General features: G+C 32.2%; 104 protein-coding genes and 1 tRNA gene (1 of these 105 running past the window's edge). 55 read left to right on the top strand and 50 right to left on the bottom strand.

What is annotated here, in order from left to right:
• From HNQ03_RS05640 to HNQ03_RS05600, 9 genes are all read left to right on the top strand, one after another.
• Positions 1-887: the 3' portion of an MFS transporter gene (locus tag HNQ03_RS05640; RefSeq protein ID WP_173778696.1), read on the top strand. Its footprint begins 691 nt before the window's first position; only the last 887 of its 1,578 coding nucleotides appear in the window; the start codon falls outside the window, past its left edge; it ends in the stop codon at positions 885-887.
• A gap of 18 nt (positions 888-905) precedes the next feature.
• Positions 906-1,133, top strand: a complete 228-nt coding sequence (locus HNQ03_RS05635) for a DUF6814 family protein (RefSeq protein ID WP_173778695.1) — start codon at positions 906-908, stop codon at positions 1,131-1,133.
• 272 nt (positions 1,134-1,405) lie between these two features.
• On the top strand, positions 1,406-4,108 hold the full coding sequence (locus HNQ03_RS05630; protein ID WP_173778694.1) for an ATP-binding protein: 2,703 nt from the start codon (positions 1,406-1,408) through the stop codon (positions 4,106-4,108).
• Positions 4,105-4,467: a response regulator transcription factor gene (locus HNQ03_RS05625; RefSeq protein ID WP_173778693.1), complete on the top strand. Its 363-nt coding sequence runs from the start codon at positions 4,105-4,107 to the stop codon at positions 4,465-4,467. The genes HNQ03_RS05630 and HNQ03_RS05625 overlap by 4 nt, the downstream gene beginning before the upstream one ends.
• Positions 4,468-4,473: 6 nt before the next feature.
• On the top strand, positions 4,474-6,366 hold the full coding sequence (locus HNQ03_RS05620) for an AMP-binding protein (protein WP_173778692.1): 1,893 nt from the start codon (positions 4,474-4,476) through the stop codon (positions 6,364-6,366).
• Positions 6,367-6,510: 144 nt separating this feature from the next.
• Positions 6,511-7,632: a PDDEXK nuclease domain-containing protein gene (locus tag HNQ03_RS05615; RefSeq protein ID WP_173778691.1), complete on the top strand. Its 1,122-nt coding sequence runs from the start codon at positions 6,511-6,513 to the stop codon at positions 7,630-7,632.
• A gap of 207 nt (positions 7,633-7,839) precedes the next feature.
• A complete protein-coding gene (acs, locus tag HNQ03_RS05610) occupies positions 7,840-9,747 on the top strand; it encodes an acetate--CoA ligase (RefSeq protein ID WP_173778690.1) in 1,908 nt (635 codons plus the stop codon).
• 89 nt (positions 9,748-9,836) lie between these two features.
• Positions 9,837-10,013, top strand: a complete 177-nt coding sequence (locus HNQ03_RS05605; protein WP_173778689.1) for a hypothetical protein — start codon at positions 9,837-9,839, stop codon at positions 10,011-10,013.
• Positions 10,013-10,306 carry a virulence protein gene (locus HNQ03_RS05600; protein WP_173778688.1) on the top strand — a complete coding sequence of 98 codons (294 nt, stop codon included), beginning with the start codon at positions 10,013-10,015 and terminating at the stop codon, positions 10,304-10,306. Before HNQ03_RS05605 ends, HNQ03_RS05600 begins: the two co-directional genes overlap by 1 nt.
• A gap of 282 nt (positions 10,307-10,588) precedes the next feature.
• Here HNQ03_RS05600 and HNQ03_RS05595 read toward each other — a convergent pair whose 3' ends face one another.
• Both HNQ03_RS05595 and HNQ03_RS05590 read right to left on the bottom strand, forming a co-directional pair.
• On the bottom strand, positions 10,589-11,323 hold the full coding sequence (locus HNQ03_RS05595; RefSeq protein WP_173778687.1) for a LytR/AlgR family response regulator transcription factor: 735 nt from the start codon (positions 11,321-11,323) through the stop codon (positions 10,589-10,591).
• 203 nt (positions 11,324-11,526) lie between these two features.
• Positions 11,527-13,224, bottom strand: a complete 1,698-nt coding sequence (locus HNQ03_RS05590) for a histidine kinase (RefSeq protein ID WP_317170345.1) — start codon at positions 13,222-13,224, stop codon at positions 11,527-11,529.
• Positions 13,225-13,430: 206 nt separating this feature from the next.
• Between HNQ03_RS05590 and HNQ03_RS05585 the strand changes: the two genes are divergently transcribed.
• From HNQ03_RS05585 to HNQ03_RS05555, 7 genes are all read left to right on the top strand, one after another.
• The gene (locus tag HNQ03_RS05585; protein ID WP_173778686.1) at positions 13,431-14,366 is read left to right on the top strand and encodes an SIMPL domain-containing protein; all 936 of its coding nucleotides are present in this window, start codon (positions 13,431-13,433) and stop codon (positions 14,364-14,366) included.
• A 97-nt stretch (positions 14,367-14,463) separates the two neighbouring features.
• Positions 14,464-16,056 carry a DUF4139 domain-containing protein gene (locus tag HNQ03_RS05580; RefSeq protein ID WP_173778685.1) on the top strand — a complete coding sequence of 531 codons (1,593 nt, stop codon included), beginning with the start codon at positions 14,464-14,466 and terminating at the stop codon, positions 16,054-16,056.
• 160 nt (positions 16,057-16,216) lie between these two features.
• Positions 16,217-17,404: a vWA domain-containing protein gene (locus tag HNQ03_RS05575; protein ID WP_173778684.1), complete on the top strand. Its 1,188-nt coding sequence runs from the start codon at positions 16,217-16,219 to the stop codon at positions 17,402-17,404.
• 263 nt (positions 17,405-17,667) lie between these two features.
• Positions 17,668-18,798, top strand: coding sequence for an NAD(P)/FAD-dependent oxidoreductase (locus tag HNQ03_RS05570; protein ID WP_173778683.1), 1,131 nt, complete (start codon positions 17,668-17,670; stop codon positions 18,796-18,798).
• 156 nt (positions 18,799-18,954) lie between these two features.
• Positions 18,955-19,665: a methyltransferase domain-containing protein gene (locus HNQ03_RS05565; RefSeq protein ID WP_173778682.1), complete on the top strand. Its 711-nt coding sequence runs from the start codon at positions 18,955-18,957 to the stop codon at positions 19,663-19,665.
• 88 nt (positions 19,666-19,753) lie between these two features.
• Complete coding sequence (locus HNQ03_RS05560; RefSeq protein ID WP_173778681.1) at positions 19,754-20,806, top strand: type III polyketide synthase; 1,053 nt, start codon at positions 19,754-19,756, stop codon at positions 20,804-20,806.
• Positions 20,800-21,588 carry an enoyl-ACP reductase FabI gene (locus HNQ03_RS05555; RefSeq protein WP_173778680.1) on the top strand — a complete coding sequence of 263 codons (789 nt, stop codon included), beginning with the start codon at positions 20,800-20,802 and terminating at the stop codon, positions 21,586-21,588. The genes HNQ03_RS05560 and HNQ03_RS05555 overlap by 7 nt, the downstream gene beginning before the upstream one ends.
• 52 nt (positions 21,589-21,640) lie before the next feature.
• Here HNQ03_RS05555 and HNQ03_RS05550 read toward each other — a convergent pair whose 3' ends face one another.
• Positions 21,641-22,726, bottom strand: a complete 1,086-nt coding sequence (locus tag HNQ03_RS05550) for an alkene reductase (protein ID WP_173778679.1) — start codon at positions 22,724-22,726, stop codon at positions 21,641-21,643.
• Between the two features lie 168 nt (positions 22,727-22,894).
• Between HNQ03_RS05550 and HNQ03_RS05545 the strand changes: the two genes are divergently transcribed.
• From HNQ03_RS05545 to HNQ03_RS05515, 7 genes are all read left to right on the top strand, one after another.
• On the top strand, positions 22,895-23,320 hold the full coding sequence (locus HNQ03_RS05545) for a 3-hydroxyacyl-ACP dehydratase FabZ family protein (protein ID WP_173778678.1): 426 nt from the start codon (positions 22,895-22,897) through the stop codon (positions 23,318-23,320).
• A 349-nt stretch (positions 23,321-23,669) separates the two neighbouring features.
• Positions 23,670-24,947: a beta-ketoacyl-[acyl-carrier-protein] synthase family protein gene (locus HNQ03_RS05540; protein ID WP_173778677.1), complete on the top strand. Its 1,278-nt coding sequence runs from the start codon at positions 23,670-23,672 to the stop codon at positions 24,945-24,947.
• A 131-nt stretch (positions 24,948-25,078) separates the two neighbouring features.
• Positions 25,079-25,528, top strand: coding sequence for a hypothetical protein (locus tag HNQ03_RS05535; protein WP_173778676.1), 450 nt, complete (start codon positions 25,079-25,081; stop codon positions 25,526-25,528).
• Between the two features lie 97 nt (positions 25,529-25,625).
• Positions 25,626-26,162 (top strand): GNAT family N-acetyltransferase, encoded by a 537-nt coding sequence (locus HNQ03_RS05530; protein WP_173778675.1) that lies wholly within the window; start codon positions 25,626-25,628, stop codon positions 26,160-26,162.
• A gap of 36 nt (positions 26,163-26,198) precedes the next feature.
• Positions 26,199-26,450 (top strand): acyl carrier protein, encoded by a 252-nt coding sequence (locus tag HNQ03_RS05525; RefSeq protein ID WP_173778674.1) that lies wholly within the window; start codon positions 26,199-26,201, stop codon positions 26,448-26,450.
• Between the two features lie 130 nt (positions 26,451-26,580).
• Entirely contained in the window at positions 26,581-26,940 is a 360-nt protein-coding gene (locus HNQ03_RS05520) for a hypothetical protein (protein ID WP_173778673.1), read from the top strand.
• A gap of 110 nt (positions 26,941-27,050) precedes the next feature.
• Complete coding sequence (locus tag HNQ03_RS05515) at positions 27,051-29,255, top strand: RelA/SpoT family protein (protein WP_173778672.1); 2,205 nt, start codon at positions 27,051-27,053, stop codon at positions 29,253-29,255.
• Here the strand turns inward: HNQ03_RS05515 and HNQ03_RS05510 are convergent.
• Positions 29,252-30,199: a YihY/virulence factor BrkB family protein gene (locus HNQ03_RS05510; RefSeq protein ID WP_173778671.1), complete on the bottom strand. Its 948-nt coding sequence runs from the start codon at positions 30,197-30,199 to the stop codon at positions 29,252-29,254. The two genes, HNQ03_RS05515 and HNQ03_RS05510, sit on opposite strands and share 4 nt — an antisense overlap.
• Before the next feature lie 117 nt (positions 30,200-30,316).
• Here HNQ03_RS05510 and rlmH point away from each other — a divergent pair, with 117 nt between their 5' ends.
• Positions 30,317-30,790, top strand: coding sequence for a 23S rRNA (pseudouridine(1915)-N(3))-methyltransferase RlmH (rlmH, locus tag HNQ03_RS05505; RefSeq protein WP_173778670.1), 474 nt, complete (start codon positions 30,317-30,319; stop codon positions 30,788-30,790).
• A gap of 37 nt (positions 30,791-30,827) precedes the next feature.
• Here the strand turns inward: rlmH and HNQ03_RS05500 are convergent, their stop codons facing one another.
• The 9 genes from HNQ03_RS05500 to hemN form a co-directional block, all read right to left on the bottom strand.
• A complete protein-coding gene (locus HNQ03_RS05500) occupies positions 30,828-31,385 on the bottom strand; it encodes a phosphatase PAP2 family protein (RefSeq protein ID WP_173778669.1) in 558 nt (185 codons plus the stop codon).
• A 1-nt stretch (position 31,386) separates the two neighbouring features.
• Entirely contained in the window at positions 31,387-31,713 is a 327-nt protein-coding gene (locus HNQ03_RS05495) for a Sec-independent protein translocase subunit TatA/TatB (RefSeq protein WP_173778668.1), read from the bottom strand.
• A gap of 122 nt (positions 31,714-31,835) precedes the next feature.
• Positions 31,836-33,059, bottom strand: a complete 1,224-nt coding sequence (locus HNQ03_RS05490; RefSeq protein ID WP_173778667.1) for a TCR/Tet family MFS transporter — start codon at positions 33,057-33,059, stop codon at positions 31,836-31,838.
• A gap of 250 nt (positions 33,060-33,309) precedes the next feature.
• Positions 33,310-34,269 carry an IS110 family RNA-guided transposase gene (locus HNQ03_RS05485; protein WP_173778666.1) on the bottom strand — a complete coding sequence of 320 codons (960 nt, stop codon included), beginning with the start codon at positions 34,267-34,269 and terminating at the stop codon, positions 33,310-33,312.
• A gap of 357 nt (positions 34,270-34,626) precedes the next feature.
• Positions 34,627-37,527: a protein translocase subunit SecD gene (gene secD / locus HNQ03_RS05480; protein ID WP_173778665.1), complete on the bottom strand. Its 2,901-nt coding sequence runs from the start codon at positions 37,525-37,527 to the stop codon at positions 34,627-34,629.
• 91 nt (positions 37,528-37,618) lie between these two features.
• Entirely contained in the window at positions 37,619-38,266 is a 648-nt protein-coding gene (locus tag HNQ03_RS05475; RefSeq protein ID WP_173778664.1) for a response regulator, read from the bottom strand.
• The gene (locus HNQ03_RS05470; RefSeq protein WP_226927434.1) at positions 38,266-40,008 is read right to left on the bottom strand and encodes a tetratricopeptide repeat-containing sensor histidine kinase; all 1,743 of its coding nucleotides are present in this window, start codon (positions 40,006-40,008) and stop codon (positions 38,266-38,268) included. Before HNQ03_RS05470 ends, HNQ03_RS05475 begins: the two co-directional genes overlap by 1 nt.
• 173 nt (positions 40,009-40,181) lie before the next feature.
• Positions 40,182-41,048 (bottom strand): hypothetical protein, encoded by an 867-nt coding sequence (locus HNQ03_RS05465; RefSeq protein WP_173778662.1) that lies wholly within the window; start codon positions 41,046-41,048, stop codon positions 40,182-40,184.
• Between the two features lie 199 nt (positions 41,049-41,247).
• A complete protein-coding gene (hemN, locus tag HNQ03_RS05460) occupies positions 41,248-42,690 on the bottom strand; it encodes an oxygen-independent coproporphyrinogen III oxidase (protein ID WP_173778661.1) in 1,443 nt (480 codons plus the stop codon).
• A 345-nt stretch (positions 42,691-43,035) separates the two neighbouring features.
• Between hemN and HNQ03_RS05455 the strand changes: the two genes are divergently transcribed.
• The 5 genes from HNQ03_RS05455 to HNQ03_RS05435 all read left to right on the top strand — a co-directional run bounded on the left by HNQ03_RS05455 (position 43,036) and on the right by HNQ03_RS05435 (position 48,486).
• The gene (locus tag HNQ03_RS05455; RefSeq protein WP_173778660.1) at positions 43,036-43,533 is read left to right on the top strand and encodes a hypothetical protein; all 498 of its coding nucleotides are present in this window, start codon (positions 43,036-43,038) and stop codon (positions 43,531-43,533) included.
• 456 nt (positions 43,534-43,989) lie between these two features.
• Entirely contained in the window at positions 43,990-46,140 is a 2,151-nt protein-coding gene (locus HNQ03_RS05450) for an endonuclease MutS2 (RefSeq protein ID WP_173778659.1), read from the top strand.
• A 126-nt stretch (positions 46,141-46,266) separates the two neighbouring features.
• Positions 46,267-46,584: a hypothetical protein gene (locus HNQ03_RS05445; protein ID WP_173778658.1), complete on the top strand. Its 318-nt coding sequence runs from the start codon at positions 46,267-46,269 to the stop codon at positions 46,582-46,584.
• 113 nt (positions 46,585-46,697) lie between these two features.
• Positions 46,698-47,861, top strand: coding sequence for a tetratricopeptide repeat protein (locus HNQ03_RS05440; RefSeq protein WP_173778657.1), 1,164 nt, complete (start codon positions 46,698-46,700; stop codon positions 47,859-47,861).
• A 118-nt stretch (positions 47,862-47,979) separates the two neighbouring features.
• Positions 47,980-48,486: a hypothetical protein gene (locus HNQ03_RS05435; RefSeq protein WP_173778656.1), complete on the top strand. Its 507-nt coding sequence runs from the start codon at positions 47,980-47,982 to the stop codon at positions 48,484-48,486.
• 191 nt (positions 48,487-48,677) lie between these two features.
• Here the strand turns inward: HNQ03_RS05435 and HNQ03_RS05430 are convergent, their stop codons facing one another.
• The 4 genes from HNQ03_RS05430 to HNQ03_RS05415 form a co-directional block, all read right to left on the bottom strand.
• Positions 48,678-49,118 (bottom strand): hypothetical protein, encoded by a 441-nt coding sequence (locus tag HNQ03_RS05430; protein ID WP_173778655.1) that lies wholly within the window; start codon positions 49,116-49,118, stop codon positions 48,678-48,680.
• A 206-nt stretch (positions 49,119-49,324) separates the two neighbouring features.
• Positions 49,325-52,327, bottom strand: a complete 3,003-nt coding sequence (locus HNQ03_RS05425; RefSeq protein ID WP_173778654.1) for a zinc-dependent metalloprotease — start codon at positions 52,325-52,327, stop codon at positions 49,325-49,327.
• A gap of 221 nt (positions 52,328-52,548) precedes the next feature.
• Positions 52,549-52,797, bottom strand: a complete 249-nt coding sequence (locus HNQ03_RS05420) for a NifU family protein (RefSeq protein ID WP_173778653.1) — start codon at positions 52,795-52,797, stop codon at positions 52,549-52,551.
• An 11-nt stretch (positions 52,798-52,808) separates the two neighbouring features.
• Positions 52,809-53,915, bottom strand: a complete 1,107-nt coding sequence (locus HNQ03_RS05415; protein ID WP_173778652.1) for an Mrp/NBP35 family ATP-binding protein — start codon at positions 53,913-53,915, stop codon at positions 52,809-52,811.
• A gap of 121 nt (positions 53,916-54,036) precedes the next feature.
• On the opposite strand from HNQ03_RS05415, the gene HNQ03_RS05410 reads away from it, so the two are divergent.
• Complete coding sequence (locus HNQ03_RS05410; protein ID WP_226927433.1) at positions 54,037-56,844, top strand: GH92 family glycosyl hydrolase; 2,808 nt, start codon at positions 54,037-54,039, stop codon at positions 56,842-56,844.
• A 231-nt stretch (positions 56,845-57,075) separates the two neighbouring features.
• Positions 57,076-57,552: a CPBP family intramembrane glutamic endopeptidase gene (locus tag HNQ03_RS05405; protein WP_173778651.1), complete on the top strand. Its 477-nt coding sequence runs from the start codon at positions 57,076-57,078 to the stop codon at positions 57,550-57,552.
• Between the two features lie 66 nt (positions 57,553-57,618).
• Here the strand turns inward: HNQ03_RS05405 and HNQ03_RS05400 are convergent, their stop codons facing one another.
• The 11 genes from HNQ03_RS05400 to HNQ03_RS05350 all read right to left on the bottom strand — a co-directional run bounded on the left by HNQ03_RS05400 (position 57,619) and on the right by HNQ03_RS05350 (position 66,750).
• Positions 57,619-58,203 (bottom strand): GLPGLI family protein, encoded by a 585-nt coding sequence (locus tag HNQ03_RS05400; protein ID WP_173778650.1) that lies wholly within the window; start codon positions 58,201-58,203, stop codon positions 57,619-57,621.
• Positions 58,204-58,218: 15 nt separating this feature from the next.
• Positions 58,219-58,470 carry a hypothetical protein gene (locus tag HNQ03_RS05395; RefSeq protein WP_173778649.1) on the bottom strand — a complete coding sequence of 84 codons (252 nt, stop codon included), beginning with the start codon at positions 58,468-58,470 and terminating at the stop codon, positions 58,219-58,221.
• A gap of 173 nt (positions 58,471-58,643) precedes the next feature.
• Positions 58,644-60,764 carry a M56 family metallopeptidase gene (locus tag HNQ03_RS05390; protein ID WP_173778648.1) on the bottom strand — a complete coding sequence of 707 codons (2,121 nt, stop codon included), beginning with the start codon at positions 60,762-60,764 and terminating at the stop codon, positions 58,644-58,646.
• Positions 60,764-61,129 carry a BlaI/MecI/CopY family transcriptional regulator gene (locus HNQ03_RS05385; RefSeq protein WP_173778647.1) on the bottom strand — a complete coding sequence of 122 codons (366 nt, stop codon included), beginning with the start codon at positions 61,127-61,129 and terminating at the stop codon, positions 60,764-60,766. The genes HNQ03_RS05390 and HNQ03_RS05385 overlap by 1 nt, the downstream gene beginning before the upstream one ends.
• 104 nt (positions 61,130-61,233) lie before the next feature.
• On the bottom strand, positions 61,234-62,508 hold the full coding sequence (locus tag HNQ03_RS05380) for a Y-family DNA polymerase (RefSeq protein WP_173778646.1): 1,275 nt from the start codon (positions 62,506-62,508) through the stop codon (positions 61,234-61,236).
• On the bottom strand, positions 62,505-62,870 hold the full coding sequence (locus HNQ03_RS05375) for a S24 family peptidase (RefSeq protein WP_173778645.1): 366 nt from the start codon (positions 62,868-62,870) through the stop codon (positions 62,505-62,507). The genes HNQ03_RS05380 and HNQ03_RS05375 overlap by 4 nt, the downstream gene beginning before the upstream one ends.
• Positions 62,871-62,878: 8 nt before the next feature.
• Positions 62,879-63,442, bottom strand: coding sequence for a DUF421 domain-containing protein (locus HNQ03_RS05370; protein WP_173778644.1), 564 nt, complete (start codon positions 63,440-63,442; stop codon positions 62,879-62,881).
• A gap of 290 nt (positions 63,443-63,732) precedes the next feature.
• Positions 63,733-64,983, bottom strand: coding sequence for a dicarboxylate/amino acid:cation symporter (locus HNQ03_RS05365; protein ID WP_173778643.1), 1,251 nt, complete (start codon positions 64,981-64,983; stop codon positions 63,733-63,735).
• Positions 64,984-65,115: 132 nt separating this feature from the next.
• Positions 65,116-65,535 carry an SH3 domain-containing protein gene (locus HNQ03_RS05360; protein ID WP_173778642.1) on the bottom strand — a complete coding sequence of 140 codons (420 nt, stop codon included), beginning with the start codon at positions 65,533-65,535 and terminating at the stop codon, positions 65,116-65,118.
• An 8-nt stretch (positions 65,536-65,543) separates the two neighbouring features.
• Positions 65,544-66,017: a BON domain-containing protein gene (locus HNQ03_RS05355; RefSeq protein WP_173778641.1), complete on the bottom strand. Its 474-nt coding sequence runs from the start codon at positions 66,015-66,017 to the stop codon at positions 65,544-65,546.
• Positions 66,018-66,135: 118 nt separating this feature from the next.
• Positions 66,136-66,750, bottom strand: coding sequence for an alpha-ketoglutarate-dependent dioxygenase AlkB family protein (locus HNQ03_RS05350; protein ID WP_173778640.1), 615 nt, complete (start codon positions 66,748-66,750; stop codon positions 66,136-66,138).
• A 64-nt stretch (positions 66,751-66,814) separates the two neighbouring features.
• Between HNQ03_RS05350 and HNQ03_RS05345 the strand changes: the two genes are divergently transcribed.
• The 7 genes from HNQ03_RS05345 to HNQ03_RS05315 all read left to right on the top strand — a co-directional run bounded on the left by HNQ03_RS05345 (position 66,815) and on the right by HNQ03_RS05315 (position 75,365).
• The gene (locus HNQ03_RS05345; protein WP_173778639.1) at positions 66,815-68,677 is read left to right on the top strand and encodes a CocE/NonD family hydrolase; all 1,863 of its coding nucleotides are present in this window, start codon (positions 66,815-66,817) and stop codon (positions 68,675-68,677) included.
• A 205-nt stretch (positions 68,678-68,882) separates the two neighbouring features.
• Positions 68,883-69,425 carry a hypothetical protein gene (locus HNQ03_RS05340; RefSeq protein ID WP_173778638.1) on the top strand — a complete coding sequence of 181 codons (543 nt, stop codon included), beginning with the start codon at positions 68,883-68,885 and terminating at the stop codon, positions 69,423-69,425.
• A 33-nt stretch (positions 69,426-69,458) separates the two neighbouring features.
• Positions 69,459-70,088 carry a hypothetical protein gene (locus HNQ03_RS05335; protein WP_226927432.1) on the top strand — a complete coding sequence of 210 codons (630 nt, stop codon included), beginning with the start codon at positions 69,459-69,461 and terminating at the stop codon, positions 70,086-70,088.
• Positions 70,088-70,864, top strand: coding sequence for a sensor histidine kinase (locus HNQ03_RS05330; protein WP_173778636.1), 777 nt, complete (start codon positions 70,088-70,090; stop codon positions 70,862-70,864). Before HNQ03_RS05335 ends, HNQ03_RS05330 begins: the two co-directional genes overlap by 1 nt.
• Before the next feature lie 4 nt (positions 70,865-70,868).
• Positions 70,869-71,513, top strand: coding sequence for a response regulator transcription factor (locus HNQ03_RS05325; RefSeq protein ID WP_173778635.1), 645 nt, complete (start codon positions 70,869-70,871; stop codon positions 71,511-71,513).
• Positions 71,514-71,902: 389 nt separating this feature from the next.
• Positions 71,903-73,708: an OmpA family protein gene (locus HNQ03_RS16215; RefSeq protein ID WP_317170344.1), complete on the top strand. Its 1,806-nt coding sequence runs from the start codon at positions 71,903-71,905 to the stop codon at positions 73,706-73,708.
• A gap of 490 nt (positions 73,709-74,198) precedes the next feature.
• Entirely contained in the window at positions 74,199-75,365 is a 1,167-nt protein-coding gene (locus HNQ03_RS05315; protein WP_173778634.1) for a hypothetical protein, read from the top strand.
• A gap of 175 nt (positions 75,366-75,540) precedes the next feature.
• Here HNQ03_RS05315 and speB read toward each other — a convergent pair whose 3' ends face one another.
• Positions 75,541-76,392, bottom strand: a complete 852-nt coding sequence (gene speB, locus HNQ03_RS05310) for an agmatinase (RefSeq protein WP_173778633.1) — start codon at positions 76,390-76,392, stop codon at positions 75,541-75,543.
• A 410-nt stretch (positions 76,393-76,802) separates the two neighbouring features.
• Here speB and HNQ03_RS05305 point away from each other — a divergent pair, with 410 nt between their 5' ends.
• From HNQ03_RS05305 to HNQ03_RS05290, 5 genes are all read left to right on the top strand, one after another.
• Positions 76,803-77,069: a DUF2089 family protein gene (locus HNQ03_RS05305; RefSeq protein WP_173778632.1), complete on the top strand. Its 267-nt coding sequence runs from the start codon at positions 76,803-76,805 to the stop codon at positions 77,067-77,069.
• A 2-nt stretch (positions 77,070-77,071) separates the two neighbouring features.
• Positions 77,072-77,335: a hypothetical protein gene (locus HNQ03_RS05300; protein ID WP_173778631.1), complete on the top strand. Its 264-nt coding sequence runs from the start codon at positions 77,072-77,074 to the stop codon at positions 77,333-77,335.
• Between the two features lie 319 nt (positions 77,336-77,654).
• Positions 77,655-79,034 carry an alpha/beta hydrolase family protein gene (locus tag HNQ03_RS05295; protein ID WP_173778630.1) on the top strand — a complete coding sequence of 460 codons (1,380 nt, stop codon included), beginning with the start codon at positions 77,655-77,657 and terminating at the stop codon, positions 79,032-79,034.
• Positions 79,035-79,065: 31 nt separating this feature from the next.
• Positions 79,066-79,230, top strand: coding sequence for a DUF5808 domain-containing protein (locus HNQ03_RS16080; RefSeq protein WP_317170348.1), 165 nt, complete (start codon positions 79,066-79,068; stop codon positions 79,228-79,230).
• Positions 79,231-79,368: 138 nt separating this feature from the next.
• A complete protein-coding gene (locus HNQ03_RS05290; RefSeq protein WP_173778629.1) occupies positions 79,369-80,025 on the top strand; it encodes an HAD family hydrolase in 657 nt (218 codons plus the stop codon).
• 49 nt (positions 80,026-80,074) lie between these two features.
• Here the strand turns inward: HNQ03_RS05290 and HNQ03_RS05285 are convergent, their stop codons facing one another.
• The 5 genes from HNQ03_RS05285 to lptB form a co-directional block, all read right to left on the bottom strand.
• Complete coding sequence (locus tag HNQ03_RS05285) at positions 80,075-81,466, bottom strand: type III PLP-dependent enzyme domain-containing protein (protein WP_173778628.1); 1,392 nt, start codon at positions 81,464-81,466, stop codon at positions 80,075-80,077.
• Positions 81,467-81,564: 98 nt separating this feature from the next.
• Positions 81,565-82,203, bottom strand: a complete 639-nt coding sequence (locus HNQ03_RS05280) for a thiamine diphosphokinase (RefSeq protein ID WP_173778627.1) — start codon at positions 82,201-82,203, stop codon at positions 81,565-81,567.
• Between the two features lie 3 nt (positions 82,204-82,206).
• Complete coding sequence (locus tag HNQ03_RS05275; RefSeq protein ID WP_173778626.1) at positions 82,207-82,776, bottom strand: cob(I)yrinic acid a,c-diamide adenosyltransferase; 570 nt, start codon at positions 82,774-82,776, stop codon at positions 82,207-82,209.
• A gap of 32 nt (positions 82,777-82,808) precedes the next feature.
• Entirely contained in the window at positions 82,809-83,399 is a 591-nt protein-coding gene (locus tag HNQ03_RS05270) for a hypothetical protein (RefSeq protein WP_173778625.1), read from the bottom strand.
• Positions 83,400-83,446: 47 nt separating this feature from the next.
• Positions 83,447-84,508: an LPS export ABC transporter ATP-binding protein gene (gene lptB, locus HNQ03_RS05265; protein ID WP_173778624.1), complete on the bottom strand. Its 1,062-nt coding sequence runs from the start codon at positions 84,506-84,508 to the stop codon at positions 83,447-83,449.
• A 204-nt stretch (positions 84,509-84,712) separates the two neighbouring features.
• Between lptB and HNQ03_RS05260 the strand changes: the two genes are divergently transcribed.
• Complete coding sequence (locus tag HNQ03_RS05260) at positions 84,713-85,000, top strand: TM2 domain-containing protein (RefSeq protein WP_173778623.1); 288 nt, start codon at positions 84,713-84,715, stop codon at positions 84,998-85,000.
• Between the two features lie 8 nt (positions 85,001-85,008).
• Here HNQ03_RS05260 and hemB read toward each other — a convergent pair whose 3' ends face one another.
• Positions 85,009-86,001: a porphobilinogen synthase gene (hemB, locus tag HNQ03_RS05255; RefSeq protein ID WP_173778622.1), complete on the bottom strand. Its 993-nt coding sequence runs from the start codon at positions 85,999-86,001 to the stop codon at positions 85,009-85,011.
• Between the two features lie 119 nt (positions 86,002-86,120).
• Between hemB and HNQ03_RS05250 the strand changes: the two genes are divergently transcribed.
• The 3 genes from HNQ03_RS05250 (at position 86,121) to HNQ03_RS05240 (ending at position 88,818) form a co-directional block, all read left to right on the top strand.
• Positions 86,121-86,474 carry a T9SS type A sorting domain-containing protein gene (locus HNQ03_RS05250; RefSeq protein WP_173778621.1) on the top strand — a complete coding sequence of 118 codons (354 nt, stop codon included), beginning with the start codon at positions 86,121-86,123 and terminating at the stop codon, positions 86,472-86,474.
• Positions 86,475-86,593: 119 nt separating this feature from the next.
• Positions 86,594-87,514 (top strand): ABC transporter ATP-binding protein, encoded by a 921-nt coding sequence (locus HNQ03_RS05245; protein ID WP_173778620.1) that lies wholly within the window; start codon positions 86,594-86,596, stop codon positions 87,512-87,514.
• On the top strand, positions 87,511-88,818 hold the full coding sequence (locus tag HNQ03_RS05240) for an ABC transporter permease (protein WP_173778619.1): 1,308 nt from the start codon (positions 87,511-87,513) through the stop codon (positions 88,816-88,818). Before HNQ03_RS05245 ends, HNQ03_RS05240 begins: the two co-directional genes overlap by 4 nt.
• A 60-nt stretch (positions 88,819-88,878) precedes the next feature.
• Here the strand turns inward: HNQ03_RS05240 and HNQ03_RS05235 are convergent, their stop codons facing one another.
• The 6 genes from HNQ03_RS05235 to HNQ03_RS05210 all read right to left on the bottom strand — a co-directional run bounded on the left by HNQ03_RS05235 (position 88,879) and on the right by HNQ03_RS05210 (position 95,273).
• Positions 88,879-89,328, bottom strand: coding sequence for a VOC family protein (locus HNQ03_RS05235; protein WP_173778618.1), 450 nt, complete (start codon positions 89,326-89,328; stop codon positions 88,879-88,881).
• A gap of 25 nt (positions 89,329-89,353) precedes the next feature.
• The gene (locus HNQ03_RS05230; protein WP_173778617.1) at positions 89,354-89,821 is read right to left on the bottom strand and encodes a hypothetical protein; all 468 of its coding nucleotides are present in this window, start codon (positions 89,819-89,821) and stop codon (positions 89,354-89,356) included.
• 18 nt (positions 89,822-89,839) lie between these two features.
• Complete coding sequence (locus HNQ03_RS05225; protein ID WP_173778616.1) at positions 89,840-90,295, bottom strand: DUF1569 domain-containing protein; 456 nt, start codon at positions 90,293-90,295, stop codon at positions 89,840-89,842.
• A 91-nt stretch (positions 90,296-90,386) separates the two neighbouring features.
• Positions 90,387-90,458: transfer RNA gene (locus HNQ03_RS05220), tRNA-Arg, on the bottom strand.
• A gap of 34 nt (positions 90,459-90,492) precedes the next feature.
• Positions 90,493-92,256, bottom strand: coding sequence for a TonB-dependent receptor (locus tag HNQ03_RS05215; protein WP_173778615.1), 1,764 nt, complete (start codon positions 92,254-92,256; stop codon positions 90,493-90,495).
• A gap of 50 nt (positions 92,257-92,306) precedes the next feature.
• The gene (locus HNQ03_RS05210) at positions 92,307-95,273 is read right to left on the bottom strand and encodes a tetratricopeptide repeat protein (protein ID WP_173778614.1); all 2,967 of its coding nucleotides are present in this window, start codon (positions 95,271-95,273) and stop codon (positions 92,307-92,309) included.
• Positions 95,274-95,446: 173 nt separating this feature from the next.
• Between HNQ03_RS05210 and HNQ03_RS05205 the strand changes: the two genes are divergently transcribed.
• The gene (locus HNQ03_RS05205; protein WP_173778613.1) at positions 95,447-97,153 is read left to right on the top strand and encodes an APC family permease; all 1,707 of its coding nucleotides are present in this window, start codon (positions 95,447-95,449) and stop codon (positions 97,151-97,153) included.
• Positions 97,154-97,226: 73 nt separating this feature from the next.
• Here the strand turns inward: HNQ03_RS05205 and HNQ03_RS05200 are convergent, their stop codons facing one another.
• The 4 genes from HNQ03_RS05200 to HNQ03_RS05185 all read right to left on the bottom strand — a co-directional run bounded on the left by HNQ03_RS05200 (position 97,227) and on the right by HNQ03_RS05185 (position 100,183).
• Complete coding sequence (locus HNQ03_RS05200; RefSeq protein WP_173778612.1) at positions 97,227-97,808, bottom strand: outer membrane beta-barrel protein; 582 nt, start codon at positions 97,806-97,808, stop codon at positions 97,227-97,229.
• A 188-nt stretch (positions 97,809-97,996) separates the two neighbouring features.
• Positions 97,997-98,605, bottom strand: a complete 609-nt coding sequence (locus HNQ03_RS05195; protein ID WP_173778611.1) for an outer membrane beta-barrel protein — start codon at positions 98,603-98,605, stop codon at positions 97,997-97,999.
• A 324-nt stretch (positions 98,606-98,929) separates the two neighbouring features.
• Complete coding sequence (locus HNQ03_RS05190; protein WP_173778610.1) at positions 98,930-99,211, bottom strand: DUF3575 domain-containing protein; 282 nt, start codon at positions 99,209-99,211, stop codon at positions 98,930-98,932.
• A 15-nt stretch (positions 99,212-99,226) separates the two neighbouring features.
• Positions 99,227-100,183, bottom strand: a complete 957-nt coding sequence (locus HNQ03_RS05185; RefSeq protein WP_173778609.1) for a PhoH family protein — start codon at positions 100,181-100,183, stop codon at positions 99,227-99,229.
• A 263-nt stretch (positions 100,184-100,446) separates the two neighbouring features.
• Here HNQ03_RS05185 and HNQ03_RS05180 point away from each other — a divergent pair, with 263 nt between their 5' ends.
• From HNQ03_RS05180 to HNQ03_RS05155, 6 genes are all read left to right on the top strand, one after another.
• Complete coding sequence (locus HNQ03_RS05180; RefSeq protein WP_173778608.1) at positions 100,447-103,659, top strand: beta strand repeat-containing protein; 3,213 nt, start codon at positions 100,447-100,449, stop codon at positions 103,657-103,659.
• Between the two features lie 50 nt (positions 103,660-103,709).
• Positions 103,710-105,038, top strand: coding sequence for a hypothetical protein (locus HNQ03_RS05175; protein WP_173778607.1), 1,329 nt, complete (start codon positions 103,710-103,712; stop codon positions 105,036-105,038).
• Between the two features lie 17 nt (positions 105,039-105,055).
• A complete protein-coding gene (locus HNQ03_RS05170) occupies positions 105,056-106,045 on the top strand; it encodes a hypothetical protein (protein WP_173778606.1) in 990 nt (329 codons plus the stop codon).
• Positions 106,046-106,264: 219 nt separating this feature from the next.
• On the top strand, positions 106,265-107,095 hold the full coding sequence (locus HNQ03_RS05165) for an SAM hydrolase/SAM-dependent halogenase family protein (protein WP_173778605.1): 831 nt from the start codon (positions 106,265-106,267) through the stop codon (positions 107,093-107,095).
• A gap of 54 nt (positions 107,096-107,149) precedes the next feature.
• Complete coding sequence (locus HNQ03_RS05160) at positions 107,150-108,466, top strand: dihydrolipoamide acetyltransferase family protein (protein ID WP_173778604.1); 1,317 nt, start codon at positions 107,150-107,152, stop codon at positions 108,464-108,466.
• 89 nt (positions 108,467-108,555) lie between these two features.
• Positions 108,556-109,620, top strand: coding sequence for an endonuclease/exonuclease/phosphatase family protein (locus HNQ03_RS05155; protein ID WP_173778603.1), 1,065 nt, complete (start codon positions 108,556-108,558; stop codon positions 109,618-109,620).
• 39 nt (positions 109,621-109,659) lie between these two features.
• Here HNQ03_RS05155 and HNQ03_RS05150 read toward each other — a convergent pair whose 3' ends face one another.
• From HNQ03_RS05150 to HNQ03_RS05130, 5 genes are read right to left on the bottom strand one after another with little or no spacing between them, the layout of a single operon-like run.
• Entirely contained in the window at positions 109,660-110,253 is a 594-nt protein-coding gene (locus HNQ03_RS05150) for an LOG family protein (RefSeq protein WP_194305158.1), read from the bottom strand.
• 45 nt (positions 110,254-110,298) lie between these two features.
• Complete coding sequence (locus HNQ03_RS05145; protein ID WP_173778602.1) at positions 110,299-110,730, bottom strand: hypothetical protein; 432 nt, start codon at positions 110,728-110,730, stop codon at positions 110,299-110,301.
• 2 nt (positions 110,731-110,732) lie between these two features.
• Entirely contained in the window at positions 110,733-111,788 is a 1,056-nt protein-coding gene (locus HNQ03_RS05140) for a diphosphomevalonate/mevalonate 3,5-bisphosphate decarboxylase family protein (RefSeq protein WP_173778601.1), read from the bottom strand.
• Between the two features lie 27 nt (positions 111,789-111,815).
• Positions 111,816-113,579, bottom strand: a complete 1,764-nt coding sequence (locus HNQ03_RS05135) for an AMP-dependent synthetase/ligase (protein WP_173778600.1) — start codon at positions 113,577-113,579, stop codon at positions 111,816-111,818.
• Entirely contained in the window at positions 113,579-114,586 is a 1,008-nt protein-coding gene (locus HNQ03_RS05130; RefSeq protein ID WP_173778599.1) for an NAD-dependent epimerase/dehydratase family protein, read from the bottom strand. The genes HNQ03_RS05135 and HNQ03_RS05130 overlap by 1 nt, the downstream gene beginning before the upstream one ends.
• Before the next feature lie 373 nt (positions 114,587-114,959).
• Between HNQ03_RS05130 and HNQ03_RS05125 the strand changes: the two genes are divergently transcribed.
• Complete coding sequence (locus tag HNQ03_RS05125; protein ID WP_173778598.1) at positions 114,960-115,157, top strand: hypothetical protein; 198 nt, start codon at positions 114,960-114,962, stop codon at positions 115,155-115,157.
• The last annotated feature ends 186 nt before the right edge of the window (positions 115,158-115,343 follow it).

Below are 115,343 nucleotides of genomic sequence, written 5' to 3'. Positions count from 1 at the left end.
AATCCTTTGGCAATAAATTCAATTTTAAATTTGTTTTACTTGCATTATTTGGAGCTGTAATGGGACAAGGTGTAGTTTGGTATACTGGACAATTTTACGCAATGAGTTTCCTAGAAAAAGTAATGGGATTGTCTGAACAAGTAGGTTCTATAATGCTTTGGGGAATTGCCTTTGCTACACCGTTTTTCTTATTCTTCGGTTGGTTGAGTGATAAAATTGGTAGAAAATGGATCATGATGGCAGGTATTTTAGTTGCAATTGTTTCTTATAGACCCATTTATTCGGCGATGTATGAAGTAACTAATGTGAAAAATAAAACGGAAGTTGCAGATAAAACGGTTAAAACCGCAGAATTGAAAGTGGTTTCAGAAAGTATTACTGATAGCGTTTATGTTACATCAAAAGTATTTACCGATGGCACAACTTGGAAAGAAACGAAATCATTTGTTTTAGATGCCAATAAAATGCCGGTTGTAAACGATCTAGGTGAGAAGAAAATGGATGTGAAAATAGATGCCACTGTAAATAATGATGGAAAATGGACATTAATCTTTTGGATCTTTATTCAAATATTTTTTGTAACCATGGTTTATGGTCCAATTGCCGCATTTTTGGTAGAGATGTTTCCTGTGCAAATTCGGTATACATCCATGTCTTTGCCTTATCACATTGGAAATGGAATTTTCGGTGGATTATTGCCCGCTATTGCAACCGCATTAGTTCTCAATGCTAAAACTGCAAACAAAATAGCTGAAGCTGCAGGATTAGGTCTTGCCTTTGATAAACCTTATCTAGAAGGACTTTGGTATCCAATTATTATTGGTGCAGTCAGCTTACTTATCGGTGTAATTTATTTAAAAAATGGACACAACACCACTCACGATTAATTATTAAATTTAAATATTATGGATACTATAAAGAAAATTTTAGGAATAGTTTGGATTTTGATGGCACTTTTTGCAGGTTATTATCTGCTTCAAGAACAGTCTATCCCTAAATTTAAAACAGGCAAAACGGAGGATTTAATTCCCGCAATTATTTATACCTTTATCCTTTTACCAATTATTGTTGGTGGATTGGGTATCTTCGGATGGTATTCTTTGAAAGGAGAATATGCCGAAGAAAACATGTAAAATTTGATTTTTCAATGATATATTAAATTTCAGGGGCTTCAAAATCCCTGAAATTTTTTCAATTAAATTAATCTCTTCTTTATTAATGAAAAAGCGACATCAGCAAAAATTAGTTATTTTAAGTATTGCATTATTTATTTTATTTAATGCACCCATCTTATTGCTTTTCAACAGTTCTCAAAAAGCTTTTGGTTTCCCTTTAATTTATGCTTATTTATTTATAGTATGGGGAAGTTCTAGCCTAATGTCATTTATTATTTTCAAAAAATTTGATGAATAGTTATTTACTCTTTTCTCTGGTTATTCTTTATCTCGGACTGCTTTTCTTTATTGCCTATTATGCAGAGAAGAAAAATAGTGGTTTCTGGCTGAATAATCCCTACGTATATTCGCTCTCTTTAGCAGTATATTGCTCTGCTTGGACGTATTATGGAAGCATCGGAGTGGCTGCAAATCAGGGTTTAGAATATATGACCATCTATATTGGTCCCATCATCATTATTCCATCTTGGATCTACATCAATTCAAAAATTATCCGCATTTCTAGAGTTCATAAAATAAGCAGTATTGCAGATTTTATTTCTTTAAGATATGGAAATAGTCGGTCTTTAAGCGCAATCATTGCACTGGTTTGCATCTTTGCAATTATCCCGTATATCGGTTTGCAGATCAAAGCTATTTCAGAAACTTTTCATTTAATTACAAATACCAGCAATGTAAACAATGTCTTATACGATTCTGCAACTTATGTAGTATTAATCATCGCTCTATTTTCCTCATATTACGGCACAAAATACGTAGATGCTTCTGAAAAAAGATTAGGAATAATTTCTGCTGTTGCTGTAGAAAGTTTCTTAAAATTAATTTTCTTCATTATCCTCGGAATTTTTGTGGTATATGGCGTTTTCAATGGGTTTGAAGATTTATACAAACAAGCAGAAAAACTACCAGATTTTGCGGCAAAAAATACCATTAATGGTTTAGAAGGTGGCTTCAATTGGTTTCTACTTTCCATGCTTTCTATGTCTGCTATTTTTCTATTGCCACGTCAGTTTCACACAACAATTATAGAAAACAGAAAAGAAAAACATCTAAAAACTGCAATTTGGTTATTTCCCCTATATCTTTTAATATTCAATTTTTTTGTATTTCCAATAGCGTGGGGAGGAAAAATATTATTTTTAAATGAAAACGTAAACGCAGAATTATATTCCATACTTATTCCCCTGAAATTCGGAAATAAATTGATTGCGATGATGGTATTTTTTGGAGGATTAAGTGCTAGTATTTCTATGATTATTATCTCTAGTATTTCGCTGTCTATTATGCTTTCCAACAATATTATTATTCCCTATGGTTGGTTAGAAAAATTTAAAATAAATACAGAAACCAACAATACCAAAAATATTGTAAACATTAGAAAAATAGCTATTTTTTCGCTCATCATTATCAGTTTTATTTTTTATAAATATATGATTTTGGGCAAAAGTTTATACAGTATTGGCTTGGTTTCGTTTGTTCTTATTTCACAATTAGCACCTTCATTTTTTGGCGCAATTTTCTGGCGTCGCGGCAATTATTACGGTGCAATTTCAGGAATTATAGTTGGTGTCATTATTTGTTATTTTGGATTGATATCACCAAGTTTTTCCGAAAATTTTGATGAGAGTTTATTGTTTAATAATACTTTTTTCAACTTCTTTCATATTCCATATTTGTCTATCATTTCTCAGATTTTTTTCTGGAGTATTTTGGTAAATGCACTTCTATTTACATTAATTTCTGCCACCACTGTTTCCAATTATAGAGAAAGAAATTATGCGGAAATTTATGTAGACATCAATGATTATATCCAAAACCATGAAAACGCCTACATCTGGAAAGGACGAGCTTACATCTCAGATATTCAAAAGATTTTGGTTCGTTTTCTTGGACAAAAAAAGACCGAACAAGCATTGAAAATTTTTAATTTAAAATATAAAATTAATACTGAAAACAACACTGCAGATTCCCGATTTATAAAATTTTCAGAAAATCTTTTGAGTGGAAGAATCGGTACTGCTTCTGCAAAAATTTTGATTGAAAGCGTAACCAAAGAAGACAAAATTTCTTTACCCGAAGTATTGAAAATTTTGGAAGAATCTAAAGAAAACATATCCATCAACAAACAATTGAGCGAGAAATCTGATCAATTGTTAAAATTATCGGGTGATTTACAAAATGCAAACATAAATTTAATTGAAAAAGACCAGCAAAAGGACGAATTTTTAGATAGTGTAGCGCACGAACTTCGTACACCAATTACCGCCATTCGCGCTACTGGCGAAATTCTTTTGGATGATGAAGATATGCCGGCAGAAATAAAGAAAGAATTTTTGGAAAACATCATTTCAGAATCTGATCGTTTGAATGAAATCATCAATGATATTTTGTACTTAGATAAATTGGAAACGGGTGCAATGCAACTTCATATTAAAGAAAATAATATTGTAGAAACCTTTCAAAAAGCTTTAAAACCATTACTTCATCTATTCGACAAAAGAAGTCTTCACCATTCTGAAGTCCAACTTTTAAATAATGAAATTTTCAAATTTGATGAACAAAGAATGATACAAGTTTTTCAAAATATTCTCGGCAATGCCTTAAAATTCACCAATGAAAATGGAATGGTTCAGACAAAATTTATGGTAGTAAATGAAGAATTGAAAATTTCTATTTTTAATACAGGAAAAACCATTCCTGACGAAGATATAGATTATATTTTTGATAAATTCTATCAATCTAAAAATCAAAACCTCAGAAAACCAATCGGCAGTGGTTTAGGTTTAGCCATTTGCAAAAAAATAATGATTGCCCAAAAAGGAAATATCAAAGTAAAAAACAATGAAACAGGAGTAACATTTGATATGTATTTACCCATTAAAAATAACGAATCTGTAGAAATTGCAGAGGACAAAAATATAGATGAGATATGAAAAAAATACTAATTGCAGACGACGAACACAAAATCATCATGACTTTAGAATATGCTTTTAAAAAAGCCGGTTATGAAGTTTTTATCGCAAGAGACGGTTCCGAAGTTTTGGAATTGCTAAAGACAGAAATTCCAGATATAATTTTGCTAGATATTATGATGCCGAATATTGATGGATACACCACACTTTCTGAAATTAAAAAGAATGAAAATTTATCGAAAACAAAAGTCATTTTTCTTTCTGCAAAAACTGGTGAAGCAAACATAAAAAAGGGTTTAGATCTGGGTGCAGACGATTATATTACAAAACCTTACTCAATTAAAAAATTAACAGAACGAGTTGAAGAACTTTTAAAATAAAACATCATGAAAGCAAAGGAAATGTTTACGGAAAGTATCGCTCAAAAAGAAAATTTTTGGGCAGAACAGGCAGAGCAAATTGAATGGTTCAAAAAACCAACGCAAATATTAACCAATGATGGCGTAAATTACCCCACTTGGTTTGCAGATGGCGAACTCAACACCTGTTTTCTCGCGGTAGACAAACATGTAAAAGACGGATTTGGAGATCAAATCGCAATTATTTATGATTCACCAGTTACCAATAGAATTTTTAAATATACTTACAATCAAGTTTTAGAACACGTTTCAAAATTTGCCGGTGGTTTAAAAAAATTGGGTTTAGAAACTGGAGATACCGCCATAATTTATATGCCTATGATTCCAGAATCGGTTTTTGCAATGTTGGCTTGTGCAAGATTAGGCGTTACGCATTCTGTGGTATTTGGAGGTTTTGCACCACAAGAATTAGCAATTAGAATAGATGATTGTCAACCAAAAGCAATCATCACCGCAAGTTCTGGTATGGAAGTTTCGCGTAGAATTCCGTATTTACCTTTCGTGAAAGAAGCCATTACAATGTCGGAACATCAACCCAATCACATTATTGCATTTGATAGAAAACTGCTCGGAAATCGTGTTGATTTTAAAAGTGATCCCACTTTGGTAGATTTCGAAAAACTAATGACAGAATCTGAACCAACGGATTGTGTTTCTGTAAAATCTACACATCCACTGTATATATTATACACTTCTGGAACCACAGGAAAACCGAAAGGTGTTGTTCGTGATAATGGTGGACATGCTGTTGCAATGAAATTTTCTATGCAAAATATTTACGGTGCAAAAGAAGGCGAAACATTTTGGGCAGCTTCCGATATTGGTTGGGCAGTTGGACATAGTTACTCGGTTTACGGACCTTTAATTAATAGAAATACAACGATAATTTTTGAAGGAAAACCTATTGGTACACCAGATGCGGGAACTTTTTGGCGAGTAATAGAAGAGCATAAAGTTTCTGTAATGTTTACGGCACCAACAGCGATTAGAGCCATTAAAAAAGAAGATCCCGATGGAAATTTTGTAAAGAAATACGATTTATCATCTTTAAGAACTCAGTTTTTGGCAGGTGAAAGATGCGATGTTGCAACGCTGGATTGGTATGATGAATTTGTGGGCGTTCCTGCAATAGATCATTGGTGGCAAACGGAATCTGGCTCGCCAATGTTAGGATTGATGCCTGGAATTGAGGATGTTAAAATAAAAAGAGCATCCGCAGGAAAACCAATTCCAGGATATGATATTAAAATTTTCAGCGAAGAAGGTTATGAATTAGAATCTCATCATGAAGGATATTTGGTGATCAAACTTCCATTGGCACCAGGAGCGATGATGGGAATTTGGGGCGATCCAGAACGTTTTAAATTTGGATATTTATCTAGATTTCCAGGATATTACTTTTCTGGAGATGGCGCAATAAAAGATGAAGATGGCTACGTTTTCGTAACGGGAAGAGTTGATGACGTGATTAATGTTGCGGGACACCGGCTTTCTACCTCAGAAATGGAAGAGGTAGTTTCTGGCCACAAAGAAGTGGCTGAATGTTGTGTAGTTGGGATTGATGACGATTTGAAAGGTCAAGTTCCTTTTGCAATTGCGGTGCTAAAATCTGGTTCTAAGATTGATGAAAAAGTTTTGGAAAAAGAGATCGTACTTTTAATTCGAGAAAAAATTGGTGCGGTTGCAAGTATGAAAAACGCAATGGTAGTGAATCGATTACCAAAAACACGTTCTGGAAAAATCCTAAGAAAACTCATCCGAACAATGCTTGATGGAAAAGACTATCAAATGCCATCAACAATTGATGATGAAAGTATTGTAGAAGAATTGCAGGTGAAAATGGATGAGTATAAATTGTAATTGGTCGATTTTATGAAAATTGAGAATAGAAATAGATAAAAACAGATATTGCTTCAACAGTTCGGAATTTCCAAAAAGTTCAAATATAATAAGCCTAACAAAAAATAATAGAAGTAAAACTGAAACAATAATCTCTAAAAAATTATGAACAAAGACCAAACTATTTCAGTCGATTTTATAAAGCAGATAAAACAGCAAATTTTATCGAGCAGATATGTTGTGGCTAAAATTGCAAATGCAGAATCTTTGAAATTGTACTATTCTATTGGAAAATCTGTTGAAGAACAAGCTCAAATAGAAAATTGGGGTGCAAAAGTTTTAGAAATGGTTTCAGCAAGATTGCAGCAAGAACTACCTGGTTTAAGAGGTTTTTCGGCTTCTAATCTAAAAAAAATGAGGCAATTTTATAAGCGTTGGAATACCTCTATTGTAATTGGATCGTTACCGACGAACCGATTGGAAAATAAAACAGAAATAATTGAAAATGAGGTAAATAGAATCGGTTCGTTACTAACGAACCAAATGAAAGATGAAGAAAATATAAACGCCTTTTATTCAATTTCATTCACCCATCATTTTGAAATTATATCTGCTATTAAAAATGAAGAATATTGCTGGTATTACATTAAAAATACAGCAGGCAATTTTTGGACGGTTGCTCATCTGAGAAACGAATTGAAAAATAAAAGCCATTTGCAAAATCACAAATTGCCCAATAATTTTGAAAAGTCAATGCCTAATAATTTATCAAAAAGAGCAATAAATACTTTTAAAGACCAATATTTATTGGATTTTGTAAATGTGGAAGATGCAGATGACGATATAGACGAGCGAATTTTAGAACAAAAAATTATCCTGAATATTAAAAAATTTTTGATGGCTTTAGGAAACGACTTTACTTTTATGGGAAATCAATACCGATTGAAAGTATCTGATGATGAGTACTTTGTAGATTTGCTATTTTTTCATCGAGGATTACAATCACTGGTTGCTTTTGAACTAAAAAAAGGAAAATTTAAACCTGAATATATTGGCAAGATGAATTTTTATCTTTCTGCACTAGATGATTTGGTAAAGCAGCCACACGAAAATCCGTCAATCGGTATTATTCTTTGCAAAGAAAAAGACGATAGAAAAGTAGAATATAGTTTTAGAGATTTTAGCAAACCAATGGGAGTTTCTACTTATAAAACTTCTGAAAAATTACCGCCAGAATTGCAAAAAGCATTACCAGATGCAAAAACTCTTAAAAAATTGTTAGATTAAAAATTTAATTATGAAAATAGAAAGTGTACTTATTAAAAACGAAAATATTCAAAAGAAAACGAGTCGTAACTAGCCCTGATTGAAGTGGAAATCCTGACATTGCGTGCGAGAAAATTCAACGGATAACTTCCGTTCTCGCAATGGCAGATTGAAACGGAAAGCAGGTTCCCGGCTCTAAAATAAAATATTAACAACGAAAAAAATACTATGAAAAATTACGAGATTCACGACCTTCCAGATTACTTCAAACAGTACAAAAAATCCATCAAAAACCCGAAAAAATTCTGGGACCAAATTGCCGATGAAAATTTTGTATGGTACCAAAGATGGAACAAAGTGGTAGAATATGACATGCAAGAAGCCAAAATAAAATGGTTTAAAAATGCAAAACTAAACATTACCAAAAATTGTATAGATAGACATTTAAGCCAACGCGGCGAGAAAACGGCCATTATCTTTGAACCCAACGACCCGAAAGAGGAAGCCCAACATATTTCTTACAGCGAATTGCATTCTCGTGTTTGTAAAACTGCAAACGTACTGCGAGATCTTGGCGTAGAAAAAGGCGATAGAGTCTGTATTTATCTGCCAATGATACCAGAATTGGCTATTACAATGTTGGCTTGTGCAAGATTGGGCGCAGTTCACTCTGTAATTTTCGCAGGATTTTCTGCTAATGCAGTTCAATCCCGTGTAAATGATTGCGAAGCTAAATTGATCATCTGCTCGGATGGAAGTTTTCGGGGTACGAAGGCAATTAATCTAAAAGTAATTATAGATGATGCTGTGGAAAAATGCCCAACTGTAGAAAAAGTTTTGGTAGTAAAAAGAACTGGCGGCGAGGTAAAAATGAAAGAAGGCCGAGATATTTGGTTAGAACCTCTTTACGAAAAAGCACCTGCAGATTTTATTTCCGTGGTGATGGATGCAGAAGATCCCTTGTTCATTTTATACACTTCCGGTTCTACAGGAAAACCGAAAGGAATGCTGCATACAACGGCAGGTTACATGGTTTATACGGCTTATACTTTTAAAAATGTTTTTAATTATAAAGAAAACGACATCTATTGGTGTACCGCAGATATTGGTTGGATTACCGGTCATTCCTATATTTTGTATGGTCCACTTGCAAATGGTGCAACAACGGTTATTTTTGAAGGTGTTCCCACTTATCCAGAGCCAGATCGTTTTTGGGAAGTGGTAGAAAAACATAAAATTACGCAATTTTATACGGCACCAACTGCTATTCGTTCATTGGCGAAAGAATCTTATGAATGGGTAGAAAAACACGATTTATCTAGTTTAAGAGTCATAGGATCTGTTGGAGAACCTATTAATGATGAAGCATGGCATTGGTACAACGATCATGTTGGGAAGAAAAAATGCCCAATTGTAGATACTTGGTGGCAAACCGAAACTGGAGGAATTATGATTTCGCCATTGCCATTTGTAACGCCTACAAAACCAACTTATGCCACATTACCATTACCCGGAATTCAACCCGTTTTGATGGATGATAAAAGAAATGAAATTACTGGAAATCAGGTAGATGGTAATTTATGCATCCGTTTTCCTTGGCCAGGAATTGCACGTACCATTTGGGGCGATCATCAAAGATACAAAGAAACCTATTTCACAGCATTTCCAGGGAAATATTTCACGGGTGATGGTGCTTTGAGAGACGAAGTTGGCTATTACAGAATTACAGGAAGAGTGGATGATGTCATTATCGTTTCTGGACATAATTTGGGAACTGCACCGATTGAAGACAGTGTAAATCTACATCCAGCTGTTGCAGAATCCGCAATTGTTGGCTATCCGCATGATGTGAAAGGGAGTGCTTTATATGGTTATGTAATTTTAAAAGACAGTGGCGAAGATCGTGATCGGGATAATTTAAGAAAAGAAATCAACAACGTAATTTCTGAAACCGTAGGACCAATTGCGAAATTGGATAAAATACAGTTTGTTTCTGCCTTACCAAAAACCCGATCTGGAAAGATTATGAGAAGAATTTTGCGAAAAATTGCAGAAGGCGATTTCTCTAATTTCGGGGACACTTCTACTTTGTTAAATCCTGAAATAGTAGAGGAAATTAAGAATGAAAAGATTTAAAATATTACTTTAAAAATATATTCAAACCTTCAACGTCTTTTTATTATTTAATTTGTTTTTTGTAATTTTACTCAATTAATAATTTGATAATGAAAACAGGTGAAAAAGTAAAAGTATCCCCCGAACTAACAGGTTTAGGAGAATGGATTGAAGGTTTGATTATTAAAATTAGAAACAATCCATTTTTAGGAATTGAAATTGCCATTAAGGATAGTGTCGGAAGAATATTTTTTGGAGAAGAAAAGTATTTTAAAACCTTAAACTAATGTACGCAATCAGTTTTGACATGATGGTTTCTGACCTTAAAAAATACTATGGAGAACCTTACAATAATGCATATTATGAAATAAGTAATATTTTGGAAGGTTTTAATTTCTTTAGAACTCAAGGAAGTGTTTATTTAAGTGATCTTAACGATTTGGCAAATTTAGTAGATGCAATAGATGCACTCACAGACAAAGAATGGTTTGCTAATTCTGTAAGAGATTTAAGGGCTTTTAAAACCGAAGATTGGAGTAATTTCACAGCGAGAGCAAAAAGAAAAGCAACTAATTTATAGGTGTTTTTAAGGCTAATGATTCCTGAAATAAAGGAAATATAAGATTTAAGAATTTCAAAATACATATTGAAACCTTGCAGAAATGTGAGGTTTTTTTTTAAATAAATGGAATTTCACCATTAAAATTTGGTTAAGAAATTAAGGTCATTAAGATTTCACACGGAAATTAAAAACTAATGTGCGCTTATATTCTGTTTAATAGTCTAAAATTTAACTTATGTGTTAGAAATAAAATGAAACTGAATTCTCTTAATCCCTTCATCATTCTTAATGGTAAAAGTTTCATTTAAAAAGCCCCAAAAATCCATCTTTATAACTCGCAGAAACTTCTATTTCTGCACCATCTTGTAAAAGAATTTCGCCGTTCTTATGATAAGATTTTACAAAAGTTGTATTCACAATATGCGAACGATGAACCCGCACAAAAGGCTTTTCTAACAAATCATCGAAATGTTTCAGAAAGCGACAAACCATTTTTTTTGTACCGTCAATTAAATAAACTTGAGTGAAATTTCCATCTGCTTGTAGCCGAACAATATCTTCCGTTTTCACCACATCAAAACCTTGTAAAGTGGGCAAAATGAGTTGCTGTTTTTCTGGTTGTAATTTGAGATTTTCTAATAGAATTTTATTGCGATTAAAACTTTCCTTCTTCTCTACACTTTCTACAACTTTATTCACCGCCAAAATTAATTCTTGAATGTCAATCGGTTTCAAAATATAATAACTCGCAGATTTATTTAATGCTTGCAAAGAATACTCGGAAAACGCTGTGATAAAGATCGTTTCATAAGAAAATTCACTCGTTGCTTCTAGCACATCAAAAGCATTTCCGAAAGGCATTTCTACATCCAAAAACACCAATTGAGGTCGTTTTTCTGCGATTAAAGGAATGGCTTCTTTGATGTTTTCTGCTTCCCCCAAAATCTCAACTTGCGGACAATATTTGGTGAGATAATTCCGCAGAACTTCTCTTGCAATCTTTTCGTCGTCTATTATTACTGCTGATATTTTCATATACTTGAAATTCGAGGTTTGTGGTTAAATGTTCAAAGTTTTAAACCCATAGAGGACAAAATTATCTAAATTATTTAATAACATCTGTGCAAATCTGTGAGATCTGTGGGCAAATTTTCCGCACAGATTTCACAGATTTACACGGATATTTTGCTGATAAAAAAAAAACATTGGTCGCCAATTGAAAATAAAAATCTATTGTTTTATTCTAAATTCATTTTCAATTCCACCAAAACACCATTCTCAGAATCTTTTACCTCACAAATGATATTTCTTTTATACAAATCATTCAGCAGTTTTATACGTTCCAAAGTATTTTTCATTCCGCGTCCTTCTCGATTTTTTTGGTGTTCAGTTTTTTGTTTTTTACTTTCTTCAATGCCAATTCCATTATCTTCGATAGTGATTTTTAAAGTATCTATTTCTTTTTCAAAATTTAGTTTCAGAAAACCTTTTTCGGTTCTATACCGCAATCCGTGCCAAATTGCATTTTCTAAAAAGGGTTGAATCTTCATTCCTGGAATCAACAAATTTTGCTGATTCAAATTTTCATTTACCGTAATTTCAAACTCAAATTTATCAGTGAAACGTGTTTTTTCAAGGGAAAGATAATTGGTCAATAAATCTAATTCTTGCGAAAAAGGAATGAAATCTTCCGTAGAATTTTCCATCACGCCACGCATTAATTTTGAAAATTTGGTTAAATATTGGTTCGCTTCCAATTCATTATTGGTTGCAATAAATTGATTAACAGAATTTAAACTATTAAAAATAAAATGCGGATTCATTTCTCTTCGCAGAGATTGCAAGGCGATTTTTTTGTTTTTAATCTGCACTTTCTTCAAGGTTTTAAAAATGAAAAATACCAAGCCAGAAAGTAAAAGCAACGCAGCAATTAATGCATAATTAAAGATATTTTTCTTCCGAATGAGTTCATCTTTCAATTGCTTTTCCTTTTCTAGAAGAGCAATCTTATTTTCCGTTTCTTCCAAAATTTTTGAATCCACTAAACCTCGATCGTTTTGAACCAGATTGGGCAATTTTGCCAAGAAATCTCTATATAAAAGCATTGATTCTGTAGTATTTCCCGCAGATTGGTATAAACTATCGAGTTTTTCTACAGATTTTTGGGCTTCCAAAGTGTGGCCTTTTTCCAACGAAATTTGATACGCATTTTTAAATAATTTGATCGCTTCATTCACATCATTTTTTTGTAAATAAATATCTGCCAATTCTTGAATTTGATTTACATTTTCTTCAGAATTTCCTTTTACAAAATCTTCTTTTAAAACTTGTTTTTTAACCTCAATTGCTTTATCAAAATTTTTATTATCTACATATAAATCCGTCATTTTTTGGTTGATAACAATGGCTTGACTTGGTTGCGAAGTTTTAGAAATTTCGTAGGCATTATTCAGGTTTTCTGCAGCTTTCGGAATGTTTTTTTGTTGAACATTAATTTCTGCGAGGTTAGAATAATCTTTAGCCAATTCATCAGAATTAGAAGATTCATCATTCAAAATTATATTTCCTTGAACGGCTTTTTCCTTCGCTTCCAAAGATTTTGAAGCAACCCGAGAATAATCGTTTCTGTTTGTAATTTCTTGCTTTTTAGATTTGCTAAAACTTGCCGCTTTTTCATAATTTGCGGCAGCACTTTTGGTTTTATTTTGGCTTTCTTGGGTTTGCGCTAATTTTCTGGAAACAGTGGCTAAACCATTTTTATCTTTAGTTTTTTCGTAAATATTTTTTGCTTTATTTAAATTCTCTTCGCTTTTAGAAAAGTTGCTTTGATTAAAATAAGTATCTGCAATCGAAATATAAATTTCCGCTTGTTTTTTTACATCATTGTTTTTGATGGCATTTTCTAATTGATTGGATTGGCTTTTAATTTCAGACACTACATTTGAATTTTGCGCAGAAAAAATTCCACCAAAAGACAAAAGGAAAATCAGGAAATAATTTTTAAAAATTTTCACAATACAAAGATAGATATATAAATTGTCTATCAAATACGCTTCACCAAGTGAAAAGCGAGATTCACCAAGTTTGCCAAAAATCGCTGCTTCATAATCCTAAATTTGCTTCATCATTAAACAAAAATATTATGAAATCGCTAACATTCATCGCACTTTTAAGCATTAATACAATTTGCTATTCTCAAGTTTCTGGTAATATAAATTACAGAACAATTAACGATTTTTCGCAAAATGCAGTCGTTGTAAGTCCACCAAGAGATGGCGAAATTTACATCAACGTGAAAGGAATGGCCAATGTAAAAGCAGACCAATTTGTTGCTATTTTCAGCGTTACGCAAACGGGAAAAACGCAAACTGAAGCCAATCAAATTATAGATGAGAGAATTTCTGAATCTTTAAAACAGATTAAACTTCAAAAAAACGTGGAAATTTTTACAGATATGATTTCGTTTGTGCCAGTTTACGATTACGAAACCGTGAGAAAATTGTTTAGTAAAAGAACCTACAACGAAATTCCAAAAGGTTTTGAAATTAAAAAAAACATTCATATTAAATTTTCTAATGCGCAACAATTAGATGGTTTTATAAAAAATCTTGCAGAAAATGAAATTTACGATTTGGTTCGCGTAGATTATTATTCCACAAAATTAGACGACATAAAAAAAGAAGTTTCAGCCAAAGCAAAAACGATGCTTGCAGAAAAAGTAAAAAGTTACGAAACTATTGCTGCTCAAACTTTTATAAACGAAGATAAAACATTTTCCGATGGTTTCATCACCAAACTACCGGTGGAAATGTACAAATCTTATGAAGCGTACAACAGTTCTTCGCTCGATCTTGTTCGTTCCTCGAATATCAATCAGGTTTCAAAAAATTCAACCATTTATTATCAACCTATTTTCGATAAAGATTTTGATTTTGTACTAAATCCTGTCGTTTTAGAACCCGTCATTCAGATAATGTACGAGGTGAAAATGAAGATTAAAAAAGTGCAGACCAACAAGAAAGAATATTTAATAATGAATTCTAATGGCGATTTAAAATCATTCAATATTCCAAAATAAACCATTCACCAAGTGAAAACCCCGATTCACCAAGTTTGGAAATTTCGGGGCCATTATTTTGATAGTTTTACTACAGAAATCAACAAATACTTCTACAATGAAATCCTATTTCTTCATCCTAATCCTCTCTTTTTCATTCTTAAATGCACAAGAAATTAAAAAAGAAATCACCGTAAAACAAGCCACCGTTTTTTTGCAAGGCGCCAAAGTTTTTGGAAACACTCAAGTGAATTTAAAAAAAGGCAGAAACCTGGTGAAAATCATCAATCTTCCTAATGATTTAGATGAAAACACCTACAAAATCAATTTAGAAAAGAACACTACTCTACTTTCTATCACGCCTTTTAATAATTATTTGAAAGCAAATGAATTGTCTGAAGTGGAAAAAAAATTGGATGTTGAACTCAAGAAAAATCAGAGGTTAATCAATCTTTTAAATATTAAAATTAATGCTCTTTCTGGCGAAAAAAACATCATTAATGATAATCTAAAAATTTCTACCAATGATAAATCTACACCGCAAGAACAATTGATAAAACTCACTGAATTTTATGGAAAAAGAATGCTGGAAATAGAAAACCAACTCTATTTGCTGAATGAAGAAAAGTCTGCTTTAAATGAAAATGTATCAAAATTCAACAAACAATTGGCAGAAGAGCAAACCAATAAAAATTTGAATAAAAAAGAATTGATTTTAGAAATTCTTGCCGAAAATGACATGAATTTTGATTTAGGTGTAAGCTACATTGTTGCAAACGCAGGTTGGGTTCCATCTTATGATTTGAAAGCAATTTCTACCAAAAAACCTCTAGAAATAATTTATAAAGGAAAAATTTATCAAAAAACAGGACAAGATTGGACCAATATAAAATTATTTGTTTCTACCTACAAACCAACTTATAACCAAAATCGCCCAATTTTATCACCACTTTATGTTGCAGAATATACGGCTCATAATTATGATGAAGTAAAAAAAGGTTACGCAGAAAAATCTGTTTCAATGGAATCTAATTCTTATCAAATGCGACAAGATGCAGCACCAGTTCAAATTCCTGTAGCGACGGTTTCAGATAATCAAATGAATGTTTTGTATGAGCTGAATTACAAGCAAAATATCATGAGCCAAGAAAAGGAACAATACGTAATTCTGGACAAGAAAACTGTGGATGCAACCTACAAATATCACGTTGTTCCGAAAATAAATAATCAAGTTTTCTTGATGGCATTTGTGAAAAACTGGCAAAATTTGAACTTGATTTCTGGAGAAGCGAATATTTATTTTGAGGAAAATTACATCGGCAAAACCAATATTACAAGCAATTATGTAAAAGATGAATTCCCAATTTCTTTAGGAGTTGATGAAAGAATTGTGGTGAAAAGAATTAAAGTTGAAGATAAAACTTCGCAGAAAATCCTGAATTCTAACAAATGGGAAACCGAAACTTTCCAAACAAGCATCAGAAATAATACGAAAGAAACCATAGAATTAGAGATTTTGGATCAACTTCCAATCAGCGAAAATTCAAAAATATCGGTGAAATCTTTAGAAATTGGCAACGGAGTTTTAGACGAGAAAACAGGAAGTATTCTTTGGTCCAGAAACATTTCGAGTGGGGCAACCGAAAAAATTGATCTTTCTTACGAAGTAAAATATCCGAAAGAAATGCAGATTAGGTATTATCAAAGGTAGAAGTCGGAAGTTGGAAGACCGAAGACCGAAGATGGAAGATGGAAGACTAAAAGATAAAATTGAGAATTAAAATCAAATAAACCCAAAACAATTTCTACATACTTAAAACCTCTGACTTCGGACTTCGGACTAAATAAACAACAACTTAAAATAAAACATTATGAAAAAGAACTTTTTAATCACAGGAATTTTAGCAAGTACAGTTCTTGCTTTTGCATCAGTAAAATTGGGAAATAAAACAGAAATAAACCATCGAAATTCTGTAGAACCAAAAATTGAAAATCCAATTTCTGCAAATAATTTAGCGGAAAACACCATTCAAGTTGCTATTTTATTAGACACTTCCAGTTCTATGGACGGTTTGATCGATCAAGCGAAATCTCGACTTTGGAACATTGTAAATACTTTGACCACTTTGAAATACAACGGAAAAGCACCAAAAATAGAAATCGCCTTGTACGAATATGGAAACGATGGAATTTCGGACAAAAATTGGATACGAAAAGTAACACCTTTAACGCAAGATTTAGATTTAATCTCTGAAAAATTATTCGCCTTAAAAACCAATGGCGGAACCGAATATTGTGGTGCAGTAATTAAAGATGCTACATCACAATTAGAATGGAATAATTCTGACAAAAGCATGAAATTGGTTTATATCGCAGGAAATGAAGCCTTCGATCAGCAAGGAATTAATTATAAAGAAGCAATTGCAGATGCGAAAAAGAAAAATATTTTCATCAATACTATATTCTGCGGAAACAGAGAAGAAGGAATCCGAACTTTCTGGCAAGATGGAGCGACACAAGGTCTTGGAAAATATTTCAACATAGATTCTAACCAAAAAGTAGTGTTTATTGCAACTCCGTACGATGATAAAATTTCCGATTGCAACGTGAAATTAAACGAAACATACATCAGTTACGGAAGCCAAGGAATGGAGAAAAAAAGAATGCAAGCAGTACAAGATCAAAATGCAGCATCAATGTCTAAAGCAAATGCTGTAGAAAGATCGGTTGCAAAAACAAAATCTGCTGCATACAAAAACGAATCTTGGGATATGGTGGACAAAGCAGAAAGCGACAAAGATTTTTTAGGAGAAATTAAAAACGAAGAACTTCCCGCAGAATTACAAGGAAAAACCAAAGCAGAAATTGCTAAAATAGTAGATAAAAACAGCAAAGAGAGATCTAGCTTACAAAAACAAATTTCAGAATTGGCGGTAAAAAGACAAACATTCATTGATGCAGAACTTAAAAAACGTGGAAATTCTGAAAGCGATGATTTAGGAAAAGCCATAGAAAAATCTATCTTAGAAATTGGCTCTAAAAAAGGATATACTTTGTAGAAATTCTTTAAATCAAACCACATTAACCTTGCAGAAATGCGAGGTTTTTTTCTTTAAAAAGGAGAGAAATTTACAATTAAGATTTTGTTAAGCGATTAAGGTTATTAAGATTTACGACGGAAATTATAAACTAATTTGCCCTAATGTTTACTTTATAAACACACTAATTCAACTTATGTGTTAAAAAAAATCTGCAATATTTCAAAAAACTTTGTAGTGAATTTTAGTACTTAAACATTAACTTTGGTTTTCAAAATAAAAATTTGACAAACAAAAATCTTGATGCCCAAATAATAATCATTGGTGGAGGTTTAGCCGGACTTACTTCTGCTATACATTTGTCAAAATTGGGTTTTAGCGTCATTGTAGTAGAAAAAAATTCTTATCCGAAACACAAAGTTTGTGGTGAATACATTTCTAATGAAGTTTTACCCTATTTTTCTTGGTTAAATTTAGATATAGAATCACTAAAACCAACACACATCACCGATTTTCACTTCAGTTCAGAATCTGGGAAAATGATAAAAACCAAACTTCCATTGGGCGGTTTTGGCATCAGTCGTTATACTTTAGATTTTGAATTGTACAAAAAAGCGCTTTCTCAAAACTGCAAGATTCTGCAAGAGCAAGCAAATGAGGTTCATTTTAAAGATGAAATTTTTGAAGTACAATTATCCAACGGTAAACTTTTAAAATCTAAAATAGTTCTCGGAAGTTTCGGAAAAAGATCTAATTTAGATGTTGAATTGAAACGGAATTTCATCACAAAAAAATCGCCTTGGCTTGGAGTAAAAGCACATTACAAAGGAAATTTCGCTGATGATTTGGTTGGATTACACAATTTTCAAGGTGGTTATTGTGGAGTTTCGAAAGTAGAAAATGATAGGATTAATATTTGTTATTTAACGGATTATAAATCATTTAAAAAGTATAAAAACATTGATGAATTTCAGCAAAAATTACTTTCTAAAAATCCATATTTAAAAGAAATTTTAGAAAATTCTGAAATAATTTTTGAAAGACCATTAACGATTAGTCAAATCTGTTTTGATGAAAAGGAAAACGTAGAAAACCATATTTTAATGATCGGCGATACCGCGGGTTTAATTCATCCACTCTGCGGAAACGGAATGGCAATGGCAATTCACAGCGCAAAATTGGCATCAGAAGAAGTTGCAAAACTTTTAATAAATGAAATCACCCGAACTGAAATGGAAAAAAACTATGCTAAAAATTGGGACAAAAACTTCAAAAGCAGGCTGCAATTTGGTCGAATTTTAGGAAAAACTTTTGAAAATGCTACACTTTCTGAAATCTTAACCAAAAGCATTACGTATCTTCCATTTTTACTTCCATTTATTATCAAAAAAACACATGGCAAAGAAATACTTTAAACTCAAAGTTTAAAATGAAAATCATCCGTGCAAATCTGTGAAGTACAAATCGAATTTTAAAATAAAAAGTTAAAACAGTAATCCCTGCAAACCTGTGATATCTGTGAGCAAATTTTCAAAAAATTTTTCAATAATTAAAAAACTATCCACAAAAATATGCCTTTAGATACAACATATAGAACAGATTTAGAAGAATCTATGGACGATTTTTCCATGGATAATGAAGGTTTGGTAACTGCTCTAGACGATATCGCAAGAATAAATCATCTTTTGGGTGGAAATTCCGTTACTTTAAATGGAGTAAAAAAAATCATAAAAAATCTACCAAATACAAAAGAAATTACGATTATGGATTTCGGTTGTGGAAACGGCGATATGCTAAGAATGCTTTCGGATTATGGCAAAAAAAACAATCTAAAATTTAATCTAATAGGAATTGATGCCAACGAAGCCACCATTCGTCACGCAGAATATTGCAGCAAAAACTACGACAACATCAGCTATTTAGCCGAAGATATATTTTTGTTCAATTTTTCTAAATTTAGTATAGATATTGCACTAATTACACTTACCTTACATCACTTTAAAGACAAAGAAATTTTAAATTTAATGCAAGTTATTTTTAAAATCGTCAACAAAGGTATTATCGTAAATGATTTAGAAAGAAGCAAAATAGCTTACCGACTTTTTCAAGCCATAATTTTCGTTTTTAGATTAGAAAAAATGACTGCAAATGATGGTTTAATTTCTATTTTAAGAGGATTTAAAAAGCAAGATTTAACCAAATTTTCTAAAGAATTAGGTTTTAAAAATTACAGCATCAAGTGGAAATGGGCTTTTCGTTGGCAGTGGATTATTGAGAAGTAAAAATTAATAAAGAAAATGAGATTGCTTCGTACCTCGCAATGACAGTTCACTGTTTTTGCTTTGTAAAAGGAGATTCTCGCAAAGAAATATGAGCGTAAAAATAGTAACAGTAGCCAAACAATTACCAAAATTTTCTCGGAAAACATCCGAGGTTTTGCCGTTTTTAGACCAATGGCTTTTCGGACAAGAAGATCGTTTCAAAAGAAAAATAAAAAAGATTTTTGAAGGAGCTGCAGTAGATGAACGCTATTCTATAATGGATCCAGCGGAAGTATTCACCGCAACATCATTCGAGCAAAAAAATAATATCTACGCAAGAGAAGTTGTTCTTTTAGGCGAAAAAGTTTTGGAAAAGGCTTTAAAAAAAGCAAATTGGGATCCTCAAAGTTTAGATTACATCATCACTGTAAGCTGCACCGGAATTATGATTCCTTCTTTAGACGCTTATTTAATTAATAAATTGAATCTTCGCCAAGATATTGTGAGATTGCCAGTTACAGAAATGGGATGTGCAGCAGGAGTTTCTGGGATTATTTATGCTAAAAATTTCTTACAAGCAAATCCTGGTAAACGTGCCGCGGTAATTGCTGTAGAAGCGCCAACTGCTACCTTTCAATTAGAAGATTTTTCTATGGCAAATATGGTAAGTGCAGCCATTTTTGGCGATGGTGCAAGTTGCGCATTGTTAAGTTCTTACGAAGAAGATTTGGGCCCGAAAATTTTGAGCGAAGAGATGTATCATTTCTACAATAATGAACATATGATGGGTTTTCAACTCACCAATTCTGGCTTGAAAATGATCTTAGATATTGAAGTTCCCGAAACTATTTCTGAACATTTTCCAGATATTGTGCATCCATTTTTAGCGAAACAAAATCTGAAAGTAGAAGATTTAGATTATTTAATTTTTCATCCAGGTGGCAAAAAAATTGTGCAAATGGTAGAAGGTTTATTTAAAGATTTGGGTAAAAATATAGATGATACCAAAGAAATTTTGCGACTTTACGGAAATATGAGCAGCGCCACAGTTTTGTATGTTTTAGAAAATATAATGGATAAAAATCCGCAGAAAGGCGAAAAAGGTTTGATGTTAAGTTTCGGACCTGGATTTTCTGCGCAAAGAGTATTATTAGAATGGTAGAAAATAAGCAAAAATATTGGGCAATAATTTTAGGCGGAAGTTCTGGTTTAGGCTTGGCTTCCGCGAAAAAATTGGCGCAAGATGGTTTTAACATTTGCATTGTTCATAGAAATGCGCGTTCAGAAATGGCAGAAATTTTACAAGAATTTGAAAAAATAAAATCTCAAAATATTTCTTTTGTAAATTTTAATCTAGATGCTTTAAATATTGATAGTCAGCAAAAAATTATTTCAGAATTTAAAGAAGTTTTGGGTGAGGCTAAAGTAAAAATTTTGGTTCATAGCATTGCAAAAGGAAATCTGAAAGCGATGGTTTCCGAGGGCGATTCTATATTAAGTTCGGATGATTTTATGATTACCTTCCAAGCGATGGCAGTCAGTTTGTACGATTGGACGCAACTTTTATTTCAAAATAAATTATTTGCAGAAGACGCTAGAATTATAGCTTTCACAAGTGAAGGCAGCAGCAAACCTTGGAAATATTATGCGGCAGTTTCCGCCGCAAAAGCCAGTTTGGAAGCCATTTCTAGAAGTATCGCTTTAGAATTTGCACCATTTGGCATTAAATGCAATTGCATACAAGCAGGAGTTACCAATACACGATCTTTACAAATGATACCCGGAAGTGAAAATTTAATTAAAAATTCTATCGAAAGAAATCCTAATAAAAGATTGACAACACCAGAAGATGTGGCTAATGTGGTGAGTTTACTATGCAAAGACGAAGCAAATTGGATTACGGGAAATATAATTCCTGTAGATGGCGGCGAACATTTACAATAAAAAAAATCAGCCCAAGAAGGGCTGATTATTTTTAATAAATTTTAAAAATTTTCTAAGATTTTAAAGCGGGATAATCCGTGTAACCTTTTGCGCCCGGAACATAAAAAGTATCTGGATCAGCTTGATTTAAAGGTGCATCAACTGCAAAACGCTCAACCAAATCTGGATTTGCAATATACGGAACACCAATAGAAATTAAATCAGCCAAATTTTCTTCAAGTGCCTTATTGGCAGTATCTTTCAAAAATCCACCATTAATCATGAATGTACCTTTATAGATACCACGATAATGTTTGGCAATTTCAAAAATTGCTTTTTGAGGATGGTCCCCTTTTTCTGTAAAACCACTAAAATGAAGGTAGGCTAAATTGTAATCATTCACCTTATTCACCAAATATTCAAACATTTCCTGTGTTTCTTCATCTTTCACCATTCCAAAAATCCCGTCGAGATCTGGCGCAAGACGCAAACCAATTTTATCAAAAGAAACTTTTTTTCCAATAGCATCTAAAACTTCAAACAAAATTCTTCCTCTATTTTCAATAGAACCGCCATATTCGTCTTCTCTTTTATTAGAAGTTAAAGCAAAAAATTGATGAAATAAATATCCGTTTGCTGCATGAATTTCAATTCCGTCAAATCCTGCTTTAATAGCGTTTTCTGCAGCTTTCACAAAATCTTCTGTCGTTCTTTTAATATCTTCTAGTGTCATTGCTTTTGGCGCAACAGTATCTTTAAAACCGTTATAGGTGTAAGATTGAGAATCCGGATTTACTGCAGATGGCGCTAAAGGAAGATTTCCATTATGAAAATCTGGATGCGAAATTCTACCAACATGCCACAATTGTGCGAAAATTTTCCCACCCTTTTCATGTACTGCATTTGTTATTTTTTTCCAAGATTCTGTTTGTTCGTCTGTATAAATACCCGGAACATTGATGTAACCAACAGATTCTGTACTTATATTGATGCCTTCAGTGATAATTAAACCAGCCGAAGCTCGTTGTGTATAATATGTTTGCATCAATTCATTCGCAAGATGATTTTCATTGTCTGCACGGCTTCTCGTCATTGGTGCCATTGCAATTCTATTCTCTAATTGTAATTTATCAGAGCTGTATTTTTCTAAAATTTTCATTTGATATATATTTGAATTTATTAAATAATCTTACGCAAAATCTATGCTAAAAATCTTGTGGCATATTTTTAAAAAATATCAATTTGATAAATAAATTTTCTTTTATTGACGAAATAATCTCGATAATGCAATATATTTTTCGCATCTTCACACTATTGAACATTATTAATGAAATTTGAAGAAATACTATCAAAATTGCCTTATACATCACCATTTTTATTCGTGGATGAAATATTGTCGTTAGATGAAAATGGAGTAATCGGAACTTTCTTTTTTAATGAAAGTTTAGATTTTTACAAAGGGCATTTTAAAAACAATCCCGTAACGCCAGGAGTAATTTTAACGGAATGCATGGCGCAAATTGGTTTGGTATGTTTGGGAATTAATTTAAGTGAAAACTTAACAGACAAAAGTTCGGTTGCATTATCATCAACAGAAATAGAATTTCTAAAACCAGTTTTCCCGAATGAGAAAGTAACTGTAATTTCAGAAAAAGTATATTTCAGGTTTAATAAATTGAAATGTAAAGTTGTTATGAAAAATGAAAGAAATGAAATCGTTTGTGAGGGTTTGATTGCAGGGTTTATTAAATAGAATTTTTCTTCTATTTGTTGAAAATTGTTGCCCACGGATTTCACGGATTTGCACAGATTTATTACGTAGAAAAACCGTGAAAATCTGTGAAATCTGTGGGTTGATAAAGTATATTTTAATTTTATTAAATTGAAAATTTTTGCCCACGGATAACACTGATTCGCACAGATTTGTGATGTAGAAAATCCGTGAAAATCTGTGAAATCTGTGAAATCTGTGGGCTGATAAAGCATATTTTATATTCATTAAATTGAAAATTTTTGCCCACGGATAACACGGATTCGCACAGATTAGTGATGTAGAAAATCCGTGTTATCCGTGGGCTACAAAAGCCTTGTAATAAAATAATATGAGTAAAATAAGAGTCGTAATTACAGGAATGGGAGTAGTATCACCAATTGGAAACGAATTGGAGACTTTTCTATCTGCTTTAAGAACTGGAAAATCTGGAATAAAATTCGACCAACAATTGGCAGATTTGAAATTCTCTTGTCAAGTTTCTGGCACACCCGAAATTTCCGAAGAGAAAAAAAGAAATTATTTTACAGAATTAGAACTACGAAATTTCAATTCTACCGGAATTTTATATGGTGTAATTGCCGGATTGGATGCGTGGAAAGATGCAGGTTTAGAACCATCAGGAAGCGAAAAACCAGACTGGGAAAGCGGAACAATTTTCGGCACAGGAACTTCTGGAATTGAAAAATTTCGGGAGAGCATTTATAAAATAGACGATTTACAAACTAGAAGATTGGGAAGCACCGCAGTTTCTCAAACCATGAATAGCGGAATTTCGGCTTATTTGAGTGGGAAATTAGGTTTGGGAAATCAAGTTACCACCAATTCTTCTGCTTGCACCACCGGAACAGAAAGTATTTTGATGGCTTTTGAAAGAATAAAATCTGGCAAGGCAAAACGAATTCTGGCAGGAAGCACAAGCGATTCTGGACCTTATATTTGGGGCGGATTTGATGCTATAAAAGTCTGCAATTTTAAATCTAATGATCGTCCAGAATTGGCTTCAAGACCGATGAGTACAAGTGCTGCAGGTTTTGTACCAAGTAGTGGTTCTGGTGCATTTGTGGTAGAAAGTTTGGAATCTGCGCAAAAAAGAGGTGCGAAAATTTATTGCGAAATTTTAGGTGGAAACGTGAATTCTGGTGGACAAAGAGGTGATGGAAGCATGACAGCACCCAATTCTGAAGCCGTGCAGAAATGTGTGAAAGATGCGATTTTGGATGCAAAAATTTCTGCAAATGAAATTGATTACATCAATGGACACCTTACTGCAACTTCAAAAGATGCTCTAGAAATTGAAAATTTAACCAAAGCTTTAGCAAGAAAAGGTAGCGATTTTCCATTTATAAATTCTACGAAAAGCTTGATTGGGCATTGTCTTTCCGGTTCTGGAAGTGTAGAAGCTGTGGCTACCATTTTACAACTTAAAAATAATTTTGTGGCACCAAATATCAATTGTGAAGATTTGAATGTAGAAATTGAGCAACTTATAGGCAGAAAATCTATTCCTGCAGAGATAATTTCCACCGAAATAAAGACTGCAATGAAGGTAAGTTTTGGCTTTGGCGACGTGAATGCTTGTGTAATTTTTCGCAAATATTTAGATTAATTTTATAATTACGATATTAATAAAATAATCTATGATTTTTATCAATAATTTACCAATATTGTTTTATTTAACAAATTATTGAAAATTTGGCAGTAAATTTGCAATTAAAACTACGAACAAAAATTAAAGATATGACAACAATAATCATCGGATTATTTCCAACACAAGAAAATGCTAAAAATTTAGCCGCAGATTTAGAAAAAAATGGTTTTAGAGTACAAGATTACATCGTGTACCTCACAAAACCTGAATACAAAGAACAAAACTTTTGGGAAAAATTATTTGGGGAAAGAACACCACAAATTAACACCAATGAAACTGATAAATTAATTGCCAGTGTTTCTATAGACAACGAACAGCAATTAGAAATCGCAAAAAATATTTTCGCTCAACATTCTGTAGAACATACCTATGAATTTGATGATGTAACTATTGTAGAAGCACAAAATTTAGATTATTTGAAAGCTAAGGTTGCTTTAAGAGCAAAATCCGAAGTCTATTCTACTCAATTGAAAAATAAAAAAACAGCACAAAATATACATCAAGGAGCAGGTGCCGAATTTTCTTTCGACGCTTTCTAGAAAATAGTATTTTGAAGTTATAAACCGAGATTTTTCTCGGTTTTTTTGTGTAAAAATTTTAATTATTAAAGTAAATTTGAGTTAAATTTTAAATGTTATGAATTTCTCCCTTCAAGAAATATTAGAAAATGAACTAGTGAAAATAATTCCGCTAGAAGAAATTCATTTCGGAAAATTGTTTCAATTGGCAAAAGATGAGGAAGTTTGGAGTCAACATCCTAACAAAAACAGATTCCAAAGAGCAATTTTTCAAAACTTTTTTATAGGTGCGATAGAAAGTAAAGGTGCATTTTCTATTATAAATAAAACAACAAATCAATTTATAGGCAGTACAAGATTTTATAATTTTAATGAAATTGAAAATAGTATTTTCATTGGCTACACATTTTATGGAAAAGAATTTTGGGGCAAAAATTATAATGCAATTGTCAAAAAACTAATGTTAGATTATATTTTTAAGTATGTAGAAGTGGTGAATTTTCATGTTGGAACTGAAAATTATCGTTCCCAAAAAGCGATGAAAAAACTGGGAGCAAAAAATCTTGGCACTTTAGAGATTGCATATTTTGGCGAGGAATCTAAGTTAAATATTTTATACAAAATAAAAAAAGTAGATTGGATAGAAAGTAATTAATTTTCGTACATTTAAAATTAAAATTTAGAAGAAAATATGGAAAAAGAAGAAATGCTTTCGAAATTAAAAGCGATTATAAAACCTTATGTGAAAAATGATGAAGCATTGGAAAACCTTACAGAAAATACGGATTTCATTAATGATTTAAATATCAATTCTGCAAATTTGGTAGATGTAATTCTTGATGTGGAGGAAGTTTTTGATATAGAAATAGACAACGAATCGATGGAAAAAATGATAGACGTAAAGGCTTCTTTATCCATCATTGAAGAAAAATTAAATAAATAACACTACCCTTTTTCCATGTAAATTCTTTTAATAAAAAAATTTTAACTATCTTTAGTACAAAGAAATAGAGAGAATTATTGAACGATTGTTTTAGTCTATTTCAAATATTAATTTAAAAAAACTAAATATTATGAATACTAAAAGCATCGTAGGATTATTTAAAAAAGAAGGAAATTATTTACAATTGGCAAGAGAACTTTCTGCACAAGGTTTTGTGAGAAATGATGTGAAAGTAGAAGAAGATACAGATGATGTTTTCTTTTTATCTGTAGAATTAAAAAATGAAAATTCTTTGCAACAGGCAAAAAAAGTATTTGAAGTACATCAACCATTGCAAATGCATGAATTTCCTTTCGTAGCAGAAAATGCGAATAGAATAAGAGAATATGTAGCATCAGCTGCAAGAGCTCGCATTTCTAGTGCGCCAACAATAAAAAATCACAGCCACGGAACAGATGGTTTGAATGCCGAAGTAATTGCAGGCATATGAAAATAGCAGCAAAAAAATTAAATAAAATCTCTGCAAATTTTCAGAGATTTTTTTTATGATTATAAAAGAAAATATGTAAATTAGTACATCATTAAAATCCTTAACAGAAGATGGCATACGATATAGAGCAGGAAAACAAGGAAATCCTCGCAAGATATAAAGATTTAATTTCAGACACCTACAGATCTTTGGACGAGGAACAAAACAAACGCATCCGAAATGCTTTTGATATTGCACTAGATGCACACAAAGACCAAAGAAGAAAAACAGGCGAACCATACATTTACCATCCAATTGCAGTTGCAAAAATAGTAGCTACAGAAATTGGCTTGGGCGCAACATCTATAGCTTGTGCTCTATTGCATGATGTGATAGAAGACTCTGAATATACATATGAAGATTTAAAGAAGATTTTTGGTGAAAAAGTAGCTGATATTGTAAACGGCCTGACCAAAATATCGGTGATGAACCACCAAAATATTTCTGTACAAAGTGAAAACTACCGAAAATTATTGCTTACGCTTTCAGAGGATTTTCGGGTAATTTTAATAAAAATTGCAGATCGGCTTCATAATATGCGAACTCTGCAAAGTATGGCGCCAGATAAACAGAAGAAAATAGCCGCAGAAACAGTCTACATTTATGCTCCGCTTGCACACAGATTAGGATTGTACAATATAAAATCTGAATTAGAAGATCTCTCTTTGAGCTACAACAATCCAGAGATTTATAATGAAATAACATCAAAATTAGAAACTGCAAAAGAAAATAGAGAGCGATATATAGAAGAATTTAAAACAGAAGTTACTGAGAAATTAAAAGAGGAAAATATTAAATTTTTCATAAAAGGCCGGGCAAAAGCCATTTCCTCCATCTATCGAAAAATGCAACAGCAAGGAGTGCAGTTTGAGGAAGTATTTGATAATTACGCTATAAGAATCATTTATAAATCTGATGCGAAGAATGAGAAATTTTTAGCTTGGAAAATATATTCTATCGTTACAGATCTATACAGCAACAATCCTCACAGAATGCGAGATTGGATTTCTCAACCTAGGTCTACTGGATACGAGAGTTTGCATCTCACGGTTTTAGGACCAGATAAAAAATGGATAGAAGTGCAAATTCGCTCCGAAAGAATGGATGATATTGCAGAAAAAGGCGTTGCAGCACATTACAAATACAAAGAAGGATATCGCCAAACTTCAGACGATCAAAAGTTTGAACAATGGGTAACAGAAATTCGAGAATTACTGGAGCATCAGCAAAATTTTTCTACCACAGAACTTTTAGATAATATTAAATTAAATTTATATTCCAAAGAGGTTTTTATATTTACACCAAAAGGCGAAATTAAAATTTTACCTGCAGGTTCTACAGCCTTAGATTTTGCGTTTGCCGTACATTCAGATTTGGGTACAAAATGCTTGGGAGCAAAGGTAAATAGTAGGTTGGTTCCCATTTCGCATGTATTGCAAAATGGAGATCAGGTAGATATTCTCTCTTCTCAAAACCAAAAACCAAAGCAAGATTGGCTGGATATTGTAACCACATCTAAGGCAAAATCTAAGATAAAGCATTACCTCAATTCAGAAAAAAACCAATATGTACAGGAGGGAAAAGAAATGCTGCAAAGAAAGCTTCGCCATGCAAAACTTAATTTTAATGATGAGGAAATAAATAAAATCCAGAAATTTTTTGATCTAAAAACTTCTCAAGAGTTATTTTTAGCATTTCAAACTGGTAAGTTGGATGTGAGTGATATTCGGAAATATATTGAAAGCAAAAGTGTTTTCAATAATTTGCTAAACAGATTTAGAAAATCTCCTACAAAAAATACCACTTTTGAAGAAGTTCCAGATAATAATTTAGACTTGATCGTCTTCGGGAAAGATGAAGAAACATTGAAGTACAGCTCTGCAAAATGTTGCAACGTAATTTCTGGGGATAAAATCTTTGGTTTCATCACGATTTCTGATGGGATCAAAATACACAGCGATAGTTGCCCGAATGCTATTAATCTTCGTGCACAATATGATTATCGTGTAATTACCGCAAAATGGGTGAACTCTGAAAGCTTTAAAAATAGAGTTAAAATTGAAATTGAAGGATTGGATAGAATGGGTATGATCAACGATATAACTGCAATCATCAGCAATGCTATGAGTATAGACATGAAAAGTATGTCCATATCTTCTAACGATGGAGTTTTCACAGGCTCTATCAATCTTGAGGTGAAAAATAAAAAACAACTGGAAGAAACCATCAAAAAACTAAAAGAAGTAAGTGGTATTAATAAAATTATCAGACTTTAAAATTTCTCTTTAGGAATATTTTGACTTTTCATTTCATCTAAGGACAGTTTTTCTAGCCGAGCTGTTCTCAAAGCAAAATTTAATTCATTGCCAAATAGCAACAGATAAACGTTGACGTTTACCCAAACCATCATCAAAATCATGGTTCCAATGGATCCATACAAAACATTGTATCTCGCAATATTTGCTACAAAAATTGCGAAAAGATAGGTGGTGGTAAAAAATAAAACAGTTGTAAGAAGCGCTCCTGGTATAGCTTGCCGAAATCTTTCGATTTTTACAGTACCAAGCCAATAGAATAGTGTGAGTAATAAAAAATAGAAAATGGGAAAAGAAATTAATCCTATTATTTTTGTTAAATTTCCTACAAACCACGAAATATCATAAGTAGGAGTAAATAGTTTTAATACAACTTCGGAATAATAGACACCGAATAAAGAGAGTAAAACAACGCTGATAAAACCCACAGTGATAAAAAATGAAATGATGAACTCCTTCACATCACTATACTTTTCTTTAGACCTTTCGTTAAAGCCATTGATGACGGCAAAGGTTCCATTCGTAGCAAATATTAGCGCAAAAATAATTGTAAAATTACTTAAGCTAGAAGTTTTTGGGATAATGTTGGTCTGTATATAATCTACAACTTCTGTATTTATTTTCCCAGGAAAAACGTTTTGCAGAAGTACTTCGAAAATATAAAATTGCAGCTTGTCATAATGCGGTAAATAGGGTAATATCGATAGAAGAAAGAGTACGAATGGGAAAAGTGCAAGTACAAAACTCCAAGAGATGGCGGCCGCTTTTCTGCCTATTTTATCTTTAAAAACCCCTTGAAAATAAATTTGAAATATTTTCCAAAACGATATGCCCAAGTATGGAATATGTATTCTATCTAGAGAAATTTTTATTTTTCTAACAAATCTGGGAGCTTTTAAGCGCATTCAAGTATATTTGCGTAAACAAATATAAAGAATGAAATCACCATTCACAAATTTAAAAGCAAAGACTAATAAAGTTATGGTGGTGCATGTTTGTCTTTTATAAAAGTAATATTACGTATGAAAATAAATTTATGGTGCATTGGCAAAACGGATCAATCTGAAATTGCAGATTTGGTGAAATACTATGAAAATAGACTCCCAAAACACTGGAACTTTGAAATTAATTTTATCCCTGATGTGAAAAATGCTAAAAACTTATCGCCAGAATTATTAAAAAAGGAGGAAGGAAAACTATTGCAAAATGGAATAGAAAATGCGGATTATACGATACTTCTAGATGAGAATGGAAAGCAATTTACCAGCAGAGAATTTTCTGATAAATTAAATTTCTGGATGAATAGTTCTGTGAAAAAAGTAAATTTCATCATCGGTGGTGCTTATGGATTTTCAGACGAAATGTATGCGCTTGCAAATGAGAAAATTTCTTTATCAAAAATGACTTTCACACACCAAATGATTAGGTTATTCTTTGTTGAGCAGCTTTATAGAGCAGATCAAATATTAAAGGGAAAACCCTATCACAATGATTAGTTGGCAGCACAAGGTTGAAAACCAAAGGCTAAAAATTTTAATTCTTATAGATCGTTTTCTTTGCCAAAGTAGCAAATAGACCACCCAATAGAAAGCCTACCAAAGCTCCCATTCCCACATCAAAAGGATAGTGCACACCTAGATATATTCTGCTATAAGAAACTACACAAGCCCAAATAAACAGGAAATAGGGAAAATACCCAAATCTATTTTTTAGTAAGATAGCAAGAAATGTAGCTAGAAAAAATGAACTAGAAGCATGAGCAGAGTAAAATCCAAACGTGCCGCCACATTCAATATTTGGTCGCATCAAACCTACCAAACTAGGATCATGGCATGGGCGAAGCCGCTTTATCAATTCTTTAAATATACCAGCCAATTGATCTGTAATAGTAATGCCAACCGCCACAAAAATTATTATAAAAAATAAAGATTTAAGCTTAAAACTTTTAGTTAAAATGAATAATAAAATACCATAAAATGGAACCCAAATCCATTTATTGGTTATTAATTTCCAAAAATGATCATACTCTGGACTTCCTAAATTATTAAGAAAAATAAATAATTGACGATCCAATTCTAGAAATTCATGCATATTATCTGCTTACTGGTCCTTGATGATCGTCTTTCAGTTCGTTGGCTTTAGAGATTTTTCTTTCCTCATCAGACAAAATCTCCTTTTGAAACTGATCTCTAAGATCAAAATCTTTAGCAGATTCTTTCATTTTATCGATCTCATTTTTAATTTCGGAAATAGGATTATCTGTTTCCTTCATTATTTCTGTTTTCACATCTTCCATTGCAGCTTTCATTTTTCGTATTCCAGAACCTAAATCTCTCGCAATAGTCGGTATTTTTTTGGGTCCAAATAATATAATGATTGCTAATACAATCATTGCCATTTCCATGAAGCTTAATTCCATTGATGAGAATCTTTTTGGTTAATATAAAATTTTAAATACAGTAAAATATAGAAGTGTAGTAGGGATAATATTTTAGAAATATTTTTTACACTGCAAATTTAATTAATTAAATAATGCAAAAACTAAACATTGCTATTATTTTTTATAAAAGCTCTGCGTGCAAAGAAAATACTTGCCGCAAATAGCAGAAATGCCATAAAAAATGGTGCACCAGAAAACTGAAATGGCGCTTCTTTGTGCGTGAAATAGAAAAATAAATTCGTCATCAATGGCGGACCAACTATGGCCGTTGCACTTATCAAACTGGTGAGTGCGCCTTGCAATTCTCCCTGTTCAGATTTGGCAACTCCACTGGTAATCACAGATTGCAACGCAGGACCAGCAATACCTCCCAAACAATAGGGTACCAAGAATACAAACATCATCCAAGCATCTGTAGCAAAAGCGAAAAGCAACATACCAATAGCATACAAAGCCAATCCGTAATAAATGCTCTTCTGATCTCCAATTTTAGGATTCAACCAACGCACCAAACCACCTTGCACAAGACCAACCAACAAACCGACTACTCCAAGGGAAATTCCCACCATTTTTTCTGTCCAAGAAAATTTGTACATCGTATAAAAACTCCAGTTGCTTTGCACCGCATGACCTGCAATATAAACCAGAACCAAAGTAATAACCAAACTAGAAATCTGTGGATTCTTCTTTAAAAATTTAAAAGAACCAACAGGATTTGCACGTTTCCAATCAAACTTTCTGCGATCTTCTTTAGGCAAACTTTCTGGTAGAATAAAATAACCATAGAGAAAATTAATTAAACACAAAATAGCGGCAGCATAAAATGGAACCCGAGCTCCATACTGACCGAGCAAACCACCGATGACGGGACCAATAATAAAGCCCAAACCAAAAGCTGCTCCTATCATTCCAAAATTCTTCGCACGGTTTTGGTCCGTAGAAATATCTGCAATGTAGGCAGTGGCTGTAGAAACGCTCGCACCCGTAAGTCCTGCAATTATTCTTCCTACAAACAACCACGTAATTGTTGGCGCCAAAGCAAGCAAAATATAATCTATACTAAAGGCAAAAAGTGAAATAAGAATAATAGGTCTTCTCCCAAATTGATCGCTTAAATTCCCAACAACTGGCGAAAAAACAAATTGCGTAAAAGCATATCCAAAAGAGATCCAACCGGCATATTTTGCAGCCTCGCTGATATCTCCGTTTATCAATTCCTTTATCAATTGCGGTATAACGGGAATAATGATGCCCCATCCTGTAATATCTATCAAAATAGTGATGAAGATAAAACCCATCGCTGCAGATTTTTTAGATTTTTCCATACTGTAATAGCTTACTATTAGATGAACATTGTAATAATTAAACATATCCCGTGTAAAAACGGGATAAGCTTATATTTTGCCCTGGCAAATTTAGGTAATAATCAGACAAATCCATCTGAACTTCTTTAGTATTTTTTTAAGTCTTGTGAGTGCAATCTCGATAACTATCAGTAGAAATAATCCTTTGCGTTGTGGTGTGCGCAGAGATTGCTTCGTTCCTCGCAATGATCTGTGTTAATATGCAAGTATTTTAACAATAATTTACTTCATATTTTTCTTGTTTCTTTCCAATTGCAAAAGCGAGTTTTAACAACTTGTTTGCGATAGCGATTTTCACCACACGCTCTGGTTTTCCTTTTGCTATTAATCTTTCATACATGTCTTTGCACGATTTATTCCACCTTTTTGCAGACCAACTGCACATATACAAAAGTTTCCTTATTTGAGATTTTCCCATTTTGCAAATTGAACCTTTTCCTCGCACGCTGCTCCCACTTTGATAAATTCTCGGACTAAAACCTACAAATGCAATGAGTTGTTTATAGTTTTCAAATTTCTCAAAATTGTTTGTTGCAGCAATGAGCATTACAGCACTTTTCAAACCTATTCCTGGAATTGAAGTTAAACATTCTATGCTTTTTGCATAGCTTGATTTTGCCAATTTTTCAATCAATAATTCCAATTTTTCAATGCTTTTCTTAAGATTTTTTACAGAATTTATCATCTCATTTTCCAAGGTTTTATCTAATAAACCACTGCTTGTAAAAGCTTCTAATTGATTATTACTTTGGTTTACCTGTTTTTGAAGCAATTGAACACGCGTAAAATATTGCCGCATTTTTGATACCACTTCGCTATCTGGAACCCATAATCTTAGATCCTCTGCATTCTTTTGTGCATATTCTGCTATGATTTTTGAATCTGCTTTGTCCGTCTTTGCACGTTTTAATTTCGACTGTGAGTAGCGTTTTATTATCAAAGGGTTTTCTACCACAACTTTTATATCCATATTGAAAAGAAAATCTGCCAGTGGAAGATAATAACTTCCCGAAGCTTCCATCACAACCAAATCTTCTTTACCAATCAGTTTTAAAAGTTTTTTAAAACCAACTTTACCATTCTCTAAAACTACATGTTTCCAATCGGAGTTTTCTAAAAAACTTACATCAAAAACTTGCTTACTAATGTCAATTCCTATAAATTTACACATAACAAATAATTTTTTACAAGGAAAATACTACTGTAACTTATCTATCCTTAATACAGGCTTTAATGCCTCATGATCTGTCCAAGTTTATGTAGTAGGGGTAAAGTGATTTTCATTGCGAACGGTCTTTAAGACAAATGACAAGTAATAATCTTTCTCTTTACCCTTTCCTTTTTATTACTACATAAAGTTATTAATATTTAGAGATTTAATCATAATATATTATACTTATGCAAACATAGGATGACAGGGTGGGGCAATGACAGTGTGAGTGCAATGACAGCGCGGATGCAAATACAACAATAAAAAACCACCTTCATTAGAAAGTGGTTTTTTATTTAATTTTTGCGATGCTTATATTTAAGCGTGGCTTGTTGGTTTATCTAGTTTTTTATCGTCCCCTTTTTTTAAGAAATCATACGATAAAGCGGATGCTACAAATATGGAAGAATAGGTACCAAAACCAATTCCTAATAGCAATGCAAACATGAAGCCTCTTAAGTTTTCTCCACCAAAGATAAAGATAATCGTGATTACCAATAATGTGGTGAAAGAGGTATTAAATGTTCTACCAATTGTGCTAGAGATAGCACTATCAAACAATCCTTCTAATGTTGTGGATTTTCTTTCTCTTAAGTATTCTCTAATTCTATCAAATACGATCACGGTATCATTGATGGAATAACCAAGTACTGTAAGCAATGCTGCAATGAAATCTTGATTTATTTCCATATTGAAAGGCATTACTTTATAAAAAAGTGAATAAGCACCTAAAACAATGATAGCATCATGAGCAAGAGCTAAAACTGCACCCATAGAAAATTGCCATCTGGAGAATCTTAATAATATATAAAGGAAAATTCCCAACAAAGCAAGTGAAAGAGCTATAACACCACCTGTTTTGATATCGTCTGCTACGGTAGGTCCTACTTTTGTAGAAGACATAATACCATAGTTGTCTGTATCTCCACTTTTAAAACTAGTTAAAGTTGCATTTGGCGGTAAAAGAGGTTTTAAACTTGTAAATAATTTATTTTCTAAATCAAAATCCGCTTCTACAGATGCATCATCAATTTTATAATCTGTTGTTATTTTCAATTGATTGTCGCTACCATAGGTTTTCACATCTACACTGGTAGTAGATCCTGTGGTAACCAAAACTTTCGAAATTGATTCTTCTGCAGATTGTGCATCTACAGCCTTATCAAATTTCACTACATAATTTCTACCACCATTGAAATCTACTCCGAATTTAAAACCATTCACTGCGATAGAAACCAAACTTACTACTATTAAGATAGAAGAAACTATATATGCGATTTTTCTTTTGCTGATGAAGTTGATAAATGTATTTCTGAACCAATTTTTTGTAAAAGATGTCCATACAGATAAGTTTCTTCCTTTTTCTAACCAGCTAAAAATCATTACTCTACTTAAAAGTACAGAGGTGAAAAGCGTCATTAAAATACCAATTCCTAATGTCACGGCAAAACCTTTAATTGGTCCTGTTCCGAAGAAATAAAGTACAGCTGCCGTTAATAATGTAGTAAAATGACCATCTATAATAGCGGACATTGCATGTTTGAAACCATCACTGTATGCTTCTTTGATACCTTTTCCAAGAGCGAGCTCTTCTTTAGTTCTTTCATAGATAATTACGTTTGCATCTACTGCCATACCCATCGTAAGCACAACACCTGCGATACCAGGAAGCGTAAGAGTAGCATTGATAGAATCTAAAATTCCAAAAAGGAAAAATAAGTTGATAATCATAGCGATAACGGCAAAAATACCTGCACCACCATAATAGAAAATCATATATAATATAATGATAATAAAAGCAACTATAAAGGAATACATACCTGCATTCACAGATTCTGCTCCCAAAGATGGCCCTACAACTTCTGCTTGTACCACTTTTGCACCTGCTGGAAGTTTACCTGCACCCAAAACACTTACTAAATCTTGTGCTTCTTCTTGTGTGAAGTTTCCAGAGATTTGAGTTCTACCACTTGGGATTGCTTCGTTTACGTTTGGTGCAGTATAGATTACATTATCCAAACTTACAGCAACTGGTTTTCCTACGTTTTTCTGCGTCATGATGTTCCAATCTTTCGCACCTTCAGAATCCATTTGCATATCTACTACTACCATTCCCAATTGGTCATAGCTGATGTTTGCAGTTTCTACAGCGCCATCTACTGGTGCTCTTTTGCTAGCATTTCCTCTTGTAGCATACATTATAAGGCTTTGTGCATCTGTAGCTTCTGGTTTGTAGCTCCACATAAAGTCTGTATATTTAATACCTGCTGGTCTTGCATCTATAGCAATTTTGCTTTTCAAAATTTTGTTTACAACTGCAGTATCAGAAAGCTTTACAGAACCTTGACCTTGCTTAGTGTAGCCTCCCATATTTGCTTGCTCCAAGCCCATTAACTTCAAGAAGTTGGTATTTTTTGGAACTCCGATGGAATCTGCTTTTGCTGTAACTATATTATTTAATTGTGTGAAGTATGGCAATACTTCTGGCAATTGTTGAATTTCCCAGAATTGCAATTTTGCAGAAGTCTGCAACATTTTTTTCACTCTATCGATATCTTTCACACCTGGCATTTCTACAGAAATTCTTGCAGTTCCTGGTACTCTTTGCACGTTTGGTTGGGTAACTCCCATTTTATCAATACGCGTTCGGATAACTTCATAGGCAGTACCAGTAGAAAGTTCTATTCTATTTTTCACGAAGTTTTTCACCTCCGCATCAGTAGAATTGTATTTAATTTCTGATAAATTGGTATTTCCAAAAATTTCTGGATCAGCTAATTTTAGGTTTGTTCCTTTTTCTGAATTTACTTTCGCAAACTGCACGAAAAAATCGTCTATATAAGTACTGGTAGAATTTTTCTGATTTACATCTGTTCTATTTAAAGCCTCAATAAGCACAGGATTTTCTGAGTAGTTTGTAAGATTGGCAACTAAATCTCTTTGGTTGATTTCCAATAATACGTTGATACCACCTTTTAAATCTAGACCGAGTTTCATCTCTTTTTCTTTGGCTTCTGTGTAATACAACTTTGTAAAACCAAGATTAAGTGTGTCTTTGGAAAGTCTGATAATTTCCTTTTGGTATTTCACCTGATCGTTTCCCGCAAGCGCCATTGCTTGTTTTTCTGTTTTGTTTGCATACCAAGTTGGCAGCAATTCATTGATACAGATAAGACCAAGAATGATGGCTACGATTGTAATAAGTCCTTTTCCTTGCATTGTAATACAGCATTAAAATTATAGTCGGCAAATATAATGATTTTGATTAGGAAATAGAGTTTATTCTTAATTAATTTAAAAATTTGTTAAATTATATTAGATTATTCCTTCTAGCTTTTTGTATTGCTTCTAATTTAGAATGCACTTGCAGTTTTTTATAAATGTTTTCTATGTGCTTCCTAATGGTGGATGGCGACAGAAAAAGGTTATCTGCAATTTGAGTATAACTCAAGCCTTTGCTTACCTGCTCCAAAACTTCTATTTCTCTATCAGAGAGGCTTATTTCTTCCTCATCTCTAGAAAAATCTACGGGATTCCTTAATAATTTTAAAGTTTTCATCGCGATGGAAGGATTCATTGCCGCACCACCTTTCAAAGTTTCTAAAATACCATCATAAAGAATATTTGGCGCCACTTCTTTCATCAAATATCCATCTGCACCTGCTTGTATCGCATTAAATATATGCTCATCATTATCAAAAACCGTCAACATTATAATCTTGATTTGAGGATGATTTGATTTAATAATTTTCGTAGCCTCTATTCCATTTACTACGGGCATTTCTATGTCCATTAATATTAAATCTATGTGTTTATCTTTTTCAGATAAGTCTATTATTTCTTGACCATTTGCTGCAAAAGCTTTAACATTTATATCTTCATAAAAAGATAATTTTTCTGCTACCGCTTTTTGCAAAAAATGATTATCGTCAACTATAATTATATTTATTCTGTCCATTATAATGGTATATTTAATAAAATTTTTGTTCCATTTAAGCTAGATTTTATTTCAAGCGTGGCACTTATTTCTTCCGCTCGTTTTTCCATGCTTTTTAATCCATTTCCTACCGAATCTGTTCCTTTTTCAAATCCTTTTCCATTATCTGTGATTGAGAAGATGATTTGATTTTCTTTTTGAAATAAATGAACTAAAATTTCGCTCGCTTCGGCGTGTTTGATAGCATTATTGATGGATTCTTGTAGAATTCGGTAGATATTCATCCCTTTTTTAGCTTCAAATACTACAGGTATTTTTTCTAGTAATAGATTTTCGAAACGAAATTCTATATTTTGTGCCGCAACATTTGCATTGTTGATAAAATTTGAAATTCTACTTTGCAAATCTTCGATGGTAATACTGCTTCTATTCATTGCCCAAATGGTATCTCTCAATTCTAAAATAGTATCTCGCGTGAATGTATTTATCATCGATAATCGTTTGTCCAAAATCAAATTTTCTTTCCCAAAAAATTGTTTTGTAGTATCTATCGAGGAAATAATAAAGGTTAATTGAGAGCCAATATTATCATGCAGATCCCGCGAAATTGAAAGTCTTTGCAGATCCAGAGCATTTTTATTTTCGATGATTTTCAATGCAATCTTCAATTCACTTTCTTTCTTTTGCTGTCTATTTTTCAATTTTTGACGGTAGAAAAAGAAATAACCGAGCAATGCTGCAAACAAAGCTAAAAAGGAAAGTACAATTGCGAGAATATTTTTATTTTTAATATCCAATTCATTTTCAGCAATTTGCGTTCGTTGTATGAGCAAGGCTTTTTCTTTTTCGGCAGTATCAAATTTTTGATGAAGCGCCTCAATATTTTTTTCTTTTTCTAGCGAATACAAACTATCTTTTAACATGATCTGGCGCTCACGGAGCAAAAAAGCTTTTTGAAATTCTTCATTTTCTTTCGCATTATTTATTTGAAGTTCAAAATTTTGCAAACGTATATCTGGATAGTTAATTTTTCTAGATAAAGAGTCGGATTTCTTTATAAACAATTCTGCTTTTCCCCACCTTCTTGTTTTGTAAAACAATTCTGCGAGCTCGTTATAATTCATGGTTAAAGCAAATTCATCATTAATTAATTTTCTGATTTTCAATGCTTCTAGCAAATAATCTTCACTTTCTTTTAATTTATTTTGAACCAAAAAATTATAACCAATAAATCCTAATGAATATCCGATTCCAACAGAATCTTTCCGTATTTTTTGAATTTCCAAAGACTGGCGGTATCTTTTCTGAGCTTCCTTATGATTTCCCAATTGTTCGAAAACTACTCCACTTTCGTTCAAAATTATTGCTTTACCTTCTTCATCATTCAATTTTGTGAAAATAGAAAAAGCCTCATCATAATATCGTAAAGCATTTTTTTGATTTTCTAGTTTGCGGTGAATTCTACCTATTTCATTCAGAATTAGGGCTTTTTCTCGGAATTCTTTTAAATTTTCATATATATTTATTGCTGAGAAATGAAAATATAAGGCAGAATCTTGCATACTTTTGCCTTGGTAATCTTTGGCAATTTTTTCATAAAAGAAAGCCTCATTTTTTTTATTGCCAATTTTTGCAAAATATTTTGCAGCTCTTTTTGCAGTTTTCATCGCAAGATCTTCATCAGTTTTTCCCGCGTTTTCATATCTTTCTTTCCATTGCTCTAATGTTTGAGCAGCAACAATATTGGTACTCAAAAATAGCATTAAAATAAAAATTTGAATTAAATATCTCATCATGGCATATATAATGATTGTTTTGAAAAATAAAGATACTCAATAAATTGCTTTATTTACAAAGATTTCACAACTAAAAAATGCATTATTTAATATAAAACAATGCATTTACAGCAAATTAATAATAATTAGAGAAATTATATTTATTTTTCAGATACACTTCCTGGTGCAATATAATTGGCGTTTTTATCTACAAAATAATCTTTTATCAAATTGTAAAATTTAGAAGTAGCTTCCGTAGAACTCTCTTTCGAAATTACAATATTGGTCTTATTTCCTTTGTGATAATAGTTGATAGATTTAATTTTTATGGTAAAATCTTTATCACGAAATTGGTAGGTTACTAAAATTGTGGCTACTCCACTTTCGTCTTCCAAAGTATATTTTATCTCTTGATTGTCTGCGGTGGAAGAAGTAATGTAATTTACAGCATAGGCTTTTTTCAAAACTACATCTACATATTCTGCAGAGAATTTTTTTGCAGCATCTTTGGTATCTGTACCTAAGTAATTTGCCGTTATCATATCATACGTTGCTCGTGTAGAAGTTGTTGGCGTAACATTGTTAGAAGAATTTGCAACTTTGGTTTCAGAAACTTGCAGGTATTTAAAATAAACGGTAACCATTACGTTTTCTAAACTTTCGTAGACTTTTCTCTTCACTTCTGTAGGATCGTTTTCTAGTAAGACCAATCTTGTACCTTCTTTAGAAATAAAAGCTGCATCCGTCATCGTCACCAATACCCTGTCATCATAAAATTGATAGCGCATCGTTGCTTCGCTGGTAGAACCTGCACTTACGTAAGACCAAGTTTGTGTATAATCTGAAGGATTTGCTTTTCTTTCAGATAGCTTTTTGTAGTTGTAAGTTAACATATCTGCTTCGAAGTTTTTTACAGATTGCAAAATTGTAGCCTTTGTTTGTCCAGAAGCATAATATCCTGTTCTAGTAGCTGCAAATGCTACAATTGACATTGAGAATAGGATAAAGAAGGATAGTAATTTTTTCATGATATTTAGTTTTAAAAGTTATAATTTCTTATTAATTTATGTTTTTATAAATTTTGATTTCGATACTTCAAATTTCGGACAAAAATTAGTTAAAATCAATAAGGCAACTGTCGTATTTAATCATGAAATAAAAAATGCTCGAATAAATTAATTCGAGCAATGTATATTATTTTAGTAAAGTTACTTTATAATTTTATGATTAAATAGTCATGGAAAACAATCTCGCTTCTGGTTGCTTTCTCAGCATTTTAAGATCAAAAGCCATCGCAACATTTCTTGTGAAAGCTCTTCCTTGCTCCGTTATTTCTAATTTATTTTCATTGATGATTACCAAACCATCATCTTGCATTTCCTTCAATCTTTCTAATGAATTTTCTAATTCTGGAAAAGCAGTTTCTAAATCCCAAGAGGTTTCTAATCTGCACATAATATTTAAAATATGTTGGCGGATTTTTAAATCTTCTTCGGTCAAAATATGACCACGGAAAACGGGGATTTCACCTTTTGCTACTCGATTTTGATAATCTTCTACTGTTTTTTCGTTCTGCGCAAAACCATACCAAGAATCTGAAATTGCAGACATTCCCAAACCGATCATCAATTGGGTTTTGCTAGAAGAATAGCCCATGAAATTTCGGTGAATGTTTCCATTTTTCAAAGACTGGTACAAATCATCATGTTCCAAAGCAAAATGATCCATTCCAACTTCTATATAACCCAAATCTTCTAATAATTTTTTACCATTTTCGTAAATCTCTCGCTTTTCTTCTGGTTTAGGAAGATCGTTTTCATCAAAACCACGCTGTCCAACACCTTTTATCCAAGGAACGTGAGCGTAAGAATAAAATGCCAATCGATCTGGTTTCAATTCTAAAGTTTTGCGGATAGAAAATTCCATTTTTTCCCAAGTTTGATGCGGCAATCCAAAAACTAAATCATGGGAAATTCCTTTGTATCCGATTTCTCTTGCCCAATTGGTTACATTTTCTACATTCGCAAATGGTTGAATTCTATTGATGGCTTTTTGCACGATAGGATCATAATCTTGCACTCCGAAACTGCATCTTGTAAAACCAAGATCAAACAAAGTTTGCAAATGCTCTTTGGTGGTATTATTGGGATGACCTTCAAACGAGAACTCAGGATTTTCTGCAATTTCTACCGTTTCAAAAAGTCTTTCTAAAAAAATTTTCAAATTTGCAGGCGAGAAAAACGTTGGAGTTCCTCCACCGAGATGAAGTTCTTTGAGTTTAGGTTTTTGAGTAATGATTGATGACTGATTAATGATAATTGACGCATGATTCTCATCAATTGATTCTTGATTCTTGATACTTGCCTTTTGGTTCTGAAGTAAATTCAAATACAAATCCCACTCTTTCAACACAGATTCTATGTAAGGCGTTTCTACGGAATGTTGTTTGGTAATTCGCTTATGACAGGCACAAAACGTACACAATGCTTCGCAAAAAGGCAAGTGAATATAGATAGAAATTCCTTCTGCATTGTTGGATTCATTATAAGATCTGATCACAGAATTTTGCCATTTTCCTGTCGTAAAACCATCTTCTTCCCAATAAGGAACGGTTGGATAAGAAGTATAACGCGGACCAGGAATATTGTATTTGTCTATTAGAGAATTCATCTTGCGAATTTACGAAATTATTTATTTTTTAAAACTGATTTTCAAATGATTAATTCCAGTTAAATTGCATAAAGTAGGAAGGCATTTTCTATTTAATAGTTTGCAGCAAACAAAAAGTCTGTAGGATGATTTGTAATGAAATATTTATATATTTATATATTTGTAAATAGATAAAGTATCACACTTGTCATACATATACACCTGATTGAAGGTAGATATGTATCACTTTATGATACATATAAGTGAGTTATGCGACATTTTATGAAAACCAGTTTATTAAAAACAATTCCAATAATTTTGATACTATTTTTCTCTTGTTCAAAAATTGAAGAAAAAGAAAATTATGTGATTCAAAAATTAAAAAATGAAGCGTCTAACGCAGGCACTATCTTATGGAAAAAAAGTGTAGAAAAATTGTTTTCATCTTCAACTACAGTAGATTCTGTGAAATTAGAAAATATTTTTACTGAAAAAATAACATTTACAGTTAAAAACGAACAAGGAAAAAGAATTGAATTTCTTGGTGGTTTTTATCAATGTTTTATTATATATGATGCTGAGAAAGAGAATGTATTAGAATATTTAAACAATTTAAAAACTTATCATCCAGAAATTTCAGACGAGAGTTATACGTTTACTGACCAGCAAATGATAGAAGAAAAATTAAACTTTATTAAATCCAAATTTCCAGATATATATCAGGAACTTGGTTTCTTTACGACTTTTAGAGATGAAAATACTTTGGAATATTATTCAATAAATAGATATCCTTACGCTAATATTCTAATTTTTGATAAAACAAATAATAAAATTTACCACTTCATTGAGAATTATCAGGATTAAAAAAACGCCGCATAACAAGATATTTCTATTAGCGGGGTGGAAGTTCCTATCATCAAGATTGTTGCTAATTGTTCAATTTGTTATATTTACGAAGACTTTTTATAAAAAGTCCCCGCCAACAGAAATACCCAACATTATTATAAAAATTTACTGCAAAAGTCTCCCGACTTTCCACCAAACTACTTTTCCTATATTTACTATCTTTATCATTTTATGAAAAAAAACTTTTCCAAAGATTTCAAATTTGAAAAAGTGGATTAGAAAATAATTTAGCACTAATGATGATATCAAAAAAAGATAGACCATTATCATATTATATATTGAACAATGAAAACAGTATCACTAAAAATTGTCGAATCTATATTCGGTGAAACAGAAAAAATTTTGAAGTAAAAATTTGCTAAAGAATTCAATTTTAGCAATCTAAATTGATATAAAATTCATTAAATTTGCGTTGTGCATATTAATAAAGACCACCTTCAAGAATTAGAATTTGATTTGCTGTTGCAACAAATTTCCCCCTATTGTTTTTCGCCAAAAGTTGCAGAAAAAATTTTGGAAATTCAACCAATGCCGCAAGATATTGCAGAAATTTCTCTTAAGAAAACTTCAGAATTTCTCACCTCTTTCGAAAGCGAAAACATCATCCCTTTCAACGAATACAGCGATATAGAAAGCGAACTCAACCTCATGCAAATTGAGAATTTTCGGCTAGAAAGCGCTTCTTTTATCAAAATAAAAAGCATTACCGAGCAAATAGGAAGATTAAAAAAATTCTTCCCACCGCTGCAAGAAATTTTTCCCTTGTTGAATGAAGAAGCCGTTGCTTTAGATTTTCAAAAAATTATTATTGAGAAAATTGATGCCGTTTTCAATAGGTTTGGAGAAATTAAAAATGAAGCTTCCCCCATATTAAAAACTTTGAGAGCAGAAATTTCTTCGGCTAAAAAATCTATTCAAAGCAATTTTGGGAAAGCCTTGGTCACTTATGGAAATTTGGGTTATCTAGACGACATTAGAGAAAGCATCATCGATGAACAAAGAGTTCTTGCGGTGAAATCTGCTTACAAAAAACGCGTTGCTGGTAGAGCTTTAGGACTATCTAAAACAGGTTCTATCACTTTTGTGCAACCAGAAAATGTGGTTAGTCATTATTTTAAATTAAGAGATAGTGAAGAAGCTGAAGCCAAAGAAGTAGATAAAATATTACGAAAACTAACCTGGGAAATTTCTGTATTCCAATACCAACTTTCAGATTATCAAGAATATATTTATGATCTGGATTTGACCAGAGCAAAAGCAAAATTTTCTGAAAAGATAAATGGCGTTTTGCCAAAAATCAATCCGCATAAAACAATGAGATTGATTGATGCTTTTCATCCGCTTTTATTGATTAAAAATAAAGAAAACAAAAAGCAAATTTTTCCGCAAACGCTTAAATTTACAGAACACAACCGAATTATTTGTATCTCTGGACCAAATGCTGGTGGAAAATCTATCACTTTAAAAACCGTTGGTTTGCTGCAATTGATGTTGCAAAGTGGAATTTTGGTTCCGGTGCACGCAAGATCTGAGATGTTTTTCTTTGATAAATTAATGACGGATATTGGAGATAATCAATCTATTGACAATCAACTATCTACTTATTCTTCCAGATTGAAAAAAATGGGGAAAATAATAGATGAAGCCGATGAAAATACTTTGCTTCTCATCGATGAATTTGGCACAGGATCTGATCCAGAATTGGGCGGAGCTTTGGCGGAAGCATTTCTGGAATTTTTCTATGATAAAAAGAGTTTCGCCATCATCACAACACACTACACCAACATCAAAATTGTGGTGGAGCAACTCCCAAATGCGCAAAATGCCGCCATGCTTTTTGATGAAAACACGCTGGAACCATTATACAAATTGGAACTTGGGCAAGCTGGAAGTTCTTTTACCTTTGAAGTAGCGGAAAAAAATAAAATTCCAAAATTCATTATTAAATCTGCTAAACAAAAAGTGGAGCATGACATCATCAATCTAGATAAAACGATTGTAAGGCTTCAGCAAGAAAAATTTGAAGTAGAAAAAATTAAAACCAATCTGGCTGTACAGAAAGACAGTGCCCAAAACAAGACAGAAAATCTGCAGAAACTGAATGAGCAAATGCAGCAAAAACTGCACAATTTTCAAAAATTATATGAAGATGAGCATCGCAAGTTGCAATTTGGAAACAAAGTTGAAACCTTTATAGAATCTTACGTAAAAGGGAAATCTCGAAAAGATGTGGTGAAAGATTTTGTGAAAATTTTGGAGCAAGAAAAATACCGCAGATCTGGAGAAGATAAAACCGAAAGTAAAAAATTGCAAGTAGTAAAGCGGAAAATTACGCAACAGCTGAAAAAAGAAAATGTGCAAGAGCAGATTGCAGAAACCAATTTGCAACAAGAAATAAAAAAAGAAACCGACCGAAATTTGTGGTTAAAAATTGGGCAACGGGTAAGAATAAAAGGAAGCACAAGCGTAGGAACGATAGAACAAATACAGAAAAACGACAAAGTTTCTGTGAATTACGGCTCTTTCAAAACGGTGATTTCTGTGGAAGAATTGGAGCGAATTTAAAATTAAATTCTGCTTTTACACGCTGCTACAAGAAAAATTAATTTGAATGTTTGCGCCTAAATAATTACCTTGCTTAGAGAACTAGATATTTAAACCAATTATTTGTTCTAAATTATCTCACGATTTATGAAAATTTGTTTAAATATTTTGTTGATCTTTTTTGCTCAATTATGTATTGCGCAGAGCAACTCAACTTTGCAAAAGACATGGCAAAATGCGACATTGAAGGATTCTGTAAGGCTTGATGCATTAGAAAAATACTACGACCATACCAACCAAGCGCAACCAGACTCTGCATTGCAATCTCTGAAATACTATCTTACGCTTGCTCAGAAAACTAAAAACCCGCAGAAATTATTTGAAGCCCATAAACGAAAAGGCAATATCTTAAGATTGAAAGGTGAAATAGATTTAGCTTTGGAGGAGTACAAAAAGCCGAAATAATTGCAAAACAATTGAAAAATCCAATTATGCAAGCTGGTATCGCTGGGAATATTGGAAATGTATATATCTATCGTCAGAAATACCAAATCGCTACTTGATATTTTTCTACTGCTTTGAAAATTTATCAAAAAGAAGAAGATAGAGAAGGAGAATCCCATATGCTCACCAGTCTTGGAAGCGTGTTTTTAATCATAGGAAGTTATGATTTGGCTTTGGAATATTACGAGAATGCACTGGCTATTCTAGATAAAACAAAAATTGCAGACAAAAGAACGGGTGTAATTTACTTAAATATTGGCTCAACAAACTATGACCAAAAAAAATACAAAGAGGCGGAAGATTATTACCAAAGGGCACTAAAAATATTTCAGATAAAAAACGAAAAATTTTTTATTGTCTCCTGTTATGGTACTTTAGCGAATATTTATTTAAAATTAAATAAAAAAACACTTGCTAAATCTTATGCAGACAAAAACCTTGCACTGACTAAAGAATTGGGATTGAAAGATAATGAATTGGATGCAGAAATTACTCTAACGAAAATCCTGTTTGAAGATAATCCCACAGAAGCCCGGATAAAAGCCGAAAAAATCAGTACAAAAATATCTTCTAAAACAAGCAAAGAAACCAAGATAGAATTGTATGAGTTGCTTTACAAATGCTACAAAGCAGAAGGAAATACAGCATTATCTTTGAAAATGTATGAAAAGCTGAACATTTATAAGGATAGCGTGAAAATAGAAAAAAACAGTTTTGCGGTGGCAAGAGAAGCTGTGAAAAATGATTATGAAGTAAAAATTCATAAAAATAAATTGAAAGTTGAGAAAGAGCAAGCAGCATTAGAACAAAAACAATTGCAATCTACATTGGGACTCATAGCAGCTGCTGGAATTTTGATAGGTTTTATTATCTTCTACTATAAAGGTAGATTGAAAATAAATTTGAAAAAGAGAAATATCTTACTAAAAGAATTGGAAGATATGAAATCAAATGCTGGTTCTAATTTAGTGGTAGATTCTAAACAATTTGAGCTTGATAGAGAAAAAATAGAAAAAACCTTAGAGAGAAAATTAAATGAAACCGATTGGAAAGTATTGAATATTTTACTAGAAGAACCAGAAATTACCAATAAAAAAATTGCCGAAAAAGCATTTCTAAGCGTAGACGGTATAGGCTCGTCGCTCCGAAGAATGTATGAATATTTTGATATAAAGGATTCTAAGTACAAAAAAATTGCTCTTCTTTCAGATGCTATTAGACGCTCTTCAGCTCATTAATATTGTACTTATAGCTGTGAAATAGTAGTTTCACGTACAGACGTGAAGTTATTTTAGGTATTATTTTTGATATTTGTGTATCAACAAATGATATTAACAATTTAAAACAAACCTTATTATGAAAAAAGTATTTTTATTATTATTAGCAGCAATTACAATAATCAGTTGCAGAACCGAAGACAGCATAGCAGAGCCAGAAGTACAACAAGTTGAAGCGGCAGCCAAAGTGATTGGTGAATGGCAAAATTATAGAGATGAAAAAGAAGAAACAGTGCTAGATCAATGGACAGGTTCTGCTTGGACTACAAAGCAAGAATGGTATAAAACATTAAGACCAAACTCTCAAATCATCCTAGAATTTGCAGCAGATGGAACATTTAAAGATAAATATGGTACTGTAGTTACAAGTACTGGTGTTTGGGCTAAATTGGCAAATGGCAGTTACACTTTTAATTATGTACAAGGTGCAAATCCAAATCCAGCGTTAAACGGAACAAGAATCATGAAATTCTATTGCGACAACACTTATTCTGTGAAAGTAGAAGGTAATGAAAAAAGTATACTCTACTATAAAAAAATTGCAGAAACTGAATGCGGAGCAACAGTACCCTACAAAGTGAATTAATAACTTAATTTTTAATTAATAAAAGTCGCCTGAATATACATTTAGGCGACTTTTTATTTTTAAATTTTTGAGCGATGGAGCATAATTATAAGTTTATACAAGATTTTCTAATATAATGCCAAACAAAATTATTTTTCAGTTGAAAATATACTGGTTAAATTCTTTCTCAGTGGCATCTCCTAGTACAAAATTTACTCCACAAAATCCTTCAATTGTCCAACCTCAACATCTTTATCAATTGTAGGATTGATGTACACTTTGTAGGTATTGCACTTATCCTTCACTGGTTCTATGAAATACTGTCTGCCATTTTCAAGATAAGATCCGCTCATAGATTTTGGGAACAGCGTTAAAGTAATAATTTTGCTATGGTCTAATGATTTTCCTTTTACGTTTAGAATATCTTTCATCTTTACTTCCGAAATATTTTTTTCTTGTACGTCAAAATTAATTTTTCTACCACTGGTATCGAAAAGATTTAAAATAGATGTTCCTTTTTCCTTATTCTTTTGGTGCTTTTTAAATTCTTTCTGCCATTTTTTTACTTTGAATTTGAAAATAAATTCTTGTTGATTTTGGCTAAAAAGTAAACCAAAAGAAAACACGGCAAATAATAAAAACAACTTTTTCATAGGTAGATATTTATTTTTTTAAAGGTTATCTCGTCATACTGCCGAGACGAGTTATGGTATCGCTTTATATACATTGGTGTTTATGTCAAAAGATAAAATTTTCTAAGGATTTGATCATTTTCAATTGTTTACCAATTTGGGAATTGCGATTTGATACTTGAAAGATAAAAAAAAGCCATCTAAACGATGGCTTTTTTAGTTAAAATTTATTTTTTAATTATTTTTTCCTGATGAAGCACTTTACCTTCATTTAATAATGAAATAAAATAAGTTCCTGTTTGTAAACTGCTTACATCAATACTATTTCCTGCAAAGTTTTTAGCTTGAATCAATCTTCCTGCCATATCAAAAATTTGATAATTTGAAATTTTCATTTTGGTTTTTACACTAAGGTAATTTCCGACAGGATTTGGTGCAAGTATAAATTCTTCAGCCAAAATTGGGCTTTCAAAAGTTCCCAAAACTTGGTTTAATTGCAAAGTTCTATTATTACCACTGGTTGCAAAACAAATTCCGTTAGTTGCTAATTCTGCTAAAGTACTATTTACAAAACTAGCACTATTTGTTGCAGTTGGATAGGAAATACCTTGAACATTGTAAGTGCCAATTGGCAGGGAAGAAAAATTTGCTGTTGTACTTACTGCTTTTATTTTAGAATCTGCAGTATTAATGGCTATAAACCTATAGGAAATTCCAATAGGAGAAGCATTTACATCATATAAACTACCTGGTCCATTGCTTGTAATAGTGTATGTGGCAGTATTTGCAGGGTTTGAAAAATTACAAAGGACAGCATAATACGTAACTCCTTCAGTCAATGCAAGACTCTGTGTAGAAGTTTGAGAAGAATAACTTCCTGCTGATCCAGTTGAATAAGCATTGGATCCTACAAAATTACTTGCAGTAAACGGCGAACCACTATGAATGCTTAAAATTAAAAATCCTGAAGATTTAGTAAAAGTATAAGTTCCTGTATTTGTAACCCTGAAACTATATTGTACAGATGGATAATTATTAGCGGCCAACGTAGATGTAGTGTAAGTACTATTACTATACGCATATACATTGTTATTTGTTGCTGTAGAATAATCTACATTTTTTACAGTGAAAGAATTTCCTGCGGCAGGTGGCGCCACCATATTCAAATTACTTTCCGCAGATCCAACTGTAGTACTCACAGTAGAAGTAGGATTTATGTAAGAATTATAGGCATTACAAATAGAAGTAATGGCAAAATTATTATCAGAGACATCAAAGTATTCTGCATTTGGATTAATAACCGCTACCACTTTTACTCTCGCTGTAGAAGTTGCTGGCGAATTTGGTATTGTTACAGTTTGTGTGCCATCATTTGGTGTATTCATGGCCAATTGATACGGATAACTGATTCCGCCATCTGTAGAAAGCAAAATATTTACGTTCGCATTCAAAGCATTTGTACCATTTACATTCCAAGTAATTGTTTGGGAAGATTGTGCAGCTACAGAAACTCCGGTTGCATTTGGATACGCAACTTGCAGCGGACCATTGTTTGATACTGTTACGGTCATTTCATCAGAGTCTACTCCACCAGATTGGGCATTGTTGTCTCTTACTGTAAATCTAAATTTCATAGATCTCGCAACTGCTGGCAAAACTTCTGCTTCTGCAATTGGCGGAACATTGGCATTATTCAAAACAAATTGCAATCTCGGGAAATTTCTTTCCCCATTAGCTGTACTTTGTGCAGATCTAAACAAGGGTGCACTTGCGGTGCTATTATTGGCCGTATATCCACCAGTACCAGATATCGAATTACCAAATGATCCTTTATCATTCGCAGATGCATTGTTTGCTTGTTCCCAAGTATAGGAAAGGTTGGCATCATTTGAATCTGTACCAATTCCTCTCAAGAAAAATGGTGTGTTTTTCGGAATTGTAATATCCAAACCTGCATTTGCGGATGGAGCAACATTAGAGGAATTTTGCAGCGTAAAACATGTCGCACTTGCTACTAAATTAGCTGTAATTTGATCTAAACTTTTAGCATTAAAATAATTTAAACCATTATTCCCACTATTTGTTTGATTATCTGGCGTCGTACAATTGTTACCATAACTCATAATTGTAGTTCCTGCACCAGGTTCTACTGCAGAAATACTGCTCCAGCCAGAAGTACAAAATGTTGGACTTCCAGAGCTACCACCAACTGCGTTGTAGGTATGACCTGCACCGAATTGATGTCCCATTTCATGTACAATAAGATTTGCGGTGATGGATTTTGGCAAAGTTAATGTCCATTGGCTCCATGCTCTTGCTTTTGCAGTATTTGAGCAGGGTTGAGTTCCAGCTTGACCTTGTGCTCCACCAGAAGTAATCACATTAAATGTATGCCCGATATCGTACAAAGAATAGGCTAAAGTTCCGTTTGTGTTTAAAGTTGTAAACCCAGTTTGCGAATTTGCCGCACTAGCAAAACTAGGATCTACCGTAAATGGATCTGTACTAGGATTTGTAAAAATTAAAGTTTTATCGGTAGTTTTTGCAATTATAGTAAAAGAAATAGAAACTTCAGATTCATAAATGAGGTTGATGAGATTCATCATGGTCACAGCTTCTGCCAACGCATTATCTTGATTACCAGCAAATGCTTGGGTAAATTCTCCAGTTGTTGCAATTGCCATTCTAAATTTCCTCATTTGATTTCCATAAGGAAAATTAGGTGCAGAGGCTTTTGCTATCAAACTAGATTTGATGGTATTTAATTCTCTCAGAATATCTTCATCTTGAGAAATATCACAAGTAAAATTCTTTCCAAAATCTGCAAATGCAGGATAAACTCTGTAATTTCCGGCACTTGTTTCGTAAGGTTCTATGTAGAAAAAACCCTCTTTATTTTTAATTATAGCTTCAAAACGATCGTTAAAAAGTGATAGTTTTAATGTAGAAAAACCATCTTCTGATACTCCATCAAAAGTAATAAGATTGTTCAATCTTTTTTCGGTAAGATTGTTTTCTGTTAAATTATACTTTATCAGGTTACCAGAAATATTGGGCAAAGCAATGCTTATATTTTTAATCGGTTTTGTAGAAGCTTTTTGCAAATTCACCTTATTTTGCAAAGATGATATAGAAATAGGAAATACTTTTCCTGGAATTTCATTTTCAGAAATACTTTGGGAAAAAAATAAACTACACGTAAAGCTGAGAAAAAGTAATAATATTTTCATGGTATTTTTTTTCAAATTTACCACAAAAAAAATAGAATTAATAAAGAAAGCGTCTTAATAATCAATTAAACCCAATAATATTCTCATATCTAAGTACAAATATCAAATCGCAATCCGTGAGAAAACTATATAAAAAAACCGTCTCATTAAGTTATGAGACGGCTTCATAATATTTATGTTAATCAGCACTAGAAATTATTAAGTAATAAATATCTAAGTGTTTAATTTATACTAATAACTTCTATTATTTGTGGTACATATTGTTTTATGGTACTTTCAACTCCTAATTTTATGGTAGAGAAACTCATTGGGCAACCGTTGCAGTTGCCATGTAGTTTTACTAAAACTTTATTATCTAATACACTTACTAATTCTATATCTCCGCCATCATTTACCAAAAATGGACGTATTTTTTCCAAAGCTGCTAAAACTTTGGTTACAGTTTCTTCGTGTGTAATTTCTGCGTTCATCAATTTTTTTACTATTTATTTTTTGGCGCACAACCAGCCATTGTGGTTATTTTCACCGCTTCTGTTGGTGGCATATTTTTATTCCTTTCTACCAAACTTTCAATCATTTTTTGTGCAACATCTACATAGATTTTTTGAATTTTGCTACCATCTTGCAAAGCTGCAGGTCTACCTACATCTCCAGATTCTCGGATGCTTTGTATTAATGGAATTTCTCCCAAAATAGGAATATTCAAATCTACTGCTAGATATTGTGCACCTTGTTTCCCAAAAATATAATACTTGTTCTCTGGCAATTCTTCAGGAGAAAAGTAAGACATATTTTCTATCAATCCTAAAACAGGAATATTGATGCTTTCCATTTGGAACATTGCAATTCCACGTTTCACATCTGCCAAAGCAACATGTTGTGGTGTACTTACAATCACAGCTCCTGTTACAGGAACTTCTTGAATGATTGATAAATGAATATCGCCCGTTCCTGGGGGAAGATCTATTAATAAAAAATCTAATTCTCCCCAATTCGCATCTCTAATCAATTGATTTAAAGCTTTGCTGGCCATTGGTCCACGCCAAACTACTGCTTGATTTGCACCAGAAAAATATCCGATTGATAGCATTTTCACGCCGTAATTTTCTAGAGGTTGCATCATTGTTTTGCCGTCAATTTCTACAGAAAGTGGTTTTTGTCCGTCTGTATCCATCATTGTTGGTACAGATGGTCCATAAATATCTGCATCTAAAAGTCCAACTTTAAAATCCATTTTGGCCAATGTAACTGCAAGATTTGCGGCAACAGTAGATTTTCCTACACCACCTTTTCCAGAGGCAATGGCAATAATATTGGTAATTCCAGGAATTTGTTTTCCTTTTATTTGGCTTTGTTGAATCTGCGTAGGTTCTGGCGAAGTAATTTTTAATTTTAAAACAACCTCATCTCCAAATTCTGTAGAAAAGGCTTGCTTCATTGCAACTTCTAATTTCTTTTTTTCATGCATCGCTGGAGAATGTGCAACCATATCTATCAATACATTTCCACCCATCAATTGTAGATTTGTTACCAAATCGTCTACTTCTATTTCTTTTAGAAAAGCTTGTACTTTTTCTTTATTAATCATAATTTTAATAATAAATTGATACCACAAATTTAAGGATTTATTTCTGTAATTTAGAATGATTAAAAACAAATCTATATCAGCAAATTATTAAATGAAATTTTATTAAATTTAAAAAAATTAAATGATGAAATATATTTCTACAACATTATTAATTATAATTTCGATTTTTTCTAACGCTCAAAACTTCGCAAAACACGTAAATCCTTTCATCGGAACTGGCGGACATGGACATACTTTTCCTGGTGCAACTGTGCCACACGGAATGGTGCAACTTTCGCCAGATACCAGAATTGATGGTAGTTGGGATGGTTGTTCTGGTTATCATTATTCAGATAATGTGATATACGGGTTTTCGCACACACATCTCAACGGAACTGGTGTTTCAGATTTTGGAGATATCATGTTGATGCCAACTATGGGCGAACCGAGTTTTGATAACAAAGTGTATTCTTCAAAATTTTCTCATGAAAATGAAAAAGCAAGCGCAGGATTTTATTCCGTAAAATTAGATGATGACGATATAGATGTTCGTTTAACCACTTCTACCCGAGTTGGTTTTCACGAATATACTTTTAATAAAGCTGGAAATGCCAACATTATTTTAGATCTAAATCATCGGGATGAATTATTGGAAGGCGAAGTAAGAATTATTGATAATAAAACTGTTGAAATTTTGCGAAGAAGCAAATCTTGGGCGCAAAATCAATATGTCTATGCTAGAATCGAATTTTCAAAACCAATGCCTGAAAGTACAGGATATGAAGAAAGCATACCACAAATTGGAACAATGCATACTGGTTACAAGGGATTTAATATTAAGGTGGCATTTTCTAATAAAGTCAAAAAAGGCGAGAAAATTCTCGTAAAAGTTTCACTTTCGCCCACAAGTTTTGAAGGTGCAAAATTGAATTCAACAGAAATAAAACATTGGGATTTCGAAAAAGTGAAAGCTGATGCAGAAAATCTTTGGAACAAAGAACTTTCTAAAATTGAAGTGAAAGATAAGGATCAAGATAAAATGGCGATTTTCTACACTGCGCTGTATCACACCATGATTCAACCCAATATTGCACAAGATTTAGATGGAAAATACCGCGGAATGGACAATAAAATTCACAGAGCAGAAGGTTTTAATTATTATTCCGTCTTTTCACTTTGGGATACTTTTCGTGCTGCACATCCGCTTTATACTTTAATTGATAAAAAAAGAACCGCAGATTACATCAATACATTTCTGAAAATGTACGAACAAGGTGGAAGATTGCCAGTTTGGGAATTAGCCAGCAACGAAACCGATTGTATGATAGGCTATCACTCTGTTTCTGTGATTGCAGACGCTATGGCAAAAGGAATTACAGGTTTTGATTATGAAAAAGCATTTGAAGCGAGCAAAAGTTCTGCAATGCTAGATGTTTTGGGATTGAAAGCCTACAAAGAAAACGGATTTATTTCTATAGACGACGATCATGAGAGCGTTTCTAAAACCTTGGAATATGCTTATGACGATTGGTGCATTGCACAAATGGCGCAAATTTTAAATAAAAATTCTGATTACGAATACTTCATGAAACGTTCTCAAAATTGGAAAAATCTCTTCAATTATAAAACGGGTTTCATTCAACCCAAGAAAAATGGCGGTTGGGAAAAACCTTTTGATCCGCGAGAAGTGAATAATAATTATACGGAAGGAAATGCGTGGCAATATACTTTCTTCGTACCGCAAGATATTTCTGGAATGATAGAAACTTTTGGTGGAAATGCAAAATTTGAACAAAAATTAGACGAAATGTTTAATTCTGAAAGTAAAACGACAGGAAGAGAACAAGTGGATGTTACGGGATTAATCGGGCAATATGCGCACGGAAACGAGCCAAGTCATCACATGGCTTATTTGTATAATTACATCGGAAAACCCAACAAAACGAAGAAAAAAGTTCATTATATTTTAGAAAATTTCTACAAAAATTCCCCAGATGGATTGATCGGCAATGAAGATTGCGGACAAATGTCTGCGTGGTATGTTTTAAGTTCGATGGGAATTTATCAAGTTACCCCAGGTTTAGATAAATGGGAAAGTGTGGAACCTTATTTTAAAAATGGGAAAATTAATTTTGGTGAAGGAAAATTAGAAAATATTGCAGAATCTATTGCTAAAGTAAACAACTTTGATAAAAATTTTGGTGGCTTAAAAATCTATCCGGTCATTATTCCAGTTCCTACAATTGAAGCAGAAAGCAAATCTTTTAAAAATAATTTAAAAATTGACCTTTTTTCTGAAAGTCCTCATGATGAAATTTACTTTTTAGAAAGTATAAAAGGCTTTGACTATTCTACAAAAAAACGAACTTTTGTTAAATATAAAGAAGCTTTTTTCATTAATGAAACCTCAACAATTCAAGCTTATGTGAAAAATAAAAACGGACAAAGCAATACCATTTCTGGAACTTTCTACAAAAAACCCAATAATTATTCTATCAACATCCATTCAAAATACAATTCGCAATATACTGCAGGTGGAGATGAAGGTTTGATAGACGGAATTTACGGCGACGAAAATTGGAAAAAAGGCGAATGGCAAGGTTATCAATCGCAAGATTTTGAAGCGGTGATCGATTTGAAAAAAGAAAAGGAAATCTCAGAGATTTCTGCGAATTTTCTGCAAGATTCTCGCTCATGGATTTTGATGCCTTCAAAAGTGGAATTTTATGCCTCCAGAAACGATAAAGAATATTTCCTAATTGAAACGATTAACAATGAAGTAGATGCGAAAAATTACGACATAAGCATTAAAAAAATTGTTGCAAAATTATTACCAACAACGACAAGATTTATAAAAGTAAAAGCCTACAATTTTGGAAAGCTACCAGATTGGCATCAAGGAGTTGGTGGCGATGCTTTTATTTTTATTGATGAAATTGAGGTGAGATAATTTAAATTTGCACATCAAAACTTACTATCAACAATGACGAAAAAATATTCAATTGGAATTATACTTTTAGTAATTTCTCTATTTTCAATACTATTATATAGTTCTAATTTTATTGATCTATTTTCTGAAAGAAAAGGATTTAATATTACTTCATTTTTTATTTCGAGACTCATAATTTGGTTTGTTCTTTTATTGCTTTTCTTCTATTGCAAATTTGTAGAAAAACAAAATATGCTGCTTCAAAATGAAAACAATTTTCCCATTTTTAGATTTTTTGGTATTGTAATTTTGGTGTATTTTGTAACGATCATTCCTTCTGCAACGGTAAATCTCTTCATAAAACTCATCATAAAAGAAGAAAGCAGCAAAAAATTGGGACAAATATCCATGCTGATAAAAGACAATTATTTTATGATTTTCTTCATCAGTATTACAGCAGCAGTTACGGAAGAACTGATGTTTAGAGGCTACATGCAATCTAGATTAATGAAAATCTACAAGAATCCTTATATTGCGATTGGTATAACTTCCGTGTTTTTTGGCCTCATGCATTTCAGCTATGGAACAATAAGCAATGTTTTGGTTCCGACAGTTATGGGACTTATATTTGGGATTTTCTATTACAAATATTCTAATCTAAAAGTTCTGATTATGGTACACTTTATAATAGATTTTGTTTCACTTTTATTAATGAATTCTAAATTGTAAATAGATTTTAGATAAAAAAACTTTGCCACAGATTTTAAACTTTCAAAATTTAGCATAGAAAAATTGTTATTTCAACAAATCTATTTCCAGCAAATTATTATCTTTTTTAAACCCCTCTAGCATATTTTCCTCTTGTGATTTTATCTGTTTATTCGGATCTAATACTTTTCCATTTTCATCCGTCCAAGATATTGTTACACCACTACTGCCCATCATTTGTCTTGTAGAAGCCATTGGATCTTTTCGGAAAATCTTAAAAACTTTTTTAAATCTTTCTGGATTTAAGGAAATTGGCTGAATGTGTGCAATTTTTTCTGCGGCAGTTTTCCAATCGTAATCTTTTGGTAAATTTTTCACAGCTTTTAATTCAAATAGATGAGATTGAGAATCATCTGAAATTTTCACAATCAAACCTGGCAAACCATGAAATTTATACGGTCCATCTTGAAAAGGTAAACTTTTTGCAAACCATGCCGTCCAAGTTCTGCCATACATTTTGGTGGTTGCTTTTTGTGCATCCCAACTTCCAATTTTTTCTACTTCAGGAGCGATTTTCCAAACTAATTTTCTATCTTCTTCAATTTTATACATATCTCTTTCTAATCTTTGGAAAAGAAAAATTTTATAATCTGGGTAGGTTTTTTCTACCACCTCGTCTACTTTCCCTCAAGTAATTCCTGAATAATCAAAAGTTTCGGTATTCTGAGCATACAATTTTTCTAGTAATGAATCTGCGATTTTCTGAGTGCTGCTATAGAATTTAGAACCTTTGGCAGTAATATCCAAATCCATCATTTCAGAGGTTATTTTGTCTTTTGCTGTAGAATCTTTCACGAATTTATATTCATAAGAAAAACGTTGGTTTTGTGCGGAAAAAAAAACGGCGAAAAGCAAAAACAAAAGGGAAGATTTTTTCATAATAATGTTTTTGTAAATATATAAAACTTTGCCAAAGATTTTGATATTACTACAAAGAACTATCGTTTAGAATATGATTTAAAAAATGGAAAAAGTTGAATTTTCACGAAAAAACTTTGCCAATCCCGATAGCTACAGGTGTGGCAAAGTGAATGAGTAAAAATAAATATAAACTATTTTTTTGTTCGAATTTTTATTTCATTGTTAATTTCTCCGTTATCGTTATTTTTTTTGATTTTTTGAGATGTGATTTTATTTTTATCAATTTTATCTAAATCTGCTTGTGTAGAAAGTTTTCCATTGATGTAGATTTTATCGTACTTATTGGATAAAGTAGGATCCATAGTTACTTTGTCCCCTTTTACTTCTATTTTATAATTTGAACCATCAGGAAATTTTCTTTCAATTGCTACATTTTCTAACACTACTTTTTTTCCTAATTTCTTTTTTAAATTTTCTTGAATTTCTATTACTTTAGCCGCATCTGCATCATACTGCTTGTCATAATCATCTTCAACAAATGTAGATGTCGCTGAGTAATTTTTAATTTTCGCAAAACCTTTAGTCCAAACACCGTAGATTTTCACATCATTTTCAGTTTTATCGGTTTTAAAAATGAATTTTAATTGATCTTTATTCTCAATTTCAGCGAGCATATTTAAATATTCAATTTTCGTTTTCTTTACTTCATCTATAATAAATATATCTGATTCTTTAGCATTTTTTGCATTACCAGTTTTACTATTATTCTTTGATTGAGAATTGGCTATTGAATTAGTTGCAGTTGATGTATATTTTTGAGTTTGAAAAGAATACTTTTTATCTAATGCATTTATAAATTCATCAGGTAATTGCAAATTCATGTCACTTTTTGCGCTGAAAATCTTATTATTATTTACACTTTCAATATAACCAAAGTAATTGGTAGATTTTCCTAAATCCTCATTCACTAATTTTAAAAAATCTTTTCTTGAAATTTTTTTGTAATTAAAATAGAATTGATCTTTTTCTGTTGAATTGTTTACATTTTTTGAATAATAAGAATTTATTCCTTGTGAGTGAGATGATGCAACAAGCCCTTCTCTACCGTTATCTGTTGTTTTTTCATTAAATTTTATTTTGTTCTCAGAAATTTCATATCCGCTTTTTTCAACTAATGAAGCTCCAAAAACTCTTTTAGGATTTAAATCCGTAATTTCATTTAAAAAATATTTAAAATTTTCGTTCCCAATATTTTTCAAATAAAAATCTTTGTATTCTTGTTTGGAAACAACTTTATTATCAATTGTGAAAACTTCTGTTTCTGATGATTCTGCTATTTTATTTTTAAAACTAAAAGTGTCTATATTATTTCTTTTGTACGGATTTTTAATAGTATCATTCTTAATCTGAAAAACCGCTTTTGCAATTTCAACATTTGTTTTAGAAATTTCTCTGTTTTTAGCATTTACCAAAAATGCGAAACCTAAAATAAATACCAATGGTAGAGCTAAAATTTTGCGGGCATAACTGAATTTTGTGTGTGATTTTTTAAGCATGATTAATCTTTTTTTGAGGTTAGAATTTAAGAATTGACTGGTTGCTGGCAAATTAGTTTCCGCGAAATGGCTGCTTAAAAGCATTTGTGCAAAAGCTTTCACGTCGTTTTTTTGCACCGTTTTTTTGTCTGCCAAATATTCGTGCAAGAGAGAAATTTCTCTTTTTAATAAATGAAATATCGGGTTGAACCAAAATATTGCGGTTACTGTAGAAATTAATAATTTATCCAACGTATGATTTTGCTCGATGTGCACCATTTCGTGTTTCAAGATTTGCTTTCCATAGGTAGAATTGATTGCAATGGAATCTTTCCAGAAGAGATTTTTTAAAAATGAAAATGGTGCATCTTCTAATTTTGTTTGATAAAAATTAATGCCTTGGAATGTTTCTTTTTCATAATTAAATTGTAGGCGATGAATCTTGTATAATCCTATAGATAATTTAATTAAATAAAATATTGAGCCCAAAAATAGTAAACTACCAACTAGAAAATAGGGTGAAAATTGAAAATTACTTTCTGCATCAGATTTAATGATTTGCATATTTTCTAGCAACAAATAAACATCTGGATTCACTTCTATCGTGAAGTATTCTACTTTTATCAAAGGCAATAAAATGCTTATAAAAATTATCGATAGCAAATAAAATCTGTTGTAATGGTGAAAAGTTTTATCCTTTAAAAACACAAAATAATACACAAACATCAAACTAGAAAATACGATCATTTTCAGAAAATATAGTAATAGTGTTTCCATTAGTCGTTGTTTTTAAATTCGTTGAGCAGTAATTCTAAATCTTCTACAGAAAGTTCTTCTTTTTGTATTAAATAAGAAACCGCTTCTTTGTAAGATCCTTCAAAATAATCTTTTACCAAATTTTTCATCGTTTTTCCGCTGTACTTTTCCTTTGGTATCAAGGGAAAATATTCGTGTTGCCGTCCAAAAATTTTGAAATCGACAATTTTTTTGTCTTTCAAAAATTTTAAAGTGGTAGAAACGGTATTCGTGTGCGGTTTTGGCTCTGGAAAAAGCTCTAGAATATCCTTGAGAAAGGCTTTTTCTAGCGTCCAAAGATATTGCATCACTTGTTCTTCTGCTTTTGTTAAGGAAGGAATTTTCATACACCTAATTATTTAGTGATACAAAGATACTATAAAAACCGAATATACCTAATTAATTAGGTGTAAGTTTTTAAAATGAGAAAATTTTTAAGGAAATCTACCGTCTATTCTGCTTTTCCGATGGTCAATAATTCGTCCCATTGCGTAGTAAATCTTGGACTGCGATGTTCTTTAATCAAAGACCATTCTTTTTCTCGAGTTCCAACTACGGCTAGTTTCACTTTGTTTTTTCCAAATTTATTGTTGAGAATATCCATCACTTTGGTTATTTCTTCACTTTCAATCTTGGTTTTTTCATCAAATAAACTCGCTTGTATTTCATTTTCTGGAACAAAATGTGTGAGATTTACGCCTACTTTTTTATAGCGATATCCGGGTAAATAAATTTCTCTCAAACCTTTCAAGGCGGCCTTTGTTAAAGAAATTGTACTATTCGTGGGTGAGTATAATTTCACAATAATTTTATTCTTATACTGCGGATCCGATTGGCTAAATTGGTTGGTTTGCAGAAAAACTTCAATTTCTGTAGCGGCACTTTTTTGTTGACGAAGCAAATCTGCAACCTCGGAGACGTAAAAACTGCAGGCTTCTTCTATCAAAGTGTAATCTGTCAATTTTTTTCCAAAAGATTTTGCCGTTCCTATGCCTTGTTTTGCGTCTGGAATTGGATTTAATTCTAAGCAAATTTCATTATTTAATTCTCGCCAAAGTCTTTCGCCAATGATGGTCATTTCTTTTCGAACCCAATCTAATGGCATTTCTGCAAAATCTAATGCAGTAATTATATTGATTTTCTGTAGTCTTTCTGTATGCTTTTTTCCAATTCCCCAAATATCTTTTACTTTCAAGTTTATTAGAAGATTTCGCCTTTTTTCTTCTGTATCTACTACATAAACATCATTATTTTCTGGAATTTTTTTAGCAAATTTATTAGCTAATTTGGATAAAGATTTCGTTTTCGCAATACCAACTCCAACAGGAATTCCTGTATTTTTTTCTACCGTTTTTTTTATAATACTGCCCAAATTTTGAAAATCCAAATCTGTGGAATGAGATAAATCTACAAAGCTTTCGTCTATACTATATTCCTCTACCAATGGCGAAAATGCTCTCAAAGTATTCATCACTCGTCTAGACATATCGCTATACAAAGTATAATTGGAAGAAAAATAGGATACATTGTTTTCATCCAACAAGTTTTTTATTTTAAAAATTGGCTGAAACATAGGAATTTCTGTAAGCGCTTTTGCATGTTTGTTTGCCGCAATTGCGCAACCATCGTTATTACTCAAAACTATGACGGGTTTATTTTGCAAATCTGGACGAAAAACTTGTTCACAAGATGCATAAAAACTATTGCAATCTACCAAAGCTATCATAGTACAGATTTTATAATGTAGGTGATAACGCCCCAAATCTTAATTTCTTCCGTCAATTTTTTATGAAATTTTTGTATTTGAAATTCTCCATCTTCGATGATGATTGCCATTTGATTTCTCTTCGGGCTAAGAGATTTATCAACAATCAGCACATCATTTTTTGAGATACCATATTTTTCCGAAGCATCATCTATCACACGGATAAAAAATGTGGATTCAGAATTAGAAATGAGTACAGAATTGAGATCTATTCTTGGTTCGTTGTAATGTGTGGCCGGACTAGAAAATCCCGTTTGCGTAGATTTTGCAACACGATGATTCTCCTCTGGTTTTTTTATTTTTTGAGCATCAGATTCTTCCATTATTTTAATTATTTCTCATGCTTTAAATTTTCTGGAAGAATAGAATTTTTAAATATTGGATTTTCATATTTAAAAACGCTCAACTGGCCAGATTGTTCGTAATAAGCGTGCTCAACTTCGGAGAGATATTGAATACCAGCTTCTCTTAAAAGCATATACACTTCATTTTCATCAATTTCATCTATGGTGAAATTTTGTTTCAAAAGTTTACCGTTTTCAACTAATTTCAAAACCGTGGGATGTGTAATTTTTCTTACAGATTCATGTTTTATGCCGATGTACACATATATTTTCTGAAAAATTGCAATTAAAGATATCACAGAAATGGGTATCAAAAGCGGAATTGTAGGATAGAGCATTGCATCTCCTACCGCACTTCCCATTGCAATGATTAATAAAATATCTGCACTTCCCAAACCACCAACTGCTCTCTTTCCTATCCATCTAATAATCAATATGGTATAAGCCATAATTATTATTACTCGGATTAGAATTTCCAGATATACCGTTAGATTAAAATCACCGAAAAAGATTTGAAAAAGATCAAAAGAGTATTCGTTACCTTCTATCATAATTTTAAAATTAATAATAAAAGTATGAAAAAAAACTAAGCTATTTTTTTAAAAATTTTAAAAAAATTGTTTGGGTTGAAAAAGATTTTAATTTTACAAATAAGAACGTTCAGAAAATTTAATAATTAAGGGTTTTTTTAAAAATTTATAAAACCACAAAGAAACAAAGTTTAAGAAATTTCCAATCGTATTAAAGAGAAAATAAACGTGTCTGATCTTATTTTTTATTCAAAAAAAAACTTTGCCAAAATTATTAGCAAAGTTAAGATTATAGATTATGTTTAAATAAATTACATGTCTCCACCATGCTTATCCAATTGTCCTTCCCATTTAGAAACGGCGGATGTTGCTAATGCATTACCCAAAACATTGGTCATACTTCTTCCCATATCGCAAAAATGATCTATCGGCAAAATTAGAGCAATCCCTTCTGGTGGAATTCCAAACATGGTGCAAGTTGCAACAATGATGACTAAACTTGCTCTTGGAACTCCAGCAATTCCTTTTGAAGTGAGCATTAATACCAGAAGCATTATTATTTGTTCGCCAATCGTCATATCAATACCATAAATTTGAGCAATAAATATGGCTGCAAACGTCATGTACATCATACTTCCATCTAAATTAAAGGAATATCCTAGTGGTAATATAAAAGATACAATTCTATTATTACATCCAAATCTTTCCAATTCTTCTACTAATTTCGGAAAAACTGCTTCAGAACTTGTAGTAGAAAAAGCGATCAACAATGGTTCTTTTATTCTTCTTAAAAGTTCAAATAGACGATTGCCTAATATAAAATATCCAACAATACATAATACCAACCACAGAATAGCTAATGCAAAGAAGAAATCTCTTAGATAAATTGCATATACCGTGAAAATATCAAATCCGTTAGTCGCCACAACTGCTGCAATTGCTCCCAAAACTCCCAACGGTGCAAACCACATAATATAGCCAACCATTTTTAAAATTGCGTGCGCACAAATATCTAATGCTCTCACAATTGGTTTTGTATATTCTTCGCCCATATTTGCAAGTGCAATTCCAAACATGATAGAAAATACTACTATTTGTAATACTTCATTGGTAGCAAAAGCTTCAAATAAACTTTTTGGAATTATATGTTTCACAAATTCTTCTAAAGATAAACCTTTACTATTTGAAACCACCTCGCCTGCTGCATCTGCGGCAGGTTTTGCTAGATTCATTACTTTTCCTGGTTCTAGCCAGTTAACAAAAATTAAACCTATCGTTAATGAAACTAAAGATGCGGTGATAAACCAAAGCATCGCTTTAGATCCTACTCTACCAATCATGCTGATATCGCTCATTTTTGCGATACCTACCACCAAAGTAGTGAAAACCAAGGGTGCAATGATCATTTGTACCAAACGGATAAAGATGGTGCCTAAAAGTTTTATATTTTTTGAAAATCCTTCTGCACTATCTGGATATTGTGTGTGCACAACGCCTCCCATCACAACACCAATGATTAATGCAATGATGATGGCGATAAATAATTTGTTTTGTCCTTTCATAATTTTTTTGCTATCCTACAAATATAGTTTTTTTTAACAAAATTTAACAAGTTATAATTTACATCAAAATTATTCACAAAAAAAACCTTTGAAATTTTTCAAAGGTTCATCAATTATTTACTTGTCGGTAAGTTATGCTTTTAGATATCTTGCATAGGCATAACCTTCAACTCCGTCGCTTGTTTTTATTTTCCACCAATCATCAGAAGTTTGCTCTACCAAAGAAACAGAATCACCTTTACCAGCTTTTCCAATAATGGAAGCATCTGTAGAAGGCTCTTGGCGAATATTTAAATTTCCTTCTTCAGTGTTTATAGTAAGGCTTGCACCAGCAGAAAGTCCAGAAACTTGAACATCCAAGTTGATGTCTGAGGCGGAATAAGTAGTATCAATTGCTCCTAATGCATTCCAAACAGCGTCTTTTGTAGCAGTATCTGCCGCATCTCCAGAGATGTAAAGAATTCCATCTTGCTCTCTAATTTGTAAATTTCTAACGCCAATAGTTTGTGCAGAAGAAATCACACTTGCATATTTATCTTGTAATGTGCTCATTTTTTTAATTATTTAACAGTGTAATTATAATTTACTTTACCTAATTTCAAAGCATCCACAGATTCCTTAATTTTTCTAGCTTGGATGCTAGAAACATCACCAGTCAAAGTCAATTCTCCATTCACAATACCCACGGTTACAGATGGAAAATCTTTTACAGCGTCTTGCACTTTTTGCAACATTTCTGGGTCTACAGCAGAAGTCGTAACTACTGGTTTAGAAATAGTTGTCATATCCATCACGTCTTTCACACCTTCTGTTTTCTTCAAATTTGCGATCATTTCGTCTCTTTCGGCTTCAGAATTAAAAGTTCCAGAAAGATGCGCTGTCCCATCGATTACTTCTACAGAAGCTGCGGAATTGGAAGAAACTATGGTTGTAGAGGTTTTTTGCAAATCTGCATCAGAAATATTTTTCTTACAAGAAATGCTTCCTATAGATATTGCTAAAGCCAACGTTGCTATTGCGATTTTATTTTTCATATAATTAGTTTATTAAATTAATGACATTTATTAAATCCAAATTTACTACAAATCTTAAATTTTCAATGGTATTAAATGCTAAATTTTTCTTAAAATTTAATCTTAGAGCCATCCGATTTTAAATTTTTTCATCAATTTGCCTAAAAGTTAAATTGATTCTTTCTGATAAAACTTTTTTCGTCGGTGGCAATCTGTGCAGCCAATGCGTTTGTGTTTCATCTTTCATTACTAAAAGACTTCCATTTTCTAAAAACACATCCACTCTCTCTTTGGATTCTTTGTGTTTAAAACTAAATTTTCTTTCCGCTCCAAAACTTAAACTTGCTATCACGCCATTTTTCTTCAAATCCTTTTCTGCATCACTATGATAGGCCATTCCTTCGCTTCCATCATGATATAAATTGAGCAAACAAGAATTGAATTTTTGTCCTGTCATAGCCTCTACTCTATTCTTTATCAAAGATAATTCTGGAGTAAATTTTAAGGCAACTTTCGTAATTTTTGAATAGGTATAGTTAAATTTTTCTTCACCATACCAAGCAACTTTACGTTTTGTAATTATTTTTTTTCCAAATATTATCGCTTCATCATTTTTCCATTCGATATTTTTTAGAAGATTTATGAATAAATAATCCGTTTCGTCCTTATCAAAAACTTTCCCGAAATAATTGACAGTTCCATCTATTGGCAACAGATTTTGATCGGGATTTGGCAGATTTTCAAATAATTCCATCTTTAATATTTATAGTTTCAAATTTCTGCATTTTATTTTATAAATTAGTGCAAAAATTATTTCCATGAAAAAATATTTCGGTTTTCTATTTCTATTTATCCTCGCATTTTCTATTGCTCAAAATAAAAATTATGTAAAGGAAAATTTTACTAAAAAAGAAATTTACATTACCATGCGAGATGGTGTAAAATTATTTACCTCCATCTACACTCCAAAAGATATTTCTAAAACAAAAAAATTACCAATCATTATGCAACGTACTTGCTACAGCGTTGCACCTTATGGTGAAAATGAATATAAATCTTCCCTCGGTCCCAACAAATTTTTGATGAATGATGGATACATTTTCGTGTATCAAGATGTACGCGGAAGATATATGAGCGAAGGCACCTTCACCAATATGACGCCGCAAGTAGAAAGAAAAACCAAAAAAGATGTAGACGAAAGCACAGATACTTATGATACCATCGATTGGCTCATTAAAAATATTGAAAACAATAATAAAAAAGTGGGGCAATACGGAACTTCTTATCCAGGATTTTATACTGCTGCAGGTATTTTAGCAGATCATCCTGCTTTGGTCGCTTCTTCTCCGCAAGCTCCGATTTCAAACTTTTGGAATGATGATTTTCTTCACAACGGGAAAATCATGATGGGCTACTTCCGCACATTCCCCGTATTTGGCGTACAAAAAACAAAAGCAGAAAAAGAAGATTGGTATATGGATACTTACGTGAAGCCAACTTCTGAAGATGGTCTAAAATTTTACAGAGATATGGGAACTTTAAATGATGGTTACCAAAAATATTACAAAAATAATTTCTTCATGACGGAAATTATGAACCATCCAAACTACGATGAATATTGGCAAAAAAGAAGTATTCTACCTCATTTAAAAAACGTAAATCATGCAGTAATGTCTGTTGGCGGTTGGTTTGATGCGGAAGATCTTTCCGGACCTTTGAATATTTACAAAACCATAGAGAAAACCAGTCCAAAAGCGAAAAACACGATTGTGATGGGACCATTCTCTCACGGAGCTTGGGGAAGAGAAACGGGAAAAGCATTTCACAATGATATTTATTTTGGAGATAGCATTGCTACCTATTACCAAAAAAATCTGGAGACAAAATTTTTCAATCATTATTTAAAAGGTGATACAAAAACAGATGCAGGTTTGCCAGAGGCAGTGATGTTTGACACTGGTAGCAAAGAATGGAGAGAATTTGCAACATATCCTCCAAAAGAAGCTAAGAAAGTAAAATTCTATTTAGCAAATGGAACCTTAGAAAAGAACGCTTCTTCAAAAAATTCAGAATATTATAGTGATCCGAACAATCCGGTATTGAGTTCTGACAATTTAAAAGATTTCAACGGATTCACGCCTAGAAATTACATGAGCGAAGATCAACGTTTTGCAGAAGGAAGACCAGATGTTGTAACTTTTACCACAGATATTTTAACAGAAGACATGACTTTTGGTGGCGAAATAATGGCGAAATTAAACATTGCATCCACTTCTACTGATGCGGATTTTGCAGTGAAATTAATAGACGTGTATCCAGAAGATTACAAACCAACAGAGAAAAAAGAGGGCGTGATTTATGGCAATTATCACCAAATGGTACGCAGCGAAATAATGCCAGCAAGATTTAGAAATTCTCGCGAAAAAGGAGAAGCATTGATCCCAAACCAAAAATCCGCGGTTAATTTTCAATTGCAAGATGTGATGCACACTTTCAAAAAAGGACATAAAATACAGGTTCAAATTTCTAGCACTTGGTTTCCCTTATTTGCTGTAAATCCGCAGAAATTTCTGGAAAATCCAAATTTTGCTACGAAAGAAGATTACACGAAAGCTTTCATCAAAATTTTTGGGGATAGCTATTTGGAGGTGGATGTATTGGGAAAATCTGATAAGAAATAAAACCCAAAATTAGGGATGAATATGATGTGAAAAAGTAAACGTTTAGAAACAATGAAATAACTAGTATAATATTATTAAGTAGTCTAGCTAAATTTAGCACAATTAATTAAAAACATCCTTTTATGAATTTTATAATTTATAAAAAGGGTGTTTTTCCTTATTAAAGATGTATTCATATCTGTACATTTGTTAAAAATTAATAATTATGAAAACTAAAAACAAATTTTTTCTTCCTGCGACCATCGCACTTGCAGCATCTTTAACCGTTTATTCTTGTATGCTTAATATTGGAGTTGGCGGAGAAACAGGAACTACTACATCTATAGTTTCATTGCTATCCGAACATCTTCTTTCCCCAGCGAAGGCGCAAATATTGAGTAATGAGTACACACAAAATAATTATCAAAAAGTAAATGTGGGTAAACCTCAAGCTGAAACGAAAGAGGTATTTTATGATTTAGAAGTTCTGGAAGATTACATAAAGTACGTGAAAAAAGAAGCGAAAAAAGAGGGAATTAATAATGTTGGAATTACGATTGCTTTTGGGCAATATCCGAAAAATGAAATTTTTGATGCGAGATTAAAAAATGAATATAAAGGACAACAAACCGTATATTTAAAAGCAACTGTAGATCCTGCAATGCAAGGAAATAAAGTAGGAAAAGGTGGCGCCGAACAAGAAAAAACAAATGGATCGCTTGATAAAATAAGCGCTTTAGATTTTGGTAGATTATCACCTCCTAATTAATTAACAGTGAGTTGGGATAAAGATATAGGGCTTTTGGTAATAGATATTTTAATGTTGAGTATCTGTATTTTGATGTACAAGAAGAAAACTATTTTGGGAACATATGGTAAATATATGTTTGCTGCAATGGTAGTTTCATTTGTTATAGACGTTATAATTTATTATATAGGAATACAAAAAAATATCCCAGGCATTTCTTCTCTATACATCTATATTTACGGGCAAACAGGAGTTTTTTTTATGTTATTATTTTTAATGTATCAAAATTTAATTAAAGATAAAAAACTGCAAAAAATTGCTAAATTAATTTTAATATCTTTTGTAATATTTTTCCTTTTTCAAATATATCAATTAGATATATCTATTAAATTATTACAAAACATTTTATATTTTGATGTGTTTTTGTTATTATTCGCTATCACCTTATTTCTATTAGATACTTTTAAAACGGATATCATATTAAATTTAAAAAATTATTATCCATTTTGGTTCTCTTTAGGATTAATAATTATCTATCTGGCAATAATTCCTTCCATAATAATAAGTAGTTCGCCAAAGTCAATAAAAAATAATGAACTTTGGTCTATCATTATATTTTTTGTTAATTTTATTGGTTATGGAATTATATTTGTGGGTCTATTTACAGCAAAAAAATTAGATTAATGACGGATTTTTCATCTACGGATAATGTAATACTTTATATAACGGGGTTAGTTTTTGCAATTGTAGCAATATTTGTATTAATATACATTTTTTTCTACAGAAAAAAATCTGAACTTCTATTAGAAAGACAGAAAAAGCAAACTCAATTTGAGCAAGAATTATCTATGGCTATTGCAGAAATGAAGGAAACTACATTAAGCTACATTGGGCAAGAATTGCATGATGATTTGGGACAAAAAATGTCTGTCGCCAAATTGATGATCAACCATGGTTTGGAAGATGAGAACGGAAATCAAAAAGAAATTTTAACAGAAATAAACGAAATAATCGGCGAAAGTATAAGAGATATTAGAAGTTTAAGTAAAAGTTTCATCACAGAACAGATAGAAAATTTAGGTTTAATAAAATCCATCCAAAGAGAAGTGTCTAGAATTGATAGATTAAATTTAATGAAAATTAATTTTGAGCACAATATTGAGGATACAGATATTGAAGCAAAAGATGGATTGATTTTATTTAGAATTGTACAAGAATCCATCAATAATTCTTTAAAACATTCTCGCGCAAAGACAATGAATATTGATTTGCTAGATTTACCTAACTTTATAGAAATAATTTTGAAGGACAACGGAATTGGTTTTGAAAAAAATTCTAATAGTAAAGGGAGCGGCTTAATCAGTATGCAAAAAAGAGCCAAGCTCATCAATACAGATTTTCAAATAAAAACTGCAACCGGAAATGGAACCGAAATAAGAATTAAATACAACAAAAATTAAGAATATGGAAACCATTAAAATAGGAATTGTAGATGATCATAGAATGCTTTCTGCGGCTATAGAAAAGATGATTTCTATTAATAAAAAATATGAAGTTGTGTGCAATTCTTACAACGGTGAAGAATTTATTGATCGCCTAGAAACTGATGATTGCATTCCAGAAGTAGTTTTGATGGATGTAAATATGCCCATTAAAAACGGAATAGAAACTACACAACATTTGAAAGATCATTTCCCAGATATAAAAGTGATTGCCTTAACGATGGAAGACGATGAAAAGACTATTATCGCAATGCTAAAAGCCGGAGCAAGAGGATATTTGCTAAAAGATATGTCGCCGAAAATTTTGTTTGAAGCCATTGATACCGTCTACGAAAAAGGCGTTTTCTACACGGATATGGTTACGCAATGCTTACTCAATATTCGCACCGAAGAAAATGAGGTGAAGGATTCTGTAGATGATTTAAAAGACCGCGAAAAAGAATTTATAAAACTAGCTTGCAGCGAAATGACCTACAAAGAAATTGCCGAAGTTATGTTTTTGAGCCCAAAAACTATTGATGGATACAGAGATTCCGTCTTCACAAAATTAGATGTAAAAAGCCGAGTTGGTCTGGTTTTGTTTGCCTTAAAACATAATATGAACTAATGTAGCATTACCAAGCATTTAAAATATTATAAGAGATAAAATCTTAACTTGTAAGAGAAAGTGCAAACTATTTTTTAAATAAATCGTTTTCAACAATTCAACATTTTAAATTAATACTAAAAAATCATTAAAATTATCATTATTAAATTTATGCAGCAGTTTTTCCTCAATAACTATAAATAAAAACACAATTTCTAGAGATATGTTTATAAAAACTAATAACTGCATAAACGCCGTTCGCTATTTTAGCGAACGGTTTTTTTTGCCCCTAAATTTTAGGGGTGTTTTCCCTTAACGTTTCTAGTCTATTCCCTTCTTTATTGGGCTTCCAATCGTCGCACCTTTGTAGTACAAATTACAGCAAGTAATAATTATTAAAATTTAAAACAATGAAAAATTTAAAACTTATTTTAGCAAGTGCACTTTTAGCAAGCTCAACTTTTGGCTCTTTGAATGCACAAGTAAATCCAACAGAAAAAGTAGACAACAAAAAATCTTATTGGCAAATTTCCGCAAGAGGAGGTTTTGATTTCCCAACCTACAAAGAAGATTTTCGCCTAATCGATTACAAAGGCGGTTTTATGGGTGGAGTTTCCATCAACAAGTATTGGAATTGGTTTGGAATTCAAGCAGATGCAGATTTTATTAAAAACACACCAGAAGGTGTAGATTTGGCAGGACAATATCCTGGAAAATTGGGTGCGCCAGAAGATTACACTTCGTTTGAAACCCAAAAGAAAGATATATCTAGAACTTTTGTGGGAATAGGACCTGCTTTTAAATATGAAACTAACGACAATAAATTTTCTGCAGAATTAGGTCTATTAGGTGGAATTGGATTCATCAATGGCGGAGAAATTTTGATAGATGGTGTTCAGCAAAATTTAACTATTAAAGATCCAATCACTTATCATTCTGGTTTTGATAATGAAAAAGTATTTTCTACCAAAGCTCAAATGAAATTTAATTATTGGTTTCACCCAAACTGGTCTGTGAATGCTGGAGCTTATTATATGAATCATTATAATGTAGAGGAATCTGATCAAAATGTGATTTTAAATGCAAATTATCCTATTGCACCACTCAAAATGTATTATTTTGAAAGAGATAAAATAGGAGATGTTTACCAAAATACTGGCACAACTAGAATGGATCAACCAGGAAGTTCTACTACTCAAATGGAGAAAATGAACTTAAGTTCTGTTGGAGTTTTCGCAGGAATTTCTTACCGATTTGGCAAAACGAAAAAAAATGAAGAAATTGTAAATGAAGTTGCTGCAGAAAAAACCTACCGTTTGGTAATTACCGCGAAAGACAAATATACCGGACAAGTGATCCCGAACACGCAAGTTTTTGTGAAAGATTACCAAGGAAACATTATCAATACAGCAATGACGGATACTTCTGGAAAAGTGTATGTAGATGGAATCAACCCAAATAATTATCAAATTACTGGTGATTTTAATAAAATACCACTCGATCCAAATGCTACCAAAACTGGGGAATTTGTTGCCAATGGAGATTTGAATAAAGAAATTATCTATTCAGATAGAAACTTTATTTTGAAAGGTAAAACCTTCCAATGTAATTCTAGCGTACCACTTTCTGGCGCAGCAGTTTACCTTGAAAATAAATTTGATGCTTACAAAAAGTCTACACTTTCTGATGCAAACGGAGAATTTATCTTACAATTGCCACCAAATGCAACTTATGAATTGTATGCAAAACAAGCCAACTATTTCTCTCAAGTAGAGATGATCAATACGCAAAACTACAGCAGAGATAGAAACCTATTTGTGAATATAGAAATCTGTGCACAGCAGACAGAATGTGGAAAAGGAATCGCATTGAAAGACATCTTGTATGATTTGGATAAATTTTTTATCCGTGAAGATGCGAAACCAGAATTGAACAAATTGGTGAGATTTTTAGAAGACAATCCTAGCGTAAAAGTAGAATTGGGTTCTCATACAGATTCTAGAGGTAGTGATGCTTACAACTTGAAATTATCGCAAAACAGAGCACAAGCAGCGGTAGATTACATCATCACGAAAGGAATTTCTAGAGACAGAATCGTTGCCAAAGGATATGGTGAAACTGTATTGCTTAACCAATGTGCAAACGGTGTACAATGTTCGGATGCAGAACAGCAAATCAACAGAAGAACAGAATTTAAAGTAATTTGTCCTAAATAATTGATACTGCTTTAAATACGAAACCGCCCCGATTTTTTATCAGGGCGGTTTTTTTGTTTATTCCAAATATTAATATATCCACAAATACTATTACACCAAAATTTCACAATACAATTTCACAGATAAATAAGCTATTTGTGCTTTAAGGCCTCTCAATAAGTTCCACAATATATGTGTAATTTACTTTGTTGCATTTTTACTAAATTTTGACGCTGTTATTTATACGATGCTATCAAAATATCGCCGCTAATATTGCAATACTAATCGATTTTTACCACAATATCGAAAGTCATAATATTGCATGGTTGAATCATTTAACAAAGATATTCCCTAATCCAAACGAACTGCGTCGGTTTGAAAAAGGGAATGTATTATCTTCATCATTTGTATTGAAGGGTAAAATTAGTATAATTAAAATTCTCATCTGCTGTACAATTTTGTACAAAATTAATCTGCTTTTTTATTTCTATATTTGAAAAGGCCAATTTTTATGAATAAAAATCAAGAAATTCTATCGCACCTTCAAAAAAAAATAGAGAAACATTTTGGTAAATCTGTCTCTACCGCAACGGATTGCGAAGAATTATCAAATATTATTAAGAAAAATTTAAACGAAAATATAAGCGCACAAACACTGCGAAGATTTTTTGCCTTAGTAAAATCTAATTCAGGTTTAGGAAAATATAATTTAAATCTACTTTGTAAATTTTGCGGTTTTGCAGATCTAGAATCTTTTACGAATGCTTATAGTGAAGAAGAATTGAAAGATTTTTTTGTATTGGAAGAGTGCCAAACGAAAAATTATTGGGAAAGAAGCGAACAAATCTGTATGCAAATTTCCGAATCTGCCGAGTTTATGGTAAGTACACACAATAGATTGCTTAAATTCCCTTTGGCAAGAAAATATTTCATGGAACATCATCCGATGCGAGATCTTTTGGGCACGGTTTATACCCAATACTTTTCCGTTTATTTAAAATTTAATAGAACCAATGAAGCCAAAATCTTTGCCTATGGTTTTCTCTTTCATAGTGCCTTTCTTCAACAAAATGAGGAACTGATAGAATTGTATTTTCAGAAAATTTATGATACGCAATTAGATGATGATATACACGTAATTCCAGCTGGATTAAAATATGGTATTCTATTGCTTTATGCAGATTTTACGAGAAATGAGCCTCTTTTCAAAAGCACATTTTCGGAAATGAAAAAAACACGTTTGCAATATATAAAAGCCTCGCAAAGTTCTGTTTGTAGTTTTGAATATACGGTTTTAGAATCTTTAATTTTCACCAATAGAATTGATGAAATGAAATATTTAATAGAAAATAATACCTTGCAAAAAAGTAAAGATTTAGATTTTGTCCCAACAAATAGGAAGAAAACGCACGATGAAGCCTGGAATATTTTGTGCGCCACTGCATATTGCAAGATGAATGACAAGCAAAAAACATCTTATCACTTAAACAAAGTCAATGTGGAAAATTTAGGTATTGGCTGGAAAAAATATTATTCGATATTATATTATTTTGCTTTATTACAAAATTCAGAAATAAAAAATAATGAAGAAATGATATCAAGATTAAAAAAAATGATAGACGAAACCTATTTCACCTATTTTGAGGATAAACTGCAAGATTTTCAATTTGGAAAGTGAAGAAATTACACTTTTTTTTAAAATAAATCTGCCAGAAAATTAATATTCTGACAGATTTAAAATCCTATCATAAAGTGCAAAATTTTTCATCCGGTTTTCAGATTATTATCGAAAAAAAAATGATAGTTTAGAATTGAATTGAAGGAAAATCTAGTTTCTTTTCTTGTATTATTAATTATCCTTTCAAATGATAATAAGCCAACATTTTATAATACAATTTCGCAGATAAGAAAGCTGTAGGTTTGCTGAAAGGAGAATCCATCAATTCTACAATATCAAAAGCGACCACATTGCATTTTTCAAAAACTTTTTTTAGTAATTCTAAAGTTGGATACCATTGCAAACCTCCTGGTTCTGGCGTTCCTGTAGAAGGTGCGATGGAAGGATCAAAAGCGTCTAAATCTATGGTAATGTAAACGTTTCCAGAAACTTTTGCGAGAACATCATCTATCCAATTTTCATTTTTATGAATTTCATGTGCCCAAAAACAATTTCCTTCTTGTATGTATTGCATTTCCTCAATATCTCCAGAACGTATTCCAACCTGAACTAAATTATGCTTTTGGCTCGCTTCAAAAACAGCACAAGCATGATTGGAAGTGCTTCCATGAAAATCTGGACGTAAATCTGTGTGCGCATCAAATTGCAAAACCGTTAGGTTCTCAAATTTTTCGCCAACTGCTCTGATAGAACCAATGGAAACGGAATGTTCGCCACCAAAAAGGGTGAATAATTTTCCCTCGTTTTCTAAAAGTGATTTTGTTTTTTGGTAAACTGCTTCCGTCATTGCTTCTGGTGAAGATTTTTCAGAAATTTCACCTGCAAGAAATACACCTTCTAAATAAGGTTCGGTTTTAGTTTCGATGTCGTATAATTCCATATTTTCAGACGCATCTAGAAACAATTCTGGTCCTTTGTCTGCGCCTTTTCCCCAAGTGGAAGTTCCATCGTAAGGTACAGTTACGAGCATTACTTTTGAGTTTTCTAGACTTGCGTTTTCTTCGGGAATTCCGGCGTATGTTTTCATTTGAAATATTTTTTTATGATGAATTTTCAAAGATAAAACTTAAAGAAGAAGCCGCAAAAATTTTGTAGAAAAAATAAAGAATTTTAACCATTTAGATTTGTGAAGGAATTAAGGTCTGTAAGGAAAATTCCCCGATTATTTATTGCTAAACTGCAAAATTTACCACATTAGTTTCTTAAGCATAGTGCACAAATTATTTCGCTTAAGTGCACATTCGTTTTATGAATCTTTGATTGTTTAACTTTGTGTATTATGAATAATTATTTGCCTTCACTATTTGACTTATGTGGAATAGGTGTTAAAAAATTCAGATAAAATTTAAACTAAAATCTAAAAATATTACACTTTATTAAAATTGATTTCAACTTTATTAAACATTTCCCTATATTTGTTTCAATAAATATTAATAAATGAAACTTCCTATCATTTGTCCCAGTTGTGAGAATACTTTAAATGTTAGTCAGCTGAAATGTTCAAATTGCAAAACTTCGGTAAATGGCGATTATGAATTGCCTTTATTAATGAAACTTTCGCACGAAAATCAAGCATTTATTTTAGATTTTTTCCTTTCAAGTGGAAGCATCAAAGAAATGGCAAAACAAGCTGGACTTTCCTATCCAACCATGCGGAACAAAATGGATGATATGATCGATGAAATTAAAAATTTAAAAAAATAACGATGTGCTGGAAAATTATTTCAAATCCATTTGAGAAATTTTCAGAAAAAAATCTTCTTTTTATTGGGATACTATCTATTCTGGTTGGAAGTTTGTGCGGACATTATTTTTCTGTAACTTTTGATGGAATTCTGGATGCACACTCTTCAGAAGTAACATTCGTAGACTCGCTGAAAGAAAATTTAATCAATATTTTTGTCCTATTTACGCTACTATTTATCATCGGAAAAATCATTTATAAAAAACGAGAATTGTGGATATTTTAGTAATTTCGATGATCTATAGAATTCCAATTTATGCAATAAGTTTGATTATTAATAATCCGTTTTTAGAAAAAATAAACGAAAAAATCATTAAAGAAATTCAAAATCCTGAAAACCTGCAATTTAATTTTTCGGAAATGTCAATACTTATTATTTTTTCTATAATAATGATTTTAATAATAATATATGCAATCGTACTGCTAACAAATGGTTTCCGAACTGCTACGAATTTAAGAAAATGGCAAAATTACATTTGGTTTGTTATAGCTTTAGTCATCAGTGAAATTCTATCAAAAACTTTAATAAATTTAATTTAATAATTATGAAAGCAAAATTATTCATCTGCACAATATTTCTTCTATTTCAAAATCTATTTTCTCAAGAAATTACAGGAACTTGGTACGGAAATTTGCAAATTCAAGGTACGCAATTGCCATTGGTATTTCATATAGAAAAGGAGGGAAATGCTTATAAATCTACCTTAGATAGCCCAATGCAAGGTGCAAAAGGAATTGCAATTAAGGAAACGAAATTCGAGAATAATGAGCTTATTTTCGACGCAAATAATCTTGGAATTTATTATTCTGGAGTATTTAATAATAATAAATTTGAAGGAACTTTTAGGCAAAGTGGGATGAATCTGCCCTTAAACCTATCCAGAACTGATGATGAAATAACCAACAATCGTCCGCAAGAACCAAAGTCGCCATTTAATTACAATAATGAAGACATTAGTTTTAAAAATGAAATAGAAGGAAATAATTTAGCCGGAACTTTGACAACTCCTAAAAATTTTGATAAAAGCAGCCCAATTCTTGTGATGATTACGGGAAGCGGAGCGCAAAATCGTGATGAAGAACTTGTGGGCCACAAACCATTTCTCGTAATTGCAGATGATTTTGCAAAAAAAGGAATTGCAACTTTACGACTAGACGATCGTGGGATTGGCGGTTCTAGCGCAGGAAAACATGGTGCAACAACGGCAGATTTTGCAACAGATATAAATTCTGCGGTAAATTATTTGATAAAAAACGGCTACAAAAATATTGGTTTGGTAGGCCATTCCGAAGGTGGAATGATAGCTCCAATGGTTGCAATCAAAAATAAAAATGTGAAATTTTTAGTATTAATGGCAGGACCAGGTATTCCGATTGAAGATCTGATGAGAATTCAATCTGAAAATATTGCAAAAATTAGCGGAGCGTCAAATGTACTTATCAAAATTAATGAGAAATTAAATAGCGATATTTATTCTTTTGTCAAAAAATATAAAGGTAAGGACCTTAAAAAAGATTTGAAAGAATTTTTAATAATTGAGCTCGAAAAATTACCTAAACCAGAAAAAAATACAGTTAGCTTGGAAGATCTTGCAGAACAACAAGCGGATGAAATCTCTTCGCCGTGGTTTCGGTATTTCATAGAATTTAATCCAAGTGATTATTTATCTAAGATAAAAATTCCAGTTTTAGCAATAAATGGAAGTTTAGATCTGCAAGTTTCTGCAAAGGAAAATCTGGATGGAATAAAAAAATCTCTAACAAAAGCAGGCAATAAAGAATTTAAAATTGTAGAATTAGAAGGCTTAAATCATCTTTTTCAAACGACTAACACTGGAAATCCTTCAGAATATGGGCAGATTGAAGAAACTTTTTCACCAAGAGCTTTAAATGAAATGACTGAGTGGATTTTAAAACTGAAATAAATTTTTTAAATATGAAAACTGGAAATGGGGAATTTTCTATTACAAAAAAGAAGATGTAAGAATTTTTCCACCAAAGAGAACTCCCGCATTTGGATGGACGGTTAATTTCGCAAATACTAAATCCATTCTAGCGTTTTTAGCATTGCTTGCCTTTTTTATTTTCCTTGCATTTATGATAAATAAAAACCAGCATTAAAAGCTGTAAAAACAATCTTTAATTGAAATAGTTAAAGTTTATTTCTGATCTACATTATTAAATTTATTTGGATTTTGAAAGACTGAAATAGCAATTAGCGCTAAATTATTATTTGATTAAATTTGCAAAAAAAATTAAATGCCATTAAAAGCAGTACTTTTCGATATGGACGGTGTAATTGTGGATACGGAACCACTTCACCGCAAAGCCTATTTTCAAATGTTTGAAGATGTCGGAATTGAGGTTTCTGAAGAATTGTACGATTCTTTTACAGGAAATTCTACCAAAAAAGTATGTGAAACCCTTATTTCCAAATTCAATTTAATCCAAAGTATTGAAGAACTTTCTATAATAAAAAGAAAGTATTTCAAACATTTTTTTGATCATGATAAGGATTTTGATTTAATTCCTGGGGTTTTAAATTTAATAAAAAACTACCATCAAAATGGAGTAAAATTGGTTTTGGCATCTTCTGCAAGTATGAACACCATCAATTGGGTTTTCCAAAAATTTGAATTAGAGCCTTATTTTATATCTAAAATAAGCGGTGCAGATTTGCGGGAATCCAAACCTCATCCAGAAATCTTCATCAAAGCTGCAGAAATGGCAAAAGAGAAAAAAGAAAATTGTATTGTAATAGAAGATTCTACCAATGGAATTTTAGCTGCGCACGCTGCAGAAATATTTTGCGTGGCTTATAAAAGCGAACACAGTATTGGACAAAATTACGAGAAAGCGAATCTCGTAATTTCAGATTTTTCAGAAATTGAATTTGAGAAAATTACTTCTTTATAATCCTTCAAGATTTTAAAAACCTTGAAGGATCCTTGCTGTGAAAAAAATTCTAATACCCCAGAATTTTCAAAATATCTTGTGGTTCTTGTTTTTCGCGGAAAATTTCATATTTGAAATTGCCTTCCTCATCTTTATCTATCAAAATATGCCTTGGTTGTGGCATCAAACAATGATGCACTCCACCATATCCACCAATGGTTTCTTGATATGCTCCCGTGTTGAAAAAACCGATGTATAATGGTTTAGTATCACTAAAAATAGGTAAATAAATTGCATTGGTGTGTTGCTCAGAATTATAATAATCGTCGGAATCACAGGTTAATCCACCCAAGAAAACGCGCTCATAAGTATCTTCCCATCTATTAAGCGGAAGCATGATGAACTTGCGAGAAATTGCCCAAGTATCTGGCAAAGTAGTCATGAAAGAAGAATCTATCATATTCCATTTTTCACGATCGTTTTGGCGTTTTTGCGAAATTATTTTGTAAAGATTTGCACCACTTTCTCCTACGGTAAAACTCCCAAATTCTGTATAGATATTCGGTTCTTCTACACCTTCTTCTTCGCAGAATTTTTTTATTTGTGATACAATTTCGTTCACCATATATTGGTAATCATAATCGAAATTTAATGAAGTTTTGATAGGAAATCCGCCACCAATATTTAGAGAATCTACTTCTGGTGCTATTTTTTTTAGTCTTGCATAGACGCGCAGACATTTATACAATTCATTCCAATAATAAGCGGTATCTTTTATTCCTGTATTGATGAAGAAATGCAGCATTTTCAGCCTTGCATTTGGATGATTGGCAATTTTTTGCGCATAATATGGAATAATATCTTTGTAACCAATACCCAACCTAGAGGTATAAAATTCGAATTTTGGTTCTTCTTCTGCAGCAATTCTAATTCCTATATTAAATTTTTTATCAATATTTTCAGAAAGTTTATCCAATTCTCTGTAATTATCCAGAATTGGGGTAATATTTTCAAAACCTTTGTTGATCAGTTCAGAAATATTCTCTAGATAATCGTCCGTTTTAAAGCCGTTGCAGATAACTTCCACCGAATTATCTACCTTACCTTTCGCATAGAGAGATTTGATGATTTCTATATCATAAGCGGAAGAAGTTTCCATAGAAATATCATTTTTCAAGGCTTCTTCTACTACAAAACTAAAATGGCTAGACTTTGTGCAGTAGCAATAACGGTAAGATTTTTTGTAATCATTGATTTCAATAGCTTCTTTGAACCAAGCTTTTGCACGCTGTATATTTTGGGAAATTTTTGGCAAATAACTCACTTTCAATGGTGTACCAAATTCCTCTATCACTTCCATCAAAGGAATATCATGAAAAGAAAGTTGATTGTCAGCAACATTAAATTCTTCCGTTGGGAAATATAAAGTCTGATCTATAAGTTCGGAATATTTTATTTTCATTTTCTTAAAAAGTAAATTGTAAATGCAAAAATCGTGAAAAAATTTGAGATTTTAAAGATGATTTTTAGCTAAAAAAGTATGTAAAAAATATCTTCATGTTAATTTACATCAACAAAGATTAATAAATTGCCTTCCTCAAATGTAACTTCCACCAAATTTTCTTTTGCAAAATTTCTGGTTGAAATTTTATCCAACTGGTTTAGCGTGGCATTTTCTAATTCCCAATTCAAGCCTTTTGTAGTTATATTTTCTACGGATGGAAAAGGATAAAGAGAAATCATTTTATCTTTCACGTCTTCTAAAACTGTTTGTTTTTCAGCAAAAAAGTAACTAGAAAATTCATCAAAAAAAGTAATTTTTATTTGATCTTTAAATTTTAACGCAACAGAAAGATTGCCCAAGAAATGATCCATTTCTTTTCCACTTCCACCGTAGATATCTACATCGGTTATTTTTTTCTGTATCAAAATTTCCAAATTTTTTTCAAAATCTGTTTTATTTTGATCTGGAGTATGGATAAAATTTAAATGCTCGTACGCTATCAGTTCAGAAAAATGCTCTTCTTCTTTGTTTCTTTTGTCAAAATCGCCCGAAATAAAATCTAGTTTTTTCACCGGGAAGTTTCTTTCTTTTAAATATAAAAAAGCACCATCTGTACAGGTAATAAAATTGTACTCGGTGAAGTTGGGCAAACATTTTGGTGGTTCTCCGTTGAGAAATAAAAGCGCTTTTTTCATAAATTAACGATTGTTAGGATTCCAATATTCTTCTTCTTCATTATTATTTGAAGCCACAAATCTTGCTAAAACAAATAGATAATCCGACAAACGATTCAAATATTTTATCAAATCAACCCGCACTTCTTCAGTTTCATTTAGAAACACCAAACTGCGCTCTGCTCTTCTGCAAACCGTTCTTGCAACGTGCAAAGATGTTGTAGCATTTCCACCACCTGGAAGTATAAAAAACTGCAAAGGATTCAATTTTTCCTCCATCGCATCCATCCAATTTTCCAATTCTTCTATTTCTTTTTCAGATATCATCAATGGTAATCTTGGTTTTCCGTTTGCCAACATCAATTGATCTGTAGGTGTAGCAGCTTCTGAACCAACGGTGAAGAGATTAAATTGTATTTGTTTTAATTGAAAAATAATGGTCTCATCCAAAATATTTGCTTTCGCAAGACCGATAAAAGCATTCACTTCGTCTATCGTTCCATAAGCTTCTACTCTAGCATTGGCTTTGGACACGCGAGTTCCGCCATATAAGGCAGTTTCTCCTTTGTCGCCAGTTTTTGTATAAATCTTCATAAAAATTTTATTTTTAAAATGAAAAGTTACATTTATTTTTCAATTTTAGCGTCTACCAAGTGAAAAAAAGTAGAATCTTTTGGGTTGTATATTAAGGTAGATTGCAGCGGAATTCTATTTAGTCTAAAAAATTCTAGAGATTTATTGTCTTTATTAGATTGAAAAACAGGATTATCTGTCAATTCTTTGGGTAAAAAAGATTCTGCCATTTTTAGTTTTGCTAATATTTCCTGACCATCTATTTTTTTAGCAATTTTATCAGAATTTGCATTATCCGTACTTGGCTGACTTTGAAGAAATTCCAACAAAGTTTTTTTCTCCATTTTATATTTAAAAATAATAACTTTTGAGCCAGTTGGAAGCACAAGACTTTTCCCTTTTATGGAGTCTAAGGTTTGTAATGTATTATTTTGAAACACTTTCGAAAAAGCAATATCTTCTGAATTTGTAAGATTTTTGATGGTCTCGTTGATTTTGTCATCAAACTTTTCTTGAATAATTTTATTAGATTTATCCTTTACTTTTTGAGTGGTTTCATCAACGGTTTGAGAAATCTTTTCCTCAATTTTCTGGCAAGAAGAAAAAACTAAAAAAAAGAATAAAAGTAAGATTGTGTTTTTCAAATTTTAAAATAGTTTAAATATTAATAGACAATTTCATCTGTAGTATTTTAGCCCAGAAAAGAATGCGAAATTTCGTATTTCATTTTGTTTGAAGCATTTATCTTGCTAATAAAATCTTCATCTTTAGACGTTCCGCTATCACCATTTACGGTTTCTTTTTCAAATATAAATGAGTTATTTTTATTTTTATCTACCACATTATTGAAAACATATTCTACTTCAGAATTTGCCATTGTTGCAAAACTTATATCCTTAAAACCATGAAAAATCTGAATATCTTTATCTTTAAAATATTGATCAGCAAAAACTTCTAATTCCTTTCTATCATTGAAATTTCCAGAATATATATGATACATTCTCTCCTTCTTTTTTGGGCGATTATCAATACTTTGATACACAAAATTCTCGCCAAGATATGCTTCCCTAACTTGCGGATCGTTCGCTAAATCTTCTGGTGCACCTTCCTTCAAGATTCTACCTTCAAACATAATGTAGGTTTTGTTGGTGATTGCCAAAGTTTGTTGCACATTGTGATCTGTGATTAAAATTCCAATATTTTTATCTACCAAACTGCGGACAATTTTCTGAATATCTTCTACCGCAATAGGATCTACACCGGCAAATGGCTCATCCAAAAGGATGAAATTTGGGCTCGTTGCCAAACATCTCGCAATTTCCGTACGCCTTCTTTCTCCACCAGATAGTAAATCTCCACGGTTGTTGCGAACATGATCCAAAGAAAATTCTTCAATTAATTCTTCACATTTTATATTTTGTTCACGTTTAGAAAGTTTTGTGAGTTGCAAAATTCCTTTTATGTTTTCTTCTACCGTCAATTTACGAAAAATGGAAGCTTCTTGTGCTAAATATCCAATACCATTTTGAGCTCTGCGATACATTGCATCATTGGTAATTTCTTTATTATCAAGATATATTTTTCCGGAAGTGGGTTTCACTAATCCCACAATCATATAAAACGAGGTGGTTTTCCCAGCTCCATTAGGACCAAGCAATCCTACAATTTCGCCTTGGGCAACTTCTATCGAAACACCTTTCACTACTTTTTTGGGACCGTATTCTTTAATTAAATTTTCTCCGCGTAAAATCATAGTAGCAAATTTACTATTTTAATTTATGTAGATGAATAAAATTCTCTTAAAGACGGAAAGATTTAATAATGGGCTAAAATCACCTATAATTTTGAACTTAAAAATTTATAAATTTATAAATTTATTTAAAAACTATCCTACTAAATAATTATTTGATTTGTAACAAATATCTAAATTCGCCTACCTATTTGCTAAACTACTATCATGGAAAACTTCGGTTACAATCAAAACGAAAATCCTAATAAAAATTTCAGCAATTACAAATCCGAAAAGAAAATCCCCGCAGCTTTGCTAGGAATTTTAGTTGGATGGCTTGCATTAAATAAATTCTATTTGGGTTATACAAAAGAAGGTGTAATACAATTAATTGCTAATGTTTTTACTTGTGGTATCGCTACAATAATTCCATTAGTAGAAGGAATTTTATATCTAATGATGTCTGATAAAGACTTTGATGACACTTATGTAATTGGCAAAAAACCTTGGTTATAAATTTTTGTTTAATTATTTAAAAGCACTGCTGCTTCTTTGCTTGCATAGGAAAAAATCATGTCTGCACCTGCTCTTTTAATGCAAGTAAGTGTTTCTATGATGGCTTTATCATTATCTATCCAACCATTTTGAGCAGCTGCTTTTAGCATTGCATATTCTCCACTTACATTGTAAACCGCGATTGGCAAATCTATGGCTTGTCTCACTTTTGCAACGATGTCCAAATAGGCAATTCCTGGTTTTATCATGATAATATCTGCACCTTCTGCAACATCTTTTAAAACTTCGTCAATAGCTTCTCTCGAATTGTGAAAATCCATTTGATAGGTTTTTTTATCCTTTGGGATATCTAAATTTTCTACCGGAGCAGAATCCAAAGCACTTCTAAATGGTCCGTAATAGGAACTCGCGTATTTTGCTGCATAACTTAAGATACCTACATCTGTAAAATTATTTTCTTCTAAAACAGTACGAATTGCCGCAACTCTACCGTCCATCATATCGCTTGGCGCAAGGATATCTGCACCAGCTTCTGCCAAAGACAAACTCATTTTAGCGAGCGCATCATTCGTTTTATCATTATGAATTTTTCCGTTCTCTATGATGCCATCATGTCCAAATTCTGAATAAGGATCTAGTGCAATATCTGGCATTATTATCATTTCTGGAACAGCATCTTTTATAGCCTTTATGGTTGTTTGCATCAATCCGTTTGCATTCCAAGCTTCTTTTCCGGTGTTGTCTTTAAGATTTTCTGCTACTTTCATGTACAGATTGATAGCTTTCACGCCTAGAGAAAGCAATTCTTTGCATTCCAAAACTGTTAAATCTACCGATCTGCGGAAAATTCCTGGCATTGAGGAAATTGCTTCTTGTTTATTTTTTCCTTCCATCACAAAAAGTGGCATCACTAAATCATTTGTAGTCAAATAAGTTTCTTGAACAAGAGATCTTATTGTAGAATTTGATCTTAATCTTCTATTTCTGGAATAAATTATCATTTTGGCTTAATTTTTGAAATTCTATTTGCAAATTTAATTATAGTATTTTAAAAAAAACTATTTAAAATTTATTTTAATTTTATACCTTAGCATAATTATTATACAAGAACTGAAAACTGATGAAGAAATTATTACTAATTGCCTTTGTTTACGCATCAACAATGATATTTTCTACAGATTTTAAATCTCAATCTGTTCAAGAATCAAGCTCCATCTCCCAAAATACGGACGATGGAATTCTGATTGCCTATCCAAATCCTGTGAAAACTAGCATTTTCATTAAAACTAAAGACAATTCGACCAAAATAAAAACTGTAGCATTTTACTCAATTTTAGGTACGCAAGTTGCCTCTTACAATTTAAATACTTCCTCTGCAGAACTTAATTTAGAAAAATTGAGACCAGGAAAATATTTGATGAGATATATTTTGAGTGATAATACTAGCAAAATAAAGCAGATTATTAAGCAATAATTAGCAAATATATTCTACGAAATTTAAAAATTCTAATTTATTTTAGAATTTTTTTTTGTTTAATAGTTTTTGGTTTCTATTATCCTTAAATTTGAAAAATTAACTCTTAAAATAGATGTATGCTTCGAGCAGAAAACGTAACTAAATCCTACAATGCAGGTAAAAAAATTGCATTAGAAGATTTTTCCATTGATGTACCAGAAGCAAGTATTTACGGACTTCTTGGTCCAAATGGTGCAGGAAAAACAACTTTTATAAGAATCATCAATCAGATTTCTCAACCAGATTCTGGCAATATTTTTATTAATAATGAAAAACTAAAGCCTAGCCACATTGCAGATATTGGATATATGCCAGAAGAACGTGGTTTGTACAAAAATATGACTGTGGGAGATCAACTTTTATATTTTGGAGAATTAAAAGGAATGAAAAAATCTGATGCACTGCAAGAGGCAAAATATTGGTTTGATCAGTTGCAAATAGACCATTGGTGGAAGAAAAAACTCTCTGAACTTTCTAAAGGAATGGCGCAAAAAATACAATTTGTAGTTACCGTACTCCATCGTCCAAAATTGCTAATTTTAGATGAACCATTTTCTGGTTTTGATCCTGTGAATGCGAACTTAATCAAAGATCAAATTATAAAATTGAAGGAGAAAGGAACAACCATCATCCTATCTACACATAGAATGGAAAGTGTGGAAGAAATGTGCGATCATGTAGCATTAATCAACAATGCAAAGAAAGTTTTGGATGGAAAAATTTTTGAAGTGAGAGAAAAATTTAAGAAAAATATCTTTTCTGTACAAATAGCAGACTTCGACACAGAAATTTGGGGAAATTTTCAAAAACAATTTTCTGTTATCCATAATGATCAAAAAAATGGATTGCTTTCTTTTGAGATAAAGACAGAAAACAACCAGAACATTCTTCTTTCAGAACTAATGAAAATAGGGAAAATAAGATCTTTTGATGAAAAAATTCCAAGCATGAATGAAGTTTTCATTAATGCGGTAAGTCAAAATTATAAAGCAGTATGAGAAATATTATATTAATAACGAAAAGAGAGTATCTTACTCAAGTTAAGAAAAAATCTTTTATTTTGCTTACCATTCTCGCACCAATAATGATGTTGGCTTTTGGTGCTTTCATCGCGTTTATGTTTAAAGCAAATGAAACGCAACACACCATTAATGTAATTGATAAAAGTGGAATTTTTGCAGGAAAATTGAAATCTGATGAAACTGTAAAATATATTTTAATTCCCGCAGATCTTGAAAAGCAAATGGTTGCAGGATTGAAAGATATGGAAAGCATCGATGGCCTTTTAATCTTGGGAAATTTGCCTAAAAATAATCTCGACGGCTTAGAAAAAAAATCCAAATTATTGGTAAACTCCAAAATTGGATTTGAAACGAAGCAGCATATAATCTCAGATATTTCCAAAGTATTACGAGCAGAAAAAATAAAAAATTTAAAGCTAGATGAAACTCAAATTACCAATATAGACAAGAAATTTGAATTGGCTAGCCAAAATGTTTCTGATGACAAAGATTTAGATTCAGATTTAAGCTTTGGTGTAAAATATGGCTTATCTTTAGTTTTAATGTATGCAACATTTATGTTCATCATAATATATGGAGTTCGAGTAATGCGCAGCGTTTTGGAAGAGAAAAACAACCGAGTGGTAGAAATTATCATCTCTTCTGTGAAACCATTTCAATTGATGATGGGGAAAATAATTGGAGTTACGATGGTTGCTCTCACGCAATTTATCGTATGGATAATCATGGCTGTTGCAGGTGCTTTAGTTTTGAATACAGGATTTTCTACCCTACAAAAATCTGCTTCTCAAGCTGAAGAACTTACAGGGAAAATGGATTTTCAGCAAATTGCAGTAGAAGCTTCTCATCATCTTTTAGAATTAAATTTCCCATTAATAATTGTTGTTTTTATCTTTTTCTTCTTGTTTGGATATATTTTTTATAGCTCAATTTATGCTGCAATTGGTTCTGCTGTAGATAACGAAACGGAAACGCAACAATTTACCATGTTTGCAATCATACCATTGATGATTGGTGTTTACGGAAGTTTTACCATCATCAATAATCCAGATGGACCGATGGGATTTTGGCTATCCATCATTCCATTTACATCGCCAGTTGCGATGGTAGCTAGAATTCCCTTTGGAGTTCCGGCTTGGCAAATTGCATTATCTATGACTTTACTTTTGATATCTGCATTGTTTATGATCTTTGTAGCCTCAAAAATATATAAAGTCGGAATTTTGATGTACGGAAATAAGGCTACTTTGAAAGAGCTTTGGAAATGGATAAGGAATTAAAAAAAATAAAATTGATCTAAAAAAATACCCAAGACATTTATTGTTTTGGGTATTTTTCTTTTATAATTTGATTTCATCTTTAGGATCATCAAAATTAATCATCCAATTGATGCCAAATTTATCTCTCCACATTCCAAAATATGCACCCCAAAAAGTATCTTCTAAAGGCATCGTAATAATTCCGTTTTCACTTAAACTTTGAAATAATGATTCAGCTTCTTCTCTAGAATTTACATTTAATGAGAGGGAAAAATTATTACCAATTACAAAATCAGAACTTTGATTTTCTAATATATCACTTCCATACAACATTGTTTCTTTTGAAATAGGAAGAGAAATATGCATTATTTTCCGCTTGTCTTCTTCCGATAATTTTGATGCATCATTTTCGTTTGGCATTTCACCAAATCTCCCAACATAAGGGAAATTTCCACCAAAAACAGATTTATAGAACGTAAAAGCCTCTTCGCAGTTTCCGTTGAAAGTAAGATAAACATTTACAGTTGCCATAATTTAAATTTATAAAGATCTACAATTAATTTTTCCAATTGGTTTTGAAATTCAGATTTTTCTTATAATTTTCCCAATCTCCAACAAATTCCAAATATTGACTTTCAATTTTTTGTGTTTTCTTGTTAAATTTAAAAGTGTAAATAAATTTCCCTTGAAAAATTCCCGTATGTTTTCCATCGGGCTTTTCAAAAAACTCATAATTACCAAAAATTTTTCCGCCTTTTTTTGAGTTTTTATAGCTTGTGATTTTAATTTTACCCTCAAAATCAGATATATTTTTCTCTACGCTAGACAATCCAGAAATATAATATTCCTGATCATTTTTTTTATCTTGGCTAGAAAGTTCTATTTTTAATTTTAATTCTGTTTTACTTGGAGAAATTGAGCCAGTATAAAACTGATGATTGTTTAACCAAACAGTAGATATATCTGGCATTTGTGAAAAACAGAAAGTAGAAATTAGTAAAAAAATAAAAGTAATTTGTTTCATATCAATGTATTTTAAATTTTAAACGCCAAACTGTTCAAGATGATGATTAAGATGTTTGGCAAACATATTATTCCATTCTGTAGCATTCAATTTTCCGAAAGAGAAAGATTCTTTTCCATCAAATGCTTCGGCTCCCAACTGCTGTGTTTTTTGTAGAAAACCTATCAATCTCTTTTGTTCTAGAATAAAATCTCTTTCATTTTTGATAATGAATTGTGGCGCAGTTGGTAAATTTTTTGAAAACGAGCCTTCTCCTGTTACCTTTTTTTTCACAAAAGTTTTTAAAATAAATTTTGCGATAGCACCAGGTTTTTTATGTTTTTCTGGCTCATATACAAATTCGTAGGTTACGTTGCAATGAGCGAGCATATCTTCTACGCTCATTCTGCCCCACAAACGTTCTGTTTCTGCCGTTAACTTTTGAATTCTATTAATATATTGCTGCGTTTGCTGAGCATCGAAAATATTTTGCATGTATTAATTTTTGGTAAATTTAATATAAAAATTTAAATTGAAAATTTAACGCAAAAAAAACCTAAACTAATTAAAGTCTAGGTTTTAAAAGTGGTCGCAGAAGGATTCGAACCCTCATCGTCGGAGCCGAAATCCGAAGTTCTATCCGTTGAACTATGCAACCATTTATCTGAAAATTTTAGAAAATTTAAAGCAAATTAAAAAGAAACTTTTAAGCCTCCCAAAATTTGCGCTCCCAAAACTTGGTAACCTTGTAAAGTAGAATAATTTCCACCTATCAAATTATTACCGATGGCAAAAATACTGAAATTTTTGTGAATTTTGTATTCTGCAGAAAGATTAAAATCTACATAACCACCAAATTTTGTATTTAATTGCTCTGTAGTTGTGTAATTTGTTGACAGTCCAGTATTTGTGACATCGTATAAGTTGGTAACCATCGTTGATGCCATAAATCCTTTGAATCCGAGCAATAACTTTTTATTCAAAAGTGTGTATTCTGCACCTAATTCTGCAGAAAAAGTAGGAACATTATAAATATTATCAAAATTTTCCATTTTATAATTGATGTAATGAAATGAGCCTGAAACATTAAAATTTTCACGCGGAAAATATTGTAAACTTGCATTTACTTCATTTTTTGTTCCATTGTCATAGATTGCCGAAAATGTATTGGCAAAATCATAAGCGTTTCTAATAGCGGCAATAGAGGTATCAAAAAGGTTGTTTGTCTGATAAAAAAGGATATCATTCACTTTGGAATGTCCAATAGAAACGTCATATTTTATCAATTCATCTACATCTCCACGAATACCCAAATAGACGTTATATTTTGTTTCCGTAGGTGTTACACGTTGATCTGAAACTATATAGAGATTTTTTTCCAACATAGATGCGTAAGAATTTAAAGATAGACCTCCATCTACTCCTGCATAGAATTTCAACTCGTCACTTTTTGCTAATTGCAATTCTGCTTTTGGAAACCAATAGGTCTTGTTTGCTTTTCTATCCAAACTAAGATTGGATTCATTTGTACTTAAATAGGTAAATCCAGAACCTATCGTAAGGTAAGATTTATCTTTGATAAAGGTAACTTTCGGTGATAAATTTCCTAGAAAATAGGATGAAGAATTCGTATTTAAAATTTCAAAATCAGTACTTTGAGTTTCCAAACCTAATCCAAGATCTGCATTCATTTTCACATCATTCAGGGGAAGTTCTAAGTCGTGTTTTGAGAAATTAAAATCCAAAGCGCCTTTATTTTCTTTTGCACCAAATCTATCTGATAAAAATGATGATTTGAAGGTGATATTATTTAAATATTCATTGGAAAAATGATCGTAAGAACCTTTTACTCTAAACGCGTTTACTTTTTGATTAATATCTACATCTGATGCAGGATTTAAAGCATAAATACCATAATAATTATAATTTTCTTGTCCAAAATCTGCAGTAACATTATATTTTCCTTTCTCTCCGTAACCATTTAAAAACGCGCCAGCTTTCAAGCTTGTTTGGCGAGAATCCCATGCGTAAATATTTTGTAAACCATGGTTAGCATTAATGTGTGCATCTGCTCCCACTTCCAATTTGTTTTCTAAAGTGTAGGAAACATTAGCATCTCCTAATATTTTTCCGTAATTCCCCATCCCAAATCTTACATAATTGCTATAGTAATCTGTTTTTAAATTTGGCGAAATATCATCTGCTTGTAACGTAGACGTTTGAAAATCTGATAAAGCTGGAACGTTGGTAATACTATATTCAACAGGATTTTGAGATTTTTCTTCTGGCGGATAATTTTTTATACTCTCCACAGAAGTTTTCTTTTTCTCAATTTTTTTCACTTCGGGTTCTCTCTTTTTGTCCAAGATTAATTGTTCCTCTTTTATCTGAGAGAAAACACTTAATCCTGAAAAGAGAAATAACAATATGCTTATTTTTTGAATTTTTAAATTCATAGTAATTTTTTATAATTTAATGGAAATTGCGAATTTTTACCTAAGTCTAATTACTTTTTAATTTGACTTTTTACAGCTTTCGCTTCCGCAACAATCTCTGGAAAATCTTTGTAGTTCGCAATTATTTGATCTGCTGTATAACTTGCTTGGTAATTGTCTTTCAAACCGATGTAATTTTTTGCCATCAAAACCAAGGCTTTTGCACCCCAATATTCTTCGGATGCGTAATTATTTGCTAATTTAAATATGGTTTCGTTACTAGATTTAAAGGCTTTCCCTTTATTTTGATAGAATGCTTTCGCATACAAACTTTCTGCAGCCACTTCTGTATTTCCAGATTTTTCTAATGCTGCATAAGCGGTTTGCGCATCTTTATCTTTGCCACTATTCATCAAACTTCTGGCTTTTATCACTTTCGCTTGCTCTACCACAGATGGCGAATTTTTGCTATTTAATAAAACTAAATCTGCAAATTTTTCTGCATTTTTAAAATCTTTTTCGTCAGAATAAATTTTCATCAATTCTACGTTTGCAAAGTTTTTAATTGTTGAATTTGAAGATCTAGAAAGATTGTCCAGATATTTTTTAGCTTCGGTAGAATTTCCTTGCGAGATATAGATTTGCGCAATTCTTGTTTGCGCATCCTGCTGATAATCATTTTGAGAACTACCTACATTTTGCAATGTTAAAAGTGCTTTTGTAGGATTTCCATTTTGAAAATAACTTTCGCCCAACTCATATTCTGCTTGATATTTTCCTTCTCCGGTAGGATTTTCAGTTAAATATTTCTCGTAAAAAGGAATCGCTTTTGCAAAATCTTTTTTGGCATAAAATTGCTGAGCGCTAGAAAGATTTAATTCATCTATTTCTGAAGCATTAATTTTAACTCCGGCATTTTTAGCAAAATTTTCGTAGCCAGAAATGTCGCCAGATTTTAGAAATAATGGTCTTGCAGCTTGAACTATTTTAGAAGAATAGGCTGTATTTCTATATTCACTCGCCAAACTTTGAAACTCAGAAAGTGCGTTCTGATTTTGATTCTGATCAATGTAATTTTGAGCCGTATAAATTTTTGCATTGGCAATTAAATCTAAATCTTCACTGGATTTTTTTACTTTTTGAAAATAGTCGTTAGAATTATTAAAATCGTCTGTAGAAGCGTAGGCAACGGCAATTTCATATTGAGCATCGTCTGCATATTCGGATTTTGGAAATTGAGAGAGCAAATTCTTTAAAGCTGAAATTTTTGCAGTAGAATTCCCTTGAAAACCAAGTGACATTCCTTTTTGGAACAATGTATAATCGTCTGCATTTTCTGCTTTATCATAAATAGCAATCGCTTCACTTAGTTGATTGTTAGCATAATAAGTATCTGCTAATCTCAGTTCCGCATCATTTTTGAAAGATGGATTCGGATTTTTTAGATAATTTTTAAAATAGTTTTGTGCTTTATCAAACTTTTTAGATTTAAAATAAGAATAGCCCAAATCATAATTTAATTGAGATTTCTCTGGAAATTCGCTGGCGTTCAATAATTTTTCAAAACGAACAATTGCAGAAGGATAATTTCCTTTTTGGTAGTAGGTTTGCGCCAACCAATAGTTTGCTCTATCGTTAAATTCTGTATTCAGATTAAACTTCAAACTTCTATTGAAATACTGTTCTGCTGCATCGTAATTTCCTTTATTAAATTCTTCTGTACCTAATAAATAAGAAACCTCTTGATTGATTTTATTTATTTCAGACGAAGCATTATTCACCTCATCAATTGCTTTCAAAGTTTCTTTGTAATTTCCAGAATATAAGTAAGATTTTACCAGCAACTTTTTCATCTCAGAAATTTTGTTGCTTTTTGGGTAATTCACAATATAGGATTGAATTACAGAAGGTGCCGCTTCAAAAGGATTTCCAATATCGTAGCTCAATTTTGCGTATTGTTCGTGCGCCAATTGCTGCACAGAAGCATCAAAAGTCATCTGATAAGCAGATCTAAAAGCAGAAAGTGCTTCTTGTTTTTTATCAATTTCTAAATAAGCATTCCCTAATTGGTAATAAGCATTTTGCGAAAGTTGAGATTGATTGTTGATCAATTGGTTGTAATATCCAACCGCTTCTTCATATTTTTTAAGTTGTGCAGCTACGAAACCCGCTTCATACAAATCGCTTTCCGTAGGATTTTCCTTGCTTTCCAAAAATATTTTCAAACTAGGATATGCTGCAGCGTAATCTTTTTTCATAAAATAGCTTTCGCCAATTATTTTATGAACTTCTGCTTTGTATTCTGTAGAAATATCTTCATTTAGAAGCATTTTACCTTCTGCAATAGCTTTATCATAATTTTTGTCATTATAAAAAAGTTGCACGTAATAAGGACGCACTAATTTAGAATATTTTGGATTTTCTTTAATCGTATCTAAATATTGAAAAGATTTATCTATTTGTTTATCAGCGTAATAAAGATGACCAAGCATATAAGCTACATCTGGTTTTGTAGTTTCGTTTCCGCTTTTGTAGGCTTCTTCTAACGCTCTAGTTGCACCTTTTGCATCTCCCGTCATGAATTTTGCATAGCCCAATTTCATGATGTATTGGGTATTTTCATCGGCAGTTAATTGGTACTGATTGATCTTTTGCAAAGTTTCCAAGGCTTTTGGAAAATCTTTTTTGGCGAGGTAAAAATCAGCTAGAGGCAAATTTGCTTTCGCGAAGTAAGCAGAATTTGGATATTCCTTCATAAATGCCGCCAAACCTTTTTCCGCATGGTTTTTTTGCAAAATAACCCCGATTATATTATCAAAAAATTGCGCGGCTTCTTTTTTAGAATTACTTAAATTGGAATTGTAAAAATATTGCTGCGCGTACTCGTATTGGGAAGCATTGTAAACTTTTGTTTGATAGAGATTTTCTGCCAAATTGAATTCGTAGCTATCTATATTGCTGAAATATTGAGAATTTTGAGCTTCTACAATCCCGGAAAGAGAAATAATGGAAGCCAATAGTATTTTTTTATTATTCATTTTAATATTTAAAAATTGATACTTTTTAAAGCAACGAAATTAAGGAAAACTTATTGTTATTCACACGTTATTAACAATAAAATGTGTAAAAGATTGGTTTTTTTTAAGACTGTTTTAACAAATTTTTTAGATTATTGCTTACATTTGTTTTTATAAATAAATAAAAACATCTAATGAATCAACTTTTCCGCAGAAAAAATTACAGTAAAAATGCAGATTCATCGGGATTGCATAGAGTTTTAGGAGTTTGGGATATTGTATTTTTTGGTTTAGCAGCCATCATTGGTGCAGGAAGTTTCAGTAGTTTGGGAGAAGCTATATTTCGTGGTGGCCCTGGAGTTATCAATTTATATATAATTTGCGGTGTTGCATGTGCTTTTACAGCGATGTCTTACGCAGAATTTGCAAGTAGAATTCCTACAGCTGGATCTGCCTACACATACGCTTACGCAAGTTTTGGAGAATTAATAGCTTGGGTAATTGGTTGGGCTCTGATTATGGAATATTCTTTTGGTAACATTTATGTCGCATTTTCTTGGAGCGATTATTTTACTTCATTTCTAGAACGGATTAACATTCATTTTCCAGATTATCTTTGCACTAGCTATCCAGAAGCTAAGCTAGCTTTTGATAAATCTATTGCCCAAGCTTCATCAGATTTATCTTTCACAAACAAAGAACATGTGAATGCTTGGACTTCAGCTCCTATGATCGGTAATCTTAAAATGATTTTAGATATTCCAGCATTATTGATCAATGCATTTATCACTTGGTTGGTATACATTGGAATAAAAGAAAGTAAAAATGTAAATAATTTATTGGTCATATTAAAATTAGCCGTTATATTTTTAATAATTGGTGTTGGTATTTTCTACATTAATTCTGATAATTGGACCCCTGTAAATAATGAAGGCGTGCAAAGCATGATGCCAAATGGATTTTCTGGTGTTATGGCCGCAGTTTCGGGAGTTTTCTTTGCGTATATTGGTTTTGATGCGTTGAGTGTACTTTCTGAAGAAACAAAAGACCCGCAGAAAAATTTACCAAAAGGAATGATTATTTCGCTGGTGGTAAGTACCGTAGTATATATAGTATTGACATTAATTCTCACAGGAATTGTAGATTACAGGAAATTTGAAGGCATCGGAGATCCTTTAGCTTTTATATTCGCACCAGAAAATGGAAACTTACCGTGGATGGAATTTGCAGTTTCTATTGCAGCAATTATTGCTATCACTTCCGTATTGTTAGTTTTTCAAATGGGACAACCGAGAATTTGGTATGCGATGAGTAGAGATGGACTTTTGCCAAAAAAATTCTCTAGTATACACCCTAAATATAAAACTCCAGGTTTTGCAACCATCATAACTGGAATAGCTGTTGGTTTGCCAATTTTATTTACCGATAAATCCTTCATTCTAGACTTTACGAGTATAGGAACTATTTTCGCATTTGTATTGGTAAACGCTGGAATACTTTTGATGCCTGCGAAAGAGAAAATTGCTGGAAGATTTCACATGCCTTACGTAAATTCTAAAATAATATTTCCAGTTTTATTCTTGGGAAGTTTGGTAGGATTTTATTTCTGGGTACCAGAGTTTTTTCAAAATTTATTTGATTGGAGTGATGCCAATGAAGGAGAATTTAGAATGTCTGTATTCTTTTATATCCTTATCAATCTTGTATTGGTAGTTTTATCTTTTGCAAAAAATTTATCTTTGATTCCGCTTTTGGGTTTAAGCAGTTGTCTTTATCTTTTGACGGGAATGACGCATAACAATTGGTTCTGGTTTGGACTTTGGTTTGCATTAGGCCTAATAATCTATTTTATGTATGGATATAGAAAAAGCCATTTGAGATCAGAAGTAGAGCAGATATAATATCTGAATTAGATGCATAAAAAAATCGCCTCAAATAAAATTTGAGGCGATTTTCTTTTAAATATACCGAAGTTTAGTACTCGTCTTTCACGTTGCTCATTGCTTTGCTAGATGGCAAGAAGATATTTAAACCTAATCTAAAATCTAGATTAGAAGTTGTACCTCTATTACCAAAACCTAAATTACCATTATAGTTTAAAGATGCATCTAAACCAATGTTTGAGGTGATGAAATAAGTGTAACCAGGTCCGAATCCAAGATCTAAACCATTAGCAGAATCTCCACCATCAGAAGTAGTTTGTCCACCAATACCTGCTTTACCTTGTAAATAGAATCTACCGTGCTTCAATAAATTGTCAACACCAGCTTCACCTGGAGAGAAATAATATCTCGTCAATGCTCCTACTCCGTAATCAAATGTTGTAGAACTACTTTTCGCGCCAGAAAAACCTAAATCTACATAACCACCAACTGCCCAGTTGTCTTGTACAAAGTAAGCTGCATTAGGAGAAATTTTCACTTGGTAACCAGCACCTTCGTTCAGACCGAAACCAGCCGCAGCCAATTCTCCACCTACCATATAATTTCCTTTTTGAATTTGTGCATTAGACAAACCGAACAAACCGATTGCTGCTGCTAAAAATAATTTTTTCATGTTTTTTAATATTTATAATTAGTTGTTGTTTTATTATAATGCAAAGATAAATCTTATTGTAACACGTTGTTTTCAAATTTTAAAAGGAATTTTATATAATTCATTCAATTTTTTGAGTTCCGTATCTTTACAGCTAAAAAATCCTAGCTCTTGCGAACTAGGATTAAATTTTTGATTAAATTTTCTAATTAGAATTTGTAAACCAAACCTAAAGAAAGATCATTTAAATCTAAACCGATATTGAAGTTATCTTGAGATTCTGCACCAGCAACATCTTGCTTGAATGAAGAATATCCTAATACTCCCCAAGTTGCTTCTAAAGCAAAGTTTTTAGAGATAAAATAGTTTACACCTGGAGCAATGTTTACATCAAATGCATTAAATTTTGCATCTGTAGAAACACCACCAACAGTATTGGTGAATTTTTGATTACCATAGTTTGCATTTAATTCACCAAAAATAGAGAATCTAGATGCAGGTGTATAGTAATATCTACCGAAAGCACCAACAGCGAAAGTATCTGACTCATTTTCTACCGTGATAGAAGTTGTTTTATCAGTTTCGTTCATGTTAGTATAACCAGCTCTTACACCTACTGCGATGTTTGGGCTTACGAAATATCCAACGCTTGGAGCAATTGTAAATGTATTGTTTTTAACTTCACCTTGAGTAGAATTAGTAAAACCAACTGCACCTGTAATGAAAGTATCACCTTTTACGAAACCTGGAGTTTCAGATTCTTGAGCAGATACCATACCGAAAAGTGCTATTGCACTTGCTAAAATTACTTTTTTCATTATTTTAATATTTAAATTGGGTGCAAATGTATATCAAAAATCAATGTAAACAAATGTTTAAAACAAGATTTTTATCATATAGACAAAAATCAACCTATATAATGAATTATCATCAATATTGATTTAGCTCAAAATTTTAAAATAATCAAATTTTTAACAAATTTTATGATTACTATGATACAATTCTGAGATTTCACGACATTAATTCACAGAAAATGGAAAAAATCAATAATACAACAAAGTGTATTTATTATTGTTGAGAACGTAATTATATAAAAAAATCCCATCATATTGATAGGATTTTTGAAAATAATAAATACTTGACTAAAATGCGTAACCCAATCCGAAGGATCTTGTTAGTAAAACTCCACTTGCTTTTAAATCATTTCCATAGAATTCTTCATCTGCAGCATTATCATATTTATAGGTAAATGTTTTGTAAGATGCTCTTAAGTTTATATCTAAGGTAAAACCTGATCCAAATATCCATTGATATCCAGCTCTTACACCACCACCAATTGCGCTTAAATTTGCTTCAGCGCTATTTCCATCTTCTTCCCCAAAAAATCCACCAAAATTTAGAATTATTATACATAATAAATCCACAATTATTTTAAATTATCAAGATTGATTTCTTTTTTCTTCTTCACTATATGCATTAATTATCTTCCGAACAACAGGATGCCTCACTACATCTTCTTCTGTAAGATGCACAAAACCAATTTCCTTCACTCCTTCCAAAATCCTCATGGCTTCTTTCAAGCCAGATTTCTGTTTCAGTGGCAAATCTACTTGGGTAGGATCTCCGGTGATGATGAATTTTGCATTCATGCCCATTCTGGTTAGGAACATTTTCATTTGAGCATGTGTTGTATTTTGTGCTTCATCTAAAATGACAAAAGCTTCGTCTAGCGTTCTACCACGCATGAATGCTAAAGGAGCAACTTCAATTATATTTTTCTCCATAAAGCCTTCCAATTTTTCATGCGGAATCATATCTCGAAGTGCGTCATACAAAGGTTGTAGATAAGGATCTAGTTTTTCTTTCAAATCACCTGGCAAAAATCCTAAACTTTCTCCCGCTTCTACAGCTGGTCTTGTCAATATTATTCTTTTCACTTCTCTATCTCGCAAAGCTCTTGCAGCCAGAGCAACACTGGTGTAGGTTTTTCCTGTTCCTGCAGGTCCTATTGCAAATACCATATCTTTGGATTCAGATTCTCGCACCAATTTTTTCTGGTTGATGGTTTTCGCTTTTATCACTTTTCCATTGATACCTTTGATGATGATATCTTGATTAAAAATCAATTCTCTTTCAGTTTCATTCTTTAGATTCAAAATATTTTCTAAATCTTTTAATCCAATACTATTATTTTTGTGAATAAATCTTAAAATGTCATCCAACTTATTTTGTAAAATATTTAATGCTTCTTGAGTACCTTGAGCAAATATCCATTGGTCTCTACCATTTATTTTCACAGTGGGAAAACTAGATTTTAGGAGGTTAAAGAATTGGTTATTTACGCCGTAGAAAATTTTTGGATCTACACCACTTAGTTCATAATTGAGTTCAAACATTTAGTATTTTTTATTTTTATTGTAAAAATTAAAGTTAAAAATTTTATTTGATAAAAATTGCATGAATTTGTTAGAAATACAATTTAGCCTTTTAGTTTGTAATGAAATCCACTAATTTTACAATAAATCATAATTATTTGTGAAAATTTATATGTAAATACTTAAATTACAAGCATAAATCATTAAAATTTTGTATTTTTGGAGAAATATATTTGATTATTTTTATAATTAATATATTTAATTATTAATTTAAAATATTTGATATGAAATTAAAATTATTAGTTATTACTTTACTAATAATATCTGGCTTATACAGCGCGCAAGTGGGTGTAAATACTACCTCGCCAACTGAAACTTTGGATGTAAATGGTTCTTTGCGAGTGAGAAAAATAAATCAGATAGGACCAGATCAATCTGCAAAAGATTCCATAATGGTATTTGATGCAGATGGCGTTGTGAAATATGTAAGTGCAAGCAAAGTGGTTTCTCAAGCAGCTGCAGGAAGCTCAAAAGTACTCACCAATTCTACTTTAATCGGTAATGGAAGTACCGGAAATGAATTGGGATTAGCTCAGCAAGGTGCAACTGCAGGTCAAGTTTTAGCTTGGAACGGTTTAACTTGGCTTCCAGTTAATACAGCAGCTTTAGGAACTACAGTTTCAAATACTTCTACAGGAAATCTATTATCAACCACGGTAAATGGAACAATTGGCGCTACTGTTCCCATCATCAATAGCAATGCAATAAGCATCACTGCTGGAGTTTTAAAATCATCAGTAAATGGTGTAGAATCTACTATTACGCTTCCCGTTTCTGATGGTAGCGATACCAAAGTAGAAGCTGGAACTGGAGCGGTAACCGTTACCGGAACTGGAACAACTGCTGATCCTTATAAAGTAAATAATACTTTTACAGAAATTGACGGAAGCACTACCAATGAAGTAAATACCGCTTTATCAAGTGCTGTAAATACTCTTTCCATAACAGATTCAAACGGAACTTTAACTGCGCCAGTGGTTAATTCTAATAATTTAACCATTACTTCTGGAGTTTTAAAATCTTCTGTTAATGGGGTGGATTCTACTGTTACTCTTCCCGTTTCTGATGGTAGCGATACCAAAGTAGAAGCTGGAACTGGAGCGGTAACCGTTACAGGAACTGGAACAACCGCTGATCCTTATAAAGTAAACAATACCTTCACAGAAATTGATGGAAGCATTACCAATGAAGTAAATACCGCTTTATCAAGTGCTGTAAATACTCTTTCTATTACAGATTCAAACGGAACTTTAACTGCCCCGATGGTAAACTCTGTTGCAAATAATATTACTGCTGGTCAACTAACAACCACCGTAAATGGTGTTGCCGGAACTGCAATCACGCTTCCCGTTTCTGATGGTAGCGATACCAAAGTAACTGCGGCAGGAATAAATACTATTTCTGGAAATGGTACAGCTGCAACTCCTTATTTAATAACAGGAACAGAAGTGGATGGAAGCATTACTAATGAAGTAAATACCGCTTTATCAAGTGCTGTAAATACGCTTTCTATTACAGATTCAAACGGAACTTTAACTGCCCCGATCGTAAATTCTGTGGCAAATAATATTACTGCTGGTCAACTGACAACTACTGTAAATGGTGTTGCCGGAACTGCAATCACGCTTCCCGTTTCTGATGGTAGCGATACCAAAGTAACTGCTGCAGGAATAAATACTATTTCTGGAAATGGTACAGCTGCAACTCCTTATTTAATAACAGGAACAGAAGTGGATGGAAGCATTACCAATGAAGTAAATACCGCTTTATCAAGTGCTGTAAATACTCTTTCTATCACAGATTCAAACGGAACTTTAACTGCGCCGATCGTGAACTCTGTTGCAAATAATATTACTGCTGGTCAACTGACAACTAATGTAAATGGTGTAGCTGGAACTGCAATCACGCTTCCCGTTTCCGATGGTAGCGATACCAAAGTAGAAGCTGGAACTGGATCGGTAACCGTTACAGGAACTGGAACAACTACTGATCCTTATAAAGTAAACAATACTTTCACAGAAATTGATGGAAGTATTACCAATGAAGTAAATACCGCTTTATCAAGTGCTGTAAATACTCTTTCTATTACAGATTCAAACGGAACTTTAACTGCGCATATCGTAAATTCTGTGGCAAATAATATTACTGCTGGTCAACTGACAACTACCGTAAATGGTGTGGCTGGAACTGCAATCACGCTTCCCGTTTCTGATGGTAGCGATACCAAAGTAGAAGCTGGAACTGGAGCGGTAACTGTTACCGGAACTGGGACAACTGCTGATCCTTATAAAGTAAACAATACTTTCACAGAAATTGATGGAAGTATTACCAATGAAGTAAATACCGCTTTATCAAGTGCTGTAAATACTCTTTCTATCACAGATTCAAACGGAACTTTAACTGCGCCGATCGTAAATTCTGTGGCAAATAATATTACTGCTGGTCAACTAACAACCACCGTAAATGGTGTTGCCGGAACTGCAATCACGCTTCCCGTTTCTGATGGTAGCGATACCAAAGTAACTGCTGCAGGAATAAATACTATTTCTGGAAATGGTACAGCTGCAACTCCTTATTTAATAACAGGAACAGAAGTGGATGGAAGCATTACCAATGAGGTAAACACCGCTTTATCAAGTGCTGTAAATACTCTTTCCATAACAGATTCAAACGGAACTTTAACTGCGCCGATCGTAAATTCTGTGGCAAATAATATTACTGCTGGTCAACTGACAACTACCGTAAATGGTGTGGCTGGAACTGCAATCACGCTTCCCGTTTCTGATGGTAGCGATACCAAAGTAGAAGCTGGAACTGGAGCGGTAACCGTTACAGGAACTGGAACAACTGCTGATCCTTATAAAGTAAACAATACCTTTACGGAAATTGACGGAAGTATTACCAATGAAATTCAAACACTTTCAATTTCTGGAAATAATCTTACCATCTCTGGTACAGGTGGAAATACGGTTACATTGCCTTCAAATGTAGTAACTACACTATTGCAAAATACAACTACCGGCGTTATTACGTACACTAACGAAAGTTCTACTGCACAGACTGCAAATGTTGTAAGTGCAAACGCGAAAAATGATATCACGGTTGGAACCGATGGAGGTGCTTATTTTGCAAGCCCACTGAAAGCAATGGGAAAAGTGAATGCAACTGGTACTGCTGCAAAGATAAAAGGTGCAACTGTTTCTAGAACATCGGTTGGTGTTTATCAAGTAACTTTCACAACCGCTATGAGTTCTGCAGATTATGTGATTCAATTAACTAATAAAGATTTATTAGGTGTTGCAAATGATTCACCTAGCGTAAATTACACCAATCAAACCACTACAGGTTTTACAGTATATACTGCAGATAATGATAATGGTGGAAGCAATAGTTCGAAAAGAGACATAGAATTCATGTTTTCTGTATTTGATTTTTAATATTTGAAACAGAAATTCAATCATTAACACTATTTTAAAGAATGTAACTTATGAAAAAATATTTATTTACCATAGCACTAGGATTATTCTCTTTGTTTGCTTTCGGTCAAGTTCAAGTAGGGTCATTAATAAAAGTCCACTCGGTAAATACCACAGCTATGAATGCTCTAACGCCAGCAGAAACAGGCGTTTTGATTTATAATACAGACGATACAAGTTTATACGTTTATAATGGTTCTGCATGGGAAAAACATAAAGGATCGGGATGGGGTTTAACTGGGAATAATATAGTTGCAACCAATTTTTTAGGTTCAACCAATAATGTACCTTTAGTATTCAAAGTAAATAATTTTGAATCCGGTAGAATAGATTTATATCAAATTTCTACTGCTTTAGGTTATCAAACAACAGCAGGGTACAAATCTGTAGCTATTGGTAGTTCAATTTCTTCAGCAGATACAGGAACTGAAAGTGTTAGTATCGGACAAACTTCTTTAGCTAAATATCAGTCTGTAGCTGTTGGATCTGCAGCAAATACAACTAATAATCAATCTGTAGCAATTGGGAATATAGCAACTGCAGGATTTCAAGCTACAGCTTTGGGTTCTAATACAACTGCATCAGCAAATAATTCTACAGCAATAGGATACAACACTACTGCAGCGCAAGCCAATACTGTGATTTTAGGAAATGGTGCAAATGTTGGAATTGGTACAGCTACACCTAATAATAAATTAGAAATAACTCAAGGGACAACTGGAAATTCAGGTTTAAGATTAACCAATCTTACCAGTGCAGCTTTTTTAGGTACAAATTCTACAGGAGATGTTGTTTCTTCTTTACTTACTACAAAAGATTTAGCAACAGGTACTTCTGTAAATACAGCAACTTCACCACTGGTTTTAACAAATAGCACAGGCCAAATTGTTGGTGCAAATGATGCAACTTTTACCGTAAATAATACTGCTCCACTTTGGAATGCCAATCAACTACAGGGAAAAGCAATTTCTACAACAGCTCCTACAGATGGTCAAGCATTGGTTTGGGATACAACAACAAGCACTTGGAAACCTACCAATTTTGGTGTATTTTCAGTAATTACAGTACCTGGAACTACTTACACTCTTTCAAATGCTGACAATGGAAAAATATTAGATTTTACTAATTCTTCGGCCATAACACTCACAGCTCCAAGTACTTTACCAATTGGTTTTCAAGTAAGTATCACACAAGCTGGAGCAGGTGCAATTACAATTTCTGGAAGTGGAATGACAATAAACAATAGATGGGGAGCTACAAAAACTTCTGGACAATGGGCAAAAGCTGGTTTGGAAGTAAGAGCAGCAGGTTCATCTGTGTTAAGTGGAGATGTTCAATAATTTTATATAAACGAAGAATGTTTAAACAATTAATAAATGTAAAACTTTTTGCTTTAGTACTAATTCTAATAACTCAAAATATTTTTGGGCAAGTTTTGCCTACAAATCGGTATTACAGACCAGCTGGACCTTTAGATATTACTTCTACTGCTTCTAGTTTTGGCTATAGCTTAAGAAAATTAAAAAATAGTTATTCTGGTTTTTCCATAAAAATTAGAAATGGTAGCACTAATGCTGAAGCCAATGTTGCTTTTGATAATACAGGTGTAGTGAGTACAAATAGTGAGGTAACAATTACTTTAGCGGGCGGAGGGTTTTCTGTGGGAAATACTACGACTCTTTCCAGTTTTAAAGGTTCGGCTGTTTTATATGTTACAACATGGTACGATCAAGGAGCGACAGCGTATGACTCCACACAAACTATAATTGCAAATCAACCTCAATTACAATTAAATACTGCAGGCAGCGGAAATACCAAACCTAGCATTTATTTTGATGGATCTAATGATTATTTAGCCATTAATCAACCGATACAAAATATTGTAAATAATGGTATTACTGGATCTTTTGTAGTAGCGATAAAACCTTTGGCAAATAACAATCAATTTTCTTTTGGTTATATAAATACTGCCACAAACTGGCGATGGAGTTTTCACGTCAATTGGAGCGATGGTAATTCCTATTTTGACAGTGGAGAAAATTGTTGTGCATCAAATCGTAGATATTATAATGCACCAAACATAGGACTTTGGAAACAATATTCTTTTATAAGAGGAACTTCCTACAAAACGGTTAGAGTAAGTGGAGCCACAACAGCTCTTAACAATTCTGCAGCAACTTCAAGCACGCAAACAGGTGGTCAATTCTGGATCGGTAACGCCTTTGGAAATAGTACAAATACACCTTACACAGGTTATATGAGCGAAGTTTTGATGTTTCCTACAGATATGCCAATTTCCGCAATCACCCCAATTGAAAATGATCAAATTGGTTTCTGGAATTTATAAAAATTATTTAAAATATAATTTTTATATGTTAAAAAAACTTTCATTTTTACTTCTTTTATGTTCATAATATAGGTTACTCATCTATATTTTGTTTTATTTTAAAAGTATGTAATAAAGTTAAATTAATTTTCTCATTTAAAAACATTTATTGATAATGAATCTTATTCTTTTTTATTTTTAAATTAAATTTGCAGTTCATCAATTTGAAGAAAGCGCAAAATGCCAATTATTACTCTAACATCAGATTTTGGGAACAAAGATTTTCGCGTTCCTGCAATGAAAGGCAAAATTCTTTCATTAAATATAGGTGGAAGATTGATTGATATTTCTCACGAAATTGATGCCTACAACCTGATAGAAGCATCTTATATCGTAAGAAATACCTACAAATCTTTTCCCAAAGGTTCTATTCACATCATTGCCGTGGATAGTTTTTATAATAAAAATAGAAAATGTATTCTGTATGAGGCAGATGGACATTACTTTTTAGCCGCAGATAACGGACTATTGAGTTTAATTTTCTTTGATATTATACCTACAAATATTTTCGAGATCACCTTTAAAAATAGGTTTGAACAAGATGATAAATTTACAACCATAGATTTGTTTGCAGAAACGGCGGCACATCTTCAAAAAGGTGGTTTGCCAGAGATAATTGGTAGAAAATTATCTAATCCCAAAGAATTATCTTTTCCAAGACCTACTTTTTCATCAGGCAAAATTGTAGGAGAATTCATGTATATAGATCATTTTGGAAATGTGGTTTCTAACATAAGCAAAACAATCTTCACCAAAAAAATGGTGAATTACGATTCTTTTAGTATCCAATTTAGAAACCAAGCGCTCACAAAAATATATAATACAAGAACAGGAGTAGTTGCAGATTGGGACAATGAAAAGGAATATCTAGGCAAAGCAGCTGCAATATTCAACGAATTTGATCTTCTGGAGCTTACAATATACAAAGGCAATATAAACAATGGTGCAAAAACACTGTTTGGTTTGAATATTGGAGACAAAATTTTCATACAATTTTCTAACAATCTATAATTTACCCGTTAAAAAACACAAATTTTCTTATATTTGTAAAAATCAAATATTATAATGGCAGAATATAAATTACTACTTCCATCTATGGGAGAAGGCGTGATGGAAGCTACGATTATCAGTTGGCTTGCCAATGAAGGTGACACCGTAAATGAAGATGATAGCGTTGTAGAAATTGCAACAGATAAAGTAGATTCTGATGTTCCGACACCAGTTTCGGGAAAAATTGTGAAGCTTCTGAAGCAAAAAGACGATGTTGTGAAAATTGGCGAAGCAATCGCGATTTTGGAAACAGATTCTGATGCAGCGATGCAAAATAATGAGCCAAAAGATCATGAGGAAGTGAGTAATCAAATTCCTACATCGGATGCAGAAACTCTACAGCAATTGGAACAACCCTTGCAAAATGGTGTTGGAAACTCCACGATTTTGGATTCAGATTTATACCTTTCTCCATTGGTGAAATCCATCGTAAAAGAGGAAAACATTACTGAAAACGAATTAAATTCTATAAAAGGTTCTGGTCTAGAAGGTAGAATAACTAAAGAAGATATACTCTCTTTCGTTAAAAATAGAGGAAATGCACCAGTTGCAACAATTCCAGTTGCACAAACTGCGCAAGCACAAAACATTCCTGCTCCAGTTGCACCTATAAAATTGAATGAAGGAGATGAAATAATCCAAATGGATAGAGTGCGAAAAATAATTGCAGATGCAATGGTGAAGAGCAAACATACTTCTCCACACGTAACTTCTTTTATAGAAACAGACGTAACGAACGTAGTAAAATGGCGTACGAAAAACAAAGATCTTTTTATGAAAAGAGACGGCGAAAAACTAACGTTTATGCCCATCTTTGTGAAAGCTATTGTGAAAGCAATTCAAGATTTCCCAATGATCAATGTTTCTGTAGATGGAGATAAAATCATCAAAAAGAAAAACATCAATATTGGTATGGCAACCGCTTTACCAGACGGAAATTTGATTGTACCTGTAATTAAGAATGCAGACCAACTATCGCTTTCTGGTCTCGCAAAAGCCATCAATGATTTGGCACACAGAGCTAGAAATAAAAAATTGAAACCAGAAGATACGCAAGGTGCAACATATACCATCTCAAACGTTGGTGGATTTGGAAATTTAATGGGAACACCTATTATTCCACAACCTCAGGTTGCCATTTTAGCTGTTGGTGCCATTGTGAAAAAACCTGCAGTTTTGGAAACCGAAGACGGAGATGTAATTGCAATTAGAAGTTTGATGTTTATGTCTCACTCTTACGATCATCGTGTGGTAGATGGTTCTTTAGGCGGAATGTTTTTGAAACATGTACACGATTATCTCCAAAATTGGGATATGAATACAGAAATTTAATATCTTTAAATTACGATAAACTTAACGCACTTTCAAACGAGAGTGCGTTTTTTGTGATTAAATTTATTAAATTTGAAAAAAGATATTTTATGTGGGAAGCTTATATAATATTCAGTGCTGTACTGCTTGTCGTGAGTTTTTTACCAAGATTTAAAAACCAACATTGGCTTTTTCGCGTGTGGGATTTTGGGAAAACACAATTGACTATTATAATGTTGGCAACATTTTTAGCTGGATTTTTATTAAACAATTTCTCTACTTCATTTTATATAATCCAAGGATTTTTATTAATTACCATAGCATATCATTGTATTGTTCTTGCTAAATACACACCACTTTACCCAAGAAGTAAGCACCAAAAATCTAGAAATTCTTCTAAAAATATAAAGATTATTTCTGCAAATATTTACTTATTTAATAAAGATTATGCTTCATTTATTTCTTTAATAAAAAAAAATGAACCAGACTTATTTCTTATGATGGAAAGCGATGAACATTGGGAAAACGCTGTGAAAATTTTAGAAAAAGACTATCCAAACCATATAAAAGTATCATTGGACAATACGTATGGTATGCACTTCTACTCTAAATTTAAAGTTGCAAAATCCAAAGTTCATTATTTTGTAGCAGACGATATTCCCAGTATAGAAGCGCATCTAGAAACGGAAGATGGTTTTAAATTTGTATTTTTTGGTGTGCATCCTCCTCCACCAAGTCCTACGGAAGAAGAAACATCAAAAGAGCGAGATGGCGATATTTTGAGCGTTGCAAAAGAAGTGAAAAATATAGAAAAACCTGTTTTGGTAATCGGTGATTTTAATAATGTGGCATGGTCTAATTCTTCGATTTTATTTAAAAAAGTAAGCGAATTAATAGATCCCAGAATTGGTCGCGGTTTTATATCAACCTATCATGCTAAATACAAATTATTGCGATTTCCGATAGATTTGATGTTTCATTCTCCAGATATTTTTATAGAAAATTTGAAAACTTTGGAAGCTTTTGGCTCAGATCATTTGCCTATCCTTTGTGAATTTTATATTGATAAGAATGATCAAAAACAAAAAAATGAAGTAGAAAAGAGCGATACCGAGGAAAAAACTGAAGCAGAAGAATTAATTGACGAAGGTAAAAAAGCAGAAAGCGATAGATGATTTTTTGATTAATTTATTACGATAAAATCTTAAATCAGACTAAATCACTTCCTCTTCTGTTATCCATTTTTTCAATTTTGGGGCTTTGTATTTCCCCATTCTTTTCAATAATGTGGGCATTGTTTTGCCAACAATAAATAATTTTTGATGTGTATTGGTAATAAAATTTTGCTTTTGCATTTCATCAAAAAAGGTAAGCAAATGATCATAAAATCCTTTGGTATTCAAAATTCCGATGGGTTTTTGATGCATTCCTAATTGTGCCCAAGTTAGCATTTCAAAAAATTCTTCCATCGTGCCAAAACCACCAGGCAGAACGATAATTGCGTCTGATAGTTGATACATTATTGCCTTTCTTTGGTGCATACTTTCTACTACAATCAAATCTGTAAGACCGTCGTGAGAAACTTCCTTGGTTTCCAAAAATTCTGGAATCACACCAATTACTTCACCTTCATTTTCAAGCGCACCATCTGCTACACTTCCCATTACACCTATTTTTGCACCTCCATAAACAACGGTGATGCCATTATCTGCGAGCAATTTCCCAACTTTGTAGGCTTCCTTCACAAAAATTTCGTCTTCGCCGGAACTGCTTCCGCAAAAAACGCTTATTCTTTCTATATTTTCCATCTGTAGTACAATCTTTTGATTGTCTTATTTTCTTTATTAATATTTTTAAAAACTACTTAAATTTGGCGAAATATCTATATTTGGCGCAAATTTCCTTATCAGTTTTTCTAACTCTATTTGATTGGTATTTAAATCTTTTAGATGTTCTATTATTTTTTTTGAATTAAATTTTTCTATGACAATGCTAATTTCATTATCTACTTCAGTAATTTTTATAGATTTAGTGGCGCTCCACTTCAACTTGCTTCTTCCAATAAACTTAATTATCTCCTGATCTAAAATAATTTCAGGAAAAACGTAAGCTAAAAGTGCTTTCACAAAAATTCCAAAAATCACTATTGAATAAACGAAAACTTCCACGCCAAATTTTTTAGCATTTTCAGAGGTTTCAATTCTGTATAAAGCAAAAATAAGAATTATTAAACTTACTGGAATTTTTGTGAAAAGATTAGACTTTTTACGGATTTTCTTTATCATTTTTAAAAACTCATCTCATCCATTACCATTTTTCCATTTTGTGTACTTGGCAAAAGTTCTTCTTTTATAAATGATTTTATTGAATCCGATTCCTCATTTTCTGGAAAAAGAACATGCACATTTGCACCCGCATCCAACGTGAAAAAAATATTCAACCCTGTTTCTTTTCTAAATTCCCAAATATTATTGATGATTTCTAGCGTACCAGATTTCATCAAAATATACGCCGGATTGCTCATCATCATCATCGCATGCAAGGTTAATGCTTCGTGCTCTACAAAAGTGATGAACCTTTTCATGTCGCCAGTTTTCAAAATTTCTTTTAAAATTTTAAAATTTTCATGGGCTTCTTCAAATCTTCGTTCTGCATATGCATTATCGTCCATCAAAGCATGACCAACTGTAGAACTTACTGTTTTTTCTCCTTCGTGAACGAGCAAAACCCAATCGTTAAATTTTTTGAAAACAGGATGAATTTCCTCATTTGGATAAGGTACCGCAAAAAGATTAGAACTTTCTGCAACTTCTTCCGTCTTTCCCCAAACTACCAAACCATTGTACAAGCTTCTGCAAGCACTTCCGCTGCCTAATCGAGCCAAAAAACTCGTTTTTTGCGTGTCGGTTGTTGCTTGTTGGTTGTCAACATTAAAATTATGATCTAAACTCATCAAACATTTTGCGATGGCACCAAAACCCGATGCAGAACTTGCAATACCAGAGCTGTGCGGAAATGTATTTTCAGTTTTGATGATATATTTCCCTTTTAAAATCCATGGTAAATACACTTCGATGCTTTTGAAGTATTTTTCTATTTTTTCGGCGAATTTCACTTCTTCATTTCCTGCTAAATAAGTTTGTACTGAAAATTCTTCCGCAGCAAAAAACTCCATCTCAGTATTTGTTTTACAGTGGTTTAATGTAAAGCTGATGCTTGGATTGGCCGGAATTTGGCCCTCATATTTGCCCCAATATTTTATCAGTGCGATGTTGGAAGAACAAGATTCTACAACCTTTTGATTAGAGATTTTGAAGTTTCTATTTCCTGAAAATTCGGTCATATTCTAAATTATTTATATAATATATTTTTAAGAATTGTACATTTTATCGATGATTTCTGCGTACTTTTTCATCACTACATTTCTTTTTATTTTCAAAGTTGGGGTTATTTCTCCACTGCCAATTTCAAATTCTGCAGACATCAAAACAAATTTTTTCACCTTTTCAAAACCAGATAATTTTTTCTGAATTTCATCAATTTTTTCATCGTAAAATTGTTTTATTTTATCAGAATTCACCATTTCAGACCAATTTGTAAAAGGAATATTCATCTTAGAAATAAGTTCTTGCAAAGCTTCAAAGTTAGGAATTATTAAAGCCGTTACATACGGTTTGCCCTCTGCAACTACCATTACTTGATTGATGTAATTATCATTAGAAAGCAGATTTTCAATAGGTTGCGGCGTTATATATTTTCCGTTAGATGTTTTCATTAAATCTTTTATCCTATCTGTGATGATAAGATTTCCTGCTGCATCAAATTTGCCTAAATCTCCAGTTTTAAACCAGCCATCTTCCGTGAAAACCTCTGCAGTTTCTATCGGTTTTTTATAATAACCTTTCATTATACCTCTTCCTTTGGCGAGAATTTCGTCGTTTTCGCCAATTTTAATTTCGGTATCACCAATTGGAATTCCTGCGGATCCGTGCTCGAAATGATGGGTAGAAAAACACGTTAAAGTAGCCGTAGTTTCCGTCAAACCATAGCCAACTGTAATGTGAATTCCCATGGCTTCAAATAATTGAGTAACTTCTGCAGAAACGGAAGCTCCACCACAAGGCATAAACCAAAGTTTACCACCCATTTTATTTTTAATTTTATCGAAAACTAAAGTTCCAGCAATTTTATTTTTAAATTTTAACAGAAGTGGAATTTTCTTATCCAAACGTTTCAATTCTGCAACTTCAGTTCCGGTTTTCAAAGCCCATTTAAAAATATTCTTTTTGGTGCTCGAACTGGTATTTGCCGTTTCATTCACACTTGCATAAATTTTTTGGTAAAACCTTGGAACAGCACACATTATGGTCGGTTTTATTTCTGATAATGCATGTGCAATTAATTTGGTATTTTCTAAAAAATAAACCTTTGCACCACCAGAAAGCGCGAGTAATGTCCAGCTTCTTTCAAAAATATGCGTTAATGGCAAAAACGCTAATGAAGTTTCATTTTCAAAATTTTTGAATTTAAAAAAGCTAAAATGCGCATCTACAGATTGGTGGAAATTCCCGTGCGAAAGCATCACTCCTTTGGGAACTCCAGTTGTGCCAGAAGTATAGATAATGGTAGCCAAATCTTCATCTTCTTTAGAAACCAATTCGAAATTTTCATCTTCATCTTCTATTAAATCTTCTAAATATTGGCTGCTTTCTTTCTTTATCCAGATCGCTTTTTTAGCAACAATTATTTGCTGTAAGATTTTATTTTTATTTAATATTTCAAAAGCAGCATCATATTGCTCTTGGTTTCCCACCAAGATCATTTTGCATGCGGTTTCATTTAAAATATATTCTGCTTGTTCGAGATTATTCGTAGAATAAATAGGAACTGTAACAGCTCCAACTGATAGAATTGCTAAATCTAAGATGATCCATTCTGCAGAATTATCTGAATAAATGGCAACATTATCTCCAGAGGAAATGCCCGCATTTCGCAGTGCATTTGCTGTTTTAAAAACTATTGTTCTAAATTGAGACCACGATATTTCCGTCCATTCCTCTTTTTTCTTAAAACCAATTGCTGGTTTTGAGGGAAATTTCTCTGTATTTTTATTTAAAAATTCTGCTACGTTCATTATTTTTTATGATCTGAAATATAATTATTTAAATGGAATTCTACACTCTCTTGTATAGAAATAAATGGATAATTGATAGTTTTTAGCAATTTCTTGTTGCTCACTTTTGTATTTGTGCTTACGGCTTCTATGTTTGGCTTAGAAATCATTTTTAATGGTGAAATGAGCCAACCCAGCAAAATATTGAGAATTCTACCTATATTTAATAAAAACATTGGCAACAATTTTGTCTTAGAAAGTCCAACTTTTTCGCGAATTTGATCTGCAATTGTCACGAAATTCTTGTTTTCTGCAACTACAACAAATCGCTCTCCAAAATGTTTATTATCCATTAATTCTAGGGCAATTTTGGCAACGTCTCGCACATCTACATAAGCTGTGCCGCCAGAAAAAGTAAATTTATTTTTAATAAAAGTTGAGAATAATGTTCCACTGCTATTTTTCCAATTTCCACTTCCGAGGATCACACCTGGATTAAGAATTACGGTATTCAAACCTTCTGCGGAAGCGCGCCAAACTTCCATTTCTGCAAAATGTTTGGAAGCTGCATAAGCAGAATGCGAAATTTTCGGGTTGTAATCGCAAGTTTCATCTATTTCGCCAGAGTCATTTACTCCATCCAAAACTGCGATAGAACTAATGTAACAAAAATTTTGTACGCTAGAGTTTTCACAGGCATACAAAAGTTGCTCTGTAAATTTTATATTATTCTGGTGCAATTCCTTTTTATCTTTCGGGTGAAAACTTACTTTTCCAGCACAATGATAAATTTCTGTAACGTTTTCTAAAGCGGTTTTCAAAGACTCTGCATCTTCAAAATCTACATCTACCCATTCTATTTTATTATAATATTCGTCGGGATTTTCTGTGTAAAATTTGAAAGAATTTCTCACATCTTCTACATTTGAAGTTGCACGTTTGCAAGCACGAACTTGTTTGCCACTTTTCAAAAGTTCCAAAACCACTACTCTACCGAGAATTCCTGTTGCGCCTGTTATGAGAATCATATATTGCTTAATTGAGTTTTTGAGTTTCTGAGTTTTCGAGTTTTTCTAAAAATTTTAGTTGCAAAAAAACAATTAATTATCGAGTAAATTGTAATCCAAAAACCCCAAAATATAAATTCTGAAAGACTAAAATTTATGCTATCTCTCATTTTATAAAAATAAAAAAAGTGAGTAAAAATATATTAAAAAAACTTGACCATAAAACAATAAATCTTGCTAATAGTTTCATTTATAAAATTCTATTAATTAAAAACAATAGATAAAAACACCAAAAATTTAACAATCAAATTCTTTTTTCGATCTATTATATCCGACAAATTTAAGCAAAAGATGCTGAAATTTTTAGTTATATTTGTTTATTAATAACATTGTTATGGTTTTAGAAAATAGTAAAGACAACGAAATTATTCTTAAAATTCCTGCTGATTTTGACATTTTGGGATTGCAGCGCATCATTAATTATTTGAAATATAAAGAAATAATTAAAAAAAGTGAAGCAACGCAAGAGATTGCAGATCAATTAGCCGAAGAGTCTAAAACAAATTGGTGGCAAGAAAACAAGGATAAATAGTCAGCGCTTAAAAACACTATGATTTTCAATTTCTAAAATTTTAATATTGATATTTTCTGGAATTTTTGATTCCAAGTTAAAGTTATCACGGATAAAAGTACATTTAAAATTTGGCAAATGGAAGATTTCCATTTATTCATCATCCTTTTAAAGTTAAATGCCGCTGCAGCGAGTAAAATGTTTATA

This window comes from Frigoriflavimonas asaccharolytica (genome assembly GCF_013294015.1).
Taxonomy (GTDB): Bacteria; Bacteroidota; Bacteroidia; order Flavobacteriales; family Weeksellaceae; genus Frigoriflavimonas; species Frigoriflavimonas asaccharolytica.
This window is presented reverse-complemented; position numbering and strand designations above follow the sequence as displayed.

Coding starts and splice junctions, on each gene's coding strand:
- HNQ03_RS05275 (WP_173778626.1), bottom strand. CDS start 82,776: ATGAAGATTTATACAAAAACTGGCGACAAAGGAGAAACTGCCTTATAT.
- HNQ03_RS05200 (WP_173778612.1), bottom strand. CDS start 97,808: ATGAAAAAATTATTTTTAGCAGCAGCAATCGGTTTGTTCGGTTTGTCT.
- HNQ03_RS05380 (WP_173778646.1), bottom strand. CDS start 62,508: ATGATAGCTTTGGTAGATTGCAATAGTTTTTATGCATCTTGTGAACAA.
- HNQ03_RS05565 (WP_173778682.1), top strand. CDS start 18,955: ATGCCTTTAGATACAACATATAGAACAGATTTAGAAGAATCTATGGAC.
- HNQ03_RS05560 (WP_173778681.1), top strand. CDS start 19,754: ATGAGCGTAAAAATAGTAACAGTAGCCAAACAATTACCAAAATTTTCT.
- HNQ03_RS05330 (WP_173778636.1), top strand. CDS start 70,088: ATGACGGATTTTTCATCTACGGATAATGTAATACTTTATATAACGGGG.
- HNQ03_RS05430 (WP_173778655.1), bottom strand. CDS start 49,118: ATGAAAAAGTTGTTTTTATTATTTGCCGTGTTTTCTTTTGGTTTACTT.
- HNQ03_RS05605 (WP_173778689.1), top strand. CDS start 9,837: ATGAAAACAGGTGAAAAAGTAAAAGTATCCCCCGAACTAACAGGTTTA.
- HNQ03_RS05390 (WP_173778648.1), bottom strand. CDS start 60,764: ATGGAAACACTATTACTATATTTTCTGAAAATGATCGTATTTTCTAGT.
- HNQ03_RS05130 (WP_173778599.1), bottom strand. CDS start 114,586: ATGATTCTCATAACAGGCGCAACAGGAATTCTCGGTAGAGTAGTGGTT.
- HNQ03_RS05355 (WP_173778641.1), bottom strand. CDS start 66,017: ATGAAAAATAAAATCGCAATAGCAACGTTGGCTTTAGCAATATCTATA.
- HNQ03_RS05205 (WP_173778613.1), top strand. CDS start 95,447: ATGAATCAACTTTTCCGCAGAAAAAATTACAGTAAAAATGCAGATTCA.
- HNQ03_RS05345 (WP_173778639.1), top strand. CDS start 66,815: ATGAAAAAATATTTCGGTTTTCTATTTCTATTTATCCTCGCATTTTCT.
- acs (WP_173778690.1), top strand. CDS start 7,840: ATGAAAAATTACGAGATTCACGACCTTCCAGATTACTTCAAACAGTAC.
- HNQ03_RS05340 (WP_173778638.1), top strand. CDS start 68,883: ATGAAAACTAAAAACAAATTTTTTCTTCCTGCGACCATCGCACTTGCA.
- HNQ03_RS05315 (WP_173778634.1), top strand. CDS start 74,199: ATGAATAAAAATCAAGAAATTCTATCGCACCTTCAAAAAAAAATAGAG.
- HNQ03_RS05360 (WP_173778642.1), bottom strand. CDS start 65,535: ATGAGCACATTACAAGATAAATATGCAAGTGTGATTTCTTCTGCACAA.
- lptB (WP_173778624.1), bottom strand. CDS start 84,508: ATGATTTTACGCGGAGAAAATTTAATTAAAGAATACGGTCCCAAAAAA.
- HNQ03_RS05470 (WP_226927434.1), bottom strand. CDS start 40,008: ATGCTATTTTTGAGTACCAATATTGTTGCTGCTCAAACATTAGAGCAA.
- HNQ03_RS05435 (WP_173778656.1), top strand. CDS start 47,980: ATGAAAAAAGTATTTTTATTATTATTAGCAGCAATTACAATAATCAGT.
- HNQ03_RS05490 (WP_173778667.1), bottom strand. CDS start 33,059: ATGGAAAAATCTAAAAAATCTGCAGCGATGGGTTTTATCTTCATCACT.
- HNQ03_RS05510 (WP_173778671.1), bottom strand. CDS start 30,199: ATGCGCTTAAAAGCTCCCAGATTTGTTAGAAAAATAAAAATTTCTCTA.
- HNQ03_RS05495 (WP_173778668.1), bottom strand. CDS start 31,713: ATGGAATTAAGCTTCATGGAAATGGCAATGATTGTATTAGCAATCATT.
- HNQ03_RS05125 (WP_173778598.1), top strand. CDS start 114,960: ATGGTTTTAGAAAATAGTAAAGACAACGAAATTATTCTTAAAATTCCT.
- HNQ03_RS05385 (WP_173778647.1), bottom strand. CDS start 61,129: ATGAAAATTCCTTCCTTAACAAAAGCAGAAGAACAAGTGATGCAATAT.
- HNQ03_RS05250 (WP_173778621.1), top strand. CDS start 86,121: ATGAAGAAATTATTACTAATTGCCTTTGTTTACGCATCAACAATGATA.
- hemN (WP_173778661.1), bottom strand. CDS start 42,690: ATGAATTCTCTAATAGACAAATACAATATTCCTGGTCCGCGTTATACT.
- HNQ03_RS05280 (WP_173778627.1), bottom strand. CDS start 82,203: ATGAAAAAAGCGCTTTTATTTCTCAACGGAGAACCACCAAAATGTTTG.
- HNQ03_RS05245 (WP_173778620.1), top strand. CDS start 86,594: ATGCTTCGAGCAGAAAACGTAACTAAATCCTACAATGCAGGTAAAAAA.
- HNQ03_RS05425 (WP_173778654.1), bottom strand. CDS start 52,327: ATGAAAATATTATTACTTTTTCTCAGCTTTACGTGTAGTTTATTTTTT.
- HNQ03_RS05230 (WP_173778617.1), bottom strand. CDS start 89,821: ATGAAACAAATTACTTTTATTTTTTTACTAATTTCTACTTTCTGTTTT.
- HNQ03_RS05445 (WP_173778658.1), top strand. CDS start 46,267: ATGAAAATTTGTTTAAATATTTTGTTGATCTTTTTTGCTCAATTATGT.
- HNQ03_RS05520 (WP_173778673.1), top strand. CDS start 26,581: ATGAATACTAAAAGCATCGTAGGATTATTTAAAAAAGAAGGAAATTAT.
- HNQ03_RS05285 (WP_173778628.1), bottom strand. CDS start 81,466: ATGAAAATAAAATATTCCGAACTTATAGATCAGACTTTATATTTCCCA.
- HNQ03_RS05525 (WP_173778674.1), top strand. CDS start 26,199: ATGGAAAAAGAAGAAATGCTTTCGAAATTAAAAGCGATTATAAAACCT.
- HNQ03_RS05150 (WP_194305158.1), bottom strand. CDS start 110,253: ATGGAAAATATAGAAAGAATAAGCGTTTTTTGCGGAAGCAGTTCCGGC.
- HNQ03_RS05555 (WP_173778680.1), top strand. CDS start 20,800: ATGGTAGAAAATAAGCAAAAATATTGGGCAATAATTTTAGGCGGAAGT.
- HNQ03_RS05225 (WP_173778616.1), bottom strand. CDS start 90,295: ATGCAAAATATTTTCGATGCTCAGCAAACGCAGCAATATATTAATAGA.
- HNQ03_RS05630 (WP_173778694.1), top strand. CDS start 1,406: ATGAATAGTTATTTACTCTTTTCTCTGGTTATTCTTTATCTCGGACTG.
- secD (WP_173778665.1), bottom strand. CDS start 37,527: ATGCAAGGAAAAGGACTTATTACAATCGTAGCCATCATTCTTGGTCTT.
- HNQ03_RS05515 (WP_173778672.1), top strand. CDS start 27,051: ATGGCATACGATATAGAGCAGGAAAACAAGGAAATCCTCGCAAGATAT.
- HNQ03_RS05180 (WP_173778608.1), top strand. CDS start 100,447: ATGAAATTAAAATTATTAGTTATTACTTTACTAATAATATCTGGCTTA.
- HNQ03_RS05365 (WP_173778643.1), bottom strand. CDS start 64,983: ATGAAAGGACAAAACAAATTATTTATCGCCATCATCATTGCATTAATC.
- HNQ03_RS05600 (WP_173778688.1), top strand. CDS start 10,013: ATGTACGCAATCAGTTTTGACATGATGGTTTCTGACCTTAAAAAATAC.
- HNQ03_RS05305 (WP_173778632.1), top strand. CDS start 76,803: ATGAAACTTCCTATCATTTGTCCCAGTTGTGAGAATACTTTAAATGTT.
- HNQ03_RS05530 (WP_173778675.1), top strand. CDS start 25,626: ATGAATTTCTCCCTTCAAGAAATATTAGAAAATGAACTAGTGAAAATA.
- HNQ03_RS05155 (WP_173778603.1), top strand. CDS start 108,556: ATGTGGGAAGCTTATATAATATTCAGTGCTGTACTGCTTGTCGTGAGT.
- HNQ03_RS05585 (WP_173778686.1), top strand. CDS start 13,431: ATGAAATCGCTAACATTCATCGCACTTTTAAGCATTAATACAATTTGC.
- HNQ03_RS05145 (WP_173778602.1), bottom strand. CDS start 110,730: ATGATAAAGAAAATCCGTAAAAAGTCTAATCTTTTCACAAAAATTCCA.
- HNQ03_RS05140 (WP_173778601.1), bottom strand. CDS start 111,788: ATGACCGAATTTTCAGGAAATAGAAACTTCAAAATCTCTAATCAAAAG.
- HNQ03_RS05350 (WP_173778640.1), bottom strand. CDS start 66,750: ATGGAATTATTTGAAAATCTGCCAAATCCCGATCAAAATCTGTTGCCA.
- HNQ03_RS05420 (WP_173778653.1), bottom strand. CDS start 52,797: ATGAACGCAGAAATTACACACGAAGAAACTGTAACCAAAGTTTTAGCA.
- HNQ03_RS05165 (WP_173778605.1), top strand. CDS start 106,265: ATGCCAATTATTACTCTAACATCAGATTTTGGGAACAAAGATTTTCGC.
- rlmH (WP_173778670.1), top strand. CDS start 30,317: ATGAAAATAAATTTATGGTGCATTGGCAAAACGGATCAATCTGAAATT.
- HNQ03_RS16215 (WP_317170344.1), top strand. CDS start 71,903: ATGAAAAATTTAAAACTTATTTTAGCAAGTGCACTTTTAGCAAGCTCA.
- HNQ03_RS05635 (WP_173778695.1), top strand. CDS start 906: ATGGATACTATAAAGAAAATTTTAGGAATAGTTTGGATTTTGATGGCA.
- HNQ03_RS05575 (WP_173778684.1), top strand. CDS start 16,217: ATGAAAAAGAACTTTTTAATCACAGGAATTTTAGCAAGTACAGTTCTT.
- HNQ03_RS05160 (WP_173778604.1), top strand. CDS start 107,150: ATGGCAGAATATAAATTACTACTTCCATCTATGGGAGAAGGCGTGATG.
- HNQ03_RS05295 (WP_173778630.1), top strand. CDS start 77,655: ATGAAAGCAAAATTATTCATCTGCACAATATTTCTTCTATTTCAAAAT.
- HNQ03_RS05300 (WP_173778631.1), top strand. CDS start 77,072: ATGTGCTGGAAAATTATTTCAAATCCATTTGAGAAATTTTCAGAAAAA.
- HNQ03_RS05405 (WP_173778651.1), top strand. CDS start 57,076: ATGCTGCTTCAAAATGAAAACAATTTTCCCATTTTTAGATTTTTTGGT.
- speB (WP_173778633.1), bottom strand. CDS start 76,392: ATGAAAACATACGCCGGAATTCCCGAAGAAAACGCAAGTCTAGAAAAC.
- HNQ03_RS05375 (WP_173778645.1), bottom strand. CDS start 62,870: ATGGAAGAATCTGATGCTCAAAAAATAAAAAAACCAGAGGAGAATCAT.
- HNQ03_RS05235 (WP_173778618.1), bottom strand. CDS start 89,328: ATGGCAACTGTAAATGTTTATCTTACTTTCAACGGAAACTGCGAAGAG.
- HNQ03_RS05410 (WP_226927433.1), top strand. CDS start 54,037: ATGATGAAATATATTTCTACAACATTATTAATTATAATTTCGATTTTT.
- HNQ03_RS05175 (WP_173778607.1), top strand. CDS start 103,710: ATGAAAAAATATTTATTTACCATAGCACTAGGATTATTCTCTTTGTTT.
- HNQ03_RS05615 (WP_173778691.1), top strand. CDS start 6,511: ATGAACAAAGACCAAACTATTTCAGTCGATTTTATAAAGCAGATAAAA.
- HNQ03_RS05210 (WP_173778614.1), bottom strand. CDS start 95,273: ATGAATAATAAAAAAATACTATTGGCTTCCATTATTTCTCTTTCCGGG.
- HNQ03_RS05325 (WP_173778635.1), top strand. CDS start 70,869: ATGGAAACCATTAAAATAGGAATTGTAGATGATCATAGAATGCTTTCT.
- HNQ03_RS05135 (WP_173778600.1), bottom strand. CDS start 113,579: ATGAACGTAGCAGAATTTTTAAATAAAAATACAGAGAAATTTCCCTCA.
- HNQ03_RS05620 (WP_173778692.1), top strand. CDS start 4,474: ATGAAAGCAAAGGAAATGTTTACGGAAAGTATCGCTCAAAAAGAAAAT.
- HNQ03_RS05500 (WP_173778669.1), bottom strand. CDS start 31,385: ATGCATGAATTTCTAGAATTGGATCGTCAATTATTTATTTTTCTTAAT.
- HNQ03_RS05475 (WP_173778664.1), bottom strand. CDS start 38,266: ATGGACAGAATAAATATAATTATAGTTGACGATAATCATTTTTTGCAA.
- HNQ03_RS05290 (WP_173778629.1), top strand. CDS start 79,369: ATGCCATTAAAAGCAGTACTTTTCGATATGGACGGTGTAATTGTGGAT.
- HNQ03_RS05240 (WP_173778619.1), top strand. CDS start 87,511: ATGAGAAATATTATATTAATAACGAAAAGAGAGTATCTTACTCAAGTT.
- HNQ03_RS05395 (WP_173778649.1), bottom strand. CDS start 58,470: ATGAAAAAATCTTCCCTTTTGTTTTTGCTTTTCGCCGTTTTTTTTTCC.
- HNQ03_RS05465 (WP_173778662.1), bottom strand. CDS start 41,048: ATGAAAAAATTACTATCCTTCTTTATCCTATTCTCAATGTCAATTGTA.
- HNQ03_RS05415 (WP_173778652.1), bottom strand. CDS start 53,915: ATGATTAATAAAGAAAAAGTACAAGCTTTTCTAAAAGAAATAGAAGTA.
- HNQ03_RS05545 (WP_173778678.1), top strand. CDS start 22,895: ATGAAATTTGAAGAAATACTATCAAAATTGCCTTATACATCACCATTT.
- hemB (WP_173778622.1), bottom strand. CDS start 86,001: ATGATAATTTATTCCAGAAATAGAAGATTAAGATCAAATTCTACAATA.
- HNQ03_RS05370 (WP_173778644.1), bottom strand. CDS start 63,442: ATGATAGAAGGTAACGAATACTCTTTTGATCTTTTTCAAATCTTTTTC.
- HNQ03_RS05195 (WP_173778611.1), bottom strand. CDS start 98,605: ATGAAAAAAGTAATTTTAGCAAGTGCAATAGCACTTTTCGGTATGGTA.
- HNQ03_RS05485 (WP_173778666.1), bottom strand. CDS start 34,269: ATGTGTAAATTTATAGGAATTGACATTAGTAAGCAAGTTTTTGATGTA.
- HNQ03_RS05625 (WP_173778693.1), top strand. CDS start 4,105: ATGAAAAAAATACTAATTGCAGACGACGAACACAAAATCATCATGACT.
- HNQ03_RS05550 (WP_173778679.1), bottom strand. CDS start 22,726: ATGAAAATTTTAGAAAAATACAGCTCTGATAAATTACAATTAGAGAAT.
- HNQ03_RS05260 (WP_173778623.1), top strand. CDS start 84,713: ATGGAAAACTTCGGTTACAATCAAAACGAAAATCCTAATAAAAATTTC.
- HNQ03_RS05580 (WP_173778685.1), top strand. CDS start 14,464: ATGAAATCCTATTTCTTCATCCTAATCCTCTCTTTTTCATTCTTAAAT.
- HNQ03_RS05535 (WP_173778676.1), top strand. CDS start 25,079: ATGACAACAATAATCATCGGATTATTTCCAACACAAGAAAATGCTAAA.
- HNQ03_RS05595 (WP_173778687.1), bottom strand. CDS start 11,323: ATGAAAATATCAGCAGTAATAATAGACGACGAAAAGATTGCAAGAGAA.
- HNQ03_RS05185 (WP_173778609.1), bottom strand. CDS start 100,183: ATGTTTGAACTCAATTATGAACTAAGTGGTGTAGATCCAAAAATTTTC.
- HNQ03_RS05170 (WP_173778606.1), top strand. CDS start 105,056: ATGTTTAAACAATTAATAAATGTAAAACTTTTTGCTTTAGTACTAATT.
- HNQ03_RS05215 (WP_173778615.1), bottom strand. CDS start 92,256: ATGAATTTAAAAATTCAAAAAATAAGCATATTGTTATTTCTCTTTTCA.
- HNQ03_RS05540 (WP_173778677.1), top strand. CDS start 23,670: ATGAGTAAAATAAGAGTCGTAATTACAGGAATGGGAGTAGTATCACCA.